This window comes from Acidiluteibacter ferrifornacis (genome assembly GCF_009909615.1).
GTDB classification, from domain to species: domain Bacteria; phylum Bacteroidota; class Bacteroidia; order Flavobacteriales_E; family Vicingaceae; genus Acidiluteibacter; species Acidiluteibacter ferrifornacis.
The window spans coordinates 115,343-230,685 of the sequence record NZ_WWNE01000003.1 but is presented as its reverse complement, the minus strand read 5'-3'; the positions used below and the strand labels follow the sequence as shown (position 1 = coordinate 230,685).

At 36.8% G+C, this 115,343-nt stretch carries 98 protein-coding genes and 1 tRNA gene (2 of these 99 running past the window's edge); 47 read left to right on the top strand and 52 right to left on the bottom strand.

The window, feature by feature from the left end; genetic code table 11:
• The 5 genes from GQN54_RS01330 to GQN54_RS01310 form a co-directional block, all read left to right on the top strand.
• Positions 1-1,511, top strand: partial view of a M1 family metallopeptidase gene (locus GQN54_RS01330; protein ID WP_207554779.1) — the 3' portion only. The gene continues 388 nt to the left of window position 1, outside the view; 1,511 of the gene's 1,899 nt are visible here — the last part of the coding sequence; its start codon lies off the left edge, out of view; it ends in the stop codon at positions 1,509-1,511.
• Positions 1,512-1,525: 14 nt separating this feature from the next.
• Positions 1,526-2,215 (top strand): tRNA (guanosine(46)-N7)-methyltransferase TrmB, encoded by a 690-nt coding sequence (gene trmB, locus GQN54_RS01325; protein ID WP_160631188.1) that lies wholly within the window; start codon positions 1,526-1,528, stop codon positions 2,213-2,215.
• Positions 2,215-2,571, top strand: coding sequence for an MGMT family protein (locus GQN54_RS01320; RefSeq protein WP_160631186.1), 357 nt, complete (start codon positions 2,215-2,217; stop codon positions 2,569-2,571). Before trmB ends, GQN54_RS01320 begins: the two co-directional genes overlap by 1 nt.
• Before the next feature lie 64 nt (positions 2,572-2,635).
• Positions 2,636-3,718 (top strand): Mrp/NBP35 family ATP-binding protein, encoded by a 1,083-nt coding sequence (locus GQN54_RS01315; protein ID WP_235932938.1) that lies wholly within the window; start codon positions 2,636-2,638, stop codon positions 3,716-3,718.
• Between the two features lie 10 nt (positions 3,719-3,728).
• Positions 3,729-4,004 (top strand): NifU family protein, encoded by a 276-nt coding sequence (locus GQN54_RS01310; RefSeq protein ID WP_160631184.1) that lies wholly within the window; start codon positions 3,729-3,731, stop codon positions 4,002-4,004.
• A gap of 55 nt (positions 4,005-4,059) precedes the next feature.
• On the opposite strand, the gene rodA is transcribed toward GQN54_RS01310, so the two are convergent.
• Genes rodA through purH form a run of 6 tightly spaced genes read right to left on the bottom strand, consistent with a single transcriptional unit; the run spans position 4,060 to position 11,149 of the window.
• A complete protein-coding gene (rodA, locus tag GQN54_RS01305) occupies positions 4,060-5,361 on the bottom strand; it encodes a rod shape-determining protein RodA (RefSeq protein ID WP_160631182.1) in 1,302 nt (433 codons plus the stop codon).
• On the bottom strand, positions 5,358-7,190 hold the full coding sequence (mrdA, locus tag GQN54_RS01300; RefSeq protein WP_160631180.1) for a penicillin-binding protein 2: 1,833 nt from the start codon (positions 7,188-7,190) through the stop codon (positions 5,358-5,360). Before mrdA ends, rodA begins: the two co-directional genes overlap by 4 nt.
• A complete protein-coding gene (mreD, locus tag GQN54_RS01295; protein ID WP_160631178.1) occupies positions 7,187-7,705 on the bottom strand; it encodes a rod shape-determining protein MreD in 519 nt (172 codons plus the stop codon). The genes mrdA and mreD overlap by 4 nt, the downstream gene beginning before the upstream one ends.
• Complete coding sequence (gene mreC / locus GQN54_RS01290) at positions 7,698-8,540, bottom strand: rod shape-determining protein MreC (RefSeq protein ID WP_160631176.1); 843 nt, start codon at positions 8,538-8,540, stop codon at positions 7,698-7,700. Before mreC ends, mreD begins: the two co-directional genes overlap by 8 nt.
• Positions 8,541-8,573: 33 nt before the next feature.
• Complete coding sequence (locus GQN54_RS01285; protein WP_160631174.1) at positions 8,574-9,596, bottom strand: rod shape-determining protein; 1,023 nt, start codon at positions 9,594-9,596, stop codon at positions 8,574-8,576.
• A 20-nt stretch (positions 9,597-9,616) separates the two neighbouring features.
• Complete coding sequence (gene purH, locus GQN54_RS01280; RefSeq protein WP_160631172.1) at positions 9,617-11,149, bottom strand: bifunctional phosphoribosylaminoimidazolecarboxamide formyltransferase/IMP cyclohydrolase; 1,533 nt, start codon at positions 11,147-11,149, stop codon at positions 9,617-9,619.
• Between the two features lie 175 nt (positions 11,150-11,324).
• Here purH and GQN54_RS01275 point away from each other — a divergent pair, with 175 nt between their 5' ends.
• The gene (locus GQN54_RS01275) at positions 11,325-12,566 is read left to right on the top strand and encodes an ABC transporter permease (protein WP_160631170.1); all 1,242 of its coding nucleotides are present in this window, start codon (positions 11,325-11,327) and stop codon (positions 12,564-12,566) included.
• 4 nt (positions 12,567-12,570) lie between these two features.
• On the opposite strand, the gene GQN54_RS01270 is transcribed toward GQN54_RS01275, so the two are convergent.
• The 4 genes from GQN54_RS01270 to fbp form a co-directional block, all read right to left on the bottom strand.
• Positions 12,571-13,350, bottom strand: a complete 780-nt coding sequence (locus GQN54_RS01270; RefSeq protein ID WP_160631168.1) for a tryptophan-rich sensory protein — start codon at positions 13,348-13,350, stop codon at positions 12,571-12,573.
• 38 nt (positions 13,351-13,388) lie between these two features.
• On the bottom strand, positions 13,389-16,748 hold the full coding sequence (gene mfd, locus GQN54_RS01265; RefSeq protein ID WP_160631166.1) for a transcription-repair coupling factor: 3,360 nt from the start codon (positions 16,746-16,748) through the stop codon (positions 13,389-13,391).
• Positions 16,749-16,827: 79 nt separating this feature from the next.
• Positions 16,828-18,570, bottom strand: coding sequence for a tetratricopeptide repeat protein (locus GQN54_RS01260; RefSeq protein ID WP_160631163.1), 1,743 nt, complete (start codon positions 18,568-18,570; stop codon positions 16,828-16,830).
• 303 nt (positions 18,571-18,873) lie between these two features.
• A complete protein-coding gene (gene fbp, locus GQN54_RS01255; RefSeq protein ID WP_160631161.1) occupies positions 18,874-19,869 on the bottom strand; it encodes a class 1 fructose-bisphosphatase in 996 nt (331 codons plus the stop codon).
• A 113-nt stretch (positions 19,870-19,982) separates the two neighbouring features.
• Between fbp and GQN54_RS01250 the strand changes: the two genes are divergently transcribed.
• Both GQN54_RS01250 and GQN54_RS01245 read left to right on the top strand, forming a co-directional pair.
• Entirely contained in the window at positions 19,983-20,465 is a 483-nt protein-coding gene (locus GQN54_RS01250; protein ID WP_160631159.1) for a GNAT family N-acetyltransferase, read from the top strand.
• A gap of 1 nt (position 20,466) precedes the next feature.
• Positions 20,467-21,735 carry an aspartate kinase gene (locus tag GQN54_RS01245; protein ID WP_160631157.1) on the top strand — a complete coding sequence of 423 codons (1,269 nt, stop codon included), beginning with the start codon at positions 20,467-20,469 and terminating at the stop codon, positions 21,733-21,735.
• A 57-nt stretch (positions 21,736-21,792) separates the two neighbouring features.
• Here the strand turns inward: GQN54_RS01245 and GQN54_RS01240 are convergent, their stop codons facing one another.
• From GQN54_RS01240 to GQN54_RS01175, 14 genes are all read right to left on the bottom strand, one after another.
• Complete coding sequence (locus tag GQN54_RS01240) at positions 21,793-22,131, bottom strand: four helix bundle protein (protein ID WP_160631155.1); 339 nt, start codon at positions 22,129-22,131, stop codon at positions 21,793-21,795.
• Between the two features lie 91 nt (positions 22,132-22,222).
• Entirely contained in the window at positions 22,223-23,065 is an 843-nt protein-coding gene (locus GQN54_RS01235; RefSeq protein WP_160631153.1) for a carboxypeptidase-like regulatory domain-containing protein, read from the bottom strand.
• Positions 23,066-23,140: 75 nt separating this feature from the next.
• A complete protein-coding gene (locus GQN54_RS01230) occupies positions 23,141-23,974 on the bottom strand; it encodes a carboxypeptidase-like regulatory domain-containing protein (protein WP_160631151.1) in 834 nt (277 codons plus the stop codon).
• Between the two features lie 82 nt (positions 23,975-24,056).
• Complete coding sequence (locus tag GQN54_RS01225; protein ID WP_160631149.1) at positions 24,057-24,908, bottom strand: carboxypeptidase-like regulatory domain-containing protein; 852 nt, start codon at positions 24,906-24,908, stop codon at positions 24,057-24,059.
• Positions 24,909-25,045: 137 nt separating this feature from the next.
• On the bottom strand, positions 25,046-25,987 hold the full coding sequence (locus GQN54_RS01220; protein WP_160631147.1) for an NAD(P)-dependent oxidoreductase: 942 nt from the start codon (positions 25,985-25,987) through the stop codon (positions 25,046-25,048).
• A 4-nt stretch (positions 25,988-25,991) separates the two neighbouring features.
• The gene (gene mgtE, locus GQN54_RS01215) at positions 25,992-27,350 is read right to left on the bottom strand and encodes a magnesium transporter (protein WP_160631145.1); all 1,359 of its coding nucleotides are present in this window, start codon (positions 27,348-27,350) and stop codon (positions 25,992-25,994) included.
• A gap of 174 nt (positions 27,351-27,524) precedes the next feature.
• Positions 27,525-28,304 (bottom strand): 16S rRNA (adenine(1518)-N(6)/adenine(1519)-N(6))-dimethyltransferase RsmA, encoded by a 780-nt coding sequence (gene rsmA, locus GQN54_RS01210; protein WP_160631143.1) that lies wholly within the window; start codon positions 28,302-28,304, stop codon positions 27,525-27,527.
• A gap of 1 nt (position 28,305) precedes the next feature.
• Complete coding sequence (locus tag GQN54_RS01205) at positions 28,306-28,611, bottom strand: DUF4286 family protein (RefSeq protein ID WP_160631141.1); 306 nt, start codon at positions 28,609-28,611, stop codon at positions 28,306-28,308.
• Between the two features lie 5 nt (positions 28,612-28,616).
• Positions 28,617-30,470, bottom strand: coding sequence for a tetratricopeptide repeat protein (locus GQN54_RS15550; RefSeq protein ID WP_160631140.1), 1,854 nt, complete (start codon positions 30,468-30,470; stop codon positions 28,617-28,619).
• Complete coding sequence (locus GQN54_RS01195; RefSeq protein ID WP_160631138.1) at positions 30,467-31,036, bottom strand: hypothetical protein; 570 nt, start codon at positions 31,034-31,036, stop codon at positions 30,467-30,469. Before GQN54_RS01195 ends, GQN54_RS15550 begins: the two co-directional genes overlap by 4 nt.
• On the bottom strand, positions 31,033-32,307 hold the full coding sequence (serS, locus tag GQN54_RS01190) for a serine--tRNA ligase (protein ID WP_160631136.1): 1,275 nt from the start codon (positions 32,305-32,307) through the stop codon (positions 31,033-31,035). The genes GQN54_RS01195 and serS overlap by 4 nt, the downstream gene beginning before the upstream one ends.
• A 110-nt stretch (positions 32,308-32,417) precedes the next feature.
• The gene (gene rpmA / locus GQN54_RS01185) at positions 32,418-32,681 is read right to left on the bottom strand and encodes a 50S ribosomal protein L27 (protein ID WP_160631134.1); all 264 of its coding nucleotides are present in this window, start codon (positions 32,679-32,681) and stop codon (positions 32,418-32,420) included.
• Between the two features lie 31 nt (positions 32,682-32,712).
• Positions 32,713-33,168 carry a 50S ribosomal protein L21 gene (rplU, locus tag GQN54_RS01180; RefSeq protein WP_160631132.1) on the bottom strand — a complete coding sequence of 152 codons (456 nt, stop codon included), beginning with the start codon at positions 33,166-33,168 and terminating at the stop codon, positions 32,713-32,715.
• 67 nt (positions 33,169-33,235) lie between these two features.
• The gene (locus tag GQN54_RS01175; protein ID WP_160631129.1) at positions 33,236-34,177 is read right to left on the bottom strand and encodes a DMT family transporter; all 942 of its coding nucleotides are present in this window, start codon (positions 34,175-34,177) and stop codon (positions 33,236-33,238) included.
• Between the two features lie 114 nt (positions 34,178-34,291).
• Here GQN54_RS01175 and GQN54_RS01170 point away from each other — a divergent pair, with 114 nt between their 5' ends.
• Together GQN54_RS01170 and GQN54_RS01165 are read left to right on the top strand one after the other, a co-directional pair.
• Positions 34,292-34,564 carry a hypothetical protein gene (locus GQN54_RS01170; RefSeq protein ID WP_160631127.1) on the top strand — a complete coding sequence of 91 codons (273 nt, stop codon included), beginning with the start codon at positions 34,292-34,294 and terminating at the stop codon, positions 34,562-34,564.
• A gap of 66 nt (positions 34,565-34,630) precedes the next feature.
• A complete protein-coding gene (locus tag GQN54_RS01165) occupies positions 34,631-35,662 on the top strand; it encodes a COX15/CtaA family protein (protein ID WP_160631125.1) in 1,032 nt (343 codons plus the stop codon).
• Here the strand turns inward: GQN54_RS01165 and gldD are convergent.
• The 4 genes from gldD to mutY form a co-directional block, all read right to left on the bottom strand.
• Positions 35,659-36,249 (bottom strand): gliding motility lipoprotein GldD, encoded by a 591-nt coding sequence (gene gldD / locus GQN54_RS01160; RefSeq protein ID WP_449369396.1) that lies wholly within the window; start codon positions 36,247-36,249, stop codon positions 35,659-35,661. The two genes, GQN54_RS01165 and gldD, sit on opposite strands and share 4 nt — an antisense overlap.
• Positions 36,233-37,483, bottom strand: coding sequence for a gliding motility-associated protein GldE (gldE, locus tag GQN54_RS01155; protein WP_160631122.1), 1,251 nt, complete (start codon positions 37,481-37,483; stop codon positions 36,233-36,235). Before gldE ends, gldD begins: the two co-directional genes overlap by 17 nt.
• Before the next feature lie 161 nt (positions 37,484-37,644).
• On the bottom strand, positions 37,645-38,088 hold the full coding sequence (locus tag GQN54_RS01150; RefSeq protein ID WP_160631120.1) for a single-stranded DNA-binding protein: 444 nt from the start codon (positions 38,086-38,088) through the stop codon (positions 37,645-37,647).
• A 15-nt stretch (positions 38,089-38,103) separates the two neighbouring features.
• On the bottom strand, positions 38,104-39,246 hold the full coding sequence (gene mutY, locus GQN54_RS01145; RefSeq protein WP_235932937.1) for an A/G-specific adenine glycosylase: 1,143 nt from the start codon (positions 39,244-39,246) through the stop codon (positions 38,104-38,106).
• Positions 39,247-39,331: 85 nt separating this feature from the next.
• Between mutY and GQN54_RS01140 the strand changes: the two genes are divergently transcribed.
• The 3 genes from GQN54_RS01140 to GQN54_RS01130 all read left to right on the top strand — a co-directional run bounded on the left by GQN54_RS01140 (position 39,332) and on the right by GQN54_RS01130 (position 42,283).
• Positions 39,332-39,619: an HU family DNA-binding protein gene (locus tag GQN54_RS01140; protein ID WP_160631118.1), complete on the top strand. Its 288-nt coding sequence runs from the start codon at positions 39,332-39,334 to the stop codon at positions 39,617-39,619.
• A gap of 21 nt (positions 39,620-39,640) precedes the next feature.
• Positions 39,641-40,489, top strand: coding sequence for a tetratricopeptide repeat protein (locus GQN54_RS01135; protein ID WP_160631116.1), 849 nt, complete (start codon positions 39,641-39,643; stop codon positions 40,487-40,489).
• Between the two features lie 240 nt (positions 40,490-40,729).
• Positions 40,730-42,283, top strand: a complete 1,554-nt coding sequence (locus GQN54_RS01130) for an Rne/Rng family ribonuclease (protein ID WP_160631114.1) — start codon at positions 40,730-40,732, stop codon at positions 42,281-42,283.
• Here GQN54_RS01130 and GQN54_RS01125 read toward each other — a convergent pair.
• Positions 42,270-43,532, bottom strand: a complete 1,263-nt coding sequence (locus GQN54_RS01125; RefSeq protein WP_160631112.1) for an MFS transporter — start codon at positions 43,530-43,532, stop codon at positions 42,270-42,272. The two genes, GQN54_RS01130 and GQN54_RS01125, sit on opposite strands and share 14 nt — an antisense overlap.
• A 66-nt stretch (positions 43,533-43,598) precedes the next feature.
• Here GQN54_RS01125 and GQN54_RS01120 point away from each other — a divergent pair, with 66 nt between their 5' ends.
• Complete coding sequence (locus GQN54_RS01120; RefSeq protein WP_207554778.1) at positions 43,599-44,090, top strand: regulatory protein RecX; 492 nt, start codon at positions 43,599-43,601, stop codon at positions 44,088-44,090.
• Here GQN54_RS01120 and GQN54_RS01115 read toward each other — a convergent pair.
• A complete protein-coding gene (locus GQN54_RS01115) occupies positions 44,080-44,670 on the bottom strand; it encodes a hypothetical protein (RefSeq protein WP_160631108.1) in 591 nt (196 codons plus the stop codon). The genes GQN54_RS01120 and GQN54_RS01115 overlap by 11 nt on opposite strands.
• A gap of 101 nt (positions 44,671-44,771) precedes the next feature.
• Between GQN54_RS01115 and prfB the strand changes: the two genes are divergently transcribed.
• From prfB to GQN54_RS01095, 4 genes are all read left to right on the top strand, one after another.
• Positions 44,772-45,864, top strand: a protein-coding gene (gene prfB / locus GQN54_RS01110) for a peptide chain release factor 2 (protein ID WP_160631107.1) whose coding sequence is annotated in 2 segments (ribosomal slippage) — positions 44,772-44,834 and positions 44,836-45,864 — 1,092 coding nt in all. Because the reading frame shifts where the segments join, the coding sequence is not laid out codon by codon here.
• Positions 45,865-45,873: 9 nt separating this feature from the next.
• A complete protein-coding gene (gene arsC / locus GQN54_RS01105) occupies positions 45,874-46,212 on the top strand; it encodes an arsenate reductase (glutaredoxin) (RefSeq protein ID WP_160631105.1) in 339 nt (112 codons plus the stop codon).
• 227 nt (positions 46,213-46,439) lie between these two features.
• Complete coding sequence (gene fumC / locus GQN54_RS01100; protein ID WP_160631103.1) at positions 46,440-47,840, top strand: class II fumarate hydratase; 1,401 nt, start codon at positions 46,440-46,442, stop codon at positions 47,838-47,840.
• Between the two features lie 246 nt (positions 47,841-48,086).
• Complete coding sequence (locus GQN54_RS01095; protein WP_160631101.1) at positions 48,087-48,359, top strand: hypothetical protein; 273 nt, start codon at positions 48,087-48,089, stop codon at positions 48,357-48,359.
• A 213-nt stretch (positions 48,360-48,572) separates the two neighbouring features.
• Here GQN54_RS01095 and GQN54_RS01090 read toward each other — a convergent pair whose 3' ends face one another.
• Positions 48,573-49,496: a CPBP family intramembrane glutamic endopeptidase gene (locus GQN54_RS01090; protein WP_160631099.1), complete on the bottom strand. Its 924-nt coding sequence runs from the start codon at positions 49,494-49,496 to the stop codon at positions 48,573-48,575.
• A 40-nt stretch (positions 49,497-49,536) separates the two neighbouring features.
• On the opposite strand from GQN54_RS01090, the gene dusB reads away from it, so the two are divergent.
• Positions 49,537-50,535: a tRNA dihydrouridine synthase DusB gene (gene dusB, locus GQN54_RS01085; protein ID WP_160631097.1), complete on the top strand. Its 999-nt coding sequence runs from the start codon at positions 49,537-49,539 to the stop codon at positions 50,533-50,535.
• Positions 50,536-50,654: 119 nt separating this feature from the next.
• Here the strand turns inward: dusB and GQN54_RS01080 are convergent, their stop codons facing one another.
• The 3 genes from GQN54_RS01080 to rbfA are packed head-to-tail and all read right to left on the bottom strand — an operon-like array spanning position 50,655 to position 53,049.
• Positions 50,655-51,857 (bottom strand): ABC transporter permease, encoded by a 1,203-nt coding sequence (locus tag GQN54_RS01080; protein ID WP_160631095.1) that lies wholly within the window; start codon positions 51,855-51,857, stop codon positions 50,655-50,657.
• A gap of 20 nt (positions 51,858-51,877) precedes the next feature.
• Positions 51,878-52,711, bottom strand: coding sequence for a class I SAM-dependent methyltransferase (locus tag GQN54_RS01075; RefSeq protein WP_160631093.1), 834 nt, complete (start codon positions 52,709-52,711; stop codon positions 51,878-51,880).
• Positions 52,711-53,049, bottom strand: a complete 339-nt coding sequence (gene rbfA, locus GQN54_RS01070; RefSeq protein WP_160631091.1) for a 30S ribosome-binding factor RbfA — start codon at positions 53,047-53,049, stop codon at positions 52,711-52,713. Before rbfA ends, GQN54_RS01075 begins: the two co-directional genes overlap by 1 nt.
• A gap of 115 nt (positions 53,050-53,164) precedes the next feature.
• Between rbfA and GQN54_RS01065 the strand changes: the two genes are divergently transcribed.
• Together GQN54_RS01065 and GQN54_RS01060 are read left to right on the top strand one after the other, a co-directional pair.
• On the top strand, positions 53,165-54,115 hold the full coding sequence (locus GQN54_RS01065; protein WP_160631089.1) for a glycosyltransferase family protein: 951 nt from the start codon (positions 53,165-53,167) through the stop codon (positions 54,113-54,115).
• A 7-nt stretch (positions 54,116-54,122) separates the two neighbouring features.
• Entirely contained in the window at positions 54,123-55,943 is a 1,821-nt protein-coding gene (locus tag GQN54_RS01060) for an ABC transporter ATP-binding protein (protein WP_160631087.1), read from the top strand.
• Positions 55,944-55,997: 54 nt separating this feature from the next.
• Here the strand turns inward: GQN54_RS01060 and hflX are convergent, their stop codons facing one another.
• Positions 55,998-57,188, bottom strand: a complete 1,191-nt coding sequence (gene hflX / locus GQN54_RS01055) for a GTPase HflX (RefSeq protein ID WP_160631085.1) — start codon at positions 57,186-57,188, stop codon at positions 55,998-56,000.
• Positions 57,189-57,213: 25 nt separating this feature from the next.
• Positions 57,214-57,663 (bottom strand): cytochrome B, encoded by a 450-nt coding sequence (locus tag GQN54_RS01050; protein WP_160631083.1) that lies wholly within the window; start codon positions 57,661-57,663, stop codon positions 57,214-57,216.
• A 119-nt stretch (positions 57,664-57,782) separates the two neighbouring features.
• On the opposite strand from GQN54_RS01050, the gene GQN54_RS01045 reads away from it, so the two are divergent.
• The 3 genes from GQN54_RS01045 to GQN54_RS01035 all read left to right on the top strand — a co-directional run bounded on the left by GQN54_RS01045 (position 57,783) and on the right by GQN54_RS01035 (position 62,956).
• The gene (locus tag GQN54_RS01045) at positions 57,783-60,824 is read left to right on the top strand and encodes an amidohydrolase family protein (protein ID WP_160631081.1); all 3,042 of its coding nucleotides are present in this window, start codon (positions 57,783-57,785) and stop codon (positions 60,822-60,824) included.
• A complete protein-coding gene (locus GQN54_RS01040) occupies positions 60,811-62,112 on the top strand; it encodes an amidohydrolase family protein (protein ID WP_160631079.1) in 1,302 nt (433 codons plus the stop codon). Before GQN54_RS01045 ends, GQN54_RS01040 begins: the two co-directional genes overlap by 14 nt.
• Before the next feature lie 358 nt (positions 62,113-62,470).
• Entirely contained in the window at positions 62,471-62,956 is a 486-nt protein-coding gene (locus tag GQN54_RS01035; protein ID WP_160631077.1) for a hypothetical protein, read from the top strand.
• 314 nt (positions 62,957-63,270) lie between these two features.
• Here GQN54_RS01035 and rsmI read toward each other — a convergent pair whose 3' ends face one another.
• The gene (rsmI, locus tag GQN54_RS01030) at positions 63,271-63,942 is read right to left on the bottom strand and encodes a 16S rRNA (cytidine(1402)-2'-O)-methyltransferase (protein WP_160631075.1); all 672 of its coding nucleotides are present in this window, start codon (positions 63,940-63,942) and stop codon (positions 63,271-63,273) included.
• A 98-nt stretch (positions 63,943-64,040) separates the two neighbouring features.
• On the opposite strand from rsmI, the gene GQN54_RS01025 reads away from it, so the two are divergent.
• Both GQN54_RS01025 and GQN54_RS01020 read left to right on the top strand, forming a co-directional pair.
• Complete coding sequence (locus tag GQN54_RS01025; RefSeq protein WP_160631074.1) at positions 64,041-64,805, top strand: glycosyltransferase family 2 protein; 765 nt, start codon at positions 64,041-64,043, stop codon at positions 64,803-64,805.
• Entirely contained in the window at positions 64,789-65,910 is a 1,122-nt protein-coding gene (locus GQN54_RS01020; RefSeq protein WP_160631073.1) for a glycosyltransferase family 4 protein, read from the top strand. Before GQN54_RS01025 ends, GQN54_RS01020 begins: the two co-directional genes overlap by 17 nt.
• Here the strand turns inward: GQN54_RS01020 and GQN54_RS01015 are convergent.
• From GQN54_RS01015 to GQN54_RS00990, 6 genes are all read right to left on the bottom strand, one after another.
• Positions 65,886-67,370: an O-antigen ligase family protein gene (locus GQN54_RS01015; protein ID WP_160631072.1), complete on the bottom strand. Its 1,485-nt coding sequence runs from the start codon at positions 67,368-67,370 to the stop codon at positions 65,886-65,888. The genes GQN54_RS01020 and GQN54_RS01015 overlap by 25 nt on opposite strands.
• A gap of 117 nt (positions 67,371-67,487) precedes the next feature.
• Positions 67,488-69,152, bottom strand: coding sequence for a S41 family peptidase (locus GQN54_RS01010; RefSeq protein WP_160631071.1), 1,665 nt, complete (start codon positions 69,150-69,152; stop codon positions 67,488-67,490).
• Positions 69,153-69,155: 3 nt separating this feature from the next.
• The gene (gene yidD / locus GQN54_RS01005) at positions 69,156-69,392 is read right to left on the bottom strand and encodes a membrane protein insertion efficiency factor YidD (protein ID WP_160631070.1); all 237 of its coding nucleotides are present in this window, start codon (positions 69,390-69,392) and stop codon (positions 69,156-69,158) included.
• A complete protein-coding gene (gene rnpA, locus GQN54_RS01000) occupies positions 69,385-69,774 on the bottom strand; it encodes a ribonuclease P protein component (RefSeq protein WP_160631069.1) in 390 nt (129 codons plus the stop codon). The genes yidD and rnpA overlap by 8 nt, the downstream gene beginning before the upstream one ends.
• A 68-nt stretch (positions 69,775-69,842) precedes the next feature.
• Positions 69,843-70,589 (bottom strand): uroporphyrinogen-III synthase, encoded by a 747-nt coding sequence (locus GQN54_RS00995; protein WP_160631068.1) that lies wholly within the window; start codon positions 70,587-70,589, stop codon positions 69,843-69,845.
• A gap of 48 nt (positions 70,590-70,637) precedes the next feature.
• Positions 70,638-71,624: a DUF4271 domain-containing protein gene (locus GQN54_RS00990; RefSeq protein WP_160631067.1), complete on the bottom strand. Its 987-nt coding sequence runs from the start codon at positions 71,622-71,624 to the stop codon at positions 70,638-70,640.
• Between the two features lie 132 nt (positions 71,625-71,756).
• Between GQN54_RS00990 and GQN54_RS00985 the strand changes: the two genes are divergently transcribed.
• Positions 71,757-72,947 (top strand): acyl-CoA dehydrogenase family protein, encoded by a 1,191-nt coding sequence (locus GQN54_RS00985; protein WP_160631066.1) that lies wholly within the window; start codon positions 71,757-71,759, stop codon positions 72,945-72,947.
• A gap of 129 nt (positions 72,948-73,076) precedes the next feature.
• Here the strand turns inward: GQN54_RS00985 and GQN54_RS00980 are convergent, their stop codons facing one another.
• Together GQN54_RS00980 and GQN54_RS00975 are read right to left on the bottom strand one after the other, a co-directional pair.
• Positions 73,077-79,409, bottom strand: a complete 6,333-nt coding sequence (locus tag GQN54_RS00980) for a CUB domain-containing protein (protein ID WP_160631064.1) — start codon at positions 79,407-79,409, stop codon at positions 73,077-73,079.
• Positions 79,410-79,507: 98 nt separating this feature from the next.
• On the bottom strand, positions 79,508-80,314 hold the full coding sequence (locus GQN54_RS00975; protein WP_160631062.1) for an XRE family transcriptional regulator: 807 nt from the start codon (positions 80,312-80,314) through the stop codon (positions 79,508-79,510).
• 65 nt (positions 80,315-80,379) lie between these two features.
• Here GQN54_RS00975 and dinB point away from each other — a divergent pair, with 65 nt between their 5' ends.
• Complete coding sequence (dinB, locus tag GQN54_RS00970; protein WP_207554777.1) at positions 80,380-81,609, top strand: DNA polymerase IV; 1,230 nt, start codon at positions 80,380-80,382, stop codon at positions 81,607-81,609.
• A gap of 2 nt (positions 81,610-81,611) precedes the next feature.
• Entirely contained in the window at positions 81,612-84,575 is a 2,964-nt protein-coding gene (locus GQN54_RS00965; RefSeq protein WP_160631060.1) for a DNA polymerase III subunit alpha, read from the top strand.
• 358 nt (positions 84,576-84,933) lie between these two features.
• Here the strand turns inward: GQN54_RS00965 and GQN54_RS00960 are convergent, their stop codons facing one another.
• Both GQN54_RS00960 and GQN54_RS00955 read right to left on the bottom strand, forming a co-directional pair.
• On the bottom strand, positions 84,934-87,495 hold the full coding sequence (locus GQN54_RS00960; RefSeq protein WP_160631826.1) for an adenosylcobalamin-dependent ribonucleoside-diphosphate reductase: 2,562 nt from the start codon (positions 87,493-87,495) through the stop codon (positions 84,934-84,936).
• A gap of 47 nt (positions 87,496-87,542) precedes the next feature.
• Positions 87,543-87,743, bottom strand: a complete 201-nt coding sequence (locus GQN54_RS00955) for a hypothetical protein (protein WP_160631058.1) — start codon at positions 87,741-87,743, stop codon at positions 87,543-87,545.
• Between the two features lie 140 nt (positions 87,744-87,883).
• Here GQN54_RS00955 and hemC point away from each other — a divergent pair, with 140 nt between their 5' ends.
• From hemC to hemE, 5 genes are read left to right on the top strand one after another with little or no spacing between them, the layout of a single operon-like run.
• Positions 87,884-90,073, top strand: coding sequence for a hydroxymethylbilane synthase (hemC, locus tag GQN54_RS00950; RefSeq protein ID WP_160631056.1), 2,190 nt, complete (start codon positions 87,884-87,886; stop codon positions 90,071-90,073).
• Positions 90,054-90,806 (top strand): uroporphyrinogen-III synthase, encoded by a 753-nt coding sequence (locus tag GQN54_RS00945; RefSeq protein WP_317163920.1) that lies wholly within the window; start codon positions 90,054-90,056, stop codon positions 90,804-90,806. The genes hemC and GQN54_RS00945 overlap by 20 nt, the downstream gene beginning before the upstream one ends.
• Before the next feature lie 2 nt (positions 90,807-90,808).
• Positions 90,809-91,774, top strand: a complete 966-nt coding sequence (gene hemB / locus GQN54_RS00940) for a porphobilinogen synthase (RefSeq protein ID WP_160631052.1) — start codon at positions 90,809-90,811, stop codon at positions 91,772-91,774.
• A 46-nt stretch (positions 91,775-91,820) separates the two neighbouring features.
• Positions 91,821-93,107, top strand: a complete 1,287-nt coding sequence (gene hemL, locus GQN54_RS00935; RefSeq protein WP_160631050.1) for a glutamate-1-semialdehyde 2,1-aminomutase — start codon at positions 91,821-91,823, stop codon at positions 93,105-93,107.
• A 4-nt stretch (positions 93,108-93,111) separates the two neighbouring features.
• A complete protein-coding gene (hemE, locus tag GQN54_RS00930) occupies positions 93,112-94,149 on the top strand; it encodes a uroporphyrinogen decarboxylase (RefSeq protein WP_160631048.1) in 1,038 nt (345 codons plus the stop codon).
• On the opposite strand, the gene GQN54_RS00925 is transcribed toward hemE, so the two are convergent.
• Positions 94,139-95,050: an NAD-dependent epimerase/dehydratase family protein gene (locus GQN54_RS00925; protein ID WP_160631047.1), complete on the bottom strand. Its 912-nt coding sequence runs from the start codon at positions 95,048-95,050 to the stop codon at positions 94,139-94,141. The two genes, hemE and GQN54_RS00925, sit on opposite strands and share 11 nt — an antisense overlap.
• A complete protein-coding gene (locus GQN54_RS00920; RefSeq protein ID WP_160631044.1) occupies positions 95,047-95,709 on the bottom strand; it encodes a phosphoadenylyl-sulfate reductase in 663 nt (220 codons plus the stop codon). Before GQN54_RS00920 ends, GQN54_RS00925 begins: the two co-directional genes overlap by 4 nt.
• A gap of 67 nt (positions 95,710-95,776) precedes the next feature.
• Here GQN54_RS00920 and GQN54_RS00915 point away from each other — a divergent pair, with 67 nt between their 5' ends.
• Positions 95,777-96,169 (top strand): septal ring lytic transglycosylase RlpA family protein, encoded by a 393-nt coding sequence (locus GQN54_RS00915; RefSeq protein ID WP_235932935.1) that lies wholly within the window; start codon positions 95,777-95,779, stop codon positions 96,167-96,169.
• A 37-nt stretch (positions 96,170-96,206) separates the two neighbouring features.
• Entirely contained in the window at positions 96,207-97,913 is a 1,707-nt protein-coding gene (gene recJ / locus GQN54_RS00910; protein WP_160631041.1) for a single-stranded-DNA-specific exonuclease RecJ, read from the top strand.
• 71 nt (positions 97,914-97,984) lie between these two features.
• Here recJ and GQN54_RS00905 read toward each other — a convergent pair whose 3' ends face one another.
• Together GQN54_RS00905 and trxB are read right to left on the bottom strand one after the other, a co-directional pair.
• Entirely contained in the window at positions 97,985-101,218 is a 3,234-nt protein-coding gene (locus GQN54_RS00905; RefSeq protein WP_160631039.1) for a T9SS type A sorting domain-containing protein, read from the bottom strand.
• A gap of 112 nt (positions 101,219-101,330) precedes the next feature.
• Complete coding sequence (trxB, locus tag GQN54_RS00900) at positions 101,331-102,290, bottom strand: thioredoxin-disulfide reductase (RefSeq protein WP_160631037.1); 960 nt, start codon at positions 102,288-102,290, stop codon at positions 101,331-101,333.
• A gap of 113 nt (positions 102,291-102,403) precedes the next feature.
• Between trxB and GQN54_RS00895 the strand changes: the two genes are divergently transcribed.
• The 3 genes from GQN54_RS00895 to GQN54_RS00885 all read left to right on the top strand — a co-directional run bounded on the left by GQN54_RS00895 (position 102,404) and on the right by GQN54_RS00885 (position 105,158).
• Positions 102,404-102,478: transfer RNA gene (locus GQN54_RS00895), tRNA-Pro, on the top strand.
• Between the two features lie 66 nt (positions 102,479-102,544).
• Positions 102,545-103,180, top strand: a complete 636-nt coding sequence (locus tag GQN54_RS00890) for a 7-carboxy-7-deazaguanine synthase QueE (RefSeq protein ID WP_160631035.1) — start codon at positions 102,545-102,547, stop codon at positions 103,178-103,180.
• Between the two features lie 13 nt (positions 103,181-103,193).
• Entirely contained in the window at positions 103,194-105,158 is a 1,965-nt protein-coding gene (locus GQN54_RS00885; protein ID WP_160631033.1) for an OmpA family protein, read from the top strand.
• Here GQN54_RS00885 and GQN54_RS00880 read toward each other — a convergent pair.
• Positions 105,155-105,619: a hypothetical protein gene (locus tag GQN54_RS00880; protein ID WP_160631031.1), complete on the bottom strand. Its 465-nt coding sequence runs from the start codon at positions 105,617-105,619 to the stop codon at positions 105,155-105,157. The two genes, GQN54_RS00885 and GQN54_RS00880, sit on opposite strands and share 4 nt — an antisense overlap.
• 266 nt (positions 105,620-105,885) lie before the next feature.
• Here GQN54_RS00880 and GQN54_RS00875 point away from each other — a divergent pair, with 266 nt between their 5' ends.
• The 8 genes in view from GQN54_RS00875 to GQN54_RS00840 are tightly spaced (at most 39 nt apart) and all read left to right on the top strand, a layout consistent with a single transcriptional unit that may run on beyond the window.
• Positions 105,886-107,148: a c-type cytochrome gene (locus tag GQN54_RS00875; RefSeq protein ID WP_160631029.1), complete on the top strand. Its 1,263-nt coding sequence runs from the start codon at positions 105,886-105,888 to the stop codon at positions 107,146-107,148.
• 39 nt (positions 107,149-107,187) lie between these two features.
• Complete coding sequence (locus GQN54_RS00870) at positions 107,188-110,286, top strand: TAT-variant-translocated molybdopterin oxidoreductase (protein WP_160631027.1); 3,099 nt, start codon at positions 107,188-107,190, stop codon at positions 110,284-110,286.
• A 29-nt stretch (positions 110,287-110,315) separates the two neighbouring features.
• Positions 110,316-111,695: an NrfD/PsrC family molybdoenzyme membrane anchor subunit gene (nrfD, locus tag GQN54_RS00865; protein ID WP_160631025.1), complete on the top strand. Its 1,380-nt coding sequence runs from the start codon at positions 110,316-110,318 to the stop codon at positions 111,693-111,695.
• 19 nt (positions 111,696-111,714) lie between these two features.
• On the top strand, positions 111,715-112,242 hold the full coding sequence (locus GQN54_RS00860; protein ID WP_160631023.1) for a DUF3341 domain-containing protein: 528 nt from the start codon (positions 111,715-111,717) through the stop codon (positions 112,240-112,242).
• 21 nt (positions 112,243-112,263) lie between these two features.
• Positions 112,264-112,923, top strand: a complete 660-nt coding sequence (locus GQN54_RS00855) for a c-type cytochrome (RefSeq protein ID WP_160631021.1) — start codon at positions 112,264-112,266, stop codon at positions 112,921-112,923.
• A 25-nt stretch (positions 112,924-112,948) separates the two neighbouring features.
• Positions 112,949-114,211: a quinol:cytochrome C oxidoreductase gene (locus GQN54_RS00850; RefSeq protein ID WP_235932934.1), complete on the top strand. Its 1,263-nt coding sequence runs from the start codon at positions 112,949-112,951 to the stop codon at positions 114,209-114,211.
• A 25-nt stretch (positions 114,212-114,236) separates the two neighbouring features.
• The gene (locus GQN54_RS00845; RefSeq protein ID WP_160631019.1) at positions 114,237-115,295 is read left to right on the top strand and encodes a cytochrome c oxidase subunit II; all 1,059 of its coding nucleotides are present in this window, start codon (positions 114,237-114,239) and stop codon (positions 115,293-115,295) included.
• A gap of 33 nt (positions 115,296-115,328) precedes the next feature.
• Positions 115,329-115,343, top strand: the 5' portion of a protein-coding gene (locus GQN54_RS00840) for a cytochrome c oxidase subunit I (protein ID WP_160631017.1). Its footprint extends 1,749 nt past the window's final position; only the first 15 of its 1,764 coding nucleotides appear in the window; the start codon lies at positions 115,329-115,331; its stop codon lies off the right edge, out of view.

Below are 115,343 nucleotides of genomic sequence, written 5' to 3'. Positions count from 1 at the left end.
ATACAGAAATTGTAAGAATCTATTACCGCACAACGGAAAATTCAGATGCCTTACAATGGTTGACCAAAGAACAAACTGCAGATAAAACTCATCCATTTTTATTTACACAGTCACAGGCGATCTTAGCACGAACATGGATTCCATGTCAAGATAGCCCGGGAATCCGTTTTACCTATAATGCTAGAGTGAAAGTGCCGCATCAAATGATGGCACTGATGAGCGCCTACAATCCAACAGACACAATGATTAATGGGGTCTATGATTTTCAGATGGAGTATCCGATTCCTTCATACCTAATGGCGCTTTCAGTTGGAAATATCCAATACCAATCAGTAGGAAGAAATACAGGTATTTATGCAGAGCCTAGTATGTTGGCAAAGTCGGTAGCTGAATTTGAAGATATGCAAGAAATGGTTGATAGTGCTGAAGCTCTTTATGGCGCATATAGATGGGGAAAGTATGATGTTTTAGTATTGCCTCCGAGTTTCCCTTTTGGGGGGATGGAAAATCCACGTTTGACATTCGCTACCCCGACTATTTTAGCAGGTGATAAATCTTTAACTTCTCTAATCGCACACGAACTAGCGCACTCCTGGTCAGGAAATTTAGTAACGAATTATAATTGGAACGACTTCTGGTTGAATGAAGGCTTTACCGTGTATTTTGAAAATAGAATAATGGAACAAGTCTATGGTGCAGATTATGCTAATATGTTGGCATTAATTTCCTACCAAGATTTAAAAGCTGAAATGGAAGATTTTGGAATGGAAAGTCCACGAACAAAGTTGAAATTAGATTTAGCTGGACAAGATCCTGATGAAGGAATGACTAGTATTGCCTACGATAAAGGATTTTATCTATTAAAGTTAATTGAACAGACGGTTGGTAGAGAAGAGTTTGATTCTTTCTTAAAAACCTATTTTGATACCTATGCTTTCAAATCTATGACAACTGAAGGTTTTGTAGCGTATATTAATAAGGAATTACTAAGCAAAAAATCTGAGTGGAAAGAAAAGGTAAATTTAAATGAGTGGATTTATAACCCTGGATTACCAGAAAATTGTCCTAAAATAATATCTGATCGTTTTGAAAAGGTGGAGGGAGAATTGACAAAATTGGAGTCAGGCACTGCCCCATCTGAATTAGCAACTTCAAATTGGTCGACTCATGAATGGTTACATTTCTTGAGAAATTTACCAACTGAAATGACTCAAGAGCAAATGATTGCATTGGATAAAACATTTGGGTTTACTAAATCAGGGAATTCAGAAATTTTAGCAGCATGGTTTGTAAAGGTGATCCCAAATAATTACAAAGAAGCAAAACCAGCTATAGAATCATTCTTAGTGAGCGTAGGGCGTAGAAAGTTTTTGACTCCAATATATAAGTCACTAATTACCGCTGATCCTTCTAAGGCAGCTGCAAGAGAAATTTATAAGAAAGCACGTCCAAATTATCATGCTGTAGCAGTGCAGACGATGGATGACTTGTTAGATTGGAATCAAAATTAGTAGAGGGAGGATAGATGGCAGGCAAGCAGAAGTTAGCACACTTTGCTGAGATGAAAACATTTCCAAATGTTTTCGAACCAGATACAGAAGAGATTTTTAGGAAGGATTATCACACTAAGGGGAATTGGCACAAAGAAGTGTTTAAAAATGATCATCCAATTGTTTTAGAGTTGGGTTGTGGTAAAGGAGAGTATAGTGTAGGTATGGCTCGAAAGTTTCCAATGAAAAATTTCATTGGTTGTGATATCAAAGGCGCAAGAATGTGGAGAGGTGCTAAAACCTCTCAAGAGGAGGGAATAAAAAATGTAGCTTTTTTTAGAACTAGAATAGAATTCATAGAAGGAGGTTTCGCAGAAAATGAAGTAGACGAAATTTGGATAACTTTTCCTGATCCTCAACCCAAAGATCGTCAAGAAAAGAAACGACTGACAGGGCCTTTGTTTATAGAGCGCTATAGGAAGTTTTTAAAGAAAGGTGGCACCATCCACTTAAAGACTGATAGTGAATTCTTCTTCCGATTTACTCTGGATGAAATCAAAGAGCGAGGTTATGAATTGCTAGAGCATACTTTCGATTTGTATGGTGATGCAGTTCATAATTATGATCAGGACACCAAAGATATATTGAGCATCAAAACTCATTACGAAAAGATATTTTCTGATAAGGGGTTTAAAATTAATTATCTAAAGTTTAAAGTGCATTAATGGCTAAAACAATTAAACTATCTGAAGAGAATAAAGACTTTTTTGAACAAGTTTACCAGGTAGTGCGATTGATTCCTGAAGGAAGAGTGACCTCATATGGTGCTATTGCAAAATACTTAGGCCGAAAAGGGGGGGCTCGAATGGTCGGTTGGGCGATGAATGCCTCTCATAGTCAAGAGGAATATGTTCCTGCTCATCGTGTGGTAAATCGAATGGGTTTATTATCAGGTAAAGCTCATTTTAATCCTCCGCAGTCTATGGAAGAAAGGCTTTCGGCAGAAGGATTATTAGTTAAAGATGATCAAATTCAAGATTTTAATAATCATTTTTGGGATCCATCTATTGCTTTGCTTTAATACTTCCTTCTCTATTTAGAACTAGTCTAAATAATTGGTAATTTTGAGGTCATAATTTACAGTAATGGAAGTAACTCTCGAAAAAATAATGCATGCTTTGTCATTTGTGATAGAGCCTGATTTAAAGAAAGATATCGTAGAATTGAATCTTGTTTCTAAGGTTGAATTTCAGAATAATACAATCAGCTTTGATTTGCAGATTAGCAATCCTGCTATGCACAACAAAAAGCGGATTGAAGAGGCGTGCGAACATCAGATAAAGCGTCATTTGGGAGATAGTATAAACGTTAGCGCTAATATTACTGCAATGCCTAAAGCGCATGAACGAAAACCTGAGCATCGCACCATGTTGCCTGGAGTAAAACATATCATTGCAGTAGCTTCTGGTAAGGGTGGAGTAGGAAAATCTACTATCTCTTCAAATTTGGCAGCCGGATTAGCAGCAGAAGGATATAAGGTAGGTTTAGTAGATGCAGATATCTATGGACCATCGGTGCCTGCAATGTTTAATGTAGGAGATGAAAAGCCTGCTATGGTCGAGGTAGATGGAACACAGTTAATTAAGCCTGTTGAAAGTTTTGGGGTTAAATTGTTGTCGATTGGATTCTTCTCTTCTCCCGATCAAGCTGTAGTTTGGAGAGGACCAATGGCGACTAAAGCATTGACCCAAATGTTTAAAGATGCGCATTGGGGAGAATTAGACTTCATGATTATCGATCTGCCACCTGGTACTGGTGATGTACATTTAACTTTGGTACAACAGATTCCTTTAAGTGGAGCTGTGGTGGTCAGTACTCCTCAAGAAATTGCTTTAGTGGATATGCGTAAAGCTTTAGCTATGTTTAAATTGCCTGAAATCAATGTGCCTGTTTTAGGAGTGGTTGAAAATATGTCCTATTTTACGCCAGTAGAACTGCCTGATAATAAATATTATATATTCGGCAAGAATGGAGCAAAAGATTTAGCAGAACGAACAGGCATAAACTTTTTAGGTGAAGTTCCATTGGTGCAAAGCATTAGAGAGGCAGGAGACATTGGCCGTCCTGCAGTTTTACAAGATGATACTCCACAGGCTTTAGCACTAAAAGCTTTCATACAGAATGTAAAATCACAACTAAATGTTGAGCCAATTCTTCAACACGATTAATTCAATTGTTATGAGCGAGAAAGAAATATTGTTACAGAAAGTAGAAGCAGCGATTGATCAACTTAGGCCATTTCTGGAAGCAGATGGTGGCAATATCGAATTGTTGGATATCACTCCTGAAAATGTAGTTAAGGTAAAGTTTCTTGGTGCTTGTAAAAGTTGTTCCATGAGTGCCATGACACTAAAAGGTGGAGTAGAAGAATCCATTAAAAAGGCTGCACCTCAAATTGTGTCAGTGGTTGCTGTTGAGAGTGAATCTGTTGCCGAAGAGACTATAGTTGATTAATTTTCAAAGAATACGCCGCGAAATCTCGATGAATAATTCGTGATAGCAGAGTAAACTACAGTACTTTCATCCTATCGGAATCTAGTTTTAGGAAAATAAAAAGTAGAATCGTAAATCCCCATAAGGAACTACCGCCGTATGAGAAGAAAGGCAGTGGAATTCCAATAACAGGTGCTAGACCTATCGTCATCCCGATATTGATGGCAAAGTGGAAAAATAAAATACAAGCCACTCCATATCCATAAATTCTTGCAAAATCGGAGCGTTGCCGTGTCGTTAAGTACATAATCCGCAGCAGTAGCGTGACAAAAAGGATGATGATTACTAACGCTCCTAAGAAGCCCCACTCTTCACCGATTGTACAAAATATAAAATCAGTACTTTGTTCTGGTACGAAATTGTATTTGGTTTGAGTACCTTCAAGAAAGCCTTTTCCAGCAATTCCTCCCGACCCTATCGCAATTAATGACTGATTTACATTATATCCTGCGCCTTTTGGGTCAGATTCAAGTCCAAGCATAACATTGATTCTTTTAGATTGATGAGGCTCTAAAACGTTATTAAAAATATAATCGACGCTTTTGATAAGGCCTGCTCCACCAACAAGGATAGCGATTGATATGTATATAATCTGCTTTGACTTTCTATTAAAATACCAAAGTGCAGTACTGAAAAGGCCTAAAGAAATTATAAGTAAAAGTGTTCCATCTATTTCGATTTTAAATGGGAAATGGAAAATTTCATTCCTCATAATCAATGCCATTACGAAAAGGAAAGCGGCTGAAACACCAATAAGTAAAATATTTCCCGATAAACCCTCTCGATATAAAACTAAAATAAAAGCGCCATATACTAATGCCGAACCGGTGTCGTTCTGAGCTAAAATTAAAAGGGAAGGAAGAAAAATGATTGTTAGTGCTATGGCCTTAGTTTTTAAATCACTCATTTTAACATTCATGGTGCTGAGGTACTTTGCCACTGCAAGCGAAGTTGCAAATTTGGCAAATTCGGAGGGTTGAATTTTAAATCCACCTACTTCAAACCAAGAAGTAGCCCCTTTGGTTTCTGCACCTATAACAATAACAAGTACTAATAGTGAAATGATTATCCCATAAATCACATAGGCAAAAGTATTGAAGAAGCGTTCATCTATAAACAATAAGATGATTACAAGTCCAACAGAAGTGCCGATCCAAATTAGCTGTTTTCCATACTGTTGACTAGCATCGAATATACTTTTAAACTCTTCGTTATAGACCGCCGCATAAATGTTCAGCCATCCTGCAAACACTAAAATAAGGTAAAGCAAGATGCTAAACCAATCTATATTATTGAATATGGATGGACTATTTCTCAATGTGTAACTGGTTTTGTTTCCAGAAGATTACCTTCTAGCATTCTTAATTCAATGTCTTTTCTTGTCACTTTGCCTTTCAAATATTTTTCAATCAGCAATCCTGCCATTGGAGCAGCCCATCTTGAACCCCAAACACCATTTTCAACATAGACTGTGATTGCAATTTGCGGATCGTCTTTAGGTGCAAATGCAATAAAAGTGGAGTGATCATCACCATGAGGGTTTTGCACCGTTCCTGTTTTTCCGCAAACCATTATTGAATCAATTTTTGCGAGAGTTCCAGTTCCTTTTTGAACCACATCGTACATGGCATCTATCACTTTGTCGTAATGTTTTGATTCGATTCCAGTCTCATGGCGTTCTACTTCATTATCAAAAGCAGTTATTGGTGTTTCAGCAATTTTTTTAACGATATGAGGAGTTACATAATGCCCTTTGTTGGCAATGGTTGCTGTCATATTGGCCATTTGTAATGGTGTAAATCCTAATTCTCCTTGTCCAATTGCAAGAGAAACAATTGTTAATGAACTCCATCCTCCTTTGCGATAATACCGATCATAATAGGCAATGTCAGGAACAAATCCATTTAATTCATTGGGTAAATCAATTCCTGTTTTTTGACCCAATCCAAAACTCAACACATAGGCTCTCCATTTGGCATAGCCAGTTTCTGTGTTTTTATAATGATCTACAATCGTTCTAAAAACATTGCTATAGTATGAATTGCATGATGTTTGAATTGAGTATTGCAAATCTACAGGGGATGGATGAGGGTGACAACCCATGTGGAATCGTCCTGACCGATATCCTCTGTTGCAACTGAATCTGGTGCTTGGAGTGATTACTCCTTCTTGAAGCCCAATCAAAGCATTGATGCTTTTAAAGGTAGAGCCAGGAGGATATTTTGCCATCAAAGCCCTATTAAATAGAGGTTTCAGTTCGTTTTGATTCAGCACAGAATAGTTAGTGGAGCGCTCACGCCCAACCAATAAGTTGGGGTCATAAGTAGGTGAAGACACCAAGGTCAAAACTTCACCTGTTTTTGGTTCGATGGCTACTATACTTCCTTTTTTGTTCTGCATTAATTGCTCACCATAGGCTTGAAGGTCAGCGTCAATAGTTAGAGTTAGGTCGTTTCCAGAAACTGCTACTGAATCGTAGATACCTTCCGCAAATTTTCCTTTTTCTCGATTGAACACATCTACCATTACTATTCTCAATCCCCGCTTTCCACGAAGCTCTTCTTCGTAGGACTTCTCAATACCACTCATCCCGATGTAATCGCCAGGTTTGTAGTACGGATTTTCTTCAACCATTTTAGTGTTAACTTCACTAATATAGCCCATTATGTGTGCTGCAATTCCTTCGGGATATTTTCTTAGTGTACGTGTTTGTACAAAAAATCCTGGATATTTAAACAGTTGTTCTTGGATCCTTGCGTACTCTTCAGATGAAAATTCTCTTTCGAAAATAGAAGGTTTATAATACGAGAACTTTTGGGCTTTTTCCAATTTCAGTATAAACTGCTCTTTTGATATCCTAAGTAACTGACAAAATTCTAGTGTGTCGATGGTTTTAGAAACTTGCCTTGGCAGAACCATAAGGTCATAGGCTGCTTCATTGTAAACCATTAGTTTACCATTACGGTCGTAAATTAATCCTCTAGCGGGATATTCTGTAATGTGACGTTTAGAATTATTGTCTGCGTCTAGCTTGTACTTATCATCCAATACCTGAACAAAGAAAAGCCGAATAAGGAAAATGATTGCTACAATGATAAATATCGCGCCTAATACCAAAGTTCTTGACTCTAGAGCTCTTTTATTCATCGTTTTGCCTGAGAATTATATGTAAATAATTGGCTGATGAAAATCAACAAAATTGTCAGTAATGAGCTTAAAATTACTTTAGTGAGGGTGTAGAAAAAATCACTGAATCGGAATGCTTCTATGAAAAACAATACAAAATGGTGAGCAAAAACTAAAACTGAAACATATATAGCAAACCATCTGAAATCGAAATCTTGAATGGAGGGAGATTGATTACTATCGTAACCGTCTCTTGGTGATATAAGCTTCAAAATAGAAGGCCTTAAAAATGCCATTAGAAGTAAAGCAGAAGTATGCATTCCCATTGTGCTACTGAACACATCAATGCTTATTCCAAGAGCAAATGCTAGAATTAGTAGGAGCCAATTTGCGGTTTCGAAAGGAAGTAGTAAAATAAACAATACATAGAAGTAGGGGTTGATGTATCCGCTCAATTGGATATTATTCAACACCAATACTTGTAATAAAACAAGAAAAACAAAAAGTAGCGTAAAGTTTAATATCTGTTTAATCATCGCTATCTCCTTCTTGAGTAGTTTGTTCTAATAGTAATTGTTCTTCTTTAAGCACATTCTTCACCACATACACTTGCTCTAAATTCTTAAAATCGTTGATAAATTTGATATCAATATCATAAAAGTTATTTCCTGATGGTTTTTCAATACCTGTTATTGTTGCTAAATCAAGTCCTTTTGGGAAAATAGCCGAAAACCCGCTGCTTACAATGGTATCTCCCAGAAATAGTTTTACATGCTTGGGGATGTTGATTAGTTTTCCATATTGGTAGTCTTTGCCATCCCAAATCATTGAGCCATAATAATTCTGTGATTTAAGTTTAGCGCTGATTTTAGATTGACTGTGTAAAACAGTTAATACAGAGCTAAAGTGCGGAGAAACAGTCTTTACAATTCCTACAACACCTTTAGGTCCAATAACGCCCATACCTTCTTTTATTCCATTAAAACTGCCTTTATCGAGGGTGATGTAGTTGTTAGCTTTGGTAACTGAGTTGTTGATGACTCTGGTTTCTGAGTATTCAAACTGTTGGTGGTATATGGTATCGTTAATGATATAGTTATTACCAAAAATTTGAATTTTTGAATTAGCTAGTTCAGCTTTTAATTTAGCATTTTCTGTCGCTAAATCCTCATTAATAATATCAAGGTTAAGGTACTTGGTTGCATTGTTTACTGATTGATAAACTCGACCCGAAACAAAGTTTGAAGAATTTAAAAATCTAGACTGTTGGTAGCGGTTGTTTTGAATTAGCAGGAAAATCGCAATGACCTCCAAAAGAAGGAAAAATATAAAAAATAAATTACGACTTAAAAATCCAAGTAAATTTCGCATTTAACAGTTTGCTCATCTAAATTTATGTAATCACTAACGAATCAAGAAAGTCAACTTTGAAGAATTTTTCAACGCAATACCGGTACCTCTCGCTACTGCTCTTAAAGGATCTTCTGCAACATGTACCGGTAATTTAGTTTTGATTGAAATACGCTTGTCTAGCCCTCTCAACAAAGAGCCTCCACCTGCTAAATACAAACCAGTTCTGTAGATATCTGCAGAAAGTTCCGGTGGAGTCATCTCCAACGCATTTAAAATAGCAGCTTCAATTTTTGTAATTGATTTATCCAATGCATGAGCGATTTCACTGTAGCTCACTACGATTTCTTTAGGTGTTCCAGTCATTAAATCTCTACCTTGAACAGCATAATCTTCAGGTGGATTGTCTAATTCTGGAAGTGCGGAACCCACTTCAATTTTAATTTTTTCAGCTGATCGTTCTCCAATCAATAAGTTGTGCTGACGACGCATATAATCGACGATGTCATTCGTAAAGTCATCACCGGCTACACGAATTGATTTATCACAAACGATACCACCCAAAGCAATAACTGCAATTTCTGAAGTACCACCCCCTATGTCAATAATCATGTTGCCCATTGGTTCCAAGACATCAATCCCAATACCGATAGCAGCTGCCATTGGTTCGTGAATCATGTAAACCTCTTTGCCTCCAGCGTGTTCTGCTGAATCTTTAACAGCTCTTTTTTCTACCTCGGTAATTCCTGAAGGTATACAAATTACCATTTTAAGAGAAGGGCTAAAATATCTTTTAGTTGGGTGAATCATTTTAATCATGCCACGAATCATGTATTCAGCAGCTTGAAAATCAGCTATCACTCCATCTCTCAAAGGGCGAATAGTCTTGATGTCCTCATGTGTTTTTCCATGCATTTGCATCGCGCGTTTACCTACGGCAATAACTTTACCGGTGCTCCTTTCCATAGCCACTATTGAAGGTTCGTCCACCACCACTTTGTCGTTGTGAATAATCAATGTGTTAGCTGTTCCTAGGTCGATTGCAATTTCTTGCGTGAAAAAATCAAATAATCCCATCCTGTTGTTTCAAAAAAGTATTAATGTTTAAAATGTCTTGTTCCAGTAAATACCATCGCAAGATCATTTGCGTTGCAATAGTCAATGGAAAGTTCATCCTTTATGGATCCCCCCGGTTGCACTACTGCGGTTATTCCAGCTCCTTTTGCGATTTCTACACAATCAGGAAATGGGAAAAAAGCATCCGATGCCATTACTGCTCCATTCAAGTCGAAATTGAATTCTTTAGCTTTTTTAATTGCTTGATTTAATGCATCAACTCTAGAAGTTTGACCAGTTCCACCTGCTAATAATTGACCATTTTTAGCCAAAATAATCGCATTGGATTTGGTTTGTTTTACTAGTTTCGATGCAAATTCCAAGTCTTCTTTTTCTTTCTCTGTCGGTGCCTTTGTTGTTACCGTTTTAAAGTTACTTTTTTTATCAGTAACTAAATCTTTATCCTGAACTAAAGCGCCATTTAAAATAGAACGATACTGTATCGATGGCAATTTCACCTCTTTCTGAACCAGAATGATTCGATTCTTTTTAGAGGTTAAGATTTCCATTGCATCAGCATCGTACGCCGGTGCAATCACTACTTCGCAAAATAATGGGTTGATGGCTTCAGCAGTCGCTAAATCAATTTTCTGATTAGAAATTAAAATTCCTCCAAATGCAGAAACAGGATCTCCTGCCAATGCTGCTTCATAGGCTTCTAACACTGTTGGTCTTGTTGCAATTCCGCAAGCGTTGTTGTGTTTCAATATCGCGAACGTTGGTCCATTCTCGGTAAATTCTCCAATAAGGTTAACTGCTGCATCCACATCCAAAAGGTTGTTGTAGGACAATTCTTTACCATGGACTTTTTCAAACATTTCATCTAAGTTTCCAAAGAATGTTCCTTTTTGATGCGGATTTTCTCCGTATCTCAAAGGGTTTGCATTGTCTTCACTCACTTTAAATGCGTCAATTTCTTCTGTCTGATTGAAGTAATTGAAAATAGCTGTATCGTAGTGTGAAGAAATTTGAAATGCTTGAGCAGCAAAACTTTTTCTATCCTCTATAGAAGTTGCTCCATTTTTTTCTTTTAAGATGTTCAACAAATCGGTGTATTGATTTCTTGAACTTACAATTGTCACATCGTTAAAGTTTTTTGCCGCAGCACGAATTAAGGAGATTCCACCGATGTCTATTTTTTCAATGATGTCTTCTGCAGGTGCACCAGACTTCACAGTTTCTTCGAACGGGTATAAATCAACAATCACTAAGTCGATTTCCGGAATTTCAAATTCTGCGATTTCTTTTTGATCGCTTTCATTTGCTCGTCGAGTTAAAATTCCACCAAAAACTTTTGGATGCAATGTTTTTACTCTACCACCTAAAATTGATGGGTAAGAAGTCAGATCTTCTACCGCTTCACAAGGAATATTTAAGTCCTCGATAAACTTTCTAGTGCCTCCAGTCGACAAAAGTTGAACACCTTGTGCATGTAATTGCTCGATGATTGGTGCTAAATTTTCTTTGTAAAATACTGAAATTAAGGCGGTTTTTATTCGCTTGGGTTGATTCATGATGTGGGGTGAAATTAAGTCACAATTTTACAAATATTAGCTGGGTAAAACAACGTAGAAAAGCTATAAATACTAGGGTGTTGATAATATGTCTATTTTGTTTAAAACTACGATTTGATGAGCGGTAACTGAAAGCTTAAAAAGAAGGTTAATTTTACTTTTTCAAAACCACCTTATGCTGATTCTAAAATTATTAAAAGAGAGTTTCTCATTTGCAATTAATGCCTTAATCGTAAATAAGTTGCGTACCTTCTTGTCCTTGTTGGGTATTACTATTGGGATTTTTGCAATTATCTCGGTGTATACCATGGTGGATGCTTTAGAAAAAGGAATAAAAGACAGTATCGCTTCTTTGGGAGATAATGTGGTTTACGTCATGAAATGGCCATGGAGTTTTGATCCTGATCAACCCTGGTGGGAGTATATGCAGCGGCCTCAGCCTACAACAAATGAGTTTCGTGAGGTAAAAAGGATGTCTATGGGGGCGGAAGCAGTTGCAATGTACATTAGAGGTTCTAGAACCATTAAGTACAAAAGTAACAGTCTTGAAAATGTCAACTTTATAGGAGTATCTTACGAGTATAATCAGGTTGCTGATGTGAATGTAGAAGAAGGGAGATACTTTACAGAGGTAGAAACTAATAGTGGTTCTCCTGTAGTAGTTATTGGAGCTTCAGTTGGGGAAAAGCTGTTTGGAGGACTTGAGCCCATGGGAAGACAGTTGAAGTTTATGGGAAGAAACCTAACTGTAATAGGGATGATGAAGAAAGAAGGTGAAAGTATGCTAGGGAACTCTAATGATGATCAAATTATTATTCCTATAAATTTTGCTCGAACCTTATTTAATGAACGTAGTGAGTCCTTGAATTTGACCATTAGTGTAAAGGCGAAGGAACATGTATCCAATGCTGATTTAATGGATGAGTTGACTGGGATTATGCGTTCTATCCGGAAATTAAAGCCTAAAGAGAAAGACAATTTTGCACTGAATGAATTAGATATGCTGTCTAAGGGTTTTGATAGTTTATTTAGTATTGTCAATATCGCAGGTGGCATTATAGGAATATTTTCAATTATTGTTGGGGGATTCAGTATTGCTAATATCATGTTTGTCTCAGTAAAAGAGCGAACAAACATAATAGGAATTCAAAAGGCACTAGGAGCGAAGAATTATTTTATTCTTTTTCAGTTTTTGTTTGAATCTATTTTCTTGTGTTTAGTCGGTGGCTTGGTAGGGTTGCTTATTATTTTTATAGGAACCCTAATTCTTACTTATGGAGCGGGTTTTGAGGTATTTCTAACAATGGAGAATGTTACACTAGGTATTTCTATTTCAGTAATTATTGGACTAATCTCTGGATTTATTCCAGCATGGGGTGCTTCAAGAATGGATCCAGTGGAGGCGATTCGGCAGTAGTATTTTATTTAAAAAACGGCACCGTCTTTCTATTTTGAAATCCGTGAATTCCTGAATTGATGAAAATAACAATCGCTAACCCAATGGCGATGTATGCAATTGTAGGCTCCCCTTCCCAATTTTTGACTGCTATTGCTATTAAAGCCCAGACGCCCACTAGAGCGTATTCTCGCATGTTTCTTTTCCAAATCATAATTAAATAGATGGCGGTTGCCACTGCCATTAACGAGATGGTCCAAGATTGTGGTGTAAGTGGAGCTCCATCGTAGCCGATAGATACCATCAACGCTGTGGCATTGGCTATGGTAGCAACTGTAATCCAACCGAAATAGAAACTGATGGGCCACCAAACCAAAGCAATCGTTTTAGCTGGAGCATGCCAGCGTTCCATATTTGTTTTTAAAGTGGTTCGGATGAGGCTGTACAATATGACAAGCATAATGGCCATGGACTCCCAAATCATATCACTCATGAAAGCAACTACCCATATTGCACTTCCAAAGTTTGCGATAGCAAACCAAGGTCCTATTTGGGTAATGGATTCATCGTATTTCTTGGTAGCGATTTGGCAAAACTGATAAATCACAAATGCGATTAAAAACAAATAAATGAATCCCCAGATGGAGAAGGCATAAGACGCTGGAGTAAATAAATTGGCATATTTATCCGACTGATCTTTCATGGAAACGCCGAAGATTTGTTTGGCGTTTGCGAGGAAGTTAACTAATAGTGTTGTTATTAAAGATATGGCATTTAAAGTGGCTAATAGTTTCGGGCTTTTCATCGTTTTCAGTTTTAGTCGCAATAGCTACTATCTGAATCTTAAGAAATTATTGGCGCTTTTTTGTCGACTAATAATTTTTCGATGGCAGCAATAGCTGAAGGAATGCTTTTCACATTAGTGAACACTAAAGATAAACGTTTGTTCTTTTCTCTCAATGCAACGGTTCCTTGATTCTTTTGCACAAAATTCAACACTCTGGTGAATGCCGCCGATTGGTAGTAAGGAGATTCTTCGTTGCTGATAAAGTATCCAATGAATTTTCCTTGTTTTAGGATCAATTTTTCAAAGCCAACTTCTTGGGCTAGCCATCTCAATCGGATGGTTTCAATCAACTCTTTTGTTTGTTTAGGCACTTTACCAAAACGATCTAGTAGTTGATTTTCAAAAGCGACCAAAGCTTCTTCTGTTTCTATGCTGTCCAATTCTTTATACAAATTGATTCGCTCTGAAATATTGCTAACGTATTTATCTGGAATCAATAATTCAAAATCCGTTTCAATGATAGTGTCTTTTACAAATTCGTATTCCGATTCATTTTCATCGTGGTACAAATCTTTGAATTCGTTTTCTTTTAATTCTTGGATGGCTTCGTCCAATATCTTTTTATACATTTCAAAACCAATCTCAGAAATGAATCCACTTTGCTCAGCGCCTAATAAGTTCCCCGCTCCACGGATATCTAAATCCTTCATTGCGATTTGGAATCCACTTCCTAAATCAGAGAATTGCTCTAAAGCTTGAAGCCTTCTTCGTGCATCATTGCTCAATGCCACAATTGGAGGAGCTAATAAGTAGCAGAATGCTTTTTTATTACTTCGACCCACTCGTCCGCGCATCTGGTGTAAATCACTTAATCCAAAATTGTTGGCATTGTTGATAATGATGGTGTTGGCGTTTGGAATGTCCAACCCAGATTCAATAATAGTGGTTGCAACTAATACGTCGTAATCTCCATCGATAAAGCTCATCATACGATCTTCCAGGTCATCGCCTTTTAACTGTCCATGAGCTGTGAGCACCTTTACATCAGGACACAATCGAGTTATCATTCCCGCAATTTCTTTCAGATTTTCCACTCTATTGTTGATGAAAAACACCTGTCCATTTCGCTTTACCTCATACATAATGGCATCTCGAATCAACTCTTCGTTGAAAGAATGCACTTCCGTTAAAATGGGCTGACGGTTGGGTGGTGGCGTATTAATGACCGATAAATCTCTAGCTGCCATCAATGAGAACTGCAACGTTCTTGGGATCGGTGTAGCAGTCAATGTTAAGGTGTCCACATTCGCTTTTATCGTTTTCAATTTGTCTTTTACACCTACTCCAAACTTTTGTTCTTCATCTATAATCAATAAACCGAGGTTGTGAAACTTAATGTCTTTTCCCGCCAGACGATGTGTTCCAATTATGATATCTATCTCACCAGAAGCTAATTTCTCGAGTGTTTCTTTTTGTTGTTTTGCAGTTTTAAAACGATTGATGTAATCTACTTTGCACGGAAAATCTTCCAATCTATTTTTAAAAGTTTTATAGTGCTGCCATGCCAAAATAGTTGTCGGAACCAATACGGCTACTTGTTTGCTATCTGCTACGGCTTTGAATGCAGCCCTAACCGCGACCTCTGTTTTTCCAAAACCAACATCTCCACATACTAGACGATCCATAGGTTGTGGAGATTCCATGTCAGCTTTGATATCATTTGTTGCTTTAAGCTGATCAGGGGTGTCTTCGTAAATAAATGATGCTTCTAATTCATTTTGAAGATAGGTGTCTGGTGAAAATTGAAACCCCTCTCTAGTTCGACGCTCCGCATATAATTTAATTAAATCAAAGGCAACTTCTTTGATTTTGTTTTTAGTTTTTTGCTTTTGTTTAGCCCAAGAAGTCGCACCAAGCTTGTCCACTTTAGGTGGTGTTCCATCTTTTCCTACGAATTTTGAAATTCGATGAAGGGAATGGATCGAAACGTATAAGATATCTCCACTTTTGTAAAGAATACGGATAGCTTCTTGCTTTTTGCCATTTACATCAATCTTTTCAAGACCGGAGAACTGACCTACTCCATGATCTATGTGAGTGATATAATCGCCAGTTTGTAAGCTGTTTAATTCTTTAAGGGTGATGGCTTGATCTTTTTTTCTAAAGCTTTCCTTCAGTCTGAACCGATGGTATCTATTAAAAATTTGATGATCGGTGTAGCAAGCAATTTTTAGGTCATTATCTACGAAGCCTTCTTGCACGCTCATCAACATGGTTTTCATGTGAATTTCCTTCCCAACATCTTCGAAAATGGCATAGAGTCGCTCAATCTGTTTGGCGGTTGAGGCCAAAATAATGTTTTCTATCCCTCGTTCCGTATTCCGATTGAGGTTTTCGCTAAGTAAATCAAAATTCTTATTGAATACTGGTTGAGCATCCGCATTGACTGTCACCGTTAAGTCGATATCAAAGTAGTCCGCTGTCCCAAATTCAATAGTGTTGAACTTTTTGCTTTCTACGATAAACTCCTCTTTTGAAGTATATAATTCATGAGGAGGCAGGTGTTTGATCGGCGAATCAATGTTCGTGTAAACATTGGATGCGTTTTCAAATTCTTTATTGATCTTCTCTTTTGTTAGTAAGTAATCTTTAAACCAAAGAATGGTGTTTTTTGGTAAAAAATCTAAGAAGGATTCTCGACTTTCTTCTAGTAGTTTTTCCTGCACATTAGGCAGGATAGAAACGAATTCCATTGGGCTAATGGATAGTTGAGTTCCTGGGTCAAAAGTTCGAATAGAATCTACCTCGTCACCGAATAGTTCAATACGAACCGGGTTTTCATTCGAAAAGGAATAGATGTCTACAATTCCACCCCGAATGGAAAAATCGCCTGGTTCTGCGGCAAAATCAACTCGATTGAAGCTGTAACTGTTCAGAATATCAATCAAGAAATCAATGCTTAGTTTGTCATTCCGACGAATCAAAAGCGTGTTTTGCTCCAAATTCTTTTTGGTCACCACCTTTTCGGTAATTGCTTCGGGATAAGTGACGATTAAATAAGAACCATCTTTTTTATTGATTTTGTTCAGTGCCTCTGCGCGCATCTGAATGTTTGCGTTGTCTGTCTTTTCTACATCGTAAGCTTTGCGATAGGAACCAGGGAAAAATATCGCTTTTTCTTCGCCAACAAGCTCTTCTAAATCATTCAAGAAATAGGCTGCTTCTTCTTTATCGCTTAAGATAAATAGGTGGTTGATGGGAAAGTTTTGGGTGATGCCGTATGCATAAAATGAAGCCAGCGAACCAATTGCTTTTTTAAGTGCAATGTGTGATTGTGGATTATTTTTTAATCGTTCAACTACTTCTTGCACTTTTGGTGCTGAAACGTATAATTCTTTTAGTTCTGCTTTTGTCATTCAGTTGCGCTATGTTGCGAAATTACGGATTCTATTTCCTTTGGAAGGTTAACTTTAATTGAAGAATAATGTTCTTTCCTTACCTACAATACTGCTCTAATGCCTGCTTTGATGCCTCGTCGCCAAGGTTTGCTGCAATTTGAAAATCTTCGCAACCAGCTCTACTGTCTATCGTTTGGTATTTACAGATCCCTCTTAAATAATAAGCTTGAGCCTTTCTTGGATTCATCGCTATGGCTTGATTTAAATCATTAATTGCCAGTTCCATCTTTCGAGTTTGAATGTAAATTAGTGCTCGGTTAGTCAGTGCGTCAGCTTTTGGTTGGATTGTCAAAGAAGCATTTAGATCTTCTAAAGCAGTATTGTAGTCACCTACTTTAATGAATCCATTAGCTCGATTGAAAAGTGCATCTGCATGGTTTGGTTTTAACGCTATCGCTTGATTAAAATCGTTCAACGCGGCTTGCGATTTTCCTTGTTTCGCATAGACATTTCCACGGTTAGAATAAGGGTCAGCGTAACGAGGATTCAGCTGGATGGCTCTAGAATAAAAACGTTCAGCATCTGCAAAGTTTCCAATTGATTCTGCTAAAATTCCTTTATTGTTCCATGCTTGAGCCACATTTTCGTCTTTTTCGATGACGTCCGCCCAGATGGTCGCATCACTTTCCCAAACTTGAGTTCTGTTGTAACTGTAAAAAGCCAGTCCCATTGCAATAAAAAGTGTTCCTATTGGAATTACCTTCTGTGATTTGATTGCTGATAGAATGGGAATAAGAATGAGTAGTAAGCCAATTCCGCTGAGGTAAATGTATCTATCAGTTACTATTTGGCTACCAACCGGAATCAACTGCAAAACAGGAGCGATGGTAATGAGGTAAAAAGCAGTCCCAAATAATACGAATTGGTTTTTGCGAAAGCGATAAATTAATACTGAAAATAGCAATACAAAAACAGGAGCGATGTAATAGATGATTGGAAAACTGTCGTTGATTTTAGATGGGAATGAATAAAATGGCGACAAGTTGAGTGGGAGAATAAACTGAATCGGATAAAAAATCAACGTATAACAGAAGATAAGAATTCGTTCCAAGGCTGTGTAGCTCAAACTCAGGTCGGTTAAGTGTTCAGCACTTTCTCTACTGATGATGGTGATGATTCCAATCACTAAAGAGATTAACAAATATGGAGAAATGATTTTAATGCTTTTTAACCAGTTTTCTTTTTCCCAAATTAAGAGGTAGAAGAAAATAACCACTGGGAAACTTACAGCAGTAGCTTTACTTAAGCAAGCGAGTATGAACAGCACAAAAGTCCCTGTGGAAAAGGGTTTGTTTCGTCCGTATTGAATGAAATTCCAAAAGGCCCCTAGATAGAAAAAGGTAAAAATAACGTTTGAAGTAGCGGAAGCCCAGCTCACAGATTCTACTTGCATGGGATGTAAAACGAATATGGCTGTCAATAAAACGGCTACAGATTCTTTTACATTCATCTGTTTGAAGATGGAAAAGAGAATCCAACCATTGATTAAATGAAGGAGGAAGCTAAATCCATGAAAGACTTCGGGATTCATTCCAAAAAATCCCACCAACAATCCATAAAAGAGAGTGGAAACGGGCTGATACATTCCCACATAGGTAGAACTGAAGATTGTTTTTATCTTCTGCCAGTTGAGTTGTATAATGTCAGTATTCTCAGTGATTTGAACTTGGTCATCGAAGTGGGTAAACCCATTCGTAAAAGAACTGAAATATGCGGCAATTGCGAGTATAGAAATCGCAATCAATAAAGCTGTCGTGGTTTTTTTAGTAGGGGAAATCATTCTCCTAAATTATGGGATTTGAGATTAGTTTAAAAGAAAAGTAAAAATAAATCTAGTATGTTGTGTTGACCTTGAGAATTATTCGAGAACTCTGAAGTAAAGACATAGTAAATTCGACTAGCTCCGAAAGAATGAGGAGATCCGTCGAATGTCTTAGTCTTTAGGAGGAAGTTCGAAGGAGAAGTCTCAAAGTCTTGACTTTTTGGTTCATCTTGGGTCAAGCCAATAGAACATTAAAATAATAAAAGTCAATATTTTAATGAATCAAATTTCAACGGAAGTATGAAGAAATGCAATGCGATTCTACAAAAAGGTCAGCATTTTCTCTACCATATTCTTAGAACCCATAATGCAAGGAACACGCTGATGCAACTCAGTTAGTTCAACATCCATAATGCGCTGTTTTCCTGTAGTAGCGATACCACCTGCTTGCTCCATAATAAAAGCCATTGGGTTGCATTCGTACAAAATTCTCAATTTACCATTTGGCGCTTTGGTGGTTTCTGGATAGATGAAAATTCCACCTTTAATCAAGTTTCTATGAAAATCAGCTACCATAGAACCGATGTATCTCGCAGAATATGGTCGGTTAGTGGCTTTATCGTCTACTTTGCAGTAATCGATGTATTTTTGAAAACCTTCTGGTAGAAATGGATAATTTCCTTCGTTAATGGAATAAATTTTTCCATCTTCTTTGATTTTCATGTTGGGGTGAGAAAGGCAAAACTCACCGATTGAAGGATCTAAAGTAAAGCCATTTACTCCGTTTCCTGTAGTGTAAACCAACATGGTAGACGAGCCGTAAACAACATAACCTGCTGCTACCTGCTCAGAACCTTTTTGTAAGAAATCTTCTAGATTCGCCTTTTCGCCCACTTTGCTTTTTCTCCTGAAAATTGAGAAGATGGTACCAATAGAAACATTTACATCAATGTTAGAAGAACCATCCAATGGATCGAAGGCTGCAACATAATTGCCCTGTTTTGAAAGTACACTGTCAAAAAATACAGCGTGATCATTTTCTTCAGAAGCAATCGCGCAAGCTTCACCTCCAGAACGCATCGCTGAAATCATTAGGTTGTCAGCAATTACATCCAATTTTTGTTGAGTCTCACCCTGAATGTTTTCGTTTTCTGTTGCTCCAATAATATTAACTAATCCAGCTTTATTTACTTCTCTATTGATGATTTTTGATGCAATAACGATGTCATTTAGCAAACGAGTCAATTCTCCAGTTGCATATGGGAAATCTTCTTGTCGTTCTATAATGAATTCACTCAGGGTTTTAACGGTACTCATGTTTGATGGCTTTATTTCGCGCAAATATCGCAATTTGAAAGCAATTAAAAAGGCAATACTATTTCAATAGGGATTTTAAGACCTAAAATTTACCTTTGTCAAAAATACAAGAGATGTCAGTCACCATTCGAAAAGGAAAAAAAGAAGATTGTAAAGCAGCATTAGAGCTAATTCACGAGTTGGCAGTTTATGAAAAGGCCGCCGATCAAGTGGAGATTTCCTTGGAAGAATTGGAAGCAGATGGTTTTGGAATGAATGCCATCTATGATTTGCTGGTTGCTGAAAAGGACGGAAAAATCATCGGAATCGCTTTGTATTATATGAAATATTCTACTTGGAAAGGCAAGTGTATTTATTTAGAAGATTTGATTGTAACAGAACAAGAGAGAGGAGTGGGTGCCGGGAAAATGTTATTTGAAGAATTGATAAAAATAGCGGCTGATTTAAATGTGGGTCGGATGGAATGGCAAGTGTTGGATTGGAATGAGCCAGCAATTGGATTTTATAAGAAATACGATGCAGAGTTAGATGGAGAATGGTTCAATGCTAAGTTTAGAAGAGAGCAATTACAAGAAATCGCAAAGAAATTAGGTTAAGATGAAGGTATTTAAGTTTGGTGGAGCCTCGGTAAAAGATGCAGCGGCAGTTAAAAATGTAGCTGCTATTTTAGAGCGTTATAAAGAAGAACAAATAATTGTGGTGGTTTCTGCAATGGGTAAAACGACCAATGCATTGGAAGATTTGCTGGATGCTTATTACCATGGTAGACCGAATACGATGGAGCTTTTGGAAGTGGTTAAACGCTTTCATTTTGACATATTGAAAGAGTTGTTTGAAAGTACTTCTCATCCGATTTTTGAAGAATTGCACAATACTTTTGTGGAGATAGAATGGCAGTTGGAAGAAGAGCAAATGCGGGAGTATGATTTTGAATACGATCAGATGGTGGCAGTGGGCGAGTGGTTGTCGGCTACCGTGGTTTCTGCCTATTTGAAACAAGTGGGCTTGGAAAATAAATTACAAGATGTTCGTGACATTATTCGAACTGACAATACCTACCGAAATGCGAAGGTAGATTGGGAAGTAACTGCTGAAAATGTCAATCGATATGTGAAGCCTTATTTTTCAGATTCGTCCAATAAATTAATGATTACTCAAGGGTTTGTAGGGTCTACTTCAGAGAATTTTAATTCTACTTTAGGTCGTGAAGGCTCGGATTATACCGGTGGTATTTTTGCCAATTTAGTGGATGCAGAATCATTAACCATTTGGAAAGACGTGCCTGGTATGCTGAATGCGGATCCAAAATGGTTTGAAGAAACAGAGAAGTTGAACAACATCTCCTACCACGAAGCAGTGGAGTTGGCTTATTATGGCGCAACTGTGATTCATCCGAAAACAATAAAACCACTGCAGAATAAGAACATTCCATTATTGGTTAAGTCATTTGTCAATCCTGACGAGGAAGGAAGTATTATCAACGAAAATACTGCTAAAGACTCTTTGATTCCGTCTTTTATTTTTAAGACCAATCAGATCTTGATTTCTATCTCTCCAAGGGATTACTCTTTTATTGCGGAAGATAATTTAAGTCAGATTTTTGGCTGTTTTGCCAAACATAAAGTAACGGTGAACTTGATGCAAAATTCTGCGATTAGTTTCTCCATCTGTACAGACAATCAGAAAATGAAGATTGCCAATTTGATTGAAGAGTTGAAAGCCGACTATAAGGTATATTACAATGATGAGTTATTGTTGTTAACAGTGCGTCATTACAACGAAGAGACGTTATCTAAATTGTTGAAGGACAAAACTATTTATGTGGAGCAGAAGAGTAGACAGACGGCGAGGTTTGTGGTTAAATAATTGTTAATTATTAATTGTTAATGTGGTTTGCTGAATACATCAATAACAATTACTACTTCATATTAAGTTTGGTGGCTTTAATAATTTTATGATTTCAACTGCATCATTGTTTAGCGAATGGAATTCTTTTTCATCTAGATAGTCTGTCTTTTCAAGTAATTCTAACCAGTAGATGGACTCATTTATTTCTTTTTGAGCGATGCTCAGTTTGTGTTTGAAATCCGATTTGCTTTCAGCATGTTCAGACTCTCTTATCATTGCTCCAACACTAGTTCCCGAGCGTAATAATTGTTTCGAGATAACGTACTCTTTCTTTTCTGAAACTAAGAATTGATACAATCGAATAACGCGAATTGCAAAATTAAAACTCTTGCTTTTTACAACATTCTCCCTCATAATTTTTTGTTAATTATCAATTGATAGACAAGTTAATAAAAATAGGGCTCAGCATCCAATCAATTAACAATTAATCCTTAACCATTAATAATTATAATGGTTTCAACACCAATCCAAATCGAATATTTCTATTCTCAGTAGCCCATAAAGAGAAAGGTCGCCATTTATTTTCCCAAAACATGTATGTTAAATTGGAATCCATAGGTTTTGTCATTTTTAGACTAAAGGCATACCTACTATTAATGATATCAATATTGTTCAAATTTTCAGCTTTAAAAGGTTCGAACAACCATTCAACAGCCACAAATATTCCATCTGATGGCATTCTGATTTGTTGGTCTGAAATGTCAATTTTATTCTTTATTTCTTTTAATAGAACTGTCTTTGAATAGATTTCTTTACCAGGGCTTCCATCTTCAGAAACTTCGTAGAGGTAAACTTTAAGTTGAGTCGTGTCATTTGCTTTTGTAATTGGAAGTAAAATTTTCTCAATCAGCGCTGGAGTTGAATTGTAAGGGATAAAAGTAGCCAGTTGGATATTTATTGAGCTGCCATGATTATGAGGAAAAGGAGAAAGAGATCCCATTTTGTAATACCCAATAGTAAATGATCTGTTTTTTCTCTTTCTATCTATTGTAACTTCCTCTATATTGATAGAGTTGCTAGTTAAGGTAATTTGATCTTTAATGTCTTTCACACAAATAGATTTACTCTCATACCCAATGCAGCTAATTTTCAGTGTGTCTGTTGGCTTTATGCTGTCGAAGTAAAAAATTCCTTTTTCATTGGTATAAGTTCCATTTGCAGTTTGATTAACTGAGATGCTTGCAAACTGAATGGGATTTTTCTGAGAATCGACGATAGTTCCTTTAAAGCTGATTTGACTAAAAATGATGAGCGGAGTAAAGAGGATGATTAGGAGTAGGTTTTTCATTTCACTAAAATAAGAAATGGAATTAATAATTTGTCACACTGAGCGGAGTCGAAGTGAACCATTGATAATTAACAATTACAAAGGTTTCAACACCAATCCAAACCGAACATTGCTATATTGCGCATTCGGAGGATTCCATTTAAGTCTCCAATTATTCTCCCTATACCAATAAGTGTAGTTTGTATCCATTGGTTTTGTCATTTTTAACCTAAAGGCGGGACCTAAAACTTCTTTGGGATCGTTCAAGTCTTTGATGACTTGCTCTGTAAGCCATTCAGCCGCAATAAATACTCCTTCTAGTGGTATGCGTATCTGCTCATCTGAAATGTCAATTTTGTTTTTTATCTCATTTGACATTAACAGTTTAGAATAGATTTCTTTTCCAGGGCTTCCATCTTCAGAAATTTCGTAGAGGTAAACCTTAAGTTGAGTTGTATCATTAATGTTTGTAATGGGGAGTAATATTTTTTCAATTATTGCAGGTGACGATTGATAGGGGATGAAGGTGGCTATTTTTGATTTTACATTACTGAAATGGGAACTAGGAAAAAGCGTATTCATATTGTAATACCCAATCGTAAATGATCTGTTTTTTCTCTTTCTATCTATTGTAACTTCCTCTATATTGATAGAGTTGCTAGTTAAGGTAATTTGATCTTTAATGTCTTTCACACAAATTTTCCGGCTTTCATAACCAATGTAGCTAATTTTCAGTGTGTCTGTTGGTTGTATACTATCGAAGTGAAAAATTCCTATTTCATTGGTATAGGTTCCATTGGCAGTTTGATTAATGGAGATGCTTGCAAACTGAATAGGATTTTTCTGAGAATCGACGATAGTTCCTTTAAGACTGATTTGACTATAAACGATGAGAGGAGAAAAGAGGATGAGTAGAAGTAGGTTTTTCATTTCACTAAAATATGTAATGGAATTAATAATTTGTCACACTGAGCGGAGTCGAAGTGAACCATTGATAATTATTTTTTCCTTCTCAATACCGAACAGTTGCTCGAATCATTGGAATGTGATAGCCTAACCCAGCAAAATCATCATACGACCATGTGTGCCATCCTGTTGCGTAAGAGCCTGCTCTTAGCTTAACATCCGTAACCTGTTTTAATTTGCTCCAACCTATAATTGCAGCATCATATTCGCTCATGTTGACGATAGGCACTTCCTTTACATTCTTAAAGTATTCCGGATTCGGAACTGTTTCGAAAGCGATAAAAATAGAGTCTTCAACTTTTATAAATTGCTTTGATAAGTCAATTTTAACCCATCCTTTTTCATTGGTAGGAATACTAATTCTTTGGCTGAGTATAGGAGACTGTTTATTGTTTGGTCCTAGTTTATAAAGATGGAGAAAGAATAAGTTAGGCGCTAATGTTTTCGGTTTTTTGATGTAATATTCTATACTTTCAAGGTACGATGAAGAGATATTGTTAATTTGTATTCCAACTATATATCCATTAATTCCACCATCATTTCCTCGGTCTTTATTTTTTAAACATCCAATTAGCTCTCTAGTGTATTCACTTTTGATTACCACTTCACCAATTTCAATTGCTATTTCTTGGAGTAAAATAGTATCTGATAAATTTTTTACTAGAATCGATCTACTCTCATACCCAATGCAGCTAATCTTTAAAGTGTCTGTTGGTTGTATACTATCGAAGTAAAAGATTCCTTTTTCATTCGTGTACGTTCCATTTGCAGTTTGATTAATGGAGATGCTTGCAAACTGAATGGGATTGTTTTGGGAATCGACAATGACTCCTTTAAAACTGATTTGACTAAAAGTGATGAGTGGAGAAAAGAGGATGAGGAGAAGTAGGCTTTTCATTTCACTAAAATATGTAATGGAATTAATAATTTGTCACACTGAGCGATAAAGTTCACATTGTGCATTGTCGAAATGAAGTGAACCATTGATAATTAACAATTAACCATTAAAATTAGCATCCAATTAATCCTTAACCATTAACAATTAAAAGAGATTTTCTCCGCTAAAAAACTAGACAACTTCTCATAAGATTCAACCGTCCAGCCAGCCACATGAGGAGAAAGAATGACTTTTTCTGAAGCAATTAAATCTTGAAAAGCTTGAGGAAGCTCCTCTTTGTTGAGGTTTTCAAAAGATAAACTTTCAAATTCAGACACATCTAAACAAGCTCCTAAAACTTTCTGAGCATTGATTCCTTTAACCAATGCTGAGGTGTCTAAGCATTTTCCTCTAGCAGTATTGATGAGGTAAAATGGTTTTTTACAATTGGCTATAAATTGCTCATCAATATAATAGTGCGTTTCTTCAGTGTATGGCAGGTGAATACTAATTACATCTGATTTCTCTTGAAGTTCGGCCAACGTCACTTCTTTTACGGAATCACTTCCAAAGCCTGTTTTGTATTTATCGTGAGCGAGTATGGTGACTCCAAAACCTTGCAGTCGTTGAGCAAGTGCTTGCCCCATAAAACCGAAACCAATCAATCCAACGGTTTTTCCTTTGAGCTCAATTCCGCGGTTTTTTTCTCTCAACCAAAGTCCTTTTCGCACTTCCTGATCTCCTCTTGATAGGTGATTGAATAGACTCAACAACATTCCGATACAATGTTCAGCTACGGCGTCTCTATTTCCTTCAGGGGAATTAAAACATTGAATGTTTAGCGTTTTGGCAGTTTCTAAATCAATGTTTTCCATTCCTGCACCTGAGCGAGCAATCCATTTGAGTCGACTGCTTTTGTGAAGCATTGCTGTATCAAATTTGAATTTGCTTCTAATGACTGCACCTTCGTATTGATCGATAATTTGCTCAATCTCTTGACGGTTTAAATCCACTTTCCAATCACATTGGAACCCCACTTCTTCTAATCGCTCTTTTAAAATGGGATGAACAGAATCAATGAAAATTACCTTTCGAGTCATTGGTTTAGAAATAATTGTACAACAAACGACCTACTCCAAAATAGATGAACAAACCAATAATGTCATTCAACGTAGTGATAAATGGCCCAGTTGCTAATGCTGGATCCACTTTGTATTTATCCAATACCAAAGGAACTGCGGTGCCTAATAAAGTCGCAAAAACTACTGCTGTGATTAATGAGATGCTTACCGTTAAACTAAGTGCCCATGAATCTGAGAATAACAAGTTGTAGCCAAATATTAAGGCAGAAACTAATACCCCGTTTAAAAGTCCCACTGAGAACTCTTTAAATAATCTGGAGAAGATTGAGTCAAATCCCATGGTTTTATTCGCTAAACCTTGCACTACAATCGCTGATGATTGGACTCCTGCATTTCCGCCCATAGCGGCAATTAACGGAATAAAAATGGCCATTTCAGGATGAATTTGAATCTGACCTTCATAGTTTTCAATGACTAATGAACCCAAAACTCCACCCATCAATCCAATTACTAACCAAGGAATTCTAGCCTTTGAAAGCGCCCAAACGTGATCACTTGATTCTGCAGTTTGTGTCAAACCAGAAGCCATTTGGTAATCCTTGTCGGCTTCCTCTCGGATTACATCTACCACATCATCAATGGTAATTCTACCAATCAATCTATACAACTCATCCACTACTGGAAGTACAACTAAATCATACTTCTCCATGATGTTGGCTACTTCTTCCGACTTTTCGTAAGCTTTTACTGCCAATACATCTTTAAAATATACATCTTCTACTTTTGCAGTGCTTGGAGCAAGTAATAGCTTCTTGAGGGAAAGTGTGCCTATTAGCTTTTGTTGATTATCAACTACGTAAATAGAATAAACATTGTCTATGTCTTCTGCTTGTTTGCGCATTTCTTTCACACACTTCAGCATGCTCCAATTGACATTTACTTGAATTAATTCTTTAGCCATCAGACCACCGGCTGAGTCTTCTGGATAGCTCAATAAGTCTACAATATCACTTGCTTGCTCCTCATCTTGAATATGAGAAATAACCTCTTCCTTTACTTTATCGGAGAGTTCTGCCATAATATCAGCAGCATCATCCGAATCCATATTTTCGATAAAGGTTTCAGCAATTTCCTTTGCACCAATTGAATCTAGATAACGTTCTCTTACGTCTTCATCTAATTCAATTAGAATGTCTGCTGACTTTTCTTTTCCAATGTATTTATATAGTAATGAGGCGTGTTCAGTTGTTAGCTCATCTAAGATTTCGGCAATATCAGCTGGGTGAAGCTCACTGACTTCTTGCAAAATCGGAGTTTCAATACCTGTATCTAAGCTTTCTCTTAGTTCGTTTAAATATTCTTTTGTTAATTCAAATTGCATGAGCCAATCAATTTGCTGTGGACGAATTTACAACTTTAGGCCTGAACTTGCAGTCAGAAAAGGGTATTTTAATGCCAACTTAAGATAAGAATGAGATTACGTACGCCTATTTTGCTCAGTCTAGTATGCAAAAATCACTTTAGATTGATAGGTGTACTGTGCAATTTAGCAGCTTTAACCCAGAAGCTTCACAATATCTATAAATTGAGCGACAGAAAGCTGCTCTGGTCGTTCATTAAAAATAGGATTGTCTTTCACTTCTGGTTTCTCATTGATGAATTGCTTTAAAGAGTTTCTTAATGTTTTACGACGTTGGCCAAAAGCAATTTTTACAATAGATTTGAACCTTTTTTCATCTACATCCAACGATTTTACATCGTTCCGTTGCAATCGAATTACCGCTGACTTCACTTTTGGTGGTGGATCAAAAACATCCTCATCAACGGTAAAAAGGTACTCGATATGGTAATATGCTTGTAAAAGTACACTCAGAATTCCGTAGGTTTTAGAACCCGGAGGAGCTGCAATTCTTTCTGCTACTTCTTTTTGAAACATTCCAACAACTTCAACTACTTTGTCTCGATTGTCATAAGCTTTAAAAAGAATTTGAGAGGATATGTTGTAAGGGAAATTTCCTACGATAGCAAAGTTTTCTTCACCAAAAATCTGACTCAAGTCATACTTTAAAAAGTCGCCTTCTATGATTCTAGAGTCATCCAACTCCTCAAAGTTGTTGAGTAAAAATTGGATGGATTCTCCATCAATATCAATGATGTAAGTTTCTAGGTCTGGACGTTTAACCAGGTATTTAGTGAGCACACCCATTCCAGGTCCTACTTCAATAACTTTGTTGTACTGGTTCGTCATTGTCAAAGCATCTACAGTTTTTTCTGCAATGCTTTCATCGGTTAAAAAATGTTGACCGAGATGCTTTTTGGCTTTAACTAATTTCAAATTATACTTTTTCTAGTAGACTTCTAAAAGCTACAAATTTGTTTTGATATCTATCGGTGTGTTCTTTTTGAAGAGCAGGTGCATGTTTCTGTTGATATTCTTCTAAATCAATCATGCTAGGACAATGATATTGGATGTTATAAGTAATTCCTTCTTCTCCTTCCGCAGTGGTTAGCACTCGTGTGATTAAATTTTCTGTAAAATAACCAGTACTCATAACATCAGGAATATGAGTTTCTTTCATCCAATTCAACCAATCTTCGTGAATACCTTTTTCTACACTGACAGTTACACTATATATTATCATAATTTTTAATTGATGTTGTCTCCTCGAAGCGATCTGAACCTTTTTCTCGCCTCCACTACATGAATACTACTGCTATAATCCGTTAGGATGGATTTATACAATTCCATCGCCTTTTCAGGGTTATTTAGTTGTTCTTCATTTAATTTCGCTAAATAAAATACTGCATCATCACCCAAAATGTCAAAAGGATAAGTGGAGATTAGTTTTTGTAAAAATTCTCCTGCTACCTCAAATTCTTTTCTTTTAAAGGCAATCTTATATTTCAGGTATAAGATTTCATCATTGAGTGAGGCGGCAGGAAATCGTTCAGGAATTGAATCTAAAGTGACCAATGCTTCAGCCGATTTATTTTGAAATAATAAGAGTTCAGCTCTAGCGTATATTTGCAAAGGTTCAATAATTGAGTCTATACCAACATTATCAGTTATCAAAAGGGATAAATCAATCGCATCGTTTGAAATCAGTTTGGAGGTGGACCCTTTCAAAGCATTTAGCTGAGCTTGTGACCAAAAGAAGTCACCGGTGTAGTAAGCGATCTTTGCATTTTTGAATTTTGCACGTTCTCCAATTTCATCGTATTTAAATTCCTTCTCTACTTGGGAATATAATAAGGATGCTTCCCATATTTCACCTTGAGTGACATACACATCCGCCAACTCTATTTTACACTCAGCTACATCGGTTCGAGCTGCACCTGGTATGTCTATAGCCTTATTTAGCAACTGAATAGCAGCGTCAGAGCTATCTAAATAAAACGCTAAAAAATGAGCATAATTACCCATCAATTCAACTGTTTTTCGGTTTTTGCCGAGCTCTTTCAACGACTCTTTATAATTGGCATCTACTTGAAGAAGTTCTTCTTGAGTGTAGTTGTTGGTGGATAATATCTTTTCTTTCAACACATCTACTAGGTTCATCCTTGATGGATTATAATAAATAGCAGAAGGGCCTTTTTCTAAGATGTAATTATAGCATTGAATGGCAACATCATAGTCTTTGTTAGACGATGCTAATCGCGCTAGTGAATATATCCGTGTTCCACTTTCGTTTAATCTTCGGTCAATTGCCCGAGCTTGAATAAATGCACCACTAAAATTTTTTTCTTGTATAAATTGCCAAATCAAGAGTTCTGTGAAGATGGTTTTATCTGGGTTTTTCTGAATCCTACCCAACAGATTTTCTTTCAGTTTTTCTTTGATTTCCCCATTTGGGTCAGGATTTAAAAGTGTTTGTAACACATTTTGAATACTTTGAAGGTAGGACTCATTTACAGCTAATACATCTAAGTATTGATTGATCATGGCTTCTGTATCCCCTTTTCTGCCATAAATATTGGCCAATTGAAAGTTGTATTGAATATCGTCTCCTGTAGATTTTTTAGCTTTTTCATAAACCGCTATCGCAAAATCATACTCAGATATGGCAGCAAAATCATTCGCTAGTGAAATGTAGTTAGATTGACCATCAGGTACATCTTTAAGTGCAGCTTCAAAGCTTTGGTTTGCCTTTTTGTCGTTACCTTGTTTTCTGTAAATATTTCCTAAATCAACTTCGTATTTGTAAGCATCATTTCTGCCTTTCATGCGTTTTTTAATCAAGTTCTCAGCAGACTTGAAATCTTCTTTTTTGATATAGATTCCAATTAATGATTTGTATACGTTCTGAAAGGATGTCTTTTCATAGATCGACTCATAAAGTTCTAGTGCTTTTTCTATTTCTCCATCTTCATAAAATTGCTCGGCTAAGCTAATATCCGTTTCAATGCTATTTTGAGGAAATACTATAAACGGCAAAAGCATCAAAAGAAAAACGAGTCCACTTTTGATGCTTTTGTTAAGGATATGTTTTAGAAAAATCACTCTTGATTTTTCATTAATTCATATTTCTTTCTAGTCACAAGGCTTAATGAATCTACAGTAGGAGCCAACTGATTGTAAATTTCTTCTGATAGGTTTATCCTAACAGTTAATTTATCGGTATTCTCTTTAATTACTTTGACATTCGTAGACTCTAAGTCATAATACTTCTCAAACTTATCTTCTTTAACAATATCGTTCTCGATGTCTTGTTTTAGTTTGATTAATTGTTCTTTTTCATTCCGAGCCTCCTTAAGAGTTAAAGTAAATTGATCTTTGTAAGCCTTGTATGCTTTTCTGATATCTTTATAATCTGAAAGCTTTTTCAATAAACTTCTTTCGAGCGTATCTGTAAGGTGGGTCTGAAGGTAATTCAAATTAGAGAACAGCGTGTCATGGTGGACATATATTGTTGAACTATCTGTTGCTTCCAATGCCGAAATAGAGGAGTCATTCATTGCGATCAATTCATCAACTTTCGCCAGATTCTCTTCATCTTGTTTAGATAAACAAGCACTTAAAACAGATGCAAGTCCGATAATTAAATTAATTTTTAAGAAATTATTCATGCTCCAATAGTTTTAAATTTAGTGTAAGGAATCAGTACTTCTGGGATGTTGATTCCATTTTCAGTTTGATAATTCTCTAAAATTGCAGCCAAAATACGTGGCAATGCTAAAGCACTACCATTAAGGGTATGTGCTAATTCTGTTTTTCCTTCTTTATTTTTAAATCGTAACTTCAAACGGTTGGCTTGGAAGGTCTCAAAGTTTGAAATAGAACTTACCTCTAACCACTTTTCTTGTGCGGCCGAAAAAACCTCCATATCATACGTAATTGCAGAAGTAAACCCTAAGTCGCCTCCACATAATAAAGCTACACGATACGGTAAACCTAATTTGTCCAGAAGACCTTTTACATGATTTACCATAGCATCTAACGCCTCATATGATTTGTCTGGATGTTGGATTTGTACAATTTCTACTTTATCAAATTGATGTAATCGATTTAGTCCACGAACATCCTTACCATATGAACCAGCTTCCCTTCTAAAGCAAGGTGTATATGCTGTATTTTTTATCGGGAAATCGCTTTCTTTTAATATAACATCTCTGTAAATATTTGTTACCGGAACTTCAGCGGTAGGAATTAAGTATAAATCATCAACGCCAACATGGTACATTTGACCTTCTTTATCAGGTAACTGTCCTGTTCCGTAGCCAGAAGCTTCATTTACCAAGTGCGGTGGAATTACCTCTTCGTAGCCAGCTTCTCTTGCTTCATCAAGAAAAAAGTTAATTAAAGCGCGTTGCAGAATAGCACCCTTCCCTTTGTAAATCGGAAAACCTGCTCCAGTTATTTTTACACCTAATTCAAAGTCAATAAGATCATGTTTTTTTGCTAAATCCCAATGTGGCGCTGCTTCAAAGTTAAAATTAGGAACAGCACCAGACTCACTAACAATTTTATTGTCCGCATCACTTTTACCTTCAGGGACAATTTCGTTAGGAACGTTGGGTAAAAGATAAAGCAATTGTTTAAGCTCTTCTTCTGTTTGCGCCAATTGTTCCTTTAGTTCAGAACTGCTTGCTTTTAATTCACTAGATCTTTCTTTTAAAGCATTTGCCTCAGCAGCTTTGCCCGACTTAAACAAATCGCCAATTTGCTTGGCTAGAGAATTAGCTTCGGCTAATTGACCGTCTAATTCTTGTTGAGTTTGAATTCTTTTACCATCAGCCGCAATGATCTTGTCTAGTGTTTCAGCACCATCTAAGTTTCGTTTTTGATAGCGATCTATGATTAACTCTTTGTTCTCTTTTATAAATGGAATTTGTAACATGCTAATTGATCTTGTAAGTGTGCAAATATACTATTCTAAGGATTGATATTAAACAAAAAAACTCCTCTTAGCAGAAGCCGAGAGGAGTTTTTAACTATTTTTTAATAAGCTTATTCGAAACCTTCAGTATCTACAGAAACAAAAGATTTTTTGTTCGACTTAGTTTTAAAAACTACTAATCCATCTTTCAATGCGAATAAAGTATGGTCCTTACCAATACCTACATTTTCGCCTGGATTGTGTTTTGTACCTCTTTGTCTAACGATGATGTTTCCAGCCTGAGCAAATTGCCCTCCGTGAACTTTCACACCTAATCGTTTACTTTCTGAATCTCTTCCGTTTTTCGAACTACCTACACCTTTCTTATGTGCCATGACGTTTTGAGTTTATTATCGGTTCGTACTATTATTTTTCTGAGTCATCTGCTTTTTTAGCAGTTGTCTTCTTAGTGGCTGCTTTTGGTGCCGCTTTCTTAGCTTCAGTTGCAGGCTTCTCAGCTGCTACTTCTTCTTTTTTAGCTTCTTTTTTTGGGGCTGCTTTTTTAGCAGTTCCAGCTCCAATAGCTTCAATTTGAATTTTAGTTAAGTACTCGCGGTGGCCAGTCTTTTTTCTAAAACCTTTTCTTCTTTTCTTTTTAAAGGCAATAACTTTATCACCTTTCAGGTGCTCAAGAATCTTTGCAGATACTAAAACTCCTTCTACAGCTGGGGCGCCAACAGAAATATTTTTGCCATCATCAGTTAAAAGAACATTTGAAAACTCAACTTTTGAGCCTTCTTCGCCTTCCAATCGATGAACAAAAATCTGCTGATCTTTCTCTACTTTGTATTGTTGCCCTGCTATCTCTACGATTGCGTACATCTTATACAGCTTTATTTGTTAATAAAAATTTGGAGCACAAAAATACAAATAAAAAGTAAGTAAACAACTACTTGTTTAAATTCTGTGGTTTAAGTTCTTTTTTTGCTTTTCGATTTAATTTAAGATTTTCTCGATTCACAATATATATGCCTGATAAAATAACAGAAATCCACAAAATGTGCATTCCTTTTATAACCTCCCCATCAATAAAACCCCACATTAATGCAAAGATTGGGATGATATAAGTAACCGAAGAAGCATAAACAGCTGACACTTTTTTAATCAAAATATTAAAAAGAATTACAGCTAGAGCAGTTCCAAAAACTGACAACAGCGCGATGTAGAATAAATTTGTTGTGGCTTCGGGGTCAGATTGCATAATGTGATAAAAATCACTCATGAACAAATAGAGTATTACAGGAGGTCCTAAAAAGAAAAATCCGAATGCTGTAATATCGATTGAGTTTATTGGCCCTAAATATGTTTTGATAAAGTTAATATTGGTAGCATAACAAATAGTCGCAAGTACTACCAAAAGTGCATATGCTAAATTGCTGTCCCCAAAATTTAATCCTTGTACTGATAGAAGGCCGATCGCTCCAACTAATCCTAACAAAACTCCAGCAAAGCGTTTAATTCTTAATTTTAATCCAAACCCAATTAATCCGACCAATACGGTGAATAAAGGGACTAGACTGTTTAGCATACCAGTTAAAGAACTGCTGATTTGTGTTTGTGCAGTTGTAAATAAAAAGGCGGGTAAGCCATTGCCTAATAATCCAGCGATTAATAGGTATCCCCAGTATTTTCCTTTTATTTTTCTAAGATTTTTAATTGCTATTGGAAGCAGAAAAAAATAGGCGATGGCGATTCTAAGTGATGCTACTTGAAAGTTGCTAAAAGTCTCAAGTCCGCGTTTCATTAATATAAACGAGCTTCCCCATACAAAAGCTAGAAGAAGTAAAAGTAACCATTGAATTATTGGTTTGTCGAGGTTCAGTATTTTCATAAGCCGACAAAGGTAAGCGCATAGATTTGACTATGTCTTAATTTTAAATCAATTTATATTTAATCCTATTGGATTTTTTTATACTTTTGGAAAACATTGAATTAGTGGTAGTTTATGAGGTTAACATCCATCTTTTTTAAGGCATTCTTTATTGTGGCATTTTCTGCTATTATTTCCGCTTGTAATTCTGATTCTAATCAAACAGCAGCCTATAAAGGCTATAGTTTAAATCATGTAGATAGCTCAAATGCTACTCGTTCAAAAATGGTCATTTATAAAGATGCTGGAAGTTTGGTTGATTCTAAAATTAAAGAGACTAACAAGAGAAATCAAAAAATCTCCATCTCTTTACCTGATATTATTACCTATTTTATGTCCTCTTTTTAGACTCATAATCTAAAACTTTCCCCGTTTAAACTTGTTTCTTTCTTAATTTTGGCAAAAAATAGAACGATGCAAGAATTATCCAAAAGACCTATCATCATCTGGTTGTTTACAGGTTGTTTTTTTATTTTTTCAATGGTGGTTATTGGTGGAGTTACTCGTCTTACCAATTCAGGGCTATCAATGGTTGAGTGGAATTTATTAATGGGTTCGCTGCCACCGATGAACGAAACAGAATGGATGGTCGTTTTTGAAAAGTATAAGCAGTTTCCAGAATATCAATTAATTAATTCGCACTTTACTTTAGAGGAGTTTAAAGATATCTTTTTTTGGGAATACCTTCACCGATTATTAGGTAGAGTGGTGGGGTTAGTTTTTATCATTCCATTTATTTATTTTCTTGCTAAAAAGATGATTAGCCGGAAGTTGTTTTTTCAATTGCTGTTGTTGTTATTTATGGGTGGTTTTCAAGGATTCCTGGGCTGGTATATGGTTAAAAGTGGATTGAATAAAGATCCTGACGTTAGTCACTACCGGTTAGCTATGCACCTAATTACCGCATTTATAACTTTTGCTTATACATTCTGGGTGGCGTTAGGTTTAATATATCCTAATAGAGAAAAAAGGGTCAATCATCCTCTCAAAAATTCAGCCTTCTTTTTGTTGGGAATAACGATCGTTCAAATTGTTTGGGGAGCATTTGTGGCAGGACTAAATGCAGGGAAAATATACAATACATGGCCAAAAATGGGTGAACAGTGGATTGCAGATTCTGTCACTGCTATTCAGCCTTTATGGCATAATTTTGTTGAAGGTCTTGGTGGAGTTCAGTTTGTTCATCGTTATTTAGCATACATTGTAGTCGCCACAGTGTTGTGGTTAGTAGTGAAGTCTCGAAAGATGTTATTGGATAAATCCCAAAGTATTGGATTGAAAATTTTACTGGGAACAGTTTTATTTCAATTTGTTTTGGGTGTTATTACTTTACTAATGGCAGTACCAGTTTGGTTAGGAGTAATGCATCAACTCGGCGCATTCTTTTTGTTAGGCTCAACAGTATATGTCGTTCATCGATTTAACTTTGCGACAGTAATGCACTAGTTTCTCCATTTAAAAGTTTCTATCAGATGCTCAATGTCTTTCTCTATAAAATCATGTACAGGACCTAATGAATCCGGGTTAGGTGCGACATTAAAATATAAAGCCCCCCTTACAAAATGAGTACTACTATCTGTAATAAAAAACTGCTCAGAAGAAGCGGCATTACCTTTAATAGTGTAGTAGGTTCCAAAAACCCTTTCCGATTCATTTAAAATTAATTCTTCATCGATTTCTTGGGCTTTTACTGTGTGCTCATAAGCCAATCTTCTACTTTCTTCTAGTAATTGATTTACATTACTATCGATAGGGAGATAACTGAAATGGATTCTAGCTCCGTATCTTGCAAAATCCACATTGAAAAAATTAGGGCTCTCGGCAGTTCGTTGTAGATTAACAGCTGCGTATTGCGGTAGTTCGAATTGAAAAGGAAATGGAATACTATCACTTGTTGTTCTGTATTCTTTTTCAGGGAGGTCAATTCTAAAATAGCCTTTTGGTTTGGGTAAGGTAGAGTCCTGGCAACTCATGAATGAGAAGGATGTTGCAACAATAATGAGGCAAAAAAGTGAACTATTTCTGAGTTTCATCTTCTGAATTGTTTTCTATCGTAATTTTAATTCGTTTCACCCTTCTTTTGTCGGCCGCCTCTACAGTAAATAGGTAGTTGCTGAATTTTACCTTTTCGTTTTTCTTTGGAATTTTACCTTTTATTTCGATGAGGAATCCAGCTAAGGTCTCTGCTTCTCCTTTGTTTTCTTCAAATTCGTCAGCATCAATTTCGAGAATTCGGTAAACGTCATTCAATGGAGTTTTTCCTTCAAAAATATAATTGAGGTCGTCTAACTTCGAGTAGACTAAATCATCATCATCGAATTCATCACTGATCTCCCCAACAATTTCTTCTAGTACATCTTCTAGACTTACAATTCCTGAGGTCCCACCATATTCATCTACCACGATGGCTAGGTGGATTTTCATCCCTTGAAATTCACGCAATAAATCGTCGATTTTCTTATTTTCAGGAATGAAAAATGGATTTCGAATGATGCTGGCCCAATCAAAATCTTCTTTTTCTAAATGAGGCAATAAATCCTTAATGTACAGAACACCAACAATATGGTCAAAGTCTTCTTTGAATACTGGTATCCTGGAGTACCCGGAATCTAGAATGGTGCTGATGACTTCTTGAAATGTAGCTGTGATATCAATTGGAACAACGTCAATTCGTGATGTCATTATTTGCTTTACTTCTGTATTGCCAAACTTCACAATGCCTTCCAGAATTTTTTGTTCATCATCATTGCCATTTTCATCTGAAGTTAATTCCAATGCATGTGAAAGCTCTCCCACAGAGATGTTATGACTTTTTTTCTTAATTCGTTTGTCAATAAAATTGGTGGATTGAACTAAAATAGAGCTAATGGGTCGCACTAAGAGTTGAATATAAAACAAAGGGATGGCCATAATTGCTGCTAGCCTTTCCGACTTTCTGGTGGCATAAACTTTTGGAATGACCTCGCCAATTAGTAAAAGAACAAAGGTTACAGCTACTACTTGAATGAAAAATTTGAGTTTGTAATTATTAAAAGTAAAGAGTCCATCTACAATAAATGTTGATAGAATTACAATTCCAACATTAATAAAGTTGTTGGCAATTAATATGGTAGCTAATAGTCTTTTGGGGCGATCAAGAAGTTCAATGATTCTTATCTCTGTACGATCTTTAGAAGATTTTAATCGATCTATTTCAGCTGTACTTAGGGAGAAATATGCTACTTCCGATCCTGAAATTAAAGCTGAGCAAATTAAAAGTATAGCCATAACTATCAATGAGATAATAATCTCAAAAGATATAGGGTGACTTACAATGCTTTGAGAGAGGGAAAGTAAAATCTGTTCCGGTGGTTCTTCCAATTGGCGAATAATTCGTTAATACTACCTTTAGCTACATCTTTTTATAAAAGTAGCTTTTAGGATAATTATTAGAATGGTAAATCATCAGACTCGTCAGCGTCTTCTATTTCGGTTTCTTTTTCACTGAATGAGCTATTGTCAGGTTTCGCATCTGAAGTGCTTCCTCCTGAATTGTTGTCGCTTTTCGATCCTAACATTGTCATGCTGTCGCCCACAACTTCAGTGGTGTAACGGGTTACTCCTTCTTTATCTTCCCAAGACCTAGTTCTAAGTTTTCCTTCGATATAGATCATATTGCCTTTTTTAAGAAATTTTTCTGCAATCTCTGCTAATCCTCTCCACAAAACTACATTGTGCCATTCAGTTTGGGTTTGACGAACTCCGTTTTTATCCTTGTAGGTTTCTGATGTGGCCATTGAAAAGTTTGCTACAACAGCGCCATTTTCAAGGTGTCGCACTTCAGGGTCCTTTCCTAAGTTTCCAACTAAGATTACTTTATTTACTCCTGCCATCTGACTATAAATTATCTAATTATCGTTTAACAAAGATAGTAAATCATCTCTATCAGAAAGGTAGTTTAACAACAATTTAGGAAGAGCAAATTGATTTAATTCTGATTTATTGATGATTAGGTTTTTTGTTGTGCTGAGAGTTGGCATTTTGTCCACTTTTACCTCATAAAAATCTGCGGTAATAATTTGATGACTTAAGATATGTCTATATGAATCACTTTTAAATTTTACGGTGCCTTTTGATGCGATTACTAGTGAATTCCAAAGTTCTGTTTGCTGCACTTTTTCTTGTTCTAATTCACTAGAAGATTCGATTAATGGAAATTCAAACAGGTTCGCCCAGATTCCTTTCTCTGGCCTTTTGTTTAATAGCAGCTTTTTTCCGTCACTAATAATTAAATAACTAAAGTGCCTTTTAGACTGTTTAACTTTTTTTGATTTTACTGGTAGATCGCCGATTAAATCATGTTCATATGCAAAACAAATAGTTGGTAAGGGGCATGATTGGCAGTCAGGATTTTTTGGAGTGCATTGGAGTGCGCCAAATTCCATCATAGCTTGGTTGTGTACTGAAGGTTTCTGGTTTTTGATTAGATCGTCAGCTAATGCTTGAAATTCTTTTTTTCCTGCTGTTGTGTCAATTGGGGTACTTATTCCGAAGACTCTACTTAGTGTTCTATATACGTTCCCATCGACAACTGCTTTTTCTTCTTCAAATGCAAAAGAGCTAATTGCTGCTGCTGCGTAGGGCCCAATGCCTTTTAATTTGATAATTTCTGAGTAATGGCGAGGGAACTCTCCTTTTAGGTTTTGCGCAATGTGCTTTGCAGTAAATAATAAATTTCTTGCTCGAGAGTAATACCCCAGACCTTCCCAATCTTTTAAAACCTCATCTTCTGAAGCTTTTGCTAGTGCTAAAATTGAAGGGTATTTAGAGGTGAATTTATTGTAATAATCCATGCCTTGATCCACTCGAGTTTGTTGAAGTATAACCTCTGAAAGCCAAATTTTATAAGGGTTTTTAGTGTTTCGCCAAGGTAAGTCTCTGTGATTTATAAGGTACCAACTGTGGAGGTAGTTTTTGAAGATTATGGTCTTGTTTCTCAATGGGGTATAAAAATTAATTTCGTTAATATTCCTAAAATCAGTTTTTTTCAAATAAATAATGTTATATATTTGCGCACGAAAACAGACTTGCAAAGTTCGAGTTTAACCAATTATTTATTTATAAAATTATATTAAAATGACAAAAGCTGATATCGTAGCGACAATTTCAGAGAACACTGGAATCGAAAAAGTAGCTGTTCAATCTACAGTTGAAGAGTTTATGAAAGCAATTAGAAATTCTTTAGAGGCAGGTGAAAATGTTTACTTAAGAGGATTTGGTTCTTTCATTACTAAGAAAAGAGCTGAGAAAACAGGAAGAAACATTTCTAAAAACACTACAATGATTATTCCTGAGCACTTTATTCCTGCATTCAAGCCTTCTAAGAGCTTTGTTGAAAGAGTAAAAACAAATGTGAAGCCTTAATCGGAGACTCATTTTTTTGAAATGAAAAAGCTTAATAAAGCACAGATAGCCACCATATTGTTTGGTGGCTTCTTTATTTTAATACTTTTCGTACTTCCTAAAAATCAAAGTGAAGCTAGAGAGGAAGTAGATGTCGTGCTGTCTGAAAATCACGAAGAGTCCCATAATCATGATATAAGAGAAGGAATTGAATTAGATGAGTCCGGACAACAAATTGTATCGGATTTAGAAAATCAGTTGTCAAACTCGAAAAGCTTAGAAGAAAAGTTAATTATCTTAGATAGTTTGATTAATTTTGCCAGCTCCGAAAAACAACCTGTCTTGATGGCAGCTTATTTTAAGGAAAAAGCAGTTCTTAAAAATACAGAAGAAGCCTGGATGCAATCGGGAGATGTTTTTTTTAAAACCTTTCGATTCGCAAAAAGCAATCAACATGTAATGATAGAAGAAGCGGTTCAGTCCTTTGAAAAAGTACTGGAAATGAATCCTTCTAACCTCAAAGCAAAAACAGCTTTAGGTGTTTGTTATGTTGAAGGGGCTGCTCAATTAGGAGAAATGCCAATGAAAGGTATCGGATTGCTGATGGAGGTATTGGAAGAAGATTCTACCAATATTGATGCACTGATAAATTTGGGTTATTTCTCTATTCAGTCAACACAATATGACAAGGCTTTAGAGCGGTTTAATAGAGTGTTGGAGATTGATCCAGAAAATGCTGAAGCTTTTTTGTACCTCACAGATTTGTATGTTCAAATGGGTGAAATTGAAAAAGGAATTAGCTATTTAGAGAAGTATAAATCTTTTCAAAAGGATCCATTAGTGATCGAACAAGTGGAGGCTTATATTGAAGAGTTGAAGATAAAAAAGTAGAATAGTAACATAAATTAAAAGATATGCCAAGCGGTAAGAAAAGAAAAAGACATAAGATGGCTACCCACAAACGTAAAAAACGTTTAAGAAAGAATAGACACAAGAAGAAGAAGTAATTAGCTTCCGGCTACAGTATTTGCTGTAGTCGGACTTTTTAAAGCATCTATCTTATTGATAACAAGTGTAAAGCCCTGCATTCAAATGCCTTGGGTTTCTTGTGTTTTGTGATTATTCGTAAATATGGTTTTGGATTTAGTTATTCACTCGTCTCCTTCTGAGGTAACTATTGCTTTGTTAAAAGATAAAGCATTGGTTGAGCTTCACAAGGAGAAAAGCAATAATAGTTTTTCTGTTGGTGACATTTATTTGGGGCGCATCAAAAAAGTGATGCCCGGATTAAATGCAGCATTTGTTGATGTTGGTTATGAGAAGGATGCCTTTCTTCATTATTTGGATTTAGGGCCTAAATTTTCTTCACTTAATAAATATGTTAATGGTGTAACCACCAAGAAAATTACAGCAGCTTCTCTCAAAGATTTTAAATTTGAGGAGGATATTGAAAAAACTGGAAAGATTAGCGATCAATTAGTTGCCAATCAAAATGTCCTAGTTCAAATTGCTAAAGAACCAATTTCTACGAAAGGGCCGAGGTTAAGTGCAGAGCTTTCCATTGCAGGAAGATACCTGGTTTTAGTGCCATTTTCTGATCGAATTTCTGTATCACAAAAGATTAAAAGTAGCGATGAGCGAACTCGATTAAAGCGTTTGATTCAAAGCATCCGTCCTCAAGGATTTGGGGTAATTATCCGAACTGTTGCTGAAAACAAAAAGGTAGCTGACCTTCATAGTGACCTCAATAATTTATACGAAAAATGGGAAGAGACTTTTAAGAAATTAAAATCCTCTAAGCCACCAACACGTGTTTTAGGTGAGCTCAATAGGACTTCAGCTATGTTGCGCGATTTGATGAATGCGCAGTTCAGTAATATATACGTGGATGATAAAAATGTTCAACAAGAACTCAAAGAGTATATTGCAAGTATAGCACCTGGAAGGGAGAGTATCGTAAAAGGGTATCGTAAATCAACTCCTATTTTTGATCATTTTGGTTTAGAAAAGCAAATTAAATCTCTTTTTGGAAAGAATGTGACTATGAAATCTGGTGCTTACCTAATTATTGAGCACACAGAAGCACTGCATGTTGTCGATGTCAATAGTGGACAGCGTAGCCGAAAAATGGATAACCAAGAGCAGAACGCCTTGGAAGTAAATATTGAATCTGCTCATGAAATTGCACGGCAGCTGAGATTGAGAGATATGGGTGGTATTATCGTTATCGACTTTATCGATATGAAAGATAGCGCTAATCGTGAAAAGTTGTTTGAGGTAATGCGTGAAGCTATGGCAGATGATAGAGCGAAGCATACCATTTTACCTCCTTCTAAATTTGGCCTGATACAAATAACACGTCAGCGAGTTCGTCCTGAGATGGAAATTAGAACCGCTGAAACTTGTCCATGCTGTAATGGCACTGGCGAAGCTCAAGCAACGATTTTACTGATTGATGAAATTGAGAATAATTTACGTTACATATTAACTCAATTGAATCAGAAGAAGATTAGTCTACATGTTCACCCATTTATTGAAGCATATTTAACTAAAGGGTTCTATTCGATCCAGAGAAAATGGTTCATGAAATATAAAAAGTGGGTTAAGATTCACGCATCAGATTCCTATGAATTTTTAGAGTACCATTTTCATGATGCAATGAATGATGAGATTAGCTTGAAGTAATCTTTCTGTCAGTTAATTTCTTATAGTAAATCACCAGCGGTATAATAGATAGCACTACTGCTATCGCAGCAATTACAAACGCCCATATGATATTGGACCCCTCGCTGAAAAAGGCAAGTGAGAAGAGTCCAATAAAGGCCGATCGAAGGAAAATGTTGATGCTTTGAAATACGCTATTCGAGCGGCCAATGATATGGTTGGGGATATGGTTGAATAGATATGTAACTCTCAAAATTCGTACTCCGGCATTGGTAATTCCGAAGAAAAAACCTAACCCCAATAGAATCAATACATTTTGACTTATCGATAATAAGGTAAAGGCTAGTGTTGCAATACTCATTAAAATAATAACCGCTGTAATTGTATTCATTCTTTTTAGCAACTTGGTGATAAAAAATCCGGAAACGACCGCCCCAATTGCATAGAGTACTTTGGTAGTGGCATAAATGTCTCCGTCTACGTGTAAGTGCTGGTCGATATACATGGGCCACAATAGATGCGTAGAGACCAATACAAAAATAAATACAGTATAGGATGCATTGCCAAACACAAAGATTAATGGATTCGCTTTTAAAAATTGTACTCCTTCTTTGAGCCTTACCCATGCATTCTCCTTAGAAATAGCTACTTTTTCGACCGTTGGTATATACTTAATACTTTTTATCAAAGCCATTGCTAATAGATAAGTGCTTGCGTCTAGCGCAAATATTTTTTGAATGCTCCATGCTTCTATTTGAATTGTATACCCCAATATACTTGTGTTAATTCCTTCAATCAAAACGATGGCCATAGCTCCTGAAAGCACATTGGTTGTTTGACCAATAACTTCAAGTAGAGAGTTGGTCTTGCCGTAGTTTTCTTTTTCCGTTATCTCTTGTCCAAAAGCATACAAAGTTGGATAATGGATGTTGTAATTGAAAATAGTAAAACAAAATACCAAAGCGACTAATGTCATAGGTACTTCCCCTGCAATAAAGCCATAGCCTGAGACTGATGCTAAAACAGCAAAACTCACTAAGCAAAGACCGATGAAGATGTTTTTTCGTGGGAATTTGTCAATCAATGTTCCTGCGTATAATCCCCAAAATAGAGTTGCGAATGTAGCTATGGCATAGAAAGTAGCAAAAAAGGAGGCTTCGCCTAACTGCTTTGCAAAGTACCAGGGAATGGCCAACATACTTATCCCTTGAGCAAATTGAGAAATCGCATTAGCAGTCAACAAGGCATACAATGCTTTTTTATTTTTCATTTTGAAATTATGCCGATTTTAATATCGATTTCTGTTAATTTGAGCAAAGTTACTATTACCCATTCGATGAATCATTTTCAAAACCCATTAACGCTAGAAAAAGTTTTAGACAAGGCTCAAAAGTTTTGTTTGTATAGAGAGCGAAGTGAGGTAGAAATGGAACGAAAAATGAAAGAGTGGGGAGCCGATCAAAAGATCATCGATAAAGTTTTGGATGATTTGATAGATTCAAAGTTTGTATCAAATAAACGGTTTTCGATGGCCTATGCCAGAGGGAAGTTTAATGTAAAGGGATGGGGGAGAATAAAGATTCGTCAAGGATTGAAGTTTCACAAAATCAGTGACTCGTTAATACTAGAGGCTTTTGAACAGATAAAATTAGAAGACTATAAAAAAACACTAGAGAAGGTTATTGTTAAAAAGATGCCAGAATCTCTCAAAGAATTGGATAAAAACGAACAGTTCGAGCTAAAAGGCAAGCTATATAGAACTGCTGCTCAAAAAGGATATGAAAGCGCTCTAATTATCGAAATTTTAGATGAACTTTTTAAGGAGTAGCTCGTTTGTCGAGAAGGATTTTCAGACCTAAGCCTCCATCTTTAAATTCATATCGCATTTGCTTTCTACCTATATAAAACGTTGAATCTCTATTGTCGAAGCTTGTTAGGATGGCGTATTCGCTTAAAGTATCATTCTTTAAGATGATGTCCGAAAAATAAATTCCTCTTTCGATAGACTCAATGGGATACTTCTCCACGTGAAAGTTTGACCGATTTATATAATTAACTGTGAAAATCAATCCCGTGAGAAAAGGAGCGTACCCCAATAAGCTAAGCAAGAAAAATTCATAAACATTCATCGTTAACTTTTTTCGGTACCATTTAATGGGTATCAGCAGAGTGATGGAAAGGAAGAAAGCAAAAATTTTCGTAATTCCCCAAATAGAGATAACGGTTTCGCTGGCAAAGATGACAATCATGCCTAATCCAATAAAAAAGGCAAGAACCATAATGATATGAATGGTTTCCATATTATCCTTTCTTTCTGGTGCTTTTGTCGGCGGATTCCTGCGGTATTGCTCCTGAACCAAGACTCGTTTTATTCTCCTCAGCGCACGTCTTTCTTCTGGGGTTGGCATTTAAATAGGGTAGAAATTATATTGCTAAAATAACAACTATTTAGCCATTTAAATTCATTGATAAGGCTTAATTTTGGGCTTTCATTTACTAACTGACCTATATGGTAACTCAAGATAACATCAAAGAGCTTGTTGGGCGTGTGGAAGCGCTAAGGGGGTATCTTTGACATTGATGACAAATTAATTCAAATTGCGGAAGACGAGCAGCGAACTCAATTACCTGAATTTTGGGATGATCCTAAAGCTGCAGAAAAATTTCTGAAACAAATCCGTGATCAAAAGGTTTGGACAGATGGTTACAGCTCATCAAAGGCAGCTGTAGACGATTTGCAAGTAATTTATGAATTCTATAAAGAAGAAGAAGCAACAGAGGTTGAACTAAAGCAAGCTTTTGATAAAGCAACTGCTGCAGTAGAGGAGTTGGAGTTCAAGAAAATGTTGAGCGAGGAAGAAGATGTGTTGAGTGCTGTAATTCAAATTACTGCAGGAGCCGGTGGAACTGAAAGTTGTGACTGGGCCTCAATGCTAATGCGCATGTATCTTCAATGGGCAGAGAAGCATAATTGCAAAGTGAAGGAGTTAGATTTTCAAGAAGGCGATGTGGCTGGTGTGAAGACTGTAACCCTAGAAGTAGATGGAGAATTTGCATATGGCTACTTGAAAGGAGAGAATGGCGTTCATCGGTTGGTGAGGATTTCACCTTTTGATAGTAATGCAAAACGACACACCTCTTTTGTGTCGGTATATGTTTATCCCTTGGTGGATGACTCAATAGAAATTAATATTAATCCTGCCGATATTACTTGGGATACTTTCCGTTCTGGTGGTGCTGGTGGACAAAATGTGAACAAGGTAGAAACCGGGGTTCGATTACACCACAAGCCTTCAGGAATTGTAATTGACAATACCGAGACCAGGTCACAATTAGGAAATAAGGAAAAAGCCATGCAGTTGTTAAAATCGCAATTGTATGAGATAGAGATGCGTAAAAAGTTAGAGAAGCGGGCTGAAATTGAATCTGAAAAGAAAAAAATTGAGTGGGGTTCTCAAATTAGAAACTATGTAATGCATCCCTACAAATTAGTAAAAGACGTCAGAACTGCCCACGAAACCTCCAATGTAGATAATGTAATGAATGGAGATTTGGATCCATTTATCAAGGCCTACTTAATGGAGTATGGAGGCGGAAAATAAAAATAAACTATGAAAATTTATCACAATCCACGATGTACAAAAAGTAGAGAAACACTAGCCTTGATAAAAAATGCAGGCGTAGATGTAGAGGTCGTGGAGTATTTGAAAGAGGTTCCAACTCGAGAGGAGTTAAAGTTGATTTTATCTAAATTACACATTCAACCTTCTCAACTCCTTAGAAAAGGAGAAGCAGTTTATAAAGAAAAGTTTAAGAATTCGAACTTCACAGAAGATGAGTGGATTACAATTATGTTGGAAAACCCAAAGCTAATTGAACGACCAATTGTGGTAAAAGGAAACAAGGCGGTCTTAGGAAGGCCACCTGAAAATGTATTAGAATTGCTGTAAAAGTAGCTTATTCTGCTTTTTTGCCTTTCAATTTCTCAATCACGAACATAGTGATTGCATAAGGAAGAGCAAATGCAGATAAGAATATTAATACCCAAAACGCGAGGCCAAAAATGGCTAAGAAAAGTAAAAATCCTCCTGTAAACATAATTTGATTTCTTTTGTGACTGCAATTTTAATCAATTTTTAAGAATAGTAACCTTCAAATCATAAAAAATACAATAAAAATGGATTACCGAATAGAGAAAGACACCATGGGTGAAGTGAAAGTTCCAGCTGATAAATATTGGGGAGCTCAAACAGAAAGATCTCGTAATAATTTTAAAATTGGCGATTCTAAGCAAACCATGCCGATTGAAATCGTAAGAGGTTTTGCTTATTTGAAAAAGGCAGCAGCTCATACTAATTGTGAGCTTGGGGTATTAAATACAGAGAAGAGAGACTTAATCTCAAAAGTTTGTGACGAGATTTTAGAAGGTAAATTAGATGATCAATTTCCTTTGGTAGTTTGGCAAACTGGATCTGGAACACAATCAAATATGAATACCAATGAGGTGATTGCTAACAGAGCACACGTTATTGCAGGAAATAAACTGGGCGAAGGTAAAACAATGATTCACCCGAATGATGATGTGAATAAATCGCAATCTTCTAACGATACTTTCCCAACAGGAATGCACATCGCTTCTTATAAAATGGTGGTAGAAACTACGATTCCAGGAGTGGAGCAGTTGAGAAATACTTTGGATAGAATTTCAAAAGATTTCATGGATGTAGTGAAAATAGGTAGAACTCACCTAATGGATGCCACTCCGCTGACAGTAGGTCAAGAATTTTCTGGATTTGTCTCTCAATTGGATCATGGGCTAAAAGCATTGAAAAATACATTGCCACATTTGGCTGAATTAGCATTAGGCGGAACAGCTGTAGGTACAGGAATTAATACGCCAAAAGGGTATGCAGAGTTAGTGGCAAAAAAGATTGCTGAGTTTAGCGGTTTGCCATTTATTTCTGCCGAAAATAAATTTGAAGCTTTAGCTGCACATGATGCATTGGTTGAAACGCATGGAGCATTGAAGCAATTGGCTGTTAGCTTAATGAAAATTGCAAATGATGTTCGTTTGTTGGCTTCAGGACCTAGATGTGGAATTGGTGAAATTAATATTCCTGCGAATGAGCCAGGTTCTTCTATCATGCCAGGTAAGGTAAACCCCACGCAGTGTGAAGCATTGACAATGGTTTGTGCACAAGTAGTAGGAAATGATGTAGCAGTAACCACAGGTGGAATGAATGGACACTTTCAATTGAATGTGTTCAAACCAATGATGGCGAAAAACTTATTAGAGTCTGCCCGTTTAATTGGTGATGCTTGTGTTTCTTTTGATGTGAATTGTGCAGTAGGTATCGAACCAAACTATGCTAACATTAAGAAAAACTTGAACAACTCATTAATGTTGGTGACTGCTTTGAACACACATATTGGATACGACAAAGCGTCTAAAATTGCAAAAACGGCCCATGAAAATGGTACGACTTTGAAAGAAGAAGCAATCAATTTGGGTTACCTAACAGCTGATCAATTTGACCAGTGGGTGAAACCAGAAGATATGATTGGCTCTTTGAGTTAATCCAATTTAGGATATTTAAAAAGCCTTCAAGAATTTTATGTTCTTGGAGGCTTTTTGGTTTATGCTTGTCTACGTGAACAAGCAGTTGTAGCTTTATTTAGTTTTCAAGTATTTTATTAATAACGTTCTTCTTTTACCTTAAACATACCTGAATGTAAGTAATTGTTCATACTTACATTCAGGTATTTATGGTGAGATATTTGCAATTTTATTCATGTTAGAATATCTTTAGAAAAAATAAAAGTTATGAAAAAAGTAATATTCGTAGCAGCTATGTTATCATTTTCGATAATAGCTGTTGGACAAAATCAAAACCCAAGTGAAGCATCGCAAAAAGTTGTAGAAGACTCTTGGGCAAAAGCGGCAAAAGAAAAGGCTGCAAATGATGAGGCAGTTGCAAAACAAAGGAAAGCTGAAGAGGAGAGGAGGAACGAAGAAAAAAGTAGAGCAATTGATGATTTAATAAAAGAAGTGGATGCTGAGAAACCCAAATCTTCAGGTAAAGTAGTCCCTCAATGATTTAAAATCTTCTTTTTTTCATAAAACCTAAGCTACCAACTTAGGTTTTATAATATACCTTTGATCGCGTATTTTATGGATAAAAACATGTGCTTTTTGAATTTATTTATTCGGCATGCTTTTTAATATAAACATAGGGGGGCGTTTTTATAGATAGAAATTAATCTTCCAAGTGGCTTATTTCTAATAATGTTCATTACAAGCTTTTTGGTTTTACTCAATTTCTTTATGCACTATTTCTCCCCGTAAATTCTCTCGAAAACGTTTCAAGGTTAAGAACAATACAACTAACGAAATAATCAAATACATTTCACTACCATCTCTATTCATAGCCTCCAATTGAATGTCCGTTTCAGGGGAGCCCATGTAGTAGCTAATTATCACAGCAGATGCATTGTTGATGAAATGCGCAATAATTGGTACCCATAAGTTATTGCTCCACAAATAAAAGTAACCGAAAAGGGCACCCAGTATAAGTCGAGGTAAGAAGCCGTAGAATTGCAAGTGGATGGCGCTAAAAACAAAGGCGGCAACCCAAACGGCTAGGTGTCCATTTTTACTCCAGATGTTGATTTGTCGTTGTAAAACTCCACGGAACAATAACTCCTCGCCAATCGCAGGAATAACAGCAATGATGATTAAATTGATGACCAAGTCACCGATTCCATTCATGGCTAAAAATGCTTTTGTGACCTCTGCAGCACGCTCTTCTGCTGCTTTCATCCATTGCTCTAGCTGTATTAAACTGTCGGGTAAATCTAGTTTGCTATTGAACGTAATTAACCATTCCATAGCAGGAATACTAATCACGTAAATCAGGCCAAGAAAAATTAGGGTTCTGATGTGGACTGATTTTTTGAGGTTCAAAAACTCTAAAGGCTTTTCTTTGATGAAGAGGACATACAAAAATGGAGGAATGACGAATAATCCAATAGAATTAAATAATTGGATAAATTTCAATGCGCCGATATACATTGGGTTGGATGCATGATTGAATATATCTTGGGCACTATCAGATGGAATATCGAAAATATATGGGACTAAAAAAATGCTCAATAACGAAATGACGCTCCCTGCAACTAAGCAAATTCCCAGAAGGATTAAAAGCTTGGAAACGATATCTTGGAATGTTTTCAAAAGGATGTAATTGATTTAGTAATTTTGTAAAAAATATTAAGTGGCAAAGATAGGAAATATAGAACTCGGGGACTTCCCTTTATTACTTGCTCCAATGGAGGATGTAAGTGATCCGCCTTTTCGTGCACTATGCAAAGAAGAAGGTGCAGATTTGATGTATACAGAGTTTATATCTTCTGAGGGCTTAATTAGAGACGCTGTAAAAAGTGTTCAAAAGTTAGATATTTTTGAATATGAGCGACCAATTGGAATTCAAATTTTCGGAAATGATATTGAATCCATGAAGCAAGCAACAGAAGTGACAGCTGCCGCCAATCCTGATATTATTGACATCAATTACGGTTGTCCGGTAAAGAAAGTCGCTTGTAAAGGTGCTGGTGCCGGAATTTTACAAGATATTCCTAAAATGGTGCGCATGACTGCCGAAATCGTAAAGTCTACTAATTTGCCAGTTACTGTAAAGACCAGATTGGGTTGGGACGACAATACGAAATACATTGTCGAAGTTGCAGAACGATTACAAGATGTGGGAATTCAAGGAATTTCTATCCACGGTCGTACACGAAAGCAGATGTATAAAGGAGAAGCCGACTGGAGCTTAATTGCAGAGGTGAAAAACAATCCACGAATGCATATTCCTGTTTTTGGGAATGGGGATATTGATTCTCCAGAAAAAGCAAAGTTGTACAAAGAGCGCTTTGGAGTAGATGGCGTAATGATTGGTCGTGCGAGTATCGGTTATCCATGGATTTTTAGAGAAATAAAGCACTTTTTAGCGACTGCTGAGCATCTAGCTGCACCAACATTTAATGAGCGCTTAGAAGCTGCAAGACGCCATTTAGAAATGTCCATCAAATGGAAAGGGGAACGGAATGGTATCATGGAAATGAGACGTCACTACACCAACTATTTTAAGGGGATTGCGCATTTCAAAGAATTTAGAATGCAATTAGTGACTCTCGACGAACAAAAAGAATTATTCGAAGTTTTTGAAGCGATTAAGGCGCATTATGCAGCCGAGGGAATGTTATCTAATTAAACGTTATAAGTAGTAAATACCAAGCTAATTATAACGTTGAGTGGGATGATTTTGATTGCCGTTTAATACTTCGATTTTCACAACTGCAATTAAAAATAGAGCTTAGAAGTTAATCGGTATTACAGTAGTTTTTTAGTCAATACTTTAACAGGAAGGTAAGAAGAAAGACCTCCGATTAGTATTACAGTGAATAAGATTAGGATAAAATCTAAACCTTGCAATTCTACTGGATAGTATTCAACAATTCCGCCTGAAAGTTTCAAAATGCCAAAGTGTTGTTGAATCAAGCAAATAATAGTACCTAATAGTAGTCCACCACCTGCTCCAATTAGGTTAATCAAAATTCCTTCTGTGAAAAAGATTTTCTGAATGAGTTTCTTACTGGCACCCATGCTTCTCAATACTTTTATGTCTTCTTTTTTGTCCATAATTAATATGGTTAGAGAAGATAGAATGTTAAAAGCAGCAATCAATAAAATGAAGGCAAGAATCATAAAAGTAATCCACTTTTCAGCTTGATTAGTTTTGTAGAGCAATGCATTCATTTCATATCGGTTCTCTACTTTATATTCATCACCTAGTTTCTGCTGAAGCCTTTCTTGAATAACTGCAAGTTGATCTTTGCTAGCAATACTGAGTTCCAAAGAAGTGATTTTATTTTCGTAATCCAAAGACGACTGAATAAACTCCAATGGGACTACGATATATTTATCATCGATATCAGGATTGATGTAAAAGATAGAAGAAGGTGTAATTTGCTTGAAGGTAAATGCAGAAGCTAAGTTGAGCGAGCTTACATTTCCACGTTTGGGGATGTAGATACTGAGGTTTTCTCCACTCTGAAGATACATTGATAAACGAACTGCGATTCCGTATCCAACAATGGCATAATTTATACCATTGCTTTTTAGGACAGCCGATCCATCTACTAAAACACTATCTAAATTCGACATGTCTAGAAAAGACTCTTCAACTCCTTTAATGGTAGCGATGCATTGCTTTTCTCCATTCTTTACTCCAACAACTTCTTCTATGACTTTTGAGTAATGAATCACTCCTTCCATTTGTTCTATCTCCTCTAAGGGGAACAACGAAAGGTCGATGGTTTTTCCTTTTGAAGCCGTAATTTTAATGTCCGGTTCAAAAGATTCATACATGGATTCCACGAGTGATTGTAAACCATTGAAAACTGAAAGAACCACAATTAGTGCTAGACTTCCAACCCCAATACTTAACATCGAAATCCAAGAAATGATGTTAATGATGTTTTTCGTTTTTTTCGAAAAAAGATATTTACGGGCGATATGTAACGGTAAATTCAATGGGTTGTATAAATCGTGTATTATACCTTAACGGCCTTAATAATGATGCCTTCTCCTCTTGTCTTTTTGATTAACATATCAAATACGTTGAGCAAAAGAGAAATGGGTAGAAAGATAATCAAATAAAAGGGGAGTATGATCGCAAATATTTTAGATAATTGTAGAACTTTTAGGGGAAAAAGGATGGATAAATTATAAGCCAACTTTCCTGCTTTACCATAGGTGAAAGAGGAGTACTCAACCTTAAATCCAGCATCTTTCACTTTTTTCAATAGCTTTAATTTTTTATATCCTCTTCTTACCGGTGTCAAAGTAGATTTTTGTGAGCGAATCGGGAATAAATCAAATTCTGAGTAACATGTAGGAACCGAGATTAAAATAGTTCCATTAGGCTTTAAAGACCGATAAACGTTGTCAAGTAAAGCTCTGTCATCCTCAATGTAGTGTAAAACATCAATTGATAAAGCGAGGTTATACGCTTCTTCTTGAACATAATCTTGAATGTCTGCAGTTCTAAAAACAACATTCTGTCTGCCAATTTCATTGAAAAACGAATTGCATTGACATACTTTATCTCTGTTGATATCCAATGAAAAAATATTCCATTTTGGATTTAATGATGAAAGGTAAAAAGCACACTGTCCAAACCCAGATCCTAAATCCAAAATATTGACATCGGAAGGGGCATTCTTAGCCCAATCTTTTATAGCTTTTCGGATGTACCAACTTCTTAATATTAAGAAATTAGATAAGAGGTGAAAGCCTTTTCTCAGGAAAGTAGACCGGCCAATTTGTTGACCCAACCATACTTTTTCTTCCTCATTTTCGGTTTTTATAATGTTGAGTAACGGCATTACTTCTTCAACAGTTGGTCAATTTTCTCAGCATAATCGAAAGAATCATCCAAGTAAAAAATAATTTCAGGCACAATTCTGAGTTGTTTGGCCACCCTGTTTCCAAGAAATCCCCTTACCTCTGAGGTCTTTTTCCGTAAAGTTTCTAGCGCTTCTTTTTTATCTTTTGATGGAAATAAACTTACGTAAACCTTTGCTACACCAAGGTCCGGGCTTACTCTTACTTGAGTGATAGAGATCATTACACCCGGAAGAGGGGATTTAAATTCTTTGATAAAAATATCACCGATTTCTTTTTGAAGTAATCGGGCTACCTTACTTTGTCTTAAGCTATCCATGGTGCAAAGTTATCAAATGAATTATGAATATATGTTTACATTAGAAAGATAGTTGGGCAAACCATATGAAATGGAATGAATAACTTTGAACCGATTATCAATTTGTTTGATTTTAATGAAAATTAGCGGCTTTACTTTTACTAGAAATGTGTCCAAGTTGTATTATCCGATTTGCGAATCGATTCAATCTATTTTACCCATTGTAGATGAGTTTGTAGTTGCTCTCGGTAAGGGAGATGAAGATGATAATACAAGGGAGCTTTTAGAAAGCATCAATTCTCCCAAAATTAAGATTATTGAAACTGAATGGGATTTAAAAGCATTTCCGCACGGAACAGAGTATGCTCACCAAACAGATATTGCAAAGTCACACTGCTCGGGAGATTGGTTGTTTTACATACAAGCCGATGAAGTAGTTCATGAAGATGATTTGCCAAAAATCAAATCGCGATGCGAAGAATTGTTGCACAATGAAAAGGTGGAGGGGTTGCTGTTTAAATACCGACATTTTTTTGCAGACTATGATCATTATATCAATCACCATGGATGGTATCAAAATGAAGTGAGAATTGTTAGGAATCTCCCCAATATCCATTCTTTTGGTGATGCTCAATCATTTAAACGGATTGAGAATTTTGATGGAAAAAACTATCGAACTAAGGAAGAAGCGTATGCTTTGAATGTTGCAGCAGTAGATGCTTATATCTTTCACTACGGCTGGGTCCGACCACCAGAATACATGCAGAGTAAGAAAAAAGCAATGGATTCAGCTTATAAAGACAAGCAAACAGTAGACGCTATCTATGAAAATCAAGAAGCTAGTTTTGATTATGGTCCTTTAAAGCACCTGCCTTTATTTAAAGGAACTCATCCAAAGGTGATGAAAGAGAAAATGAAAGATTTTTCATGGGGGCATCAACTGAATTATACCACAATGAAACGTCCAGATAGGCCAAAGTTCAAACACGAGAAATTAAAATATAGAATCATCTCATTTTTAGAACGTAATCTTAATGGTGGGAAACACTATTTTGGTTTTAAAAATTGGAAACTTATACTCAAATAACTGACTAATGAAGAGTTTACTCAAAATTGGAAAATACTTAGCACCTTATAAATTAGTAGCCTTATTCAGTATAGGATTCAATATTTTATCGGTGTTTTTTAACTTATTGTCGCTTTTGGCTTTTATTCCATTCTTAAATCTATTATTTGGAGATGTTGAGCCAGTATTGGTGCAGCCAAGTTTTGAGTTGAGCGCAGACTATATTAAAGCGTTATTTAATTATAGAATGCAACCGTTTATTGTAGAGTATGGTCAACGAGGCGCTTTACTGTTTATTTGTTTAACAGTTGCTATTTTGTTTTTCTTGAAAAATGTATTTGGATACTTAAGTCGATTTTTTATGGCCAATATTAGAAGTGGGGTTGTGAGAGATATTCGAAGATCTATTTATAGAAAAATATTGGTGCTACCACTTTCGTTTTATTCAGAAGAAAAGAAAGGAGATATTATCAGCCGAATTACAGGAGATGTTCAAGAAGTTGAATGGTCAATCATGAGCTCGTTGGAAATGCTTTTCAGAGATCCGATTTCTATTATTTTGTCTCTTGGAATAATGATTAGCATGAATGCGAACCTAACTTTGTTCTCTCTAGTATTACTTCCTATTAGTGGGCTCATTATTGGCAAAGTGGGTAAGAGTTTAAAACGTACTTCTTCTAAGCTGCAGATTAAAATGGGAGAGTTGTTGTCGAATGTTGAAGAAACGTTGACAGGATTGAGAATATTAAAAGCATTTAATGCCGAGGCTTCTGCCAATGAAAAATTTGATACCATTAATGGTCAGTATAATTTGACCATGTTGAAAATGTTTCGAAAACGTGATTTGGCCTCTCCATTGAGTGAGTTTTTAGGCTCTATTGTAATGGTGGCTTTGGTATGGTATGGTGGAAATATGGTGCTAGACCCAGCTGCAAAATTTAGTGGTGGTGACTTTATCGGCTACATTATTATTTTCTCTCAACTATTAAATCCTGTAAAATCACTTTCATCGGCGTATTACAACATTCAGAAAGGTGCTGCGTCAACAGAGCGTATTGATATGGTGTTGGATGCTGAAAACAAGATTAATGAAAAACCTGATGCGATAAGTATTGCGGGATTTCAAGATAAAATCGAGTATAAAGATTTGACGTTTGCATATGGTGATACGGAGGTATTGAAAAATGTGAATATTCAGATTCAAAAAGGAAAGACTATAGCGTTGGTGGGTCAGTCTGGAGGTGGTAAGTCTACTTTAGTTGATTTACTTCCAAGATTTTACGATCCAAAGAGTGGGGCGATTTGGTTAGATGGTCATCCGATAACAGATTATAAAATCAAAGATTTAAGATCGTTGATGGGGATTGTTTCTCAACAATCAATTTTATTCAACGATACGATTTTTAACAACATTGCTTTAGGAATAGAGAATCCAACAATGGAAGGAGTTGTAGAAGCAGCTAAGATTGCAAATGCACATGAATTCATCGAAAAAATGCCTGATGGTTATCATACCAATATAGGTGATGGAGGAGGAAAGCTTTCTGGAGGACAGAAACAGCGCATCAGTATTGCTAGAGCAGTAATGAAAAACCCCCCAATTATGATTTTGGATGAAGCCACTTCAGCATTAGATACGGAGTCTGAAAAGTTAGTGCAAGATGCCTTGTATAAATTGATGGAGAATAGGACGTCAATCGTAATTGCACACAGGTTGTCTACCATACAGCATGCCGATGAAATTATAGTGATGCAAGATGGAGAAGTAGCCGAAAGAGGTACGCACGATGGTTTAATTGCACAGAATGGTGTGTATAAAAAACTGACGGATTTACAGACGTTCGCATAGTATTATAACACCATAACATATCCTTGTCGAATACTTTCGAAAAAGGTTGGCTATTTAGTAAAGTAGTCGGTGTGGATAAATCTTTAAGTGTTGGTCCTTGATTGTTTCGTAAAGAAGGTCTCGTAAACCATCAATGTTTATCTTTTTTTCAGCTGAAATGAAGATGCAAGGATAGTTTTCTTTCGCCATCCAAGTTTTCATCAACTCTTCTAAAGAATAATTCTCCCTCACTTTTGGAGTCAAATCATCCTCATCCTTTTTTACATACGTAAAGGCGTCAATTTTATTAAAAATCATAATGGTTGCCTTGTCTAACGAGTTAAGGTCCTTTAGAGTTTCTTTTACCGTGTTGATATGATCTTCAAAGTTGGGGTGAGAAATGTCTACCACATGGATCAATACATCAGATTCTCTAACTTCATCTAAAGTGGATTTAAATGAATCTACTAAATGGTGAGGAAGCTTCCGAATAAATCCGACAGTATCTGAAAGTAGAAACGGTAAATTTCCTACTACTACCTTTCGAACTGTCGTGTCTAAAGTGGCAAAAAGTTTATTTTCCGCAAATACATCTGATTTTGTCAATAAATTCATTAAAGTGGATTTACCAACGTTGGTGTACCCAACTAATGCGGCTCTAATCATTTGCTCACGACCTTTTCGCTGCGTCGCTTTTTGTTTATCTATTTTTTTGAGCTTATCTTTTAATAATGAGATTTTATCACGAATAATACGTCTGTCTGTTTCAATTTCCGTTTCTCCTGGTCCACGCATACCAATTCCCCCCTTCTGACGAGAAAGGTGAGTCCACATTCTAGTTAATCGAGGTAATAAATATTCGTATTGAGCTAATTCAACCTGAGTTCTAGCTTCAGCCGTTCGTGCCCGTTTTGCGAAAATGTCTAAGATTAAATTGCTTCGATCTAGTATTTTGGTGTTTAGTGCATTCTCTATGTTTCTCAATTGAGAAGGACTCAACTCATCGTCAAAAATCACCATTTGAATATCGTGCGTTTTGACGTAGGCCGCTATGTCTTCTAACTTACCTGCACCCACAAATGTTTTTGGGTTTGGTTTGGTTATTTTTTGGGTAAAACGGGCATGTTCAGTAGCTCCAGCAGTCAAGGCTAAAAAGGCCAATTCGTCTAGGTATTCTTCTACTTTTGCTTCGTCTTGTTCTTGAGTGATAACTCCTACTAAAATAGCAGTCTCATCTTTTTTTTCAATCGTATCGTATAGATTCATGTAAAGAAAATAGTCATTTATTTGGTTAAAACCAAGGACGAGCTACTGCTGAGAAAGGCCATGGAATAGCAGAGAAAATCAACACCAATGCCAATAGATAATAAATGGCAATTCTTCTGTGCTTCGCTGCATCTGTGGTTCCTTTTTTACTCATAATGCGTCCTAGGGTGATAATAGCTATGGCTACAATCATTGATAATATATGCTCCACAGTCCAAAACCTCAAAACTGGTTCTTTCATTGCGGCGGCCATATCACTCATTCCGGCTTTTACAACTGGGCTCATGAAATATACTCCTAACCCCACTACTAATTGCAGGTGAGCACTGATAAAAGTAAATAAGCTCAATTTGTTATCTGAAGCGGTATATTCTTTATTTCCAAACCATCCGGCAAACGCCTTAATAATGGTAAATACTAATAAAATCAAAATAACATAGCGCAAAAGCGAGTGAATCATCAATATCATTTCCATAGTCAAAAATTTAAATCTCAAAGGTAATGAAAACGACATGTAAAAAGCGTTTTTCAAAATGGCTTCATGGTTACTTTTCTTAATTTAGCCTTCATTTTCAAAACTTAAATTGGATCCTAATGAGGTTTTTATACCTGCTTATATTTGCTGTAATTTCTAGTCATGCGGTTTTTTCTCAATCTACCTTCCCAGTCAATGGAAATAGAAATCCTAACAATAATTACATCGCTTTTACGAATGCTACTATAACTGTGGCTCCAGGGCAGGTGTTGCAGAAGGCTACATTATTGGTTAAAAATGGGACAATCGAGGCCGTTGGTAAAGATATTTCTATTCCTAAATCAAGTGTGATTTATGACTTAAAAGGAGCATTTATTTATCATTCTTTCATTGATATTTATTCAGATTATGGAATTCAGAATGACTCTGAAAAGAATAAAAAGTCAGGTTCACCGCAATTGGAATCCAAAAAAGAGGGCGCATACAATTGGAACGAGGCAGTAAAGGCGGAGAATAAAGCTTTTGAGGGTTTTAATATCGAACACGATAAAGCCAAGGAATTAAGAAAGAATGGATTTGGAGTAGTGGCTACTCATCAACAAGATGGAATTTTTAGAGGAACTGCCGCATTGGTTTCTCTAGGGTTAGAAAGTCCCAATGAGTCCTTGGAGCAGAGTGAGGTGTTCACTTCGTTATCTTTTGATAAAGGTAGCTCTAAGCAAACCTATCCGTCTTCTTTAATGGGAATTATTGCTTTGATACGTCAAACATTTTACGATGCTCAATGGTATGAAAATCGGTTGGGGACAAAAGAATACAACATAACTTTAGAGAATGTTAACCGAACGAAAGCGCTTCCTAAAGTCATTTCAGTTGATAGTTATTTGTCTGCTTTGAGGGCGGATAAAATTGCGAAAGAGTTTGATTTTAAATTCATCATCAAAGGAAATGGAGATGAGTATAAAAGAGTAGACGAAATAAAAGCGTTGAACTCTGCTTTCATTTTACCATTGAATTTTCCGATGGCTTACGATGTAGAAAACCCTTATGATGCCATGAATGTGTCATTGGGAGAGATGAAACATTGGGAAATGGCGCCATTCAACGCGTCCATGCTAAAAGCAGCTGAGGTTCCTTTTTGCTTTACAGCGAATGGGTTAGAAAGTCAATCAGAGTTTTTAACGAATTGGCGTAAAGCGATTCGTGCAGGTTTATCAAAAGATGCAGCTTTGGCGGCAATTACGACTTCACCAGCTCAAATCTTGAATTTAAAATACACCGATGGGACGTTGAAGAAAGGCAATCCTGCTAATTTCATCATTACTTCCGCTTCTATTTTCGATAAGAAATCCATTGTGTATGAGAACTGGGTAGAAGGTCAGCCACACATCATTAGTGACAGAACCAATATTGATATCCGAGGTACGTATAGTATCAACATCGAAGGAATTATGCAGTATGACTTGACTGTAGAAGGTGAATTGGATAAGCTAACGGCAAAAATAAAAAGTGAGGACTCTTCGAAGCCATGCACTATTGTATTAAAAGGAAATCAAGTTTCGTTGGCTTTTGCAAGTAAAGGCAGTAAGGAAGTAATTCGCCTAAGCGGACATGTGAGTGACGACAAAAGTAGAATTTGGAGTGGGAATGCGATCTCTACCAAAGGTGACTGGGTGAAGTGGGGCGCTATCAAAAAGAAGGAGTTTATAACCGAAAAGAAAAAAGATTCTTCAGAGGTGATGACCCATGGACCTGTTTGGTATCCGAATATGGCTTTTGGATCAGAAATAAAGCCAGTTGCAAAAAATGTCATTTATCGGAATGCAACGGTTTGGACAAATGAAAGTAAAGGAATCTTAAGAGAAACCGATGTGTTGGTGATTGATGGGAAGATTCACAAAATCGGCCCAAAGTTGGATTTAAGCATCATTTTCCGTAAAAAAGCGCCAGAAGTAGAAGAGTTTGATGCCAAAGGTATGCACATTACTTCTGGTATTATCGATGAACATTCACACATTGCGATTAGCCGAGGAGTGAACGAGAGTGGACAAGCCAATACTGCTGAGGTTTCTATTGGCGATGTAGTTAATTCGGATGACATTAACATATACCGTCAACTCTCTGGGGGAGTAGTCGCATCTCAATTATTACATGGTTCGGCCAATCCAATTGGTGGACAAAGTGCTATCATTAAGTTGAAATGGGGCGAAACTCCTGAGGTGATGAAAATTGATTCTGCTGACGGGTTTATCAAATTTGCGTTGGGAGAAAATGTGAAGCAATCCAATTGGGGTGATGAACGGAAAGTACGTTTCCCACAAACAAGAATGGGAGTGGAGCAAGTGTATTACGATGATTTTATTCGTGCAAAAACTTATAAAGACAATTGGACACTGTACAATTCTAAAAACAATCGCGACCGAAAAGAAATGAGCATTCCACGAAAAGATTTGGAGTTGGAAACATTGGTGGAAATTTTGGATAAAAAACGATTCATCACTTGTCATTCTTATGTGCAGTCGGAAATCAATATGCTGATGCATGTAGCCGATTCGATGGGTTTTAAAATCAATACGTTTACACATATTTTAGAAGGCTATAAAGTGGCCGACAAAATGAAGGAGCACGGAGCCGCCGGTTCTACATTCTCTGATTGGTGGGCATATAAATTTGAGGTAAACGATGCCATTCCATACAATGGGTCAATATTGAACCAGATGGGCGTAACCACTGGATTCAATTCTGATGATGCTGAAATGGGGCGACGATTGAATCAAGAAGCAGCGAAGGCAGTGAAATATGGAAACGTGAGTGAGGTAGATGCATTGAAGTTTGTGACCTTAAACCCTGCAAAAATGCTTCATTTAGACCGACGCATGGGAAGCATTGCAGAAGGAAAGGATGCTGATTTGGTGGTTTGGTCTGGAGATCCGTTGTCGGTGTATTCTAAAGTTCAAAAGACCATTATTGATGGCGTTTGTTATTACGATGCAGAAAGAGATCAAGAGTTGAGAAAAAAGGTAAGTACTGAACGAGAGCGACTGGTTCAGAAAATGATAGAGGCGAAGAAGAAGGGAGAGAAAACGAAGAAACCAGAAGCAAAAGAAAAGCAATTGTATGAATGTGAAAGTATGGAGGACGAAGGGTATGAAATCAATTAAAACCATTTTATCAATCTTCACTATTTGTGGTGTATTTGTGTTGAATGCACAGAACAAGAATGAACGATCCACGCTGATTTTAGGAACGACGGCTCACATTGGTAATGGCGACGTGATTAAAAATTCGGCCATTGGAATCAAAGGAACGACCATTAATTTGGTGATGAGTGCCCAAGATTATCGATTGGATACCAATGCTTACGATACCGTAATTCGGATGTATGGACAACATTCTTATCCTGGGTTTATTTCTCCAAACAATGTGTTGGGATTGGTAGAAATAGATGCCGCAAGAGCCACGAGAGACAACAATGAAGTGGGAAGTATTACACCACAAGTGAGAAGTTTGGTGGCGTACAATACCGATTCTAAAATTATTCCAACCGTTCGTTCCAACGGTGTTTTGATTGTTCAATCTACGCCTCAAGGTGGTCGGATTTCAGGAACTTCTTCTATTTTTAGTTTGAATGGATGGAATTGGGAAGATGCTGTGTTGAAAATTGACGATGCTATTCACATTAATTGGCCTTCTGTCTATTCTTCTAAATGGGAAAATGGAGACATTATTTATTTTGAGAATAAAAACTATCTGACGGAAGTAAAGGAGTTGAAGACTTTCTTTTTAAATGCAAAAGCCTACTCAAAGTCAGACTTTAATTTGGAAAAGAATTTGAGATTTGAAGCCATGCGTGAAGTGTTCAAAGGGAATAAAAAAGTCTTTATTCATGCTGATAAGGCAAAGGAATTGTCTGAAGCCATTTATTTTATTCGAGAGCAAGAAATCAAGAAACCAGTATTGGTAGGTGCTTATGATGCGCTTTTAGTAGCTGATTTGTTGGTAGACTACAACATTCCAGTAGTGTTGAGAAGAGTGCATGAGTTGCCTTTACGCAAAGATGATGCTGTTGACCAACCTTACCGTTTGCCTGCTTTATTGAAAGAAGCAGGAGTGTTGTTCTGTTTGCAAAACGATGGTCGCATGCAAGCCATGGGAACACGAAATTTGCCATTTTATGCCGGTACAGCTGCTGCTTATGGATTAGACAAAGAAGAAGCGTTGTCAAGTATTACATTGAATGCAGCTAAAATACTAGGAATCGAAAAACAAGTAGGCTCCATAGAAATTGGAAAACTAGCGACTTTGTTTGTCTCCAAAGGCGATGCATTGGACATGAAAACCAATAATGTAACGATTGCTTTTGTAAATGGTCAAACAATTGATTTAAGCAGTCATCAACGGGAATTGTACGAAAAGTACATGAAGAAGTATGGGTTGGAAGTGAATTGATAGGGGGAGCTAATATGTTATTTGGAGATTTAAAGGACCTAACTCATTTTTAAAGTTTGTTAGGTCTTGTGTTAGGGTGTTAAATATTAATTATATACGTGGTATTATAAATAGTACAATTATTGAAATCTGTACACATTTAAATCACTTTAAGAATAGGGGGGCAAGTAAATTCAGTTATGACACATTCAGGGAATGTTGCCAGTGTATTCACTCATGAGTATTTTGGTCATGTAAATGGAACACCAAACGGTAAATTTACTTTCAGAGAACCTGGAGCTTATACAGTACAAAAAAAATCATCCAACATTCAATAATGTTTCTGATATTTATAAAACTCATGTATTAAAACAATATTATGGTTGCAATTAGAAAAATAAATTACCTCTTCTTTTTTGTAATTTGCTTATTATCTTGTAATGACTTATTGAGTTGCGATTGTTCGAAAATAAATAATCTAGAGGAAAGTTTTAAGCAAGCAAGTCATGTATTTATTGGTACTGTAGAGTTAGTAAACTGTGATTCTGAAATTAGAAATAACAATCTTATTTTAGGATATTCTTCAATTAAGATAAATAAAATTTATAAAAATGCTGGAAGGAATGTCGAGGGGGGAATTTTGACTCTTTTTAATTATAAAACGTCTTGCGATATTCCATTTGTAGAAGGAGTAAAATACTTGATATTTACTGATGCTAGTGATTGTTATTTTCTTAAAACATCGAAATGTGATGGGACTCTTAAAATAGACAACCTTCAAGTAGAAGATTTAAAATTGCTTACGAGATTATCAGAACAAGAGGGTAAAGAAGATCCTGAAAGAATTTATCCTATTAAAAAATAAAGTGTCTTTTTCTTGTTGTAAAGGTGTAATAATCGTGTAAAGTATATGCTTAGATAGGTAATCTATAAAAAGTTAGCAAAGACGACAATCAACTGATAGAAACCTTACTGTGCATCGAACGCCCAGCTCAGATGGGGTCTGTACTCTTCGGCATAATTAGGCAAATATGAAGTATTTTTCAGGTCATTTTGTCCTAAAAGTGGTTTTTATAAATCAAAAACCTAATTAATTCGAAAGAGATGTTTGTTTTATTAACGAAACTAAATATAAGAATATAAATAATTGAAATACAGATTGAAAAGTAAAACCCCAACCTATTCTTTTCCACCAACCACCACGACAAACTCACCTTTACTAATGTGATCGGTGTAGTATTGCGCCAATTCCGTCAATGTTCCTCGGACCGTTTCTTCGTGCATTTTAGTTAATTCTCTAGAAACAGACGCTTTTCGCTCTGCGCCAAAATATTCCGCCATTTGTGATAAGGATTTCACAATACGATGAGTCGACTCATAAAATACAATCGTCCTTTCTTCTTCGGCAAGCTGAGTCAATCGAGTATGTCGGCCTTTTTTATGTGGTAAAAATCCTTCGAAACAGAATTTATCACAAGGCAATCCTGAGTTTACTAAAGCAGGAACAAAAGCGGTAGCACCGGGAAGTGTCTCCACTTCGATGTCTGCTTCAGCGCAAGCTCTTGTTAATAGAAAGCCTGGATCAGAAATGCCAGGAGTTCCTGCATCAGTGATCAATGCGATGGTTTCTCCATTTTGTAAATGCTCGATTACTTTTTCTACTGCCTTGTGCTCATTGTGTTGGTGATGAGAAATTAATCTTTTTTGAATGCCATAGTGCTGCAACAAACGTGAAGAAGTTCGTGTGTCTTCACACAAAATCGCGTCTACCTCGTTCAGTATTCTAACACTACGGTATGTCATGTCTTCCAAATTACCGATAGGCGTTGGCACCAAATACAATTTTCCCATGCTACGAAGTTAGCAAATAACCTTTTTTACCAACTTATTTGGACCGATAAGATTCTACTTTCATGCATTAATTGTTATTTTGCTGTAAATTATTCTCCATGGTCATTCAACTGTCGGTTGTCATCATTACATTCAACGAAGAGCGAAACATCGGTCGTTGCATCGATTCTGTTTTGTCTATCGCTGATGAGGTGTTGGTGGTGGATTCTTTTTCTACTGATCGCACCAAGGAAATCGCGACAGCGAAAGGTGCTCGATTTGTAGAGCACAAATTTGATGGACACATTGAGCAAAAAAACTGGGCAAAATCAATCGCTAGTTTTGATTACGTACTATCGTTAGATGCTGATGAGGCCTTAACACCAGAACTAGCAGCGTCTATTCAAAAGGCAAAAGAAAATTGGCAATATGAAGCTTACGCCATGAATCGGTTGACCAATTATTGTGGCACTTGGGTGCATCATTCTAGTTGGTATCCGGATACGAAAACACGTTTATTTACGAAACAATCAGGTGATTGGGGTGGACAGAATCCGCACGATAGGTTTATTGTCAAAAATGGTGTAAAAACAGGAAAGTTAGAAGGAGATTTATTGCACTATTCCTATTATACCATAGACGATCATCGGAAACAGATTGATAAATTCTCTACTATTTCGGCTAATATGATGCACCAAAAAGGGAAAAAAGGAGCTGCGCTAAAAATGTGGTATAAACCCATTGCTCGATTCATTAAAATCTACCTGATTCACAAAGGATTTTTAGATGGGAAGGCTGGATTTTTGATAGCTAAACTTTCGGCTTATGCTGTATATTTAAAGTATTTTAAATTGAATCAATTGAACCATGAAAAGCCAATTTAAAATCACCAATGACCCAATCAAGATATTGCACATTTCTACTGCTAAAAGCTGGAGAGGTGGCGAACAGCAGTTGGCGTATTTGTATGAGGAGCTTGATCAAAAAGGAGTAGAGCAAATTATTTTGTGCGTGAAGGATTCCAAGATGGAAGCCTACTGCAGAGAAAAAGGACATCAATTTGTCAGTCAGGTAAAGCGAAGTGGAGTTGATCCTTTTTTTGCCAAAAGAATCAAGAGTATTTGCAAGAAGATTGATATAGATTTGATTCATACGCACGATGCACACGGACATACTTATGCCATAATCGCGGCAGCATTGTGGAAGAACAAAACTCCAATTATTGTCAGTCGCAGAGTTGATTTTTCTGTAGGAAAAAGCAAGAGTTCATTCTATAAATACAATCATTCAAAAGTGGCTAAGATTGTATGTGTTTCCGATAAAATCAAAGAAATTACTGCAAAGGACATAACAGATCAATCCAAACTAGTAACCGTACATTCAGGAATTGATTTGACTCGATTTGAAAACACACATGTACCAGGAAAATTAAAGGAGCTGATTGGCGTTAAAGATAAATTCTTAATTGGTAATACTTCTGCATTGGCTGATCACAAGGACTATTTCACCTTTATTGATGTAGCAGTTAAGCTCAATCAGAAAAGAAAAGATTGCCACTTTGTAGCCATTGGGAACGGTCCATTGGAGGAAGAAATCAAAAATTACGCAAGAGGAAAAGGTTTAGCAAATCTGTCATTTATAGGTTTCCGAAATGATGTTCCTGAAATTTTAGGTGATTTAGATGTATTTCTTATTACTTCAAAAACGGAAGGTTTAGGAACATCTATTTTGGATGCTTTCGCACAAGGGGTTCCTGTGGTGGCGACAGCTGCTGGAGGTATTCCCGAGATTGTTCATCCTGAAAAAAGCGGATTGTTATGCCCTGTATTTGACTCCGAGTGTTTATCGCTTGGATTAGATCGACTGTTAGATAATGCTGCCCTTCAGCAACAATTAATAGCTGGAGCTAAGCAAATTTTAGCCACACACTCAAAGGCAGCTACTGCGGAAAAAACGTTAGCTGTTTATCGTTCCGTTTTAGGTAGATAATTTCTAGCAAACAATAAAAAAGAATTAAAGAAAGCAAAGAAAGTCACTCCTGCTTGTGTTTCTAAGGTATCCTCATTAATCATAGAAAGCATTGCAATAGCTATAAATACAAGGTAATAGTAGTCTTTATAATTCAATGCAATTTTAATAGGGTAGAGCATGGAAAAAGCAATAAATAGAAAGCCAAAGATTCCAAATGTGGCTAAAAAGGAAAGGTATTGGTTATGAGATCTTAGTTGAAAAGATTTGTTTAAGGCATAATCACTTTCTTCATAGCTTTTTTGAAATGCCATTTCAATATCTCCAGTACCCACTCCAAACCAAAGGTTTTCATTAATTAATTTTAAGGATTGCTTCCAATAAACGATTCGAGAAGCAACGGAGTGTCCATTCGTTCCTAGACCCTTTGAATAGGTATCAAACTCCCAAATAATTTTATCGATTCGCGAAATGTGCGGATGTTTTAAATAGTTGATGTTTGCAACTCCATTTTCTATCGCGTGAATTTCTTCATCTGTTAGTTGTGCAATGGCCAAAGAGTCTTTAAACCCACCTTTTGAAGTCAAGAAGCGAAGTAAAGTAATGTGAAGAGGGTTGTTGTGTTTGTCCTTGCCATCATAGCTTAAATCACTGCGTTTATTCCACTCCCGTTCAATTTCTTCGTAAGAAATGTTTCTATAAATGTAGTATCCATTTTCTTGATGTCTATTTTCAGAAGGTCGTGTATCATTATGGAAATAATTACCATTTATACTGTGCGGATACATTTTTTGATTAGGTACAGGGCTAAACTGATAAACACTAACTCTCCATATTACAATAGATAGTATACTAATTGAGAAAGCTACAATAAATCCTAAAGAAAGATAACGTTTAATGGGATTATTAATTCTCCATGCGTAAAATATAACAACAATTGGAAGGATGATAGAGAGAATTACGATACCCGAAAATGATTCGAGAATAAAGAGGAAACCCATAAGCCAGAAGCTCAGGAGTAAATAACCTATTTTTTTATAGCTCTTATTCTTATAAAATTTATACAATGAATAAAATAAGGCTAGACAAATCAACAAACTAAACCGAATGTGACTAATGTTAATGGACAAATCACGCTTGTCGTATAACTCTATATTTTCTACATTCAGGAATTTGTAAAAGCTCACAAATGTGATAATGGTGACAAAAAATATAAATAAATCAATAAGCTGATTAAACGACTTTTTTGAAAATTGAATAGCCGTTGAAAAAACAATAGGCAAAAAGAGAAGCGGCAGTTTGATTCTCAGGTCCTTCATGGCATATTGAAAATCAGTTGTCCAGAATAGTCCAATTAAGTGAATAGCATATAATAAAAGCAGGATATGTAAAAGTCGATTGTTGGCGAACTTTTGAAGTTTGACTTTGAAGTTAAATTCTAGAATCCAGTTGCCAAGTAAAATAAATTGTCCAAGGCTCATTAAAAAATTTGACCACGGCAACCCTGCCATCAACACCATTATTCCAAAGAAATAAAGAAGTTGATGGTTCCAATATTTCCACCTAAAAAGCCCAGTTTTCAACACGAAATTTGCGAATTAGTTTTTGGTGTATGTGCCTTTCAATATTCCGGTATATATTTCCTTATTGCCCAAGATTTCTATAGCTTTAGATACAGTTGGGTCATTATTTAAAGAAGCTTGTATTCTACCTTTTTGGAAATAATATCTCGAAATAATTTCGTTTTCCAATATTTCTTTTATTTCATCTTTAAACTTCATTAAATCGCCGCTTTTATCTAAAACAAGTTTATCTTCTAGACTTTTATACTCTTCATCAGCCAATTGGAAATACTTTTCTTTAGTAGCTACTTCTTTTAATTTTTTTAACTGCTTTTCTGTTTCTGTTTCATAAGTAATATTTTTGTCACTCAAGTAGGCAATGAAATCGTCATACTCTTTGTCAGTCAGATGAAACTCCGAAGCAGGGGCTATACTTTCATGATTTAAACGATATTGGGTAGCATAATCAAATATGTGATACTTGGTTACAAGCACGGCCGTGATGTTACTAGCGTCTCTTTCTTCTACTTTTATGTCAGGATTAATTCCTTTTCCATCATAAACTGTTCTCTTGTTTACTAAAGTTTTATAAGGTACAATAAGGGAGTCGGCAACTATCGGAGCATCTCCATCTTTGTCTCTGTGCGCGTAATCAATTTTTTGAATACACCTTCCACTTGGTATATAATATTTTGCTACGGTAACTTTTAGTTGAGCATTGTAACTCAATCTTCTAGTTTGCTGTACTAATCCTTTTCCAAATGTCCGATCTCCTACAATTACTGCTCGATCTAAATCTTGTAAAGAACCTGAAACGATTTCTGATGCAGAAGCAGAATGATCATCTACCAATACAACGACCGGGATTTCAGTATCTACCGGAGCGTTAAGTGTTCTATAAGTAGCATCCCATTCACTAATTTTTCCTTTGGTTTGAACCACCATAGTTCCTTTAGGGACAAATGCATTTACTATGTTAATGGATTCATTTAACAATCCACCTCCATTTCCTCTTAAATCAAAAACGATAGATTGTGCATTGTGTTCTTTTTTCAGTTTATTCAAAGCATCGATTACTTGTTTGGAAGCTGTTTGGGTAAAGCTAGTTAATCTGATGTATCCAACTTTTTCATTTAACATTCCTGCATAAGGGACGTCATCAATTTTGATTTCTTTCCTAGTTAAATCGATGTTTAAGTTGCCTTTGGTTCCTGGCCTTTCAATCAATAATTTTACAACTGTATTAGGTTGACCTTTCAAAGCTTCGCTTATTTCACTAGTAGATTTGCCACTCACTTTTTTACCGTCCACTTCTATTAGGATATCACCTGCTTTAAGGTCAGCATTGTAGGCTGGAAAGCCTTCATAAGGCTCAGAAATTACGACATGGTCTCCATCTTTGTGAATCAATGCTCCAATTCCACCATACTGACCTGTAGTCATAAATTTGAAGTCTTCTATCTGAGATTCAGGAATGAAGTTGGTATATGGATCCAATGATTTCAACATCGCATCAATTCCCGTTTTCATCAACTCTCCTGGTTTAGTTTCATCTACATAGTAAGTATTCACTTCTTTATAAAGTGTAGCGAAAATGTCTAGATTTTTAGAGAGTTCAAAATAATTGTCTACAAAACCAAACGATACAAAACCTGAGATGGCTACAGCACCTGCAATAATTGCTATTTTAATCTTTTTCATGTTTTAGAATTTAAACTTTTTTGGAACAGGATCATATCCATGACCGCCCCACGGGTTGCAACTGATTATTCTTTTGGTCGATAAATAAAAGCCTTTGAAGACACCATGATTCTTGAAGGCTTCTACACTATATTCTGAGCAAGTAGGACTGTATCTACAGTTAGCTCCTAATATTGGTGAAATAGTGTATTGATAGAACCGAATAAGAACGATGAAAATATGGCTGAATAATCTATTCATATAACGTTATCAAACGGTTTAAAATTAAGATTATTTTAGAGGAGATTTCATTATAGTTCATTGGCTTTGGACCAATATAGATTAAAGCTAGTTTTAGTTTGATTTCTTTCTTTTCTAATGCCTTGTATAATGATGATTTATGCAAGCGATAAGCTTCTTTTGTGCGTCTTCGCAATAGATTTCTATCTACCGCCTTTTTATAAATTCTTTTCGGAATTGTTATTAATACTCCTATCTCCGATAAGTTGTTTTCTGTATGGGGCACACTTTGATGTATAACCTTGAATGGGAATTCCACAAAGGACTTTCCTGATTTGAACAAGGAGTCGATTTCTGCACGACTTGAAAGCCTTTCTTTTTTATGGAATTTTAATGAAGACATATTGTGTAAAGAAACAAAAAAAGAGGCAAGTCTTTGACCGGCCTCTTTTTCTATTCTAGATAATAAAATTATTTTTTATTTGTCTTTTTAATGTATTGTTCTAATGCCATAGTCATAGAAGGAGCCTCAGGTTGAGGTGCTGCAATGTTTATCTTCAAGCCAGCACTTTCAGCTGCTTTTGCTGTAGTTGATCCAAAGACTGCAATACGAGTATCATTTTGTTTGAACTCTGGAAAGTTTTGAAACAATGATTTAATACCAGCAGGACTAAAGAAAACCAATACGTCGTAATTTACATCTGCTAAATCAGACAAATCACTACACACGGTTTGGTATAATGTAGCTGATGTGTAATTAATATTGTTTTTGTTCAATAACTCAGGAATGTCTGGTTTCAAAATGTCCGAACACGGTAATAAGTACTTCTCTCCTTTGTGCTTCTTAATTAATTCCATTAAGTCTGCAAAAGTTTGTCTTCCGTGGAAAATCTTTCTTTTTCTATACACTACATACTTTTGTAAATAGTATGCTGTGGATTCCGAAATACAGAAATACTTCATGGTGTCAGGTACAGTAATTCTTAACTCTTCACAGATTCTGAAGAAGTGATCTACTGCATTTCTGCTTGTTAAAATGATAGCAGTGTGGTCTAAGATGTTGATTTTGTCTTGTCTAAAGTCTTTAGATGCGATTCCTTCAACATGAATAAACGGTCTGAAATCTATTTTCACCTTACATTTTTCTGATAAATCAAAATAAGGAGACTTGTCAGTATCCGGCTTTGGTTGAGAAACTAAAATAGTTTTTACTTTCAAGGGGATTAGGTTTTTAAGTTAATAAGGTATTGTTAATTAGAAATTTGACTAAAAAAATAGCAATTTTGAAACAATTATTAACGGTAAAATTTCAAGGGTGCAAAGATACAAAAATAAATAAACGAAATTTATTTGATGAGATATTCCAATTTGGACTCCTCTAATCAGTCGAATGGCCATGGAAATCAGTATAATGATAGAGGAAACACTTAAAGCTTGAACTTGATATTGTGTCGGGCCATATGAGGAGAGGAGCAAACATGGCAATAAAAGAAATAAACTTGCCAGATTGTACAATATAATATTGAATATAAACTCTTCAGCAGCTTGTTTATAACCTAGGATTAAGGATAGCGTTTTATGAATAAGAATTTTTATACCGTAAGTTAAAATAACCCCGAATGCAATCAACAGGTAAAGCTGGAATGCTCCCCATCCATAGTTGATTTCAACCAATTCAATTATTTGAAGAATTAATAAAGAAGTAATACTAACATAAGCTAATAGTAATAGCAAATTCGCTCGGTGAGTATATACTTTTTCATTACGTGTAATTTGGATGGAACCATTTCTACTAATAAAAGAGATGAGGTATTCATTGAATCGCTTTCTGTTAAAAGCCCTAGTAAAACCAATCAAAGAAACGGCGAAAAGCAGGATATATAATTGAAAATCTATGTAGGCAGGCTTTTCATATCTCTTACCCACTTTGTAGGATTGGTATTCAGTGGAGCCTGATGAAAAATTCATTAAAGTATTGATTGAGTCTAAATTAAACTCTTTATACTTGTTGATTGGTTGGTTGTTGATGCTATCTAATGATAGTGAGGTGGTTGTGTTGGAAAAAATAGATGAGATCGCTTCACTTTCTATGGGTTTAGCTGGCTGAGAAATTGCTTTTTTGGTTGTCTTTTTCGAAGGTTTCTTTACGCTATCTTTTTTAGTCTCAGTATTGATAACACTGTCGTCAACCGTAGGTGGGGTCACAAACGGTACAGCGACATTATTCGTGTCTATCAATTGCTGCGGTATCATAAAATAAAAATTTGTTCAAAATTAAGCCGATAAATTGAACCGATTACATTGAAAGTCGTTTTATTCGCAGTTTAAAATGAACTCTTTCGATTAAGATTGGTTAATTTTGTGTCACTATTCAAAAATATAGATATGTCTACAGATAGATTCCAAGCTCCTGATTATTACCAATTGGATGAGCTTTATACCGATGAACAAAAGTTGATTCGTGATACTGTTCGAGAGTACGCCAAAGCCAATATTAGTCCTATAATAGAAGATTTCGCTCAGAAATCTGAGTATCCGAAACAGCTCATCCCGGGATTGGCTGAGATCGGAGCTTTTGGGCCGTATATTCCTGAACAATATGGTGGTGCAGGTTTAGATCAAATCACTTACGGTTTGATTATGCAAGAATTAGAAAGAGTAGATTCTGGTATTCGTTCTGCTGCATCTGTTCAAAGTTCTTTGGTAATGTATCCAATCTGGAAGTATGGGTCAGAAGAACAGCGAATGAAGTATTTGCCAAAGTTGGCCAAGGGTGAGATGATAGGTTGTTTTGGATTGACAGAGCCTGATCATGGTTCTAACCCTAGTGGAATGATTACAAATTTTAAAGACAATGGAGACCATTACTTACTTAATGGAGCCAAAATGTGGATTACAAATTCACCTATTGCAGATGTGGCTGTAGTTTGGGCTAAGAATGAAGAGGGTAGGATACACGGTCTTTTAGTTGAAAAAGGAATGGAAGGATTTACAGCTCCTGAAACTAAAGGGAAATGGTCGTTACGAGCTTCTATTACAGGGGAATTGGTTTTTGATAATGTAAAAGTTCCAAAAGAGAACTTATTGCCAGGTCGATCAGGTTTAGGAGCTCCACTGAGCTGCCTTGATTCCGCGCGTTATGGAATTGCGTGGGGTGCAATTGGTGCTGCTATGGATTGTTATGATTCAGCGTTGCGTTATTCCAAAGAAAGAATCCAATTTGATCGCCCTATTGCATCCTTCCAGTTGGTTCAGAAGAAATTGGCTGAAATGATTACGGAGATCACTAAAGCTCAATTGTTAACATGGAGATTAGGTGTTTTAAGAGACGAAGGTAAAGCGACGACTGCTCAAATTTCTATGGCCAAAAGAAATAATGTGGAAATGGCACTAAAGATAGCTCGTGAAGCGCGTCAAATTCATGGTGGAATGGGAATTACTGGTGAATATTCCATTATGCGACATATGATGAATTTAGAGTCAGTGGTGACTTATGAAGGAACACATGATATTCATTTATTAATTACTGGAATGGATATTACAGGAATCCCTTCCTTTAGAAACGATGGAAAATAAATAGTATTAATTTATAATGTAAAAGCCCTCAGCCGAATAACGGTTGAGGGCTTTTTTAGTACTGTATTACAACAAAAAAGCGTCCAACTATTGGTGAGTTGGACGCTTTGTAGTTATATAGTTTATTTCTTAAAACGATTCCAGTAGAGAAACTCGTTTAACTACTCTGTCTTTACCATTTTCAATAATTACAAAGTAAATTCCGCTTACCATTCCCGTTAGGTCTATACTAATCTTATTGGAGGAAAGTGTTTGAAGGTTAGGATTAACCATAGCCCCCATTATATTGGTCACTCTTACGTTGTAATCATTAATATTCCTGTTGCTATTCGCCTCAATGTTTACTAAACCTAGTGTTGGGTTCGGATATACTTTCATTCCTTCAGCAATACTGCTTTCCATTATGCCAATAGTTTGAAGGCTGTCTTGAGTTACTATAACAGTCTTGGTTGTTGATCCTGAAGCTGTAACATATAGTGTGTCCGAACGTGGAGCACCAGGATTTGCCGTTTTGGCTTTTAAACTAATTTGAGTAGTATAAGAACCTTTATTCGGTGAAATCTCTAACCAATTAGATGTTCCAGTAATGGTCCAATTGGTACTGTTGCCCAATACACTAAAAGTATTCATACTTGCTGAGTCTCCTGCCAGTCTAACTAGAGTTTTACTTACATCTAAAGTAGCAAGAGTTCCTAACTGAACTACATGAACGATTTTATTAGGTAATCCTGCAGAACTTATGGTTAAGTTTCCGGAGCGGGCTGAAGTCGTATTGTTGGCACTTCCTGCTTGAATTGTAATTCGCGCATCATTTGTTCCTGTTTTAGGCCCCATTAAAAGCCACGTTATGTTTTCTTGTATAGTCCAACTTACATTGGCTAATACATCAAATGCATTTGTGCTTCCTTGTAATTGACCTAATACAATGGTGTCTACTGAAGCACTTAGATATGGTGAGCTTCCATCAATTTGATTGATGACGATATCTTTAGGTGCTACACCGGGTGTAGTAGTGCTTGCAGTTATCGTCGCCGTCCTCATGCTTCCAGTATTGTTTACTGAGTTGGCTACTACGGAAATTGTAGCATTGTTCGAACCTGTAGTAGGGTTAATGGTTAACCATGCTGGAACACCACTGAAGCTCCAACTAACATTGGAAGTGACATCAAAAAAGTCATTGCTTCCACTTGGTGGTGCTAAGTTTATTATGCTTTTAGATAATGTTAAATTAAAGTTTGGAACTGAACCATCTCTTTGAATAATTTCAACTGAGTCTATTAATGTTCCGTCAGTCGCATAAATCCATGTACTTCTGGGAGCGCCAGAAGTATTGGCTGAAAGAGAGTTAAGGGAGATTGATGCCACGTTGCTGCCACTTAACGGGGATACACTTAGCCATGTTGCTGTATTTGTAATTGTCCAGTTGACATTACTTGATAATGAAACAGAATTGGTACTTCCTGATGCTGATGCTAAGAATATGGGGCCTGCAGCAAAATCTATATAGGGTCCTGACCCTGATTGAGTGACGAATACTGTGTCAAATAAAGTGTTAGTAATGTCGGTAAATACAACAATTCCGTTTCTAGCAGAACCTGAGTTGGCGGAGTTGGCTTCTATGGTTACAGATCCATTACCTGTTCCAAAATTTGGAGATACTGTTAGCCAACTTGCAGAAGTTGTTGCCAACCAAGCTGTATTAGACGTTACATTTGCTGGTGAATTGCTATTTGCTGGGGAATTTAATGTAATATTTTTAGGGCTAACTGATAAAGTAGAGGCAGTACCTCCTGCTTGCACTACAATTAATGAGTCATGTGCGCCTGAGGTGGCAGTACATAATACTTTTCCTATTCTTGTTGCTCCTGTATTAGAGCTTAGCGCCAATACATTTGAGGATAAATTTCCTGTTCCGTTTACATTGGCCACTACTAGCCAAGCAGCATTATCGGTAATGGTCCAGCTACTACTCGTAACTATATTAAATGATCCATTTGCACCTGCATTTGCGGTTAAAAATACAGTATCTGGATTCATTACAACTCCACCTGGAATGGGCGTGGTATAATTTGCACTCCATCCTGTGCCAGAAATGTTGTTATTGTCTGAAGAAAAATGAACTAACATGCTACTACCAGTGCTAGTTATTGATGGAGGAATGGAGTTACCAGAGAAGACACCCAAAGATGGTGCAGTATTGGTACTACCATCAAATACTTCTACAAAATCATTTGTGGTTTCAGTAGCAAAAGCTGTGAAATTTAATGTGATTGGTTGTGCTCCTGATGTAGGTTGTATTAACCAGTTACAATCTGCATTGTCACCATAATTTTGGTTTCCACTACCATCTGTAAAGGTTCCTGAATTAGCAGTTAAAGTGGTTGTTCCATTACAAAATCCACCACCGATGGTTCGATATGAAGCATCCCATCCAGCATCAGTAACTGAAATGTCACTGGTAAAAGTCACTAACATGGCACCACCAGAGCTTGTGATTATGCCTGGCAATGTATTGCCAGAGAAAGCTCCTAGTAAGGTAGCACTTGTTGTTGTGCCATTATATACTCTAACAACATCCCATCCTTGTTCAGTTGCAAAGTTGGTAAATGTTAGTTCGATAGGCTGTCCATTTATTGGTTGAATTAGCCATTGACAATTTGAGTTGTCTCCATAGTTTTGAGAACCACTACCATCTGAAAAGGTTCCCAAGTTCGCTGTTAAGTTGGTAGTTCCACTGCAAAAGGTTGAACCTCCTCCAGTTGTTGAGGTATAGGAGATTTCCCATCCTTGTAGGTTGAAGTTTGCATCGGTGTTGAACTCTATATATACACTACCGCCTGTTGAAGTTACACTCGGTGGAGTTGAAAAACCACTATAAGTTCCAAGTATTGGTGAGCTATTGTTTGGGCCATCATAAATAGTAACTACGTCGGCGTTAAATTGGGTGTTCAGTCGATTGAAGTTGACAGTGATGGTGTTAGCTCCAGATGAAGGTTGAATTAACCATGAGCAATTTAAATTGTTTGAATAGTTGGCTGTAGCGGCACTGCCATCTGTAAAGGTGCCTGAACTAGCAGTTAAATTAGTTAAACCACTGCACGTAGTAGTAGGTGTAAATGTGGTATATCTTGCATCCCAACCATCATCAGTTCCTGTGGCATTGGTGGTAAATTTAACTAACATCGCGTTTCCACTGCTATTTACAGTGCTTGGTAATGTACTTCCTGAAAAGGTATTTAGAATTTGTGCTGAGGTGGTTGTCCCATCATAAATGGTAACCAAGTCAGTATTATTTTGCGTTTTAAAATTGTCAAAATCTAATCTTACATTTTGACCGTTTACAGGCTGAATTAACCAAGAGCAATCAGTGTTGTTGTTGTATGAGCTACTTCCGCTTCCATCTGAGAATGAGCCTGAATTAGCTGTTAGAGTTGTAGTTCCACCACAAAATGCTGTAGCCCCGACTGAAGTGTAGTCAATTGACCATCCTGTATTATTGATACTTGCATCTGAGATAAATTCAATATAAAGGCTACCTGAATTTCCAGAAACAGCAGAGGGTAAAGTCGTGCCACTGAAGGTGCCCAGTAATGTAGCTGAGCTATTGGTGCCGTCATAGATAGATACAAGGTCGTTACCCAATTGTGTGGCCAGTCTTGTGAATGTTGCTGTCACAGAAGTAGCTCCTATGGGCTGTATTAACCAAGAACAATTTAGATTATTGGTGTAGTTTCCTGATGCAGGGCTACCATCGGTTATGGTTCCTGATGGTGCAGTTAGAGTGCTTTGTCCACTGCAGGTGGTAGGTGGGGCAACAGTAATGTAATCAGCCGCCCATCCTTGTCTTGTGCCACTTACATCAGTTGTAAATTTTACTAACATTGTGCCTCCTGTACTATTGATAGCAGGAATGCTAGTCTGGAAACCTGAAATAGTCCTCAATACTGGCGATGTCGTTGTTGCTCCATCGTAAATGGTTACAACATCAAAGGTATTTTCTGTGTTGAATCGATTAAATGTCAACTGTATATTTTGACCATTAGTAGGTTGTATTAACCAAGAACAATCTACATTATTACTATATTGACTAAATTGAGCACTACCATCATTAAAACTACCTGTGTTTCCAGTGAGGCTGGTTGTTCCATTACATGTTTTTGGAGGTCCAAGTATAGCAGAATATTGAATGGTCCAACCCAATCCATCTACACTTCCATCGGTTATGAATTCAACAAACATAGATCCAGAATTGGCTGTAATGGTATTGGGAGGTCTAGTAGATCCGCTAAAGGTTCCTAATAAAGTTCCTGTATTTGATGTTCCATTGTATATTTTTATTACATCCGTATTGGCTTGAGTTCCAAATATTCCTTGAAAGTTGGCATCAATAGCAGTTGCTCCTGCAGGCTGAATGAGCCATTCGCAAGCCAAGTTGTTGGTGTAATTGTTTGCGCCACTACCATCGCTAAATGTTCCGTTTTGAGCAGTTAAAGTGGTAAGCCCACTGCATGTAGGCAGATTAGATGTTGTTGTATACATTGCATGCCATCCTCCTGCATTTGTAGTGCCATCCGTTTTAAATGTAATAAATAGACTATTTCCTGATGAATTTAAAACTGGAGGAGTTGTGTTTCCACTAAACGTTCCTAAGCGTGGAGCACTTGCATTTGCCCCATCGTAAACGGTTACAGAGTCAGCGGGAGCTTGAGTATCAAAAAAGCCCGATAAAAACTCTAATCTAATTGATGTAACTCCCGTAGGTTGAATCAACCATGAGCAATCTTGATTGTCATCATAGTTGGCTAAAAAGCCACTTCCATCATCAAAAGATCCTGTGGTAGCAGTTAATGTTGTTAATCCTGAGCAAGTAGCTGCTGATGAAGCGGCCCCTAGGTCAAAAGTCACTGTAGTTCCTGATTCAGCAATGTTTCTAATGATTAACCCAGAGCTTGAATTGTTTTGTAATTTAGAATCTGGATTAGAGGAGTCGTTAAAGTCTGTATTGTTAGAAGTTCCTGGGTATAAATCTCCGCCATCTCCTCTGTTGGTTTCATTGTCCAACCCGTTTAGTCCGTCTGCTTCTTCAAGGTCTACTAATTTATTCGTTTCGTCTTGGTTCCCAAATCGACTAGTGTTAATGTGCCAAATCGCTAATCCATGTCCAGGTAATTCTAAATCACGTCCTACCTTTTGTCGGTTTTCTAATAAATAATACTCTGATGGGTTGGAAGTCGTGATTTTATAAACGTCATTTTGAGTAGTGCTCGCTGGGTTTATGCTGAAAGTTCCTGTTGCATTGCTTGCTAAGACTGTTGGTGTAATCCAACCCAATTCTTCTTTTGCCCATGCGCAAAACCCAATAGGACGATGCTCACCACCAAGCCAGCCACCGCCAGCCATTAATCCCCAGTTGCCTATTCCTTCTGAATCTCCATTGCTTGGGTCAGTATCGTATAAATCTGGTAAACCTAAATTATGACCAAATTCGTGAGCAAAAACACCAATACCTACTAATCTTGGATTGGTTAATGTACCTCTTGTTTCCGGGTTTATCATGTAATCATTAATGATTTTTCCGTCATAAGTTACCGATCCACCACCCGGTACGCTACTTCCTCCGTTCAATACCCAACGGTGAGACCAAATGTATCGATCTCTATTTGGAATACTGGTTTCAGCACCTGGACCAGCATGTACTACTAAAATTCCGTCTACTCTTCCATCGTTGTCATTGTCGTAATTGGCAAAGTTAGCTCCTGCTACCTCGGCAGCATCTACTGCTTCTCTAGCCAGTTTTGCCGCTCTTGAACTTCCCGCACTGTCTGAATAGTATTTATGTCCATTTTGTGCCATATACCACCCCATTACATCTACATTGATAGTAAGTTGGCCAAATGACGATTGTGCGTAATAAGTTTTAAAACTTCCATCCCCATTGTGGTGATTAGCACTAGTCAATAAGCTGTCTAGATCTGCTTTGGAATAGGTGCTACCTAAATCTGGATACTCAATTAGCAGAGCTAAGACATTCACTGTTCCTGTTGTAGGGTATGTTTTGTTTGATGTTGGGGTGTAATTTAAAGGACCATTTTTAATGTTTTGAATCACTGGTTGTAGTGATTTTGAAATAGCATTAACAATTGCTAATTCACTTGGAAGTCTGTCTTGGGGATTGTGAGCTAATATCCCTGTTCCTACTAAGTCGTTTCCAACTTTAGTGGCATATTGGAAGGCATCATTTACTGTTACCACGGTATAACCGTCTACTGTTTCTGTCCAATGATGGTTCATGTTTCCTTTTGAAACAACGGTTACAATTTTTCCATCTGGTTGCAATATATCCATCGGAATATTCGATGAAATACAGTTGCTTGGACCACCAGTATGAGTGTGTGTTGATTGTGCATATAGTGAGGAAAGGCTTATCATTGCTGATAAGCATAGTGTAAATAGTTGTTTCATAATATCGTACGTTATGTCTATGTAGACGTTTTTAGTGCACATTAAGTTGCCTTAACGGCTCTAAATTACCGAATTATTATTTTTTAACAACTATTTTTTTATTGCTTATCCCTCAACGTATTTTTTATTTCTATCAGTTCTTTTTGTAATTCCATCACGCTATTTCCTAAATGATCGCGGCTAAGGTTAGGTTCAGGCATTTCTGAACTGATATAATTGACGAATTTCCACATTTCAACTACTTCATTTACATGAATTTCATAAGGCTTGTATTCTGGGTTAGTGGAGCAAAGTAGTAGTGTTTGGTTTTTATGCATTTGATTGTATACCACTTTGAAAACGACGCCATCGTCTTGTGTTACTACGATGTATGGATATCCGTTTTTGATCAATTCCCAGTTTTGTACGAATTCTCCAGTTACCCATGATTTGTCTGAAACGGGTGGCATAGAGTCTCCACTGATTTGAAAGGTTCTGTATTTTCTGTTTTTCGTTAAAAAGGGCAATTGAAAAGTTGGCAGTACTTTAATGAAATCTGGATCGGAGAATCCTGTGGTGTACCCTGCTTTCGCTTTCACTGGAACGAGCTCAATATTTTCTTCATTCTCGCTATTCACTGTAGTGGCTAGCACACGCAATTTACTTCCAGTAATATCAATGTCAAAACCTTTTTCTAATTGACTCATGTACATCTCTGAAACACGATTTAAATCGAGTTTTAACAGCTTGTCAGTACTGATTTTAAAGTACTCAGAGAACGCTAGTAATGTTTCGAAGTTTGGTTCTGAAGTGCCTAGTTCATAGCCGCTTAATGATGATCTCTTAATGTTTACTGCTTGTGCAACATCTTCTTGTGATCGCTTTCTTCTCTTTCTGAGTAATTTAATATTTGAACCAAAATACATGTGTTAAAAATTAGGAGTTGATAAATTATTTTGACTAAATTATTGACGAAATATTGACGTTATTATTGTCAAAAATAGCAAAAATAATTAAAGCAACAAATAAAAAGTACGTGAGAGAGGTAGATAGAAATATTGTACACCTAGATTTAGATTCCTTTTTTGTATCGGTTGAAGTGTTGCAAAATAGTGAGCTAAAAGATAAGCCACTTTTGATTGGTGGAAGCGGCAACCGTGGAGTAGTATCTTCGTGTAGTTATGAGGCTCGGAAATATGGGATTCATTCTGCTATGCCGATGAAAATGGCGAAGCGATTATGTCCACATGCTATTGTGTTAGGAGGCGACTTTGAGCGTTATAGTTATTACTCTAAAATGGTAACCGAAGTAGTGGCGGAGTCAGTTCCGATGTATGAAAAATCATCCATTGATGAATTTTATGTTGACCTAACAGGAATGGATCGTTTTTTTGGTGCCTATCAATTGGCGACAGAATTAAGGCAGCGAATCATTCGAGAAACTGGACTGCCGATTTCTTTTGGATTTTCATCCAATAAAACGGTTTCTAAAGTTGCCACCAATGAATCCAAACCCAACGGGCAGCTACAGGTTTTAAGAGGGATGGAAAAAGGTTTTCTTTCTCCTCTTACAGTGAACAAAATCCCACAAGTAGGAGCTAAAACCTATCATTTATTACGAAATATGGGTGTGGAGCGGGTGCTGACTTTACAGCAAATGCCGGTGGAACTGTTGGAAAATGTATTGGGAAAAAGTGGGCATTCGATATGGATGAAAGCTCAGGGGATTGACCACTCTCCGGTGATTCCTTATTCGGAGAAAAAATCAATTTCTGCTGAACGTACATTCACAACAGATACTACGGATATGGCGTTGCTGAACAGTACACTTATCGCGATGACGGAAAAGTTGGCCTATAAATTACGAACGAAAGAAAAGTTGACGGCTTGCGTAACGGTAAAGGTTCGCTACTCAGATTTTGATACACAAACCACTCAAAAGTCAATTCCTTATACCGCCAACGACGATGAATTGATTGCAATAGTAAAAGAGCTGTTTTTGAAATTGTATCAGCGGCGCGTGTTGCTCCGATTGGTTGGAGTGCGCTTTAGTCATTTAGTAAATGGAGGGTATCAGATTAATCTATTTTCGGATACCTCGGAACAGATTAATTTGTATCAAGCGATCGATCGGATGAAGAAACGTTTTGGGGATAGCTCGCTGACGAGAGCAATAGCATTAGGAGTGAAGCAGTATGATGTTCCGAGTTTTAAAGGGTAAAAATGTTGCTAAACAACCACACCTATTTCAGTTTTAAATACGGTACACTATCGCCTAAAAAATTGGTGGAACTGTCTGTTGCTTTGGGTTACCAACAAGTAGTAGTGACGGATATTAACAATACATCTGCTTGCCTAAATGTGGTTCGATTAACCAATAAGGAGGGTTTGAAGCCGATAGTAGGTATTGATTTTAGAAATGGAGTCGCGCAGCAATTTGTCGGATTGGCACAGAATAATGAAGGCTTCTTAGCATTAAATCGACTGTTGAGTCAGCACCTTCATTTACAACAAGCGTTTAATGGTCGAGCTCCCAAAATGAAGAATGTGATTATTGTTTACCCGTTTTCTGTAGTGGATTACGATTGGGAATTGGCAAATCATGAATGGATTGGCGTAAAGGTGTCTGATTTGACCCGTTTGCCATTTTCTAAATGGAAAAGTCGACTGGACAAAATGGTGATTTTGCAAACGGCGACTTTTCAGAATAAACGTGATTTTAATGCGCATCGGTTGTTAAGAGCCATTGACAATAATAAGTTGTTGAGTCAATTGCCGAAAGAGGAAGAAGGAAGTTTAGAACAAACTTTTCTATCGAAAGAGGGCTTGCTTCAAGCATTCGCTGAGTTTCCACAAATTATAGAGAACACGATAAAGGTAGTCGACAGCTGTAGCATTCATTTCAATTATAAAGGAACGGGTAAAAGCAACACCATTCATGAGAACAAGCAATTGTTTGGACAGTCGGCAGAAGAAGATACGGCGTTATTACGAAAGCTGTGCTATGACAATTTAAAGTTGCGCTATGAAAACCCTTCGGCTGCCGTTTTCGAAAGAGTAGAAAAGGAATTGAAGGTCATTAACGAGCAGCGGTTTGCAACTTACTTTTTGATCAATTGGGACATGCTTCGTTACGCTCGGGAGAAGGGTTATTTCTACGTTGGGCGTGGAAGTGGAGCCAACAGCATAGTAGCGTATTGCTTATTGATTACCGATGTGGATCCCATAGAATTGGATTTGTATTTCGAACGATTTATTAATCCTTTTCGAGAAAATCCACCTGATTTTGACATTGACTTTTCGTGGAAAGATCGGAATGATGTGACGCGGTATTTATTTGAGAAATATGGATTGGAGCATACGGCGTTGGTAGCTACGTATTCTACTTTTCAGCAACGAGCAGTGATTCGAGAATTGGGAAAAGTATTTGGGCTGCCAAAAAATGAGATAGATCGGTTTGCGGAAGAGCCGTCAACTTCTACAAAGTTGGACGACATTCAGCGGCTCATTTATCGGTATGCGGCCTACTTGCATGGATTTCCATCTCACTTAAGTGTGCATGCAGGGGGGATTTTAATCGCAGAACGACCGATTCATTATTTCTCAGCGACTTCTTTGCCACCCAAAGGTTTTCCGATTACACACTATTCCATGTTGGAAGCCGAAGATGCTGGCTTGTATAAATTTGATGTGCTTAGTCAGCGTGGGCTTGGGCATATTCGAGATGCAGCTGAAATGGTAGAAAAGCGACATGGCATCACGTTGGACATCCACGACGTAAAACGATTTAAGGAAGATGAAAAAGTGAAGGCGCTGTTGAGAGAAGGGCAAACGATGGGCTGCTTTTATGTGGAGTCGCCTGCCATGCGGATGTTGCTTCGTAAGTTGAGAGTAGATCATTATTTAGGATTGGTAGCGGCGAGTTCTATTATTCGTCCTGGTGTAGCTAAGTCTGGGATGATGCGGGAATACATTTTGAGATTCAATAATATGCCGCGAGAAAAACCGACGCACCCTATTTTGGAGGAGTTGATGAAAGAGACTTTTGGCGTAATGGTGTACCAAGAAGATGTGATAAAAGTAGCGCACCAATTTGCCGGTTTGACACTTGGAGAAGCTGATATGCTTCGACGAGGAATGTCTGGAAAGTTTCGCTCTAGAGAAGAATTTCAAAAAGTAAAAGATCAGTTTTATGCCAATTGTGCAACTAAAGGATATCCATCAACTACCATCAATGAAGTGTGGTTGCAGATTGAAAGTTTCGCTGGCTATGCTTTTTCTAAAGGACATTCGGCATCCTATGCAGTGGAGAGCTATCAGAGTTTATATTTGAAGGCGCACTTTCCGCATGAGTTTATTGTAGGAGTAATCAATAATTTTGGTGGATTTTATTCGCGAGAAGCTTATTTTCAGGAAGCTCGCCGACAAGGAGCAATTATTCATGGTCCCTGTGTCAATAAAAGCGATTACTTAACTACGTTACACAATGAGAAGGATATTTACATGGGATTTATTCATATGACAGATTTTGAAGAGCGCGTAGCCATCAAAATTGTGAGTGAACGAAATGAAAATGGAGATTACCTCGATTTAAAAGATTTTGTGAACCGATTGAGTATTTCGGTGGAGCAGTTGCGCATTTTGATTCGAATTGGAGCATTTCGTTTTTCTGGGAAAACACGACAAGCATTATTGTGGGAAGTGCATCAATTATTGGGAACGGCTAAAAAATCTCAACCTAAACGAGATTTATTTGGGCCAGCCGTAAAGGAGTTTCAATTACCTAAGTTGGATCAAAATCCGTTGTTAGAAGTTCTCGATCAGCGATTAATTTTGGGATTTCCATTGTGTTCTCCTTTTGAATTGGTGAAGAAGATGCCTGAAGGGCTGACTTTCGTCAATCAGTTGAATGGTGTAGTTGGAAAGAAAGTTCGGATGGTTGGTTACTTGGTCACTATAAAAAATACACGGACTACGAGCCGGAAAACGATGCAGTTTGGAACTTTCGTTGATGCCAATGGCGATTGGATTGATACCGTTCATTTTCCGCCGGTGGCAGCTCGTTATCCATTTAGAGGAAAAGGCTGTTACTTAATCGAAGGAAAAACAGTGGAAGAATTTGGTTATGTCACTGTAGAGGTAACATATTTACAAAAGCTAGATGACTTGCAAGTAGAAGATGTGTAGATTAAATCCAGTAATTTTTGATTGGCTTTTCTAGCGTCCATCCTGGGCAATCGCATTTTTTCTTGGATTTGTTTTTCATGCGTTTGTGTAATCCATTGGTGCTTTTACAACCGCTTAAGCCCAAACTGGCAATTATAATGAGTCCGAAAGAGAATTTTAAAAATCGCATACCACAAAGATGATTAAACTTTTTGGGAAAACGGAATTGGAAGAGAATTAGTCTGTGGAAATAGAAAATTGTAGGGTCTTTTCATGCAACGACCCTACAATTTTAAAATTCAGATTTTAATACCCCAAAAAAAAGCCTCCCCGAGTAGTCGATCGGGAAGGCTTCTTAAAAAGTAGTAATAGAAAAAAATTATCCGCATTTACTGTATCCACAGCTTTCACAAGTAATACAGCCTTCTTTAAAAACAAGACCTTCTTCCTCGTTACAGCCAGGACAAGTCTGACCAGATACCTTTGTGCCATCGGCAACATATTTTTTAAGTGCTCTTACCACACCATTTTTCCATGTATTTAAACTTTCTTCGCTTAAGTGTAAATTAGAAACCATGTCTACTACAAATGCGATTGGCATTCCGTGACGCAATACACCTGAAATTAATTTCGCATAGTTCCAGTATTCTTGATTAAACGTTCTTGATAAACCTTCGATAGTCGTTTTGTAGCCATCTTTGTCTTCGTATTGGAAGTCATATCTGGCTCTACCGTCATCTGTTCTGTTTCTGATTACCCATCCTTTTTCTACGTGAGACAGAATAGAGAAGGAGTCTTCTGCACGTCCAGTAAAAATTTCATAAGGACGACCTTCGTATAATCCAACAATGGCAATCCACTTTTCAGCGTTGTTGTTAAACTTAACGATTTCAGCATCCAATGATTTTGGACGTTTTGGAGCTTGAGTTTCCGTAAAAGAAATCGATTCCTCTTCTTTTTTCTTTTCATCGTTAGAAACTAGTACTCCACTTCTTGATCCATCTCTGTATACAGTAATTCCTTTGCAGCCACTTTCCCATCCAGTTAAGTATATTTTACTAACCATTTCTTCTGTACAGTCATTAGGAACATTTACTGTTACACTAATCGAGTGATCTACCCATTTTTGGATAGCACCTTGCATTTTTACCTTATTCACCCAGTCTACATCGTTTGCAGTAGCTTTGTAGTATGGGCTTTTTTCAATAATTGGATTCAATTCCTCTTGAGACATTGCTGCTACTTCTGCTAAATCGTAACCATTAATCTCTAGCCAAGTCTTAAAGTTGTGGTGGAATACATTGTATTCTTCCCATGCATCGCCTACTTCGTCAACAAAGTCTACTCTGCTGTTTTTATCGTTTGGATTGACCTTCTTTCTTCTTTTATATGATACCATAAATACTGGCTCAATACCCGAAGTTGTTTGTGTCATGATTGAAGTGGTTCCCGTAGGCGCAATTGTCAATAAAGCAATATTCCTACGGCCATATTTTACCATGTCTGCATATAAGGCAGGGTCGGCATCTTTCAATCGGTTAATCATAGGGTTCTTTTCTTCACGAATAGAATCGTAAATAGGGAATGCGCCTCTATCTTTAGCCATTTCTACAGATGAACGGTAAGCAGAAAGTGCTAAGTTTTTATGAACTTTAGCAGAGAAGTTTAATGCTTCATCAGTACCATATCTCAAGTTTAAGGCAGCAAGCATGTCGCCTTCAGCTGTAATACCAACACCAGTTCTTCTACCTTCAATACATTTTTGTTTAATTTTTTTCCAAAGATTTAGCTCTGTACTTTTTACTTCAAGTACCTCAGGATCGTCTGTGATTTTCTTGATAATTGCATCAATTTTCTCAATTTCTAAATCCACAATGTCGTCCATGATTCGCTGAGCCATTTCTGTATGTCTTTTAAATAAAGGCATGTCAAATTTCGCTTCAGGAGTAAATGGGTTTTGAACGTAGCTAAATAAATTAATTGCTAATAATCGACAGCTGTCATATGGACATAATGGAATTTCACCACATGGGTTAGTAGAAACGGTTTTGAAACCAAGGTCTGCATAACAATCGGGAATAGATTCGTTAATCACCGTGTCCCAGAATAAAATTCCTGGCTCAGCAGATTTCCATGCGTTGTGGATGATCTTATCCCATAATTTCTTAGCGTCAGTATCTTTTTTAAATACTGGGTCTTTTGAGTCTATCGGATATTGTTGCTCATATGGAGTGTTGTTCTTTACAGCTTTCATGAAGTCATCGTCTATCTTTACAGAAACGTTGGCTCCAGTAACTTTAGTCCCATCCATTTTTGCATCAATGAAACCTTCTGCATCTGGATGCTTAATAGAAACAGATAGCATCAATGCTCCTCTTCTTCCATCTTGGGCAACTTCTCTGGTAGAGTTAGAGTATCTTTCCATAAATGGAACGATACCTGTAGAAGTAAGTGCACTGTTCATTACAGGGCTACCTTTAGGACGAATGTGAGAAAGATCGTGACCCACTCCTCCACGACGTTTCATTAGTTGTACTTGCTCCTCATCAATTTTCATTACTCCACCATAAGAATCAGCTACTCCTTTGTTGCCAATAACAAAGCAGTTTGATAATGATGCGATTTGGTAGTTGTTTCCAATTCCAGTCATTGGACCACCTTGAGGTACGATGTATTTGAAATCTTTTAATACCTCATAAATGTCATCAAAAGAATATGAATTGCTGTATTTAGACTCTACTCTAGCAATCTCACTTGCCAGTCTTCTGTGCATTTGATCAGGAGAAGATTCATAGATATTTCCAGCTGAATCTTTCAATGCATACTTATTCACCCAAACGTTGGCAGCAAGTTCATCATTCTTAAAATAAGCGGTTGCTCCTGCTACTGCTTCTTCATAGGAATAGGTCTGCGTTTTGATGTTGTTTTCCGGGTTGTTCATGGCTGAAGTAGTCTCGAAGCCTACTGCTTCTTTTTTAGCAATTTCTTTCATTTTGAATGAGTTGTTAAAGTGAGTGCAACTTCTGGATAGTTGCAAAAATTTCTATTGCAATTTAGTAAGTCATATCGCTCAAATGTTGCAAATGAGGTTTCTTTTATCAACATTCGACTTTTTATATTGGGCTCTTGCTGTTCTAAATGTTCAGCAATTTGACTGCTTTTTTTATCAACAATTGATAAAAAATCCATTGCTTTTGATATTGGAAATTTAAACCTAAAACAAGGATAAATGTTTCCAAAATTTATAATCATTCTATTTTAACTATTCCTTTTTATATCTGTTAACTTATGGCTAAATTTGCGCCCACTATTTTAGAGGTTAATTGCAGATGGATAAAATTGTCGGAGTAGAGTTAAGTCACCGATTTGCACCTATAGAAGTTAGGGAGCAGATGGCATTGAATGATGAACAAATCATGCAAGTGTTAGAAGACTTACGTAAAATCTATTCTGAAGTATTTATAATTGCCACTTGTAATCGACTTTCGCTCTACGCTTTCGGTGACAATTATTATGGCTTAGAAAACTATCTAAAGCGATTTGGAAATTTTTCTCAATATTTGTCAGTACTTCCAGATACCGAAATTGCAATTAAAAATCTGTTTTCTACTGCAGCAGGATTGGAGTCTCAGGCAATTGGAGAGCACCAAATTGTAGGTCAAATTAGGTCTGCATTAGCGTTAGCGCGTAAAATGAAAACCATTGGGCCAATGCTTGACGAGATGATTCGTCATGCAGTGCATACAGGTAAAAGAACTCGATTAGAAACCAATATTGGTCGTCATTCAGCTTCACTAGCAACTGTTGGTTTTGAACTGATTGAACATCACGGCTATCAATTAGAAGATAGTACGTTGTTAGTAGTTGGTACCGGGAATATGGCCAATTTGGTGGCAACAATTCTCGATCGAACGAAAGTAAAGAAGCTTTACATCGCCAGCCATAACCTAGAGCGAGCCAGTGAAATGGCGAAGGAATGGAATGGGGAAGCCATTGATATAAAGTATTTGCATCGATATGTGGGGCAAGTAGATATAATTATTGGAGGAACCCAAGGAGAGGTGAACCTGTTGAGTGAAGCGGCATTAACCGATAGTAAGTGTACACGTGCACAATTTGCTTTTAAAGCCAGCGAGCCCAAGTTGTTGATTGATTTTGGGTTGCCACGTAATTTTAACTCAGGGCTTAAAGCACTTGAAGGAGTTTCTTTGTACGACCTTGATGATATCAAAAAAATGACTTTCGAAAGTTTGTTGAAACGTCATGACGAGATACCTAAAGCAACTGAAATAGTAGAAGAGGAAGTTCAAAAGTTTACAAGTTGGTACTACAATAGAAAGGCCTCTCCTGTTTTAGAGGCGTATTGGCATCAATTACAAGAGGTAAAAGAGTCAGAGCTCAGTTGGTTACTCCCGAAGATGGGTGATTTGACTCCTTCACAGATAGAGTTGTTGGAGAAGTTTTCACATCGAATGGTGCGAAAAATATCCAAAAAGCCGATGGAGGTGATTCATGAATTGTCTCACAATATGCACGAGTTAGATAATCCAATTCATACCGTTAAGCGAGTTTTTGGATTAGAAGATGTTGAAATTACTGTTCCAAAGAGGAGAGTCATTGTAGGTACCAGAGGAAGTAAGTTAGCTTTGACGCAAACACACCAAGTAATCGAACAACTGAAGAGATTTCAGCCAGACTATGAGTTTGTTACTAAGGTGATTCGAACGAATGGGGATGATGGGAATATTGAAGTGATGGGAGCTTTTACTACTGCTATTCAGCGAGCTTTAGTAGCCGGAACAGTGGATGTAGCAGTACATAGTTTTAAAGACTTACCAATTGAAAATATAAGTGGCCTTAAATTGGCAGCTATTTCAGATCGTGCTGATGTCCGAGACATCCTTATTTCAAAGAAGGGTGAAAAGTTTGAAGACCTGCGTCAAGGAGCAATCATTGGAACAGGAAGCTTAAGAAGACAAATTCAATTGAAGAAATTGCGTCCAGATATTGAGACTAAATTTATTCAAGGAAATTTAGATACGCGAATTAAGAAAATGATGGAGGGTGATTATGATGCCATTATTTTAGCTTATGCTGGAATCAATCGATTAGGAATGATTGACAAAGCAAATGATATTTTCAGCGCGAAGGATATATTGCCTGCAGTAGCTCAGGGTGCATTAGCGATAGAAGTGCGTGATGAAAGTGGTTTTGTGATGGACTTGATAAAGAAGTTTAATCATGGACCTACTCAAATAGCTACATTTGCTGAGCGAGAATTCTTGATTGCTTTAGGCGGTGGATGTAATTATCCAATAGCTGCTTATGCACAAGTAAATGAGGAGCAAATTACCATTGAAGGTATGTTTGCAACTGAAGACGGCAGTGTCCTTGTTTCGGGAGAAGAAAAAGGGCCAGCTGTAAATTACATTCAAATTGCTCGTGATTTAGCAGTTCGATTGAAAGCTGAGTTAGAAGAGAAAACTAAAGTGGCAATCGGTGAGTCATCTTCAAAATAAAAAAATACTCATAACCAGAGCAAGCCACCAGACCAAATCGTTTAGTAAACAAATGGAATCGTTAGGGGCTAAATGTGTCTCCCTACCGATGATTGCAATTAGGCCAATTGAAGATCAGTCTCATGTTCAAAAGCAACTTCAAGATTTAGAAAATATCAATTGGATCGTTTTCACAAGTGTGAATACTGTCAATTATTTCTTTGAAGCCATTGAAAAATTTAACATCAAAGTCCACTTTCTAACTGATTTAAGAATTGCAACGGTGGGAGAAACCACCAAAGCAGCTCTAGAAAAAATCGGATACAGAAGTAATTTTGTTCCTATAGAATACACCGCAAAGATGCTAGCCAAGCAATTGCCTATTTTTGGTGACGAACGGATCTTAATCCCTCAGTCTTCCAAAGCGAACAATGAATATGTGGAATTGTTGAAAGATCAATGTCAAGAAGTGATTACTTTGCCGATTTACGAGAATTATTCTCCAATTTATTCAAAAGGAGAAATAGAGACAGTGTTGAAAGAGCGATTGGATTGGATTACATTCTTTAGCGGATCTGCTGTGACTAATTTCTATGAGCACTTAGAGCGATATGAGCTTGAATTAGGTGATGAAAAGTTGGCTGTCATTGGGCCATCGACCAACGAAGTTTTAGAGAAATATGGATCTGTTGCAACTATTATGGCGAATCCTTATACAGAGGAGGGGCTAATAGCGGCAATAAAAAAGATATAAATATGTTTAGAACAAGAAGATTACGTAATAATCCTGCGATTAGAAATCTAGTCAGAGAAACGACCCTTTCGGTAAACGATTTTATCTATCCGTTATTTATTGAGGAAAAGCCAGGACTAAAGAATGAAATAAAGTCGATGCCTGGAATTTATAGGTATTCTTTAGATAGAATTTCAGAAGAATTAGATGAGGTGGTAGAATTAGGTATTCAATCGGTAATTCTATTTGCTATTCCATTGGAAAAAGATGAGATTGGATCTGAGGCAATGAATGAAAATGGGATAATTCCTCAAGCTATTCGGTTCATTAAGAAGAACTATCCACAACTTTACGTGATTTCGGATATCTGTTTTTGTGAATATACTGATCACGGACATTGTGGTATTATTCACAATAATGATGTTGACAACGATCCAACATTATTGAATTTAAACAAACAAGTAATCGCTCATGCAAAAGCAGGAGTAGATATGGTGGCGCCATCTGGAATGATGGATGGTACTGTAGCTTCTTTGCGCAATGAGTTGGATGAAAATGGCTACACACAAATCCCTATCATGGGATATTCCGTAAAGTATGCATCTGCTTTTTATGGCCCATTTAGAGATGCTGCTGATTCTGCTCCCTCTTTTGGTGATAGAAGAACCTATCAAATGGACCCGGCAAATAGAAGTGAAGCAATTCGAGAAGCTACAATAGACATTGAAGAAGGAGCAGACATTATAATGGTAAAACCAGCTTTGTCTTATTTGGATATCATCAGGGATTTGAAAAATAATTTCGATGTACCTATTGCTGCTTATAACGTAAGTGGAGAGTATGCCATGCTGAAAGCTGCTGGTAAAAATGGGTGGATAGACGAAGAAAGAGTCATGATGGAAAAGCTAATGTCGATAAAACGAGCAGGAGCAGACATCATTATTACTTATCATGCTAAAGAAGCAGCAAGAGTTTTAAATAGAGGTTAATTCGTGGTGAATTGAATAAATTTGCCACCTTTAAAGAAATAGAAATATGCAATTAGATAAATCCAAACAACTTTTCGAAAGAGGACAAAAGCACTTAGTAGGAGCTGTAAATAGCCCGGTAAGAGCATTTAACTCAGTTGGAGGAAATCCATTATTTATAAAAAATGCTGAAGGAACTAAAATTTACGACGTTGACGGAAACGAATACATTGATTTAGTTGGTTCTTATGGGCCAATGATTTTAGGTCATGGGAATCCTGCAGTTAAAGATGCGGTGAAAGCTGCAGTTGATAGAGGGTTTACTTTTGGAGCATCTACCGAAGATGAAATTGTATTGTCTGAAATGGTAGCTGACACATTTCCATCAATAGATAAAGTGCGTTTTGTGAATTCTGGAACGGAAGCCGTTTTAAGCGCTATCCGATTGGCAAGAGCCTTTACAGGAAGAAATAAGATTGTAAAATTTGCTGGATGCTATCACGGTCATTCTGACTCATTGTTAGTAGCAGCAGGATCGGGATTAGTAACATTGGGTTTGCCTGGAAGTCAGGGTGTTCCTGAAGCAGCTGTGAAAGATACACTGGTTGCTTTGTACAACGATATCGAAAGTGTAAAGCAATTGATAAACCAGTTTCCTGATGAAATCGCAGCGATATTTATCGAGCCTGTAGCAGGAAATATGGGTGTGGTCGTACCAGAGCAAAAGTTTATGACTGAATTGCGTGAGTTGACTAAGGCTCATGGAATATTGTTGGTTGTGGATGAGGTAATGACTGGCTTTAGAAAGAAGTTTGGAGGAGCTCAAGATCATTTTAATATCGTTGCAGATATAACATGTCTTGGAAAAGTAATTGGTGGTGGAATGCCAGTAGGTGCCTACGGAGCTAGAAACGAAATTATGAATATGGTGGCTCCTTTGGGGCCAGTTTATCAAGCGGGAACATTATCCGGTAATCCAATTGCAATGGCCTGTGGAATAGCAACTCTAAAAGAATTGAAAAAGTTGAATCCTTATGAGAAGTTTGAGAAGGAAGCTGCAGAAATTGAAGCTTGTATTATAGATGCAGGTAAGGAGTTTGGAGTAGACGTTAAAGTGAATCGCTTTGGTGCAATGATCAATCCTTTCTTCACCAAAGAAGAGGTTGTAGATTTTAAAACTGCTCAAACATCAGACACTAAAAAATTCGCTAAGTTCTTTTGGGCTATGGCAGAAAATGGAATGTATATTCCTCCATCACAATTTGAATCTTGGTTTTTACCAGCCACTTTAAGTGATACAGATCTAATAAAAATTAAAGAAGCAATACGAGCTTCTATTCAATCTATAAAGTAGAACAATGACAACATTTAACGATACATTTTTAAGAGCGTGTAGAAAGGAAGACGTAAGTCATACTCCTGTTTGGTTTATGCGTCAAGCTGGAAGATATCAAGCAGATTACCGAGAGCTAAAAAAGAAATACAGCATCATAGATATTTGTAAGATTCCTGAGGTTTGTGCTGAGGTGACATTTTCTCCTGTGAACCAATTCGCATTGGATGCAGCGATTGTTTTTTCAGACATTATGATTCCATTGGAGCCAATGGGAATTAGTTTTGAATATAAGCCCGGTGTAGGCCCAGTTATTCACAATCCCATTGCGTCTAAAGCAGATGTCGATCGATTAAAAACGATTGATCCGGGTTCTGATTTGAAGTATACTGGTGATGCGTTAGGAATTTTGAAAAAGGGATTAAATATACCATGTCTGGGGTTTGTTGGAGCTCCTTTTACTTTAGCGAGTTATATGATTGAAGGCGGCCCTTCTAAGAGCTATGCGAAGTTGAAAGCATTCATGTATAATCAAACAGCCAATTGGCATTTGTTGATGGATAAATTAACTGTTGCGATGACAGACTATTTATTGTATCAACAAGAAAGTGGAGCTTCGGCTTTGCAAATTTTTGATAGTTGGGTAGGAATTCTTTCGGTACAGGACTATAGAGAATATGTTTATCCACACATGGAAAAAATGATGCAGACGTTAAAGTCTAAAACGGATGTGCCGATTATTTTGTTTGGAACAAATACTTCTCATTTACTCCAAGATTTTAGAAAAACTGGACCAGATGTAATCGGAATTGATTGGAAAACTGACATCAATGCAGCTTGGGCTGATTTAGACCACAGTGTTGCGGTGCAAGGTAACTTAGATCCTACATTGTTGTTTGGTGAATGGTCATTAATAGAGCAAAGAACAAAGGCTATATTAGATAGTGTAGGCGGAAGAAACGGTCATATCTTCAACTTGGGTCACGGTATCTTGCCAGGAACTCCTGAAGAAAATGTGCGTCGATTAGCAGATTACGTAAGAGCTTATTCAGCTAGAACGTAAAACGAGATTTAAAGTCGATCAATTCCTCTTTAAAAGATTTATTAAGGGTAATCAACTGATTGAATTTTTCATCAGGGGTTACCCTTATTTCTTTTAGTTTCAGATGTTGGTTCACAAAAACCATTTCCAATTCTGGATAAATCTCTTTCAAAGGATCCACAATTTCGACCACACTTAAGTTGTGTTCGGTCAGGTTTTTTACTCCCAGATTACTTGAATCTTGTATTAAGTTGGATAACACTTCCGTTACCTTATCAATGTGGATAAACGATCGGTATTGCTTTCCATCGCCATGAATAGAGATTTTTGAACTGAAGTTGGAATCAAACATAAATTTATTAATGACTGCATCAAAGCGCATACTTTTGCTGTAGCCATACACGTTCCCACACCTCACTATTGAAGTTTCTATTTTATTTGATATTCGATTGACGTGTGCTTCTCCTCTTAGTTTAGTGATGCCATAAAACGTTTGTGGATTCGGAATGGTGTCCTTAGTTACCATTTCTTCAGATGCCCCATATACGGAAACACTACTCAAGTAAATCAGTTTCTTAACCGAGCTTTCTTCGATGGCATAAATTAATTCTGCTGTTCCCCAATTGTTTACTTGTTCGAATTCATGCGAACGTTGGTCAGAAAAGGGAGTGCTTACTTTTGCCGCTAAATGGTAAACTACATCAATGTCGATCAAGGCTTTTTTAAGTTTCCTTGAATCCAATAAATCTCCATGTATGAACTTTACTTTTTCAGAAAGAGGTTGAAGTCCAATGAATAAATTTCGATTGGGGCGTGAAAGGTTGTCATATATTACAATCTCTGAAATTAATGGATTTTGGTTTAGAGCATAAGTCAACTCTGTTCCAATATATCCTGCTCCTCCGGTTATTAGTACTCTCATTTTGTTGCTAAGTCAGTGTGTAATCCGCATTCAGTTTTATTCAGTCCGTACCAACGACCATTTCTTTCGTCGGCTGTGTCGATGTATTTTCTGGTGCAAGGAGCACATCCAATACTTAAGTAGCCATCCTTCTCTAAGGGATGGGCAGGAAGGTTATACTCCTTACGGTAGGCATGTATCATTTTAGCATCCCAATTCAATATGGGATGATATCGTGTGCAGCCAAATTTGGAAGGCTGTTCCTCTTTCATGTTTTTTCGAACGGCACTTTGATCAGCTCGAATACCATTGATCCAAATGTCATGGCTTGCCAAAATAGGCTCCATGGGTTGAGTCTTGTTTAGAAAACAACAATAATCAGGATCAGAAGAATACAATAGCTTTCCTTCGGAATCCATTTGATTGATTTTAGTCACTCCCGATGTGAGGCCAATCATTGGCATGTTTAATAATTCTTGCAATTCATCTTTGAATGAAATGGTTTCAGGAAATAAAAAACCTGTATTTAAATAATAAATAGGGATGCTATTATCAATCTGGCTAATGATATGCAATAAAGGAATGCTGTGTGTTTGAAAAGATGATGTCAAAAACATTCTTTTGCCTGCTTCCCGATAAAATGTAATCTTGTTTTTAATTGCAGTTATGTCTAACTTCATAGTGTTACGAAATTAGACATAACGACTCCTTTTGAACATGACAATTATTAGGTTTTCATTGGTATTTATGATTTTTTTTGTTTTTAGAACGGCATCTGCTCAGGTATCTATAGAAGCGTGTTCAATGAAAGGAAAGGCTTCGTTTTATGCCAAAAGTTTTGAAGGGAAGAAAACTGCTAATGGGGAAGTATTTAGTAATGAGTTGCTAACTGCAGCTCACCGGTCATTACCTTTTGGAACATTGGTAAAAGTGACCAATCTGTCCAATTACAAATCGGTCATTGTAAGAATTAATGATCGTGGTCCATACTCAAAACACAGAATGATAGACTTGTCTAAAGCTGCCGCGAAAGAGATTGATCTGGTTCATCAAGGTGTGGGAAGTGTTTTGATTGAGTGTATTTTTTCTCCACCAAATGAGGCTGAAATAGAAATCGTACCGGATTCGATTGCAGAATAGTTGATAGATATTCTATTCAGTTCCTTATTTTTGAAGTATGAATGAGATAAGATGGAACTTACTTAAAGCAGTTGATAAAGAGCAAGTAAATGTGCTCAGTCAGCAACTCAATAATTTAGACAAAACGCTGACTGAGGTTTTAATTCAAAGGGGTGTAGATTCATTTGATGCCGCCAAACATTTTTTTCGACCATCTTTGGAAGATATCCATGATCCTTTTTTAATGAAAGACATGGAAAAGGCAGTAGAGCGAATAGAAGAAGCCATATCAAATCAAGAGAACATATTGGTTTATGGCGATTACGATGTAGACGGAACAACGGCCGTTTCCTTGGTTTATTCATTCTTATCGAAATATTATACAAACATATCTTATTACATACCTGATCGATATAAAGAAGGTTATGGAGTATCTTTTCAAGGAATAGACTATGCTGCAGATAACGAGTTTTCGTTAATCATTGCATTGGATTGCGGGATTAAAGCAATTGAAAAAGTAGATTATGCTACAAAGAAAGGAGTTGATTTTATTATCTGTGATCATCACCGACCGGGAGAGAGCATTCCAAAAGCTGTAGCAGTTTTAGATCCGAAAAGAGTTGATTGTGAATATCCATATAAGGAGCTTAGTGGTTGTGGCGTAGGGTTTAAGTTGATGCAGGCTTTTGCCATCAATAGAGGAATCGATTTTAAAGAATTACATCCTTTATTTGATTTATTGGCAGTGAGTATTGCTGCTGATATTGTTCACATGACTGGAGAAAATCGAATTTTAGCCCATTATGGATTGAAGTGGATCAACTCAAATCCTCGTCCGGGAATAGCAGCCATGATTAAGTCTGCTCAATTGCGTAAGAATGCTCTAACCATTACTGATGTTGTTTTTACGTTGGCGCCCAGAATTAATGCGGCTGGTAGGATAGAGTCTGGTCTAAGAGCCGTAGAACTATTAATCACGACTTCTTTAGAAGAAGCAGAAAAGTGCTGTGCTGGTGTCAACAATAACAACACTGAACGAAAAGAATTAGATAAAGGAATTACAGAAGAAGCATTAGAATCTATTAGTTCTGATCCTGTAATGTTAAAAAGGCGAAGTACTGTTTTATTTAATCCGAATTGGCACAAAGGAGTTATTGGTATTGTTGCTTCAAGGGTAATCGAATCATATTATAAACCAACGATTGTTTTGACTGAGTCAAATGGCAAGGCTACTGGCTCTGCAAGATCTGTAGTGGGTTTTGATGTATATAATGCTATTGATGCCTGTAGCGAACATCTAGAGCAGTTTGGTGGGCATATGTATGCCGCAGGGTTAACTATGAAATTGGAAAAGTTGGATGACTTTATTGAGGCCTTTGAAAAGTATGTCAGTTCTACAATAACAGAAGACCAGTTAACTCCGGTGATTGATATTGATGCAGTATTAGATTTAGAACAAATCACGGATAAATTCTACACTGTATTAAAACAGTTTGCACCATTTGGTCCGATGAACATGAGGCCAGTTTTTCAGTCTGATAATGTTGTTTTGGCTGCACCGACTAGAATTGTTGGTGAGAATCATTTAAAGGTGGTTCTTAAGTCAAAAGATGGGAATTCCAAAATAGATGCGATTGGATTTAAAATGGCTCATTTCGCCGATAAGATATTAGATCGACCGTTTAGTATAGCCTATGTAATTGATGAAAATGAATGGAGAGGAAAGAAGAATATTCAATTACTATTAAAGGATATTAAAACGTAAGGTTTATTCTTAAACAAAAAAGGCTCAATTCGAATTCGAATTGAGCCTTTTTTGTTTATATGTGTTATTTCCTACTGAAGAACTACTTTCTTCACAATGCTTCCTTTATCTGAAATCACTTTCATGTAATAAATTCCTTTTGAGTAACTACTTAGATCAAAAGTCTTAGTATAACCTAAAGTATTGAATGAAGGCTCTTCAAAGATAATCTCACCTCGCATTGAAATAATTTGCAAACTTGCTTGATTAGCTTGATCTGTTTCAATTTGGAGAGTGACGTTACCATTAGTAGGATTCGGGAATACTGATAAATTACCAATTGTACTATTCTCTTTCAAGCCAACTTTACATGAGTCCGTAATTGTAATCCATGCCGTATCGCCAACAGTTTTACAGTTTGCATTCGAATTTAATTCTACTGTATAGAAATATCTAGTATTAAGACTTAACCTTTTTGGATCAACTCCAACAGTTTGAATAGTCTTACCGTCTGCTGTAGGATCATTACTTGACCACTTATAGGTAGCATTCAAGCCAATGTTTGCTCCACCATTTATATAGAATGTAGTGTCATTACATATTACAGTATCCATTGCTGAGTATCCTGTTTCTGGAAATGATGCAATTACTCCAATAACTGGTATTCTCGGTGCGGAGAAACAACTGTCTTTTTGGGAAGCAATATAAAATGTGTCAGTTTCATTTAAAGATCGGTTGTAGTTATTTCCAAAAGTCAATACACCTGATGTAGTTGGGTCATTATACCAAAATACTCTGGTAATCCCTGCAGGGGCATTTGCGCTCAGTTGCACAGTACCTGGACCACACAAGGTGTCGTTAATAGGAGTAGGTGAAGGTACTTGGGTAACATTAACAGTTAAAACATTTGAGTAAACTGAATCACAAATTTTTGCTCGATATTGGTTGACAGGAAGTGTTGGAATAACTAAATGTACCGCAGAATCTCTAGTTAGACCAAAGTCATCCGACCAGTTTGTTCCATTTAATCTTTGCCATCTAATTGCCCCAATAAAGTTAGTATTTGTTAAGACAACACCTGTTCCTTGACAAACAGTTAGTGAACTAGCTGAAGCTACACCGGGATTTCTTCTTGTTACAATATTGGCTGGTCTTAGCGTGTCTGTGCCGGGTACAGTATCTCTATTGGATAGCATGTTCGTTACAACAAGAAACCCGTAGTCTGCACCAATTTCAGACATATCAAAACCTGTAAAAGATACTTCGGTGCTTCGGTCTGTTAAAAGCGGGGTTCCTCCAGGGTTAGATGAATTTGTTTTTACAACATACCTAGCGGTGTCCCATGGTGTGCCATTTTTAGTGACAAATACTTTAATCAATACGGAGTCTATGGAGAAGTCTATTGGTTGAGCGCCATAGTTTTGTAAAGTTACTTTTACAGGTTGATCATTGTTGTAACAAGTGAATTTACTTGTGTCAGGCTTACTCATTCTTACAGGTCCAATATCGATGTCTGTTAGATCATAAATAAATATGTCATCAATAGCCATATTAGTTGCAAACCCTGATCCTTTTCTACCCACAAAGCGAACTCTAGCTTGTTTACCTTTTGCAACAGTTAAATCAACTGTTCTAACCTTCCAAGCATCGTTAATACTGGATTGATCACTGTTTTTCAAACTGTCAACTGCTATCCAAGGTCCATCTGTTGAAACATAAACAAACAAGTCACCCATATCGAACCCAAAACGGTGGTACCAGTATTTGAGTCTTGGAGCGACGATATTAGTGAAATCAATACATGTAGATTCCAGAATTGCCTCTTCTCCTGGAAATCCTTTACTACCATCTGTATGAAAGTATTTTCCAGAGTTATTGCCTCTAGTGTGATCAAATCGAGGTCCTGTTGCGCCTGCTGCTAATCCCGATGCAGAAGTGCCAGATTTTAATGTCCAGCTGAATGAATTGTTGCCAGTTGATGCTGTCCAACCGTTAACATGATTTCCACTGGTATTATTACCAAAACTAAAGGTTTCAAATGTTTCTACATAAGGAACAGTAATAGGGGTGATATGATTAATAGAAATGCTTGAAATATTGTCAGTTGTGTCAATATCTGTTGCTAAAATAACTTTACCTGAAATATTAAATACCTTATATGTTGAAAGGTCGGCACATTGTGTAAAAGTTAATGTTTTAGATTTAAAAGGAGCAAGTGTTAGCGGAAATGTTTGCTGAACAGGACTACCACCATCTACACTATATTCCGCAGTTACAGAGTATAGTGTATCTCTTCCTACGTTTTTAAAGCTAAATTGTACTTGGTCACAACTACTGTAATTACAATTACCTGGAGCAGGTGCAGTAATTTTGGTCAAGGCTCCTTGACCAGGAAATGCATCAAGTATCTCAAAGTCATCGATAGCCATATTGTCATTTGCACCCGCTGTGGTTTTGAAAGCTCTAAATCTAATATTTGCATATTGTCCTGCAAACTGTGTTAATCCTATTACTTTTCTTCTCCAAGCCTGCGTTCGGGAGGTTTGTTGTTGACCTACAATTGAATCAATAAGTACATAGTTAGGGAATTGGGTACTTTTAGCATATACATATAATTTACCCATGTGGCTTCCATACATATGATACCAAAAACTCAATACGGGGGTTTGATTATTAAGAAGATTTACACATGGAGTTTCATAGTCAGCGAAATTGTTGACATTTCCGGGAGATCCATTAATTTGAAGAAACTTCGTGGCTCCAGTTGGAGTATGATCCGTACTAGGTCCTGATGAAGTTGAAAATGAGGAAGATCTAACATACCAGCTGTATATGTTTGTACCTGATGGTGTAATTAAAAAGCCTGGACCAACATTAGTGTTCTGATTTATATTTCTCGATGTAAAATCTTCAAGATAAGGAAATGGTAAAACTAAGTTGGTGACTGTCTGGTTTTTTAGTGTATCATTTGAGATATTAACATCTCCAGCTACTTTAACCCACAATTTAAAATTATACGTTTTTACTGTTGATAAATCTACAGTTGTTGAGAAGGTAAAATCCTTGTTTGCACCTGCTAAAATGCTTTCACCAGGTACAAATTGAATCACAGGAGGTCCGCCGTCTACAGAGTAACCATAAGTAACGTTTCCTGTCACATGCGCTGCACCAACATTTTTTACATTTATTGTTACTTGTTCATTTATCAATAATGCACATCCATCACTGGGAGATACTAATGCTTCGACTTTGAGGTCAGGTACTTGAGCGTAAGCTACTGCAGAAATTCCAAGTAGGACTGTAAAAATAGATAGTAATTTTTTCATAGTAAATCTAAATATGTGACTTCTTAAGGCCATAAAAATATTAAAAAAATAAGGAATCATAACTACGATTCCTCACTTTAGACGATTTTATTCTTAATATAGTTGTATGGACTTAGTGAATTCCTTTTTCTGCTAAGTATCTTTCTGCATCTAAAGCCGCCATACATCCTGTCCCAGCAGCTGTTACGGCTTGTCTGTAAATTTTGTCAGCTGCATCTCCTGATGCAAAAACGCCTTCTATGTTGGTTTTAGAAGTTCCTGGTATTACTTTTAAGTAGCCAACATTGTCCATCTCTAACCAGCCTTTAAAGATGTCAGTATTGGGTTTGTGACCAATGGCAACGAAGAAACCAGTTACAGGAATTACTTTTTCTTCTCCTTTTAAATTGTCATACACTCTAACGCCTTCTACGCCTTTATCACCTAAAACTTCTTTAGTTTCATGATTAAATAGAACTTCAATATTTGGAGTGTTTAGAACTCTGTGTTGCATTGCTTTGGAGGCTCTTAATTCATCTTTTCTCACCAACATTGTTACTTTTGAACAGAGTTTTGCTAAGTAAGATGCTTCCTCAGCTGCAGTATCTCCGCCCCCTACAATGGCAACTTCTTGCCCTTTAAAAAAGAAGCCATCACAAACGGCACATGCACTTACACCAAATCCGTTTAAACGTTGTTCTGATTCCAACCCTAACCATTTAGCTGATGCACCAGTTGCAATAATTATGCTATCCGCTGTGATGGTTTTATTGCCATCTATGATAACTTTATGGATGGGTCCTGTAAAATCTACCTCTGTAGCCATGCCAAAACGAACGTCTGTTCCAAATCTTTTTGCTTGTTTTTCAAAATCTACCATCATTTCAGGACCATTCGCTCCATCAGGGTAACCTGGAAAGTTTTCTACTTCAGTTGTTATTGTCAATTGCCCACCCGGTTGCAATCCCTGATACATAACTGGTTTCATATCAGCACGAGCGGCATAAATAGCAGCGGTATATCCTGCAGGTCCAGAACCAATAATTAAGCATTTAACATGTTCCGTATTAGAGTTTGAATTTGTATCTGACATTTCTTTTGTTATTGGATTATTTTTAAATTTTTCAAGAGTCCAAATTTATCAATTTAAATAATATCGATTTTGTTAGAATTTTACATTTATGCTATTTAAATTTGTGCCCTTGACGGGACGTAGCTTAGTCCGGTTAAAGTGCGCGTCTGGGGGGCGCGAGAGCGGTGGTTCGAATCCACTCGTCCCGACAATATTTACAAAAAAAGGTAGCTGCTGCTACCTTTTTTTGTTACTTTGATGCCTCATTTCAATTTATGAATCGACTACAACAAAAAGACTTAGTAGTGAAAGGGCAGTTGCTTCCTGTAATGGAGCATTTCTATACCATTCAAGGGGAGGGATATCAGTCCGGTAAGGCGGCTTATTTTGTTCGATTGGGTGGATGTACTGTAGGGTGCCACTGGTGCGATGTGAAAGATAGCTGGGAAGCCTCGGATCATCCGCTGATGGATGTTGAGGAAATCGGTAAGCTTACTTTGAATGGGAAGGCTGACCTAGTTGTGATTACTGGTGGAGAGCCGGTTACCTACAATTTAGATCCATTAACCAAACAGCTCAAATCCTTGAACAAGTATTTGGCTATGGAAACTTCTGGAGCTTTTCCTCTCACTGGCGAATGGGACTGGATTTGTCTTTCCCCAAAGAAAAATAAGCCACCACAAGAGGAGTTTTATCAATTGGCACACGAATTGAAAGTAATCATTTTTAATAAAGATGATTTCAAATGGGCAGAGCAGCATCGGGCCAGAGTAAACGCAGATTGCAAATTGTACCTGCAGGTGGAGTGGAGTAAATCTGATAGTATGATGCCATTTGTGGTAGAGTATGTTAAAAATAATCCCGAATGGACAATTTCGGTTCAATCTCATAAATATATTGATGTTCCTTAAATTAAAGAAACGAATGAAGATTCTAAAGATTAGTTTTCTGTTAGTGAGTATGATAATGATTTCTTGCCAAGTTAGCATAGCTCAAAATTCTACTTACTCGCATACAAATAAGAAAGCGATTAAACTTTTTGAGGAAGCAAAGGTTTTTTATCAAAATTATCAATTGCCTGAGGCTATTGCTAGACTGAATGATGCGTTAGAGAAAGAATCTAATTTCGTGGAAGCGTATACTTTAATGGGGTATGTTTATGTGGATAGTAAGAATAATGAAGGGGCGCTTCAAAGTTTTAAAAAGGCACTTCAAATTAACCCGGATTTCGCTGCTAGCACGCTATACTTCGTGGGACAATTGGAATTAGAACGAGGGGAATATGTTGCAGCAGAGAAATATTTTCAACAGTTTATGAAGTCTCCTGTTGCGGATTCAAAAATGAGAAATGATGCCTTCGAGAAAATCGATGGTTTAAACTTTGCTATGGAAGCAATTAAAAACCCTGTTCCTTTCAATCCAATCAATTTAGGGGAAGGAGTAAACTCGGCGTATCCTGAATATTTTCCCAGTTTAACAGTAGATGGAGCAACAATGCTCTTCACACGTCAACTTCCAGAGCCGAATTCTCCAGTAAAATACAACGAAGATTTTTATATAAGTGAATGGAGTAGTGGGAAGTGGGGTGAAGCAAAAACACTTGGCTCACCAATCAATACTGAGAATAATGAAGGGGCTCCATCTCTTTCTGCTGACGGGCAATTGCTAATTTTTACTGCATGTGAACTTTATGGTGAATATGGGGGCGGACGAAAAGGATTAGGAAGTTGTGACTTGTTTTTTAGTCAACGGGTTGGTAATCGATGGAATAAGCCAATGAATTTAGGAACAGAAATTAATTCTAAAACATGGGAGACGCAACCTTCTTTTAGTGCGGATGGGAAAACACTATACTTTATTAGACGTGTAAAAGAAAGGAATGGCAATACGCACAGTGATATTTTTGTTTCTGAACTCGATAATGAGGGATATTGGAAGACGCCAGTTAGATTGCCGGATCATATTAATACTCAAAAAAATGAAGAGTCAGTGTTTATTCATCCAGATGGACAAACGCTATATTTCGCTTCGAATGGTCACCTAGGAATGGGGGGATTGGATATTTACATTGCACGAAAAAATGAAAAGGGGGAATGGGGGATACCTATGAACTTAGGATATCCTATCAATACCTTTAAAAATGAAAATTCTATTCTTATTTCTCCCGATGGTAAAAAAGCTTATTTCGCTTCAGATCGAGAAGGAGGTTTTGGAGGGTTGGATTTGTATGAGTTTGAGTTACCTAAAAGTGTTCAGCCTCAGACGGTCTCTTATTTAGCAGGGAAAGTTATCGATGCTGACACTCGACAGCCTTTAGGAAGTAGGTTTGAGCTCTATAATCTTGAGAATGAAGAATTAGTTGTTTCTTCATACTCAGATCAAGAGAATGGTGATTTTTTGGTGGCCTTGCCATTGGCTAAAAATTATGCATTAAACGTTTCGAAGCCTGGTTATCTTTTCTATTCTGAAAACTTTACTTTGAAAGAGAAAAAGGACGATAGACCTTATGAAAAGAATATCGCATTGAAAAAAATTAAGGTGGGGGAAAAGGTTATACTGAGAAATATTTTTTATGCTACCAATAAATACGATTTGTTAGCTGAGTCTAAATCTGAACTGAAGAAATTGGTGGAATTTTTAGATAGAAATAGTGCCATTAAAGTAGAGATTGGTGGTCATACAGATGATGTTGGTTCAACAGCGTTAAATCAAGAATTGTCCAATAATCGAGCAAAGGAGGTTTATCTCTATCTGATTGGGAAAGGTATAGATTCTTCACGTTTGAGCTATAAAGGATTTGGTGCAAATGAGCCTGTTGCGTCAAATGCAACGGAAGAAGGGCGAGCTCAAAACAGAAGGACAGAATTTACGGTAGTTGCTATTAACTAGAAACTGGCATTAATATCGTCTTTAATGACAAATGAACCAGGGAAAGCGCCAATCATCTCATCATAGAATTGCAACACTTGAATTCTATTTTCAAAGTCACCAACTCTGATTTTAAAGTTTGGTTGTTGATAGATTAAATACGTTGGTACATCCGGATAAATTTTTAAAAAGTTACTCTGAGCATTAATCGCTTCTATTCGGGCAAGACCTGAATGAATTTGTACTCTATAGCCCACATCTTTCTTAGTGCTGTTGTATTTTTGAACTAAAATTCCAACGTTCACATTTTCTTGAACTTCTATTTTGCCTGAATCTGCAGGGATTGATGGATTTTCTATTATTATGCTCACTGATTTTGCAGGTTTCAGTTTAGCTGGAGCCTCTGCTTGATTATTTTTTGTTTGAGCATTTAAGCTAAAAGCAATGATTGCAGAGCTAATAAACAGTCCTATCTTTTTCATATCTAAATTTTGTGCAAACCTATAAAATTCATGCCAAACAAATGTGCTTTGGAAAAAAATACAGTAGAATATCTTTTTAATCGAGTAACTAAATTAATGTAAATTTTGCAAGAATTAACAGTTATTTAGAATCATTATAAATTAAGTCTCGAAGATGTAATTTCACTACAAATAGTAAGGTAAAAACGATGTTTCTTATAAATTTGCGCCACGTAACGGCATATAATATTCATTTATTTTTGCGACACAAACGTAATACTTTAAATATGAACGCATTTCCACAAAGGTCTATCAAAAACACGTTATACGGTTTGTTATTTGCAGTGTTGACTCTTTCTGCAACTATTTCTAAGGCTCAAGATGGTGAAAAACTATTCAAATCTTATTGTGCTTCTTGTCATTATGCCAATGAAGGCGTTTTAGTAGGTCCTGGTTTAAAAGGGGTTACTGAAAAATATGAGATGTCTTGGATTCTTAAATGGGTGAAAAATTCTCAAGAATTAATTAAGGCAGGAGACGCAGATGCGATTGCTGTGTACGAGAAGTTTAATAAGGTGATTATGCCTGCTCAGCCAGTTACGGATGAGGAGATAAAAGCAATTTTTACTTATGTGGATGAAAGTGCTGCCGCTGCTGCGTCTGCTCCAGCTGCCACTGCGGATGGTTCGTCAGAGGTTGTGGGAGCTGAGGTTTCTTCGGAAACCACTAGTCCATATTTAATTTTCTTAGGTGCGATAGTGGTTTTGATTATCGTAATTGGAATCCTCAGGAAAGTGAATTATTCGTTAGCTACCGTTGTAGACAAAGATGCTGCGGGTGACGAAAAAGATATGTGGTCTGCATTGTTAGATTGGGGTGCTAAAAATAGAAAATTTGTAGTGCTTCTGGTTTTAGGTTTGATTGTGTTGGTGGCTAAGGCAGGATGGGACGCCGCTTTGAATGTCGGAGTTTATACTGACTATCAGCCAGAGCAGCCCATTAAATTTTCTCATCAATTGCATGCAGGGCAAAATAAAATTGATTGTAATTACTGTCACAGTGGTGCAAGAAATAGTAAGTCTGCAGGAATACCATCTGCAAATTTGTGTATGAACTGTCACACATATATCAATGAAGGTCCACAATACGGAAAAGAAGAGATTGCTAAAATTTATAAGGCTCTGGATTTTGATCCCGTAACCAAAACATACGGAGAAAATACATCGCCAATTAAGTGGATTAAGGTTCATAATTTACCGGATCACGTGTATTTTAACCACTCTCAGCACGTAACTGTAGGGCAGATTGCATGTCAAAAATGTCATGGGCCAGTTGAGGAAGAGTATACAGTAGGAAAGCAGTTTGCTCCATTAACAATGGGCTGGTGTATTGATTGCCACAGAGAGACTAAAGTTCAAACGGAAGGTAATGGTTATTATGATGAGATTCATAAACGACTTCCTGAAGATTTAAAAGCAAAGTATTTAGAGAACGGTGTTATTAATGTAGACGAACTTGGCGGTATAGAATGCGCTAAATGTCACTACTAAAATAAGATTAACGATTCCACAAAGTTTCAATTGATATCTATGGATAAGACTAAAAAATATTGGAAAGGAACTGAAGAGTTGAATAACTCATCAGATTTTTCAACAGCTAAAAACAACGAGTTTCAAGAGTATTTGCCAACTGAAGAGTTTTTAGGTGATAAGGAAGTTTTAGAGAATTCTTCCACATCGAGAAGAGATTTCTTAAAGTATCTTGGATTTGGGGTGACTGCAGCTTCTTTGGCAGCGTGCGAAACTCCTGTAAACTATGCATTGCCTTACGTTGTTAAGCCAGATAGTGTAACTCCAGGTATTGCAAATTGGTATGCCTCTAGTTTTTCAGACGGTAATGATTATGCTAGTATTTTGGTAAAGACAAGAGAAGGTCGACCAATCAAAATTGAAGGAAATAAGCTTTCTGAGGTTACCAAGGGTGGAGTTAACGCCCGTGTTAATTCATCAGTTCTATCTTTGTATGATGGGAAGAGAATAAAATACCCTATGATTGATGGGGAGAAAATTTCTTGGAGTTCATTTGATAGCACATTGAAAAATGCACTTAAGAATATTGAAGGAAAGTCGGGTCAGATAAGAATTTTAACGAATACTCTATTAAGTCCTTCTACGAAATATTTAATTGAGGATTTTAAAGCTAAATTTCCTGCGATTACTATAGAGCATATTACTTATGATGCTATTTCTTTGAGTGGGATGTCAGAGGCTAATAACCTTGCGTTTGGTAAGAAAGTAATTCCTACTTATCACTTTGATAAAGCTAAAGTAATTGTATCTGTGGGTGCCGATTTTCTAGGAAACTGGATATCTCCGATTCAAATCGCAAAAGAGTACGCAAAAAATAGAAAGCCGGAAAACGCTTGGATGTCAAAACATTTTCAGTTTGAGTCAAGTTTTTCTATGACAGGAACTAACGCCGACTATAGAACACCAATTAAACCATCAGAGCATGGGAAAGTATTAGTCTCTCTATATAATCAAATTGCATCAAAGTTGGGGGGGAGTTCATTAGGAGCTTCTTCAACTTCAGCGGACGAAAGTATTTCAAAAGCTGCTGCAGCATTGGTAGCTGCAAAAGGGGAAACGTTGGTTGTCTCCGGCTCAAATAACGTTAATGATCAATTGATTGTAAACGGTATTAATCATTTATTAGGAAATTACGGCACGACACTAGATATTGATAATCCTTCGTTTTACAGACAAGGAGATGATGCAGCAGTTGTAAAACTTGCTAAAGAAATCAATTCTGGAGTAGTTGATGCAATTTTTATTGCAGGTGTAGACCCTGTTTATTCTATGCCGGCCGCTTTAAACTTTGCGGAAGGTTTGGCGAAGGTTAAAACAAGAGTCTCATTTGCGACGCGTCCAAATGCTACATCTGAAGCATGCAATTTTGTAGCCCCTGACAATCACTATTTAGAATCATGGAATGATCACAATCCAGTTTATGGTCATTACTCAATTTCTCAACCTGTTATTTCTAAATTATTTGATACTCGTCAGATGCAAGATTCATTCTTGGCTTGGATGGGAGAAGAGGTAGATTTTTATGCATACATGCGAAAGACTTGGGAGGCTAAAGCTTATCCACAGCAAACCGTAAGTCTTAATTTCAACGACTTTTGGAATACTGTAGTTAGCGATGGTGTATTTAAGCACAATTTAAACGCCCCTACAGCAACTGTTTTTGTTGGTGATTTGAATGCTGCTGCGGCCTCTATTGCGAAGGTTAGTGGAGCAGATTGGGAAATCGAATTTTATCAAAAAGTAGGAATAGGATTTGGTATGGATGCTCATAACCCTTGGTTGCAAGAGCTACCTGACCCAGTGTCAAAAATTACCTGGGATAACTATATTACTATGAACCCATCAGATGCTCGTGAATTAGGGTATGCAACTGAATATGGTGAGCAAAAGGATGCGAATGTAGCCAACTTTACGATTAACGGTGTTGTTTTGGAGGGAGTGCCTGTTGTATCACAACCAGGTCAAGCTAAAGGAACCCTTGGTGTTGCTGTTGGATATGGTAGAACTATAGGAAAAGAAGATCAGATAGTTGGGTTTAATGCTTATCCTGCAATAGGTTTAATGGCAGGAAGTATGTCAACTTACTCTACTGATGTTACTTTCGAGATGGCTTCAGGGAGTCATCAAATTGCAACTACTCAAACTCACCAAACAATAATGGGTCGAGATTCAGTTGTGAGAGAAACTACTTTTGGAACATTTAAAAATGGATCTAAAGACGATTACAACCCACCTCATTTGTTAGCTACTCATGATGGTCCAATAAATACCACTGATGCTACCCTATGGGGAGAGCACCCTGTAGAAGGTGTAGGTCACCGTTGGGGAATGACTATTGATATGAATTCTTGTATTGGTTGTGGATCTTGTGTTACTTCTTGTAACTCTGAAAACAACGTTCCTGTTGTTGGAAAGGATGAAGTACGAAGATCTAGAGAGATGCATTGGATGCGAATTGATAGGTATTTTAGTAGTGAAGAAGAGCAAAAATCAGTAGACGATAGAAGTTATGGTTTGATGGAAATTGCTGAAGATAATCCAAAGGTTGTGCACCAACCGATGATGTGTCAACACTGTAATCACGCTCCTTGTGAGACTGTTTGTCCTGTAGTTGCTACAACTCATAGTAATGAGGGATTAAACCAAATGACTTACAATAGATGTATCGGAACTAGGTATTGTGCAAACAACTGTCCTTATAAAGTTCGTCGCTTTAACTGGTTTAACTATATGGGTAATAGTGATTTCGCTAGCATTAACCCATCTCAAGACGATTTAGGACGTATGGTATTGAACCCAGACGTAACAGTAAGAGCAAGAGGTGTTATGGAGAAGTGTAGCATGTGTGTTCAACGAATTCAAGAAGGGAAGTTAACCGCTAAGAAAGACAGTAGAAAAGTGAAAGATGGAGAAATTCAGACTGCTTGTGCTTCTGCTTGCCCTACAGATGCAATTATTTTTGGTGATTTGAATGATCAAGGAACTTTGGTTAGAAAAATTGCTGACAGTGATCGCTCATATAGAGTAATTGAAGAAGTCGGAACAGAACCTAACATTTACTACCAAGTTAAGGTTAGAAATATAGAAGTAGAAGCATAATTTATAGTAATTAGCAAAATAGTAATATAATGCATCAGGAATCAGCAATAAGAGAACCACTTATATTAGGAGATAAATCCTATAGCGATATTACAAATGATGTGCTTAAGCCAATAGTTGGTAAGGCAGATCGTTCGTGGTACATTGTTTTTGGTCTAGCTTCAGTTATGGCCCTATGGGGAATCGGTTGTATCCTATATTTGTTAGGAACAGGTATTGGAACATGGGGATTGAATAAAACTGTCGGTTGGGCGTGGGATATTACCAACTTTGTATGGTGGGTAGGTATTGGTCACGCAGGAACTTTAATTTCTGCAGTATTGTTATTGTTTCGTCAAAAGTGGAGAATGGCAATTAACCGTTCTGCTGAGGCTATGACAATTTTTGCAGTAATGATGGCTGCGGTTTGGCCTGGTATCCACATGGGAAGAATTTGGTTAGCTTATTTTGTTTTTCCATTACCAAACCAATTTGGTTCACTTTGGGTAAACTTTAATTCTCCTTTATTGTGGGATGTATTTGCGATTAGTACTTATTTCTCTGTATCATTGGTATTCTGGTATATCGGTTTAATACCTGATTTTGCTACTATTCGTGATAAAGTAACTCAAGTAGTACCTAAAAAAGTTTATGGTTTATTAGCATTTGGATGGACTGGTAACGCGAAAGCGTGGAATAGATTTGAAGAGGTTTCGCTTGTTTTAGCTGGTTTAGCTACTCCACTTGTATTTTCCGTTCACTCTATTGTATCTATGGATTTTGCTACTTCAGTCATTCCTGGATGGCACACTACGATTTTTCCTCCTTACTTTGTTGCGGGGGCGGTATTCTCTGGTTTCGCTATGGTTAACACTTTGTTGATTATCATGAGAAAAGTGTTGAATTTAGAAAATTACATACACATTAAGCATATCGAGTATATGAACATTGTAATAATCGTTACAGGTTCTATTGTTGGTGTTGCTTACTTGACAGAGCTATTCGTTTCTTGGTATTCTGGAGTAGAGTATGAGTCTTATGCATTTATAAATAGAGCAACAGGACCTTACTGGTGGGCATATTGGGCAATGATGACATGTAACGTTATCTCACCTCAAGTATTCTGGTTTAAGAAATTGAGAACCAACATTACTTTTACCTTCTTTATGTCGATAATTGTAAATATTGGTATGTGGTTCGAAAGATTCGTAATTATTGTTACTTCATTGCACAGAGACTACTTGCCTTCAAGCTGGACTATGTTCCACCCAACATTTGTAGATATAGGATGTTTCATTGGTACAATCGGAATCTTCTTCGTACTATTCTTGTTGTTTGCTAGATTTTTCCCTGTATTAGCATTGAATGAATTGAAATCGATTTTAAAATCATCAGGAGAGGCTTACAAAAAGCAAACTCTAGAGCATTAATAATATATAATTAAAGAAAATGGCTGATAAAGTTATATACGCAACTTATGATGATGAGCAGGTTCTTTTAAAAGGAGCTAAAGACTTAGTATCAAAAGGAATTTACATCAGAGATGTCTACTCTCCGTTTCCGATTCATGGACTAGACCCAATTATCGGTGTTAAACACACTAGAATAGCTATTACTGCATTTATATATGGCTGTATAGGGTTGTTGTTAGCAGTGTTTGGCATGTGGTTCTTTATGATTCAAGATTGGCCAATGAATATTGGAGGTAAACCTAACTTTACTTTAATCGATAATTTACCTGCATTTGTGCCTATTTCATTTGAGTTCACTGTTCTTTTAGCAGCGCATGGTATGGCATTAACCTATTTCCTGAGAAACTGGACGTTGCCTGGAGTAAAAGCAAGAAACCCGTATCCGGAAACAACAGATGATAAATTTGTAATGGAATTGCATTTGCACGACAATCATGACCAATCAGAAGCTGAATTGGAAGAAATGCTTAAAGCAACAGGAACAACAAGAATTGAAGCTAGATAAGAAAAATTACGAGGCATAGACATGAAAAATAATAGAATCATAACAAAGGTATTACTTACAGGAGCATTTGCATCTGTTGTTTTATCATCTTGTGGAGACCCAAACAGTCCAGGGCTTGAATACATGCCTGATATGTATAGATCTCCGGCCATTGAAACATATGTAGATTACGAATATCCAGATTCAATGTCTGCGCGATTACCGGTTGAAAACACAATTCCTAGAGGATATAAACCATATCCGTTTGCCAACACAACTGAAGGTTATGAGGAAGCTGGTCAAAAATTAGCTATTCCTTTTAAAGTAACTGATGAAATGTTAGTGAAGGGTGGAGCTTTGTATGCTTCTTTTTGTCAACATTGTCATGGTCCAAAAGGTCAAGGTAAGGGTTCTATTAATCATCCAGCATACAGTGCGGTACCTTCTTATACAGATGAGAATAAAACAAGGAGAGGTGGAAGGTCGATGTCTGAGTTAGCACCTGGTCATATTTACCACACTATTATGTATGGTTTAAACGCGATGGGACCTCATGCGGCGCAGTTGAACGATGAAGAAAGATGGTTAATTGTTGCTTATGTGCAAAAATTACAAGGTAAAAATCCTGAAGCAATGAAAGAGGTTGCAGTAGAAGAGATACCGAATGAAACTAATGAAACAGCAGAAACTGTTGCAGAATAATTTAAGAAAGTAAAAAACAGCTAATATGGACTTCATATTTACAAATAAATCAAAAATCACCTTTGCAATTTTTATGGCAATTGGTTTGATCGCCCTAATAGTTGGGATGCCTCATGATGCTGAAAGTAATACTCGTTTTTGGGCAAATATTCTAGTAAATGGATTTTTCTTTTTTGGAATTTCTTTAGGAACCTTGTTTTTCTTGGCATTACAATATGCTACAGAAGCTTCCTATTTAACAGTTCTGAAAAGAGTTTTTGAAGGAATATCTCAGTATATGTGGGTTGGGGCAATTACCTTGATTATTTTCTTTGCTGCTTGTTCTTTGCATTGGAACCATATCTATCATTGGATGGATCCTGCAGCTACGCATGAATTCGTTATAGAGGGCACTATTGATTCTGCACATCCAGAGTATACTAATGATGCAACTGTCGAAGGTGCTATTGAGAATCATCACTATGATTCTATAATTGCTGGTAAGACTGCTTACCTTAATCAAGGTTTTTTCTGGTTAAGAACCATCGCTTATTTAGCAGTTTGGTTATTTTTTGTAAATCTTTTTAGAAAGAGATCATTAAAGGAAGACCAAGAAGGAGGAACTAAAATCCACTTCAAGAATATGGTTTATAGTGCTATTTTCTTAGTTTTCTTTGCTTATACTTCATCAACTGCATCTTGGGATTGGTTAATGTCAATTGATACCCACTGGTTTAGTACGTTGTTTGGTTGGTATGTATTCTCCGGAATATGGGTAAGCGCAATGATTACTATTGTACTATTAACACTTTATTTAAAGTCAAAGGGATATCTTGAAGTTGTGAATAAATCACATATGCATGATATTACTAAATGGATGTTTGCAATCAGCTTTTTATGGAGTTACTTATGGTTTTCTCAATTTATGTTGATTTGGTATTCAAATATACCTGAAGAAGTAACCTACTACATGACAAGAATTGAACATTACAGAGGATTGTTTTTTGGAGTTTTCGCTGTTAACTTTATTATGCCTATGGTCATTTTAATGTCGAGAGATTCAAAACGAAGTATTGGCTATGCGCTTGTTGTTGGTATTGTTATTTTCATCGGACATTGGTTAGATGTATTCTTGATGGTAATGCCTGGAACTGTAGGTAGTCACTGGCACTTTGGTTTCTTAGAGATTGGTACTTTTATAGGGTTCTTAGGATTATTCTTATTCACTGTGTTTAGATCTTTAGCTAAAGCACCACTTGTTGTTAAGAATCACCCTTTCCTTGATGAAAGTAAACATTTACACATTTAAAAATAAACACTAAAAGGTTTTTGCAATGCTAGATTTGCTAATTATTGTATCGGTTGTATTGGGCATCATCGCTCTTGCTCAATTAATTAAAGTATTGGAACTTGCTGGGAAAGCAAAAGGTGAAAATTCTTGGGATGTTACCGATAAGGACAACAGAACTCAAGCGAGATTAATGCCGGTATTCCTTGTGGTTTACTTCTTATTCATCATTTATCAGATGGTGGCATGGGGTGGATACCTGCTGCCTGTTTCAGCCTCGCATCATGGTGAAACGATTGACAACCTGATGATGACTTCTTGGATCATTATATTTCCAGTATTTATATTGACTCATATCTTGTTGTTCTATTTTGCTTGGAAATATTCTTATGATAAAAATAGAAGAGCTGAGTTTTTTCCTCATAGTAATAAATTAGAATTGTTATGGACTATTGTTCCTACGGTGGTTCTTTCTATACTTATTCTATACGGGTTGAATACTTGGAATAATATTACTACTCCTGTTTCTGCAGAGGAAGATCCTGTTTTAATTGAAGTTTATGCTTATCAATTTGGTTGGATAGCAAGATATGCCGGAGAGGATAGAGCTTTAGGTAGTGCAAATGTTAGAAATATTGAAGGGGTAAATGCCTTGGGTATGGATTCTACAGATGCCAATGGATGGGACGATAAAATTGTTAGAGGAGAATTTCATTTACCGGTTAATCGACCAGTACAATTCATTTTTAGAGCACAAGATGTGATCCATAGTGCATATATGCCACATTTTAGAGCTCAAATGAACTGTGTTCCAGGTATGACTACCCGTTTTAATTTCATCCCAACAATTACAACGATGGAGATGAAGAAAATTACACAGAACGAAGATTTTAACTATATTCTACTTTGTAATAAAATTTGTGGTGCAGCTCACTACAACATGCAGATGGATATCATCGTTGAAAGCGAAGCAGATTTTGATGCTTGGTTAGCTGAACAAAAAGAGTTTTTACCTATGGATGGTAAACCAAAGGCTTCTGATAGTGCCACTGAAGAGGTGGTGGAAGAAGTTTTGGAAGAAACAGCTACTTCATCAATTAATTAATTTAGTAAATCAGTAAGACTTAAAATAATTTCCATGTCTACACATACA

Excerpts from the sequence above, each read along its gene's own strand:
- GQN54_RS01035 (WP_160631077.1), top strand. The coding sequence starts at position 62,471 with ATGGTTGCAATTAGAAAAATAAATTACCTCTTCTTTTTTGTAATTTGC.
- GQN54_RS01230 (WP_160631151.1), bottom strand. The coding sequence starts at position 23,974 with ATGAAAAACCTACTTCTACTCATCCTCTTTTCTCCTCTCATCGTTTAT.
- GQN54_RS01050 (WP_160631083.1), bottom strand. The coding sequence starts at position 57,663 with ATGGAAATGATATTGATGATTCACTCGCTTTTGCGCTATGTTATTTTG.
- hemE (WP_160631048.1), top strand. The coding sequence starts at position 93,112 with ATGACAACATTTAACGATACATTTTTAAGAGCGTGTAGAAAGGAAGAC.
- GQN54_RS00875 (WP_160631029.1), top strand. The coding sequence starts at position 105,886 with ATGAACGCATTTCCACAAAGGTCTATCAAAAACACGTTATACGGTTTG.
- hemC (WP_160631056.1), top strand. The coding sequence starts at position 87,884 with ATGGATAAAATTGTCGGAGTAGAGTTAAGTCACCGATTTGCACCTATA.
- GQN54_RS01150 (WP_160631120.1), bottom strand. The coding sequence starts at position 38,088 with ATGGCAGGAGTAAATAAAGTAATCTTAGTTGGAAACTTAGGAAAGGAC.
- GQN54_RS01285 (WP_160631174.1), bottom strand. The coding sequence starts at position 9,596 with ATGGGATTATTTGATTTTTTCACGCAAGAAATTGCAATCGACCTAGGA.
- hemB (WP_160631052.1), top strand. The coding sequence starts at position 90,809 with ATGTTTAGAACAAGAAGATTACGTAATAATCCTGCGATTAGAAATCTA.
- GQN54_RS00990 (WP_160631067.1), bottom strand. The coding sequence starts at position 71,624 with ATGATACCGCAGCAATTGATAGACACGAATAATGTCGCTGTACCGTTT.
- GQN54_RS00920 (WP_160631044.1), bottom strand. The coding sequence starts at position 95,709 with ATGAAGTTAGACATAACTGCAATTAAAAACAAGATTACATTTTATCGG.
- rplU (WP_160631132.1), bottom strand. The coding sequence starts at position 33,168 with ATGTACGCAATCGTAGAGATAGCAGGGCAACAATACAAAGTAGAGAAA.
- GQN54_RS01240 (WP_160631155.1), bottom strand. The coding sequence starts at position 22,131 with ATGAGGGAGAATGTTGTAAAAAGCAAGAGTTTTAATTTTGCAATTCGC.
- GQN54_RS01125 (WP_160631112.1), bottom strand. The coding sequence starts at position 43,532 with ATGAAAAATAAAAAAGCATTGTATGCCTTGTTGACTGCTAATGCGATT.
- GQN54_RS00975 (WP_160631062.1), bottom strand. The coding sequence starts at position 80,314 with ATGTATTTTGGTTCAAATATTAAATTACTCAGAAAGAGAAGAAAGCGA.
- GQN54_RS01115 (WP_160631108.1), bottom strand. The coding sequence starts at position 44,670 with ATGCCAACCCCAGAAGAAAGACGTGCGCTGAGGAGAATAAAACGAGTC.
- fumC (WP_160631103.1), top strand. The coding sequence starts at position 46,440 with ATGGATTACCGAATAGAGAAAGACACCATGGGTGAAGTGAAAGTTCCA.
- GQN54_RS01195 (WP_160631138.1), bottom strand. The coding sequence starts at position 31,036 with ATGAATAATTTCTTAAAAATTAATTTAATTATCGGACTTGCATCTGTT.
- purH (WP_160631172.1), bottom strand. The coding sequence starts at position 11,149 with ATGAATCAACCCAAGCGAATAAAAACCGCCTTAATTTCAGTATTTTAC.
- GQN54_RS01175 (WP_160631129.1), bottom strand. The coding sequence starts at position 34,177 with ATGAAAATACTGAACCTCGACAAACCAATAATTCAATGGTTACTTTTA.
- GQN54_RS01205 (WP_160631141.1), bottom strand. The coding sequence starts at position 28,611 with ATGATAATATATAGTGTAACTGTCAGTGTAGAAAAAGGTATTCACGAA.
- GQN54_RS01260 (WP_160631163.1), bottom strand. The coding sequence starts at position 18,570 with ATGATTTCCCCTACTAAAAAAACCACGACAGCTTTATTGATTGCGATT.
- GQN54_RS01320 (WP_160631186.1), top strand. The coding sequence starts at position 2,215 with ATGGCTAAAACAATTAAACTATCTGAAGAGAATAAAGACTTTTTTGAA.
- GQN54_RS00915 (WP_235932935.1), top strand. The coding sequence starts at position 95,777 with ATGATTTTTTTTGTTTTTAGAACGGCATCTGCTCAGGTATCTATAGAA.
- mreC (WP_160631176.1), bottom strand. The coding sequence starts at position 8,540 with ATGCGAAATTTACTTGGATTTTTAAGTCGTAATTTATTTTTTATATTT.
- GQN54_RS01095 (WP_160631101.1), top strand. The coding sequence starts at position 48,087 with ATGAAAAAAGTAATATTCGTAGCAGCTATGTTATCATTTTCGATAATA.
- GQN54_RS00980 (WP_160631064.1), bottom strand. The coding sequence starts at position 79,409 with ATGAAACAACTATTTACACTATGCTTATCAGCAATGATAAGCCTTTCC.
- GQN54_RS00845 (WP_160631019.1), top strand. The coding sequence starts at position 114,237 with ATGCTAGATTTGCTAATTATTGTATCGGTTGTATTGGGCATCATCGCT.
- gldE (WP_160631122.1), bottom strand. The coding sequence starts at position 37,483 with ATGGCTATACTTTTAATTTGCTCAGCTTTAATTTCAGGATCGGAAGTA.
- trmB (WP_160631188.1), top strand. The coding sequence starts at position 1,526 with ATGGCAGGCAAGCAGAAGTTAGCACACTTTGCTGAGATGAAAACATTT.
- GQN54_RS01065 (WP_160631089.1), top strand. The coding sequence starts at position 53,165 with ATGAAAATTAGCGGCTTTACTTTTACTAGAAATGTGTCCAAGTTGTAT.
- yidD (WP_160631070.1), bottom strand. The coding sequence starts at position 69,392 with ATGAATAGATTATTCAGCCATATTTTCATCGTTCTTATTCGGTTCTAT.
- arsC (WP_160631105.1), top strand. The coding sequence starts at position 45,874 with ATGAAAATTTATCACAATCCACGATGTACAAAAAGTAGAGAAACACTA.
- GQN54_RS01235 (WP_160631153.1), bottom strand. The coding sequence starts at position 23,065 with ATGAAAAACCTACTCCTAATCATCCTCTTTACTCCGCTCATCATTTTT.
- rsmI (WP_160631075.1), bottom strand. The coding sequence starts at position 63,942 with ATGGGAAAATTGTATTTGGTGCCAACGCCTATCGGTAATTTGGAAGAC.
- rbfA (WP_160631091.1), bottom strand. The coding sequence starts at position 53,049 with ATGGATAGCTTAAGACAAAGTAAGGTAGCCCGATTACTTCAAAAAGAA.
- GQN54_RS00850 (WP_235932934.1), top strand. The coding sequence starts at position 112,949 with ATGGACTTCATATTTACAAATAAATCAAAAATCACCTTTGCAATTTTT.
- GQN54_RS00870 (WP_160631027.1), top strand. The coding sequence starts at position 107,188 with ATGGATAAGACTAAAAAATATTGGAAAGGAACTGAAGAGTTGAATAAC.
- hemL (WP_160631050.1), top strand. The coding sequence starts at position 91,821 with ATGCAATTAGATAAATCCAAACAACTTTTCGAAAGAGGACAAAAGCAC.
- GQN54_RS01130 (WP_160631114.1), top strand. The coding sequence starts at position 40,730 with ATGGTTTTGGATTTAGTTATTCACTCGTCTCCTTCTGAGGTAACTATT.
- GQN54_RS01045 (WP_160631081.1), top strand. The coding sequence starts at position 57,783 with ATGAGGTTTTTATACCTGCTTATATTTGCTGTAATTTCTAGTCATGCG.
- GQN54_RS00860 (WP_160631023.1), top strand. The coding sequence starts at position 111,715 with ATGGCTGATAAAGTTATATACGCAACTTATGATGATGAGCAGGTTCTT.
- hflX (WP_160631085.1), bottom strand. The coding sequence starts at position 57,188 with ATGAATCTATACGATACGATTGAAAAAAAAGATGAGACTGCTATTTTA.
- mfd (WP_160631166.1), bottom strand. The coding sequence starts at position 16,748 with ATGACAAAAGCAGAACTAAAAGAATTATACGTTTCAGCACCAAAAGTG.
- GQN54_RS00905 (WP_160631039.1), bottom strand. The coding sequence starts at position 101,218 with ATGAAAAAATTACTATCTATTTTTACAGTCCTACTTGGAATTTCTGCA.
- GQN54_RS01140 (WP_160631118.1), top strand. The coding sequence starts at position 39,332 with ATGACAAAAGCTGATATCGTAGCGACAATTTCAGAGAACACTGGAATC.
- gldD (WP_449369396.1), bottom strand. The coding sequence starts at position 36,249 with ATGAAACTCAGAAATAGTTCACTTTTTTGCCTCATTATTGTTGCAACA.
- GQN54_RS01250 (WP_160631159.1), top strand. The coding sequence starts at position 19,983 with ATGTCAGTCACCATTCGAAAAGGAAAAAAAGAAGATTGTAAAGCAGCA.
- GQN54_RS00965 (WP_160631060.1), top strand. The coding sequence starts at position 81,612 with ATGTTGCTAAACAACCACACCTATTTCAGTTTTAAATACGGTACACTA.
- GQN54_RS00855 (WP_160631021.1), top strand. The coding sequence starts at position 112,264 with ATGAAAAATAATAGAATCATAACAAAGGTATTACTTACAGGAGCATTT.
- GQN54_RS01135 (WP_160631116.1), top strand. The coding sequence starts at position 39,641 with ATGAAAAAGCTTAATAAAGCACAGATAGCCACCATATTGTTTGGTGGC.
- GQN54_RS01075 (WP_160631093.1), bottom strand. The coding sequence starts at position 52,711 with ATGCCGTTACTCAACATTATAAAAACCGAAAATGAGGAAGAAAAAGTA.
- GQN54_RS00890 (WP_160631035.1), top strand. The coding sequence starts at position 102,545 with ATGAATCGACTACAACAAAAAGACTTAGTAGTGAAAGGGCAGTTGCTT.
- GQN54_RS01310 (WP_160631184.1), top strand. The coding sequence starts at position 3,729 with ATGAGCGAGAAAGAAATATTGTTACAGAAAGTAGAAGCAGCGATTGAT.
- rpmA (WP_160631134.1), bottom strand. The coding sequence starts at position 32,681 with ATGGCACATAAGAAAGGTGTAGGTAGTTCGAAAAACGGAAGAGATTCA.
- fbp (WP_160631161.1), bottom strand. The coding sequence starts at position 19,869 with ATGAGTACCGTTAAAACCCTGAGTGAATTCATTATAGAACGACAAGAA.
- trxB (WP_160631037.1), bottom strand. The coding sequence starts at position 102,290 with ATGTCAGATACAAATTCAAACTCTAATACGGAACATGTTAAATGCTTA.
- GQN54_RS01315 (WP_235932938.1), top strand. The coding sequence starts at position 2,636 with ATGGAAGTAACTCTCGAAAAAATAATGCATGCTTTGTCATTTGTGATA.
- GQN54_RS01170 (WP_160631127.1), top strand. The coding sequence starts at position 34,292 with ATGAGGTTAACATCCATCTTTTTTAAGGCATTCTTTATTGTGGCATTT.
- nrfD (WP_160631025.1), top strand. The coding sequence starts at position 110,316 with ATGCATCAGGAATCAGCAATAAGAGAACCACTTATATTAGGAGATAAA.
- GQN54_RS01165 (WP_160631125.1), top strand. The coding sequence starts at position 34,631 with ATGCAAGAATTATCCAAAAGACCTATCATCATCTGGTTGTTTACAGGT.
- GQN54_RS01225 (WP_160631149.1), bottom strand. The coding sequence starts at position 24,908 with ATGAAAAGCCTACTTCTCCTCATCCTCTTTTCTCCACTCATCACTTTT.
- GQN54_RS00955 (WP_160631058.1), bottom strand. The coding sequence starts at position 87,743 with ATGGATTTTTTATCAATTGTTGATAAAAAAAGCAGTCAAATTGCTGAA.
- GQN54_RS01020 (WP_160631073.1), top strand. The coding sequence starts at position 64,789 with ATGAAAAGCCAATTTAAAATCACCAATGACCCAATCAAGATATTGCAC.
- GQN54_RS01120 (WP_207554778.1), top strand. The coding sequence starts at position 43,599 with ATGAATCATTTTCAAAACCCATTAACGCTAGAAAAAGTTTTAGACAAG.
- GQN54_RS01245 (WP_160631157.1), top strand. The coding sequence starts at position 20,467 with ATGAAGGTATTTAAGTTTGGTGGAGCCTCGGTAAAAGATGCAGCGGCA.
- recJ (WP_160631041.1), top strand. The coding sequence starts at position 96,207 with ATGAATGAGATAAGATGGAACTTACTTAAAGCAGTTGATAAAGAGCAA.
- GQN54_RS01025 (WP_160631074.1), top strand. The coding sequence starts at position 64,041 with ATGGTCATTCAACTGTCGGTTGTCATCATTACATTCAACGAAGAGCGA.
- rnpA (WP_160631069.1), bottom strand. The coding sequence starts at position 69,774 with ATGTCTTCATTAAAATTCCATAAAAAAGAAAGGCTTTCAAGTCGTGCA.
- GQN54_RS01010 (WP_160631071.1), bottom strand. The coding sequence starts at position 69,152 with ATGAAAAAGATTAAAATAGCAATTATTGCAGGTGCTGTAGCCATCTCA.
- GQN54_RS00960 (WP_160631826.1), bottom strand. The coding sequence starts at position 87,495 with ATGAACAACCCGGAAAACAACATCAAAACGCAGACCTATTCCTATGAA.
- mreD (WP_160631178.1), bottom strand. The coding sequence starts at position 7,705 with ATGATTAAACAGATATTAAACTTTACGCTACTTTTTGTTTTTCTTGTT.
- serS (WP_160631136.1), bottom strand. The coding sequence starts at position 32,307 with ATGTTACAAATTCCATTTATAAAAGAGAACAAAGAGTTAATCATAGAT.
- GQN54_RS00985 (WP_160631066.1), top strand. The coding sequence starts at position 71,757 with ATGTCTACAGATAGATTCCAAGCTCCTGATTATTACCAATTGGATGAG.
- mrdA (WP_160631180.1), bottom strand. The coding sequence starts at position 7,190 with ATGAATAAAAGAGCTCTAGAGTCAAGAACTTTGGTATTAGGCGCGATA.
- GQN54_RS01275 (WP_160631170.1), top strand. The coding sequence starts at position 11,325 with ATGCTGATTCTAAAATTATTAAAAGAGAGTTTCTCATTTGCAATTAAT.
- mgtE (WP_160631145.1), bottom strand. The coding sequence starts at position 27,350 with ATGCAATTTGAATTAACAAAAGAATATTTAAACGAACTAAGAGAAAGC.
- GQN54_RS00885 (WP_160631033.1), top strand. The coding sequence starts at position 103,194 with ATGAAGATTCTAAAGATTAGTTTTCTGTTAGTGAGTATGATAATGATT.
- GQN54_RS01220 (WP_160631147.1), bottom strand. The coding sequence starts at position 25,987 with ATGACTCGAAAGGTAATTTTCATTGATTCTGTTCATCCCATTTTAAAA.
- GQN54_RS00880 (WP_160631031.1), bottom strand. The coding sequence starts at position 105,619 with ATGAAAAAGATAGGACTGTTTATTAGCTCTGCAATCATTGCTTTTAGC.
- GQN54_RS01270 (WP_160631168.1), bottom strand. The coding sequence starts at position 13,350 with ATGAAAAGCCCGAAACTATTAGCCACTTTAAATGCCATATCTTTAATA.
- GQN54_RS01060 (WP_160631087.1), top strand. The coding sequence starts at position 54,123 with ATGAAGAGTTTACTCAAAATTGGAAAATACTTAGCACCTTATAAATTA.
- GQN54_RS01015 (WP_160631072.1), bottom strand. The coding sequence starts at position 67,370 with ATGAGCCTTGGACAATTTATTTTACTTGGCAACTGGATTCTAGAATTT.
- GQN54_RS01040 (WP_160631079.1), top strand. The coding sequence starts at position 60,811 with ATGAAATCAATTAAAACCATTTTATCAATCTTCACTATTTGTGGTGTA.
- GQN54_RS00925 (WP_160631047.1), bottom strand. The coding sequence starts at position 95,050 with ATGAGAGTACTAATAACCGGAGGAGCAGGATATATTGGAACAGAGTTG.